This window comes from Acinetobacter indicus, from assembly GCF_009914475.1.
In the GTDB taxonomy this organism is placed as follows: Bacteria; Pseudomonadota; Gammaproteobacteria; order Pseudomonadales; family Moraxellaceae; genus Acinetobacter; species Acinetobacter indicus.
Window position 1 is genome coordinate 1,556,033 of sequence record NZ_CP045198.1, and the last position, 115,343, is coordinate 1,671,375.

The 115,343-nt window shown below is 46.2% G+C and carries 99 protein-coding genes, 8 tRNA genes and 5 pseudogenes (2 of these 112 running past the window's edge); 44 read left to right on the forward strand and 68 right to left on the reverse strand.

The features are described 5' to 3' along the window. Window positions 1-284, reverse strand: partial view of an adenine phosphoribosyltransferase gene (locus GA693_RS07820; protein ID WP_005179368.1) — the 5' portion only. It extends 259 nt beyond the left edge of the window; the window shows 284 of its 543 coding nt (coding positions 1-284); the start codon lies at window positions 282-284; its stop codon lies off the left edge, out of view. Between the two features lie 504 nt (window positions 285-788). Between GA693_RS07820 and rubA the strand changes: the two genes are divergently transcribed. The 4 genes from rubA (at window position 789) to oxyR (ending at window position 4,109) form a co-directional block, all read left to right on the forward strand. Then, window positions 789-953, forward strand: coding sequence for a rubredoxin RubA (gene rubA / locus GA693_RS07825; RefSeq protein ID WP_005179369.1), 165 nt, complete (start codon window positions 789-791; stop codon window positions 951-953). 77 nt (window positions 954-1,030) lie between these two features. Beyond that, window positions 1,031-2,209, forward strand: a complete 1,179-nt coding sequence (locus GA693_RS07830; RefSeq protein ID WP_160241114.1) for an NAD(P)/FAD-dependent oxidoreductase — start codon at window positions 1,031-1,033, stop codon at window positions 2,207-2,209. A gap of 51 nt (window positions 2,210-2,260) precedes the next feature. Continuing rightward, on the forward strand, window positions 2,261-3,196 hold the full coding sequence (locus tag GA693_RS07835) for an alpha/beta fold hydrolase (RefSeq protein WP_045796061.1): 936 nt from the start codon (window positions 2,261-2,263) through the stop codon (window positions 3,194-3,196). Between the two features lie 13 nt (window positions 3,197-3,209). Further along, window positions 3,210-4,109 (forward strand): LysR family transcriptional regulator OxyR, encoded by a 900-nt coding sequence (gene oxyR, locus GA693_RS07840; protein WP_005179377.1) that lies wholly within the window; start codon window positions 3,210-3,212, stop codon window positions 4,107-4,109. Window positions 4,110-4,202: 93 nt separating this feature from the next. Here the strand turns inward: oxyR and ppk1 are convergent, their stop codons facing one another. Then, a complete protein-coding gene (gene ppk1, locus GA693_RS07845; RefSeq protein WP_005179379.1) occupies window positions 4,203-6,284 on the reverse strand; it encodes a polyphosphate kinase 1 in 2,082 nt (693 codons plus the stop codon). Window positions 6,285-6,395: 111 nt separating this feature from the next. Further along, a complete protein-coding gene (gene mtgA, locus GA693_RS07850; protein WP_005179383.1) occupies window positions 6,396-7,070 on the reverse strand; it encodes a monofunctional biosynthetic peptidoglycan transglycosylase in 675 nt (224 codons plus the stop codon). Window positions 7,071-7,148: 78 nt separating this feature from the next. Between mtgA and GA693_RS07855 the strand changes: the two genes are divergently transcribed. Further along, entirely contained in the window at window positions 7,149-7,967 is an 819-nt protein-coding gene (locus GA693_RS07855; protein WP_104513533.1) for a rhomboid family intramembrane serine protease, read from the forward strand. A 34-nt stretch (window positions 7,968-8,001) separates the two neighbouring features. Here GA693_RS07855 and GA693_RS07860 read toward each other — a convergent pair whose 3' ends face one another. Together GA693_RS07860 and GA693_RS07865 are read right to left on the reverse strand one after the other, a co-directional pair. Further along, complete coding sequence (locus tag GA693_RS07860; RefSeq protein ID WP_005179389.1) at window positions 8,002-10,485, reverse strand: ABC transporter permease; 2,484 nt, start codon at window positions 10,483-10,485, stop codon at window positions 8,002-8,004. Window position 10,486: 1 nt separating this feature from the next. Continuing rightward, window positions 10,487-11,212 (reverse strand): ABC transporter ATP-binding protein, encoded by a 726-nt coding sequence (locus tag GA693_RS07865; RefSeq protein WP_005179393.1) that lies wholly within the window; start codon window positions 11,210-11,212, stop codon window positions 10,487-10,489. 32 nt (window positions 11,213-11,244) lie between these two features. On the opposite strand from GA693_RS07865, the gene GA693_RS07870 reads away from it, so the two are divergent. Further along, a complete protein-coding gene (locus GA693_RS07870) occupies window positions 11,245-11,856 on the forward strand; it encodes an arylesterase (RefSeq protein WP_005179403.1) in 612 nt (203 codons plus the stop codon). Between the two features lie 96 nt (window positions 11,857-11,952). Here GA693_RS07870 and GA693_RS07875 read toward each other — a convergent pair whose 3' ends face one another. Beyond that, window positions 11,953-12,567, reverse strand: coding sequence for a carbonic anhydrase (locus GA693_RS07875; protein ID WP_034598190.1), 615 nt, complete (start codon window positions 12,565-12,567; stop codon window positions 11,953-11,955). A gap of 309 nt (window positions 12,568-12,876) precedes the next feature. Between GA693_RS07875 and GA693_RS07880 the strand changes: the two genes are divergently transcribed. After that, window positions 12,877-13,899 (forward strand): alpha/beta fold hydrolase, encoded by a 1,023-nt coding sequence (locus tag GA693_RS07880; RefSeq protein WP_005179410.1) that lies wholly within the window; start codon window positions 12,877-12,879, stop codon window positions 13,897-13,899. Between the two features lie 14 nt (window positions 13,900-13,913). Further along, on the forward strand, window positions 13,914-14,921 hold the full coding sequence (locus GA693_RS07885) for a hypothetical protein (protein WP_104513534.1): 1,008 nt from the start codon (window positions 13,914-13,916) through the stop codon (window positions 14,919-14,921). 72 nt (window positions 14,922-14,993) lie between these two features. Here the strand turns inward: GA693_RS07885 and GA693_RS07890 are convergent, their stop codons facing one another. Continuing rightward, complete coding sequence (locus tag GA693_RS07890) at window positions 14,994-17,054, reverse strand: TonB-dependent receptor domain-containing protein (protein ID WP_160241113.1); 2,061 nt, start codon at window positions 17,052-17,054, stop codon at window positions 14,994-14,996. A gap of 171 nt (window positions 17,055-17,225) precedes the next feature. Further along, complete coding sequence (gene nfuA / locus GA693_RS07895; RefSeq protein WP_005179419.1) at window positions 17,226-17,864, reverse strand: Fe-S biogenesis protein NfuA; 639 nt, start codon at window positions 17,862-17,864, stop codon at window positions 17,226-17,228. Between the two features lie 159 nt (window positions 17,865-18,023). On the opposite strand from nfuA, the gene GA693_RS07900 reads away from it, so the two are divergent. The 3 genes from GA693_RS07900 (at window position 18,024) to GA693_RS07910 (ending at window position 20,635) form a co-directional block, all read left to right on the forward strand. Further along, entirely contained in the window at window positions 18,024-18,641 is a 618-nt protein-coding gene (locus GA693_RS07900; RefSeq protein ID WP_005179422.1) for a rhomboid family intramembrane serine protease, read from the forward strand. Window positions 18,642-18,763: 122 nt separating this feature from the next. Next, window positions 18,764-18,922 carry a putative periplasmic lipoprotein gene (locus GA693_RS07905; RefSeq protein WP_005179424.1) on the forward strand — a complete coding sequence of 53 codons (159 nt, stop codon included), beginning with the start codon at window positions 18,764-18,766 and terminating at the stop codon, window positions 18,920-18,922. A 174-nt stretch (window positions 18,923-19,096) separates the two neighbouring features. Then, window positions 19,097-20,635 carry a hypothetical protein gene (locus GA693_RS07910; RefSeq protein ID WP_160241112.1) on the forward strand — a complete coding sequence of 513 codons (1,539 nt, stop codon included), beginning with the start codon at window positions 19,097-19,099 and terminating at the stop codon, window positions 20,633-20,635. Between the two features lie 325 nt (window positions 20,636-20,960). Here the strand turns inward: GA693_RS07910 and GA693_RS07915 are convergent, their stop codons facing one another. Then, window positions 20,961-22,580 carry an inorganic phosphate transporter gene (locus GA693_RS07915; protein ID WP_160241111.1) on the reverse strand — a complete coding sequence of 540 codons (1,620 nt, stop codon included), beginning with the start codon at window positions 22,578-22,580 and terminating at the stop codon, window positions 20,961-20,963. Window positions 22,581-23,061: 481 nt separating this feature from the next. Here GA693_RS07915 and metH point away from each other — a divergent pair, with 481 nt between their 5' ends. After that, on the forward strand, window positions 23,062-26,751 hold the full coding sequence (gene metH / locus GA693_RS07920) for a methionine synthase (protein ID WP_104487315.1): 3,690 nt from the start codon (window positions 23,062-23,064) through the stop codon (window positions 26,749-26,751). 211 nt (window positions 26,752-26,962) lie between these two features. Here metH and GA693_RS07925 read toward each other — a convergent pair whose 3' ends face one another. Further along, a complete protein-coding gene (locus GA693_RS07925) occupies window positions 26,963-28,237 on the reverse strand; it encodes a glutaminase (protein WP_104488715.1) in 1,275 nt (424 codons plus the stop codon). A gap of 223 nt (window positions 28,238-28,460) precedes the next feature. Between GA693_RS07925 and GA693_RS07930 the strand changes: the two genes are divergently transcribed. Together GA693_RS07930 and GA693_RS07935 are read left to right on the forward strand one after the other, a co-directional pair. After that, the gene (locus GA693_RS07930; RefSeq protein WP_228718920.1) at window positions 28,461-29,027 is read left to right on the forward strand and encodes a hypothetical protein; all 567 of its coding nucleotides are present in this window, start codon (window positions 28,461-28,463) and stop codon (window positions 29,025-29,027) included. Between the two features lie 74 nt (window positions 29,028-29,101). Continuing rightward, a pseudogene (locus GA693_RS07935) lies at window positions 29,102-29,236 on the forward strand (IS982 family transposase); the annotation flags it as partial. 35 nt (window positions 29,237-29,271) lie between these two features. On the opposite strand, the pseudogene GA693_RS07940 reads toward GA693_RS07935, so the two are convergent. Beyond that, window positions 29,272-29,859, reverse strand: a pseudogene (locus tag GA693_RS07940) (IS3 family transposase); the annotation flags it as partial. On the opposite strand from GA693_RS07940, the pseudogene GA693_RS07945 reads away from it, so the two are divergent. Further along, window positions 29,850-30,266, forward strand: a pseudogene (locus tag GA693_RS07945) (AAA-type ATPase lid domain-containing protein); the annotation flags it as partial. The pseudogenes GA693_RS07940 and GA693_RS07945 sit on opposite strands and share 10 nt — an antisense overlap. Window positions 30,267-30,329: 63 nt before the next feature. On the opposite strand, the gene GA693_RS07950 reads toward GA693_RS07945, so the two are convergent. The 5 genes from GA693_RS07950 to GA693_RS07970 all read right to left on the reverse strand — a co-directional run bounded on the left by GA693_RS07950 (window position 30,330) and on the right by GA693_RS07970 (window position 33,085). After that, entirely contained in the window at window positions 30,330-30,749 is a 420-nt protein-coding gene (locus tag GA693_RS07950) for a DsrE family protein (RefSeq protein ID WP_104505546.1), read from the reverse strand. Window positions 30,750-30,966: 217 nt separating this feature from the next. Further along, entirely contained in the window at window positions 30,967-31,464 is a 498-nt protein-coding gene (locus GA693_RS07955) for a DUF2505 domain-containing protein (protein ID WP_104488713.1), read from the reverse strand. 156 nt (window positions 31,465-31,620) lie between these two features. Beyond that, a complete protein-coding gene (locus tag GA693_RS07960; protein ID WP_104488712.1) occupies window positions 31,621-31,914 on the reverse strand; it encodes a hypothetical protein in 294 nt (97 codons plus the stop codon). Between the two features lie 9 nt (window positions 31,915-31,923). Continuing rightward, complete coding sequence (pnuC, locus tag GA693_RS07965; protein WP_104488711.1) at window positions 31,924-32,502, reverse strand: nicotinamide riboside transporter PnuC; 579 nt, start codon at window positions 32,500-32,502, stop codon at window positions 31,924-31,926. Window positions 32,503-32,620: 118 nt separating this feature from the next. Beyond that, the gene (locus tag GA693_RS07970; RefSeq protein WP_104505545.1) at window positions 32,621-33,085 is read right to left on the reverse strand and encodes a hypothetical protein; all 465 of its coding nucleotides are present in this window, start codon (window positions 33,083-33,085) and stop codon (window positions 32,621-32,623) included. A 357-nt stretch (window positions 33,086-33,442) separates the two neighbouring features. On the opposite strand from GA693_RS07970, the gene GA693_RS07975 reads away from it, so the two are divergent. Beyond that, window positions 33,443-33,841, forward strand: coding sequence for a GNAT family N-acetyltransferase (locus GA693_RS07975; RefSeq protein WP_228148571.1), 399 nt, complete (start codon window positions 33,443-33,445; stop codon window positions 33,839-33,841). A 15-nt stretch (window positions 33,842-33,856) separates the two neighbouring features. Here the strand turns inward: GA693_RS07975 and GA693_RS07980 are convergent, their stop codons facing one another. The 4 genes from GA693_RS07980 to GA693_RS07995 all read right to left on the reverse strand — a co-directional run bounded on the left by GA693_RS07980 (window position 33,857) and on the right by GA693_RS07995 (window position 37,926). Continuing rightward, the gene (locus GA693_RS07980) at window positions 33,857-35,740 is read right to left on the reverse strand and encodes a sensor domain-containing diguanylate cyclase (protein WP_160241110.1); all 1,884 of its coding nucleotides are present in this window, start codon (window positions 35,738-35,740) and stop codon (window positions 33,857-33,859) included. A 117-nt stretch (window positions 35,741-35,857) separates the two neighbouring features. Further along, window positions 35,858-36,199: an FKBP-type peptidyl-prolyl cis-trans isomerase gene (locus GA693_RS07985; protein WP_005179461.1), complete on the reverse strand. Its 342-nt coding sequence runs from the start codon at window positions 36,197-36,199 to the stop codon at window positions 35,858-35,860. 125 nt (window positions 36,200-36,324) lie between these two features. Next, entirely contained in the window at window positions 36,325-36,855 is a 531-nt protein-coding gene (locus GA693_RS07990) for a YaeQ family protein (RefSeq protein ID WP_016659315.1), read from the reverse strand. 63 nt (window positions 36,856-36,918) lie between these two features. Beyond that, a complete protein-coding gene (locus tag GA693_RS07995; protein ID WP_104505543.1) occupies window positions 36,919-37,926 on the reverse strand; it encodes a CobW family GTP-binding protein in 1,008 nt (335 codons plus the stop codon). 456 nt (window positions 37,927-38,382) lie between these two features. On the opposite strand from GA693_RS07995, the gene GA693_RS08000 reads away from it, so the two are divergent. Beyond that, a complete protein-coding gene (locus GA693_RS08000) occupies window positions 38,383-38,595 on the forward strand; it encodes a hypothetical protein (protein WP_005179468.1) in 213 nt (70 codons plus the stop codon). Between the two features lie 311 nt (window positions 38,596-38,906). Then, a complete protein-coding gene (locus GA693_RS08005; protein ID WP_104484244.1) occupies window positions 38,907-40,511 on the forward strand; it encodes a bifunctional 3-(3-hydroxy-phenyl)propionate/3-hydroxycinnamic acid hydroxylase in 1,605 nt (534 codons plus the stop codon). A 70-nt stretch (window positions 40,512-40,581) separates the two neighbouring features. Here the strand turns inward: GA693_RS08005 and GA693_RS08010 are convergent, their stop codons facing one another. From GA693_RS08010 to GA693_RS08040, 7 genes are all read right to left on the reverse strand, one after another. Beyond that, window positions 40,582-41,199 (reverse strand): glutathione S-transferase family protein, encoded by a 618-nt coding sequence (locus GA693_RS08010; protein ID WP_104488706.1) that lies wholly within the window; start codon window positions 41,197-41,199, stop codon window positions 40,582-40,584. A 147-nt stretch (window positions 41,200-41,346) separates the two neighbouring features. Continuing rightward, complete coding sequence (locus GA693_RS08015; RefSeq protein WP_075174579.1) at window positions 41,347-42,240, reverse strand: LysR substrate-binding domain-containing protein; 894 nt, start codon at window positions 42,238-42,240, stop codon at window positions 41,347-41,349. 11 nt (window positions 42,241-42,251) lie between these two features. Continuing rightward, window positions 42,252-43,451, reverse strand: a complete 1,200-nt coding sequence (locus GA693_RS08020; protein WP_160241109.1) for an MFS transporter — start codon at window positions 43,449-43,451, stop codon at window positions 42,252-42,254. A gap of 4 nt (window positions 43,452-43,455) precedes the next feature. Continuing rightward, window positions 43,456-44,037 carry a TetR/AcrR family transcriptional regulator gene (locus GA693_RS08025; RefSeq protein ID WP_160241108.1) on the reverse strand — a complete coding sequence of 194 codons (582 nt, stop codon included), beginning with the start codon at window positions 44,035-44,037 and terminating at the stop codon, window positions 43,456-43,458. 153 nt (window positions 44,038-44,190) lie between these two features. Next, window positions 44,191-44,706, reverse strand: a complete 516-nt coding sequence (locus GA693_RS08030; protein ID WP_005179490.1) for an acyl-CoA thioesterase — start codon at window positions 44,704-44,706, stop codon at window positions 44,191-44,193. 286 nt (window positions 44,707-44,992) lie between these two features. Continuing rightward, a complete protein-coding gene (locus tag GA693_RS08035) occupies window positions 44,993-45,172 on the reverse strand; it encodes a hypothetical protein (protein ID WP_225876368.1) in 180 nt (59 codons plus the stop codon). A gap of 269 nt (window positions 45,173-45,441) precedes the next feature. Beyond that, a complete protein-coding gene (locus tag GA693_RS08040) occupies window positions 45,442-46,473 on the reverse strand; it encodes a patatin-like phospholipase family protein (protein ID WP_160241107.1) in 1,032 nt (343 codons plus the stop codon). A gap of 129 nt (window positions 46,474-46,602) precedes the next feature. Between GA693_RS08040 and chrA the strand changes: the two genes are divergently transcribed. Continuing rightward, window positions 46,603-47,802, forward strand: coding sequence for a chromate efflux transporter (gene chrA / locus GA693_RS08045; RefSeq protein ID WP_160241106.1), 1,200 nt, complete (start codon window positions 46,603-46,605; stop codon window positions 47,800-47,802). 64 nt (window positions 47,803-47,866) lie between these two features. Here the strand turns inward: chrA and GA693_RS08050 are convergent, their stop codons facing one another. The 3 genes from GA693_RS08050 to GA693_RS08060 form a co-directional block, all read right to left on the reverse strand. Then, on the reverse strand, window positions 47,867-49,342 hold the full coding sequence (locus GA693_RS08050) for an alanine/glycine:cation symporter family protein (protein WP_160241105.1): 1,476 nt from the start codon (window positions 49,340-49,342) through the stop codon (window positions 47,867-47,869). Window positions 49,343-49,416: 74 nt separating this feature from the next. Beyond that, window positions 49,417-50,655 (reverse strand): sodium/glutamate symporter, encoded by a 1,239-nt coding sequence (gltS, locus tag GA693_RS08055; RefSeq protein WP_104505555.1) that lies wholly within the window; start codon window positions 50,653-50,655, stop codon window positions 49,417-49,419. 598 nt (window positions 50,656-51,253) lie between these two features. Beyond that, complete coding sequence (locus tag GA693_RS08060) at window positions 51,254-52,555, reverse strand: DcaP family trimeric outer membrane transporter (RefSeq protein WP_160241104.1); 1,302 nt, start codon at window positions 52,553-52,555, stop codon at window positions 51,254-51,256. Between the two features lie 384 nt (window positions 52,556-52,939). On the opposite strand from GA693_RS08060, the gene GA693_RS08065 reads away from it, so the two are divergent. Further along, entirely contained in the window at window positions 52,940-53,644 is a 705-nt protein-coding gene (locus GA693_RS08065) for a nitroreductase (RefSeq protein ID WP_104471189.1), read from the forward strand. A 93-nt stretch (window positions 53,645-53,737) separates the two neighbouring features. Here the strand turns inward: GA693_RS08065 and GA693_RS08070 are convergent, their stop codons facing one another. After that, on the reverse strand, window positions 53,738-54,958 hold the full coding sequence (locus GA693_RS08070; protein WP_160241103.1) for a multidrug effflux MFS transporter: 1,221 nt from the start codon (window positions 54,956-54,958) through the stop codon (window positions 53,738-53,740). A 135-nt stretch (window positions 54,959-55,093) separates the two neighbouring features. Here GA693_RS08070 and yccS point away from each other — a divergent pair, with 135 nt between their 5' ends. The 4 genes from yccS (at window position 55,094) to GA693_RS08090 (ending at window position 61,589) form a co-directional block, all read left to right on the forward strand. Beyond that, window positions 55,094-57,268, forward strand: a complete 2,175-nt coding sequence (gene yccS / locus GA693_RS08075) for a YccS family putative transporter (RefSeq protein ID WP_104488698.1) — start codon at window positions 55,094-55,096, stop codon at window positions 57,266-57,268. Between the two features lie 84 nt (window positions 57,269-57,352). After that, a complete protein-coding gene (locus GA693_RS08080) occupies window positions 57,353-57,913 on the forward strand; it encodes a YcxB family protein (RefSeq protein ID WP_005179510.1) in 561 nt (186 codons plus the stop codon). A 166-nt stretch (window positions 57,914-58,079) separates the two neighbouring features. After that, entirely contained in the window at window positions 58,080-60,680 is a 2,601-nt protein-coding gene (locus tag GA693_RS08085) for a PepSY domain-containing protein (protein WP_160241102.1), read from the forward strand. Window positions 60,681-60,794: 114 nt separating this feature from the next. Beyond that, entirely contained in the window at window positions 60,795-61,589 is a 795-nt protein-coding gene (locus GA693_RS08090) for a YdcF family protein (protein WP_160241101.1), read from the forward strand. Between the two features lie 13 nt (window positions 61,590-61,602). Here the strand turns inward: GA693_RS08090 and GA693_RS08095 are convergent, their stop codons facing one another. The 11 genes from GA693_RS08095 to GA693_RS08145 form a co-directional block, all read right to left on the reverse strand. Beyond that, the gene (locus GA693_RS08095; protein ID WP_005179520.1) at window positions 61,603-62,064 is read right to left on the reverse strand and encodes a DUF2750 domain-containing protein; all 462 of its coding nucleotides are present in this window, start codon (window positions 62,062-62,064) and stop codon (window positions 61,603-61,605) included. A 75-nt stretch (window positions 62,065-62,139) separates the two neighbouring features. Next, window positions 62,140-62,215 (reverse strand) — tRNA-Val (locus GA693_RS08100). Window positions 62,216-62,314: 99 nt separating this feature from the next. After that, window positions 62,315-62,391, reverse strand: a tRNA-Asp gene (locus GA693_RS08105). Window positions 62,392-62,442: 51 nt separating this feature from the next. Further along, window positions 62,443-62,518 (reverse strand) — tRNA-Val (locus GA693_RS08110). A gap of 65 nt (window positions 62,519-62,583) precedes the next feature. After that, a tRNA-Asp gene (locus tag GA693_RS08115) sits at window positions 62,584-62,660 on the reverse strand. Window positions 62,661-62,675: 15 nt separating this feature from the next. Beyond that, window positions 62,676-62,751 (reverse strand) — tRNA-Val (locus tag GA693_RS08120). Window positions 62,752-62,771: 20 nt separating this feature from the next. Beyond that, window positions 62,772-62,848 (reverse strand) — tRNA-Asp (locus tag GA693_RS08125). Between the two features lie 51 nt (window positions 62,849-62,899). Next, window positions 62,900-62,976: transfer RNA gene (locus GA693_RS08130), tRNA-Asp, on the reverse strand. Window positions 62,977-63,002: 26 nt separating this feature from the next. Then, a tRNA-Val gene (locus GA693_RS08135) sits at window positions 63,003-63,078 on the reverse strand. Between the two features lie 277 nt (window positions 63,079-63,355). Next, window positions 63,356-63,886: a cell wall-recycling L,D-carboxypeptidase ElsL gene (elsL, locus tag GA693_RS08140; RefSeq protein ID WP_104488696.1), complete on the reverse strand. Its 531-nt coding sequence runs from the start codon at window positions 63,884-63,886 to the stop codon at window positions 63,356-63,358. Then, entirely contained in the window at window positions 63,883-64,272 is a 390-nt protein-coding gene (locus tag GA693_RS08145; protein WP_075167111.1) for a YbaN family protein, read from the reverse strand. The genes elsL and GA693_RS08145 overlap by 4 nt, the downstream gene beginning before the upstream one ends. Before the next feature lie 90 nt (window positions 64,273-64,362). Here GA693_RS08145 and GA693_RS08150 point away from each other — a divergent pair, with 90 nt between their 5' ends. From GA693_RS08150 to dapE, 3 genes are all read left to right on the forward strand, one after another. Further along, on the forward strand, window positions 64,363-65,265 hold the full coding sequence (locus GA693_RS08150; protein WP_160241100.1) for a DUF1853 family protein: 903 nt from the start codon (window positions 64,363-64,365) through the stop codon (window positions 65,263-65,265). A 100-nt stretch (window positions 65,266-65,365) separates the two neighbouring features. Then, a complete protein-coding gene (locus GA693_RS08155) occupies window positions 65,366-65,512 on the forward strand; it encodes an entericidin A/B family lipoprotein (protein ID WP_005179532.1) in 147 nt (48 codons plus the stop codon). Between the two features lie 126 nt (window positions 65,513-65,638). Beyond that, window positions 65,639-66,772, forward strand: coding sequence for a succinyl-diaminopimelate desuccinylase (dapE, locus tag GA693_RS08160; protein ID WP_005179534.1), 1,134 nt, complete (start codon window positions 65,639-65,641; stop codon window positions 66,770-66,772). Between the two features lie 69 nt (window positions 66,773-66,841). Here dapE and GA693_RS08165 read toward each other — a convergent pair whose 3' ends face one another. The 6 genes from GA693_RS08165 to pilG form a co-directional block, all read right to left on the reverse strand. Next, on the reverse strand, window positions 66,842-67,303 hold the full coding sequence (locus GA693_RS08165; RefSeq protein ID WP_075167114.1) for a hypothetical protein: 462 nt from the start codon (window positions 67,301-67,303) through the stop codon (window positions 66,842-66,844). Further along, window positions 67,300-71,793, reverse strand: a complete 4,494-nt coding sequence (locus GA693_RS08170) for a hybrid sensor histidine kinase/response regulator (RefSeq protein ID WP_160241099.1) — start codon at window positions 71,791-71,793, stop codon at window positions 67,300-67,302. Before GA693_RS08170 ends, GA693_RS08165 begins: the two co-directional genes overlap by 4 nt. Window positions 71,794-71,949: 156 nt before the next feature. Then, window positions 71,950-74,022, reverse strand: coding sequence for a methyl-accepting chemotaxis protein (locus GA693_RS08175; RefSeq protein WP_160241098.1), 2,073 nt, complete (start codon window positions 74,020-74,022; stop codon window positions 71,950-71,952). A 45-nt stretch (window positions 74,023-74,067) separates the two neighbouring features. Beyond that, the gene (locus tag GA693_RS08180) at window positions 74,068-74,604 is read right to left on the reverse strand and encodes a chemotaxis protein CheW (RefSeq protein ID WP_005179538.1); all 537 of its coding nucleotides are present in this window, start codon (window positions 74,602-74,604) and stop codon (window positions 74,068-74,070) included. A gap of 3 nt (window positions 74,605-74,607) precedes the next feature. Beyond that, window positions 74,608-74,976, reverse strand: coding sequence for a response regulator (locus GA693_RS08185; RefSeq protein WP_005179539.1), 369 nt, complete (start codon window positions 74,974-74,976; stop codon window positions 74,608-74,610). A gap of 16 nt (window positions 74,977-74,992) precedes the next feature. After that, a complete protein-coding gene (gene pilG, locus GA693_RS08190; protein WP_005179541.1) occupies window positions 74,993-75,376 on the reverse strand; it encodes a twitching motility response regulator PilG in 384 nt (127 codons plus the stop codon). A gap of 329 nt (window positions 75,377-75,705) precedes the next feature. Here pilG and GA693_RS08195 point away from each other — a divergent pair, with 329 nt between their 5' ends. From GA693_RS08195 to GA693_RS08210, 4 genes are all read left to right on the forward strand, one after another. After that, window positions 75,706-76,299: a hypothetical protein gene (locus GA693_RS08195; protein ID WP_171525083.1), complete on the forward strand. Its 594-nt coding sequence runs from the start codon at window positions 75,706-75,708 to the stop codon at window positions 76,297-76,299. A gap of 54 nt (window positions 76,300-76,353) precedes the next feature. Further along, window positions 76,354-77,499 carry an efflux RND transporter periplasmic adaptor subunit gene (locus GA693_RS08200; RefSeq protein ID WP_104488693.1) on the forward strand — a complete coding sequence of 382 codons (1,146 nt, stop codon included), beginning with the start codon at window positions 76,354-76,356 and terminating at the stop codon, window positions 77,497-77,499. A 6-nt stretch (window positions 77,500-77,505) separates the two neighbouring features. Beyond that, window positions 77,506-80,610, forward strand: coding sequence for an efflux RND transporter permease subunit (locus GA693_RS08205; RefSeq protein ID WP_160241097.1), 3,105 nt, complete (start codon window positions 77,506-77,508; stop codon window positions 80,608-80,610). Window positions 80,611-80,707: 97 nt separating this feature from the next. Next, window positions 80,708-82,423 (forward strand): proline--tRNA ligase, encoded by a 1,716-nt coding sequence (locus GA693_RS08210; RefSeq protein ID WP_127801595.1) that lies wholly within the window; start codon window positions 80,708-80,710, stop codon window positions 82,421-82,423. A gap of 54 nt (window positions 82,424-82,477) precedes the next feature. Here the strand turns inward: GA693_RS08210 and GA693_RS08215 are convergent, their stop codons facing one another. From GA693_RS08215 to GA693_RS08240, 6 genes are all read right to left on the reverse strand, one after another. Next, complete coding sequence (locus GA693_RS08215) at window positions 82,478-83,896, reverse strand: hypothetical protein (RefSeq protein ID WP_160241096.1); 1,419 nt, start codon at window positions 83,894-83,896, stop codon at window positions 82,478-82,480. 29 nt (window positions 83,897-83,925) lie between these two features. Next, window positions 83,926-86,181 (reverse strand): DUF6160 family protein, encoded by a 2,256-nt coding sequence (locus GA693_RS08220; protein ID WP_160241095.1) that lies wholly within the window; start codon window positions 86,179-86,181, stop codon window positions 83,926-83,928. A gap of 27 nt (window positions 86,182-86,208) precedes the next feature. Next, window positions 86,209-86,862: a hypothetical protein gene (locus GA693_RS08225; RefSeq protein ID WP_160241094.1), complete on the reverse strand. Its 654-nt coding sequence runs from the start codon at window positions 86,860-86,862 to the stop codon at window positions 86,209-86,211. 13 nt (window positions 86,863-86,875) lie between these two features. Then, window positions 86,876-88,336: a hypothetical protein gene (locus GA693_RS08230; RefSeq protein WP_160241093.1), complete on the reverse strand. Its 1,461-nt coding sequence runs from the start codon at window positions 88,334-88,336 to the stop codon at window positions 86,876-86,878. Between the two features lie 244 nt (window positions 88,337-88,580). Then, on the reverse strand, window positions 88,581-89,150 hold the full coding sequence (gene dcd, locus GA693_RS08235) for a dCTP deaminase (RefSeq protein WP_005179553.1): 570 nt from the start codon (window positions 89,148-89,150) through the stop codon (window positions 88,581-88,583). Between the two features lie 112 nt (window positions 89,151-89,262). Then, a complete protein-coding gene (locus GA693_RS08240) occupies window positions 89,263-89,856 on the reverse strand; it encodes a LysE family translocator (RefSeq protein ID WP_005179555.1) in 594 nt (197 codons plus the stop codon). 407 nt (window positions 89,857-90,263) lie between these two features. Here GA693_RS08240 and GA693_RS08245 point away from each other — a divergent pair, with 407 nt between their 5' ends. The 3 genes from GA693_RS08245 to GA693_RS08255 are packed head-to-tail and all read left to right on the forward strand — an operon-like array spanning window position 90,264 to window position 93,777. Beyond that, the gene (locus GA693_RS08245; protein WP_160241092.1) at window positions 90,264-91,265 is read left to right on the forward strand and encodes a TAXI family TRAP transporter solute-binding subunit; all 1,002 of its coding nucleotides are present in this window, start codon (window positions 90,264-90,266) and stop codon (window positions 91,263-91,265) included. Continuing rightward, window positions 91,265-91,762: a DUF1850 domain-containing protein gene (locus GA693_RS08250; RefSeq protein ID WP_104469965.1), complete on the forward strand. Its 498-nt coding sequence runs from the start codon at window positions 91,265-91,267 to the stop codon at window positions 91,760-91,762. The genes GA693_RS08245 and GA693_RS08250 overlap by 1 nt, the downstream gene beginning before the upstream one ends. Next, window positions 91,759-93,777: a TRAP transporter permease gene (locus GA693_RS08255; protein ID WP_104471208.1), complete on the forward strand. Its 2,019-nt coding sequence runs from the start codon at window positions 91,759-91,761 to the stop codon at window positions 93,775-93,777. Before GA693_RS08250 ends, GA693_RS08255 begins: the two co-directional genes overlap by 4 nt. A 53-nt stretch (window positions 93,778-93,830) precedes the next feature. On the opposite strand, the gene apbC is transcribed toward GA693_RS08255, so the two are convergent. Next, complete coding sequence (gene apbC, locus GA693_RS08260) at window positions 93,831-95,108, reverse strand: iron-sulfur cluster carrier protein ApbC (protein ID WP_160241091.1); 1,278 nt, start codon at window positions 95,106-95,108, stop codon at window positions 93,831-93,833. Between the two features lie 250 nt (window positions 95,109-95,358). Between apbC and metG the strand changes: the two genes are divergently transcribed. From metG to GA693_RS08290, 6 genes and pseudogenes are all read left to right on the forward strand, one after another. Next, window positions 95,359-97,416, forward strand: a complete 2,058-nt coding sequence (metG, locus tag GA693_RS08265; protein WP_160241090.1) for a methionine--tRNA ligase — start codon at window positions 95,359-95,361, stop codon at window positions 97,414-97,416. 138 nt (window positions 97,417-97,554) lie between these two features. Further along, complete coding sequence (locus tag GA693_RS08270) at window positions 97,555-97,911, forward strand: hypothetical protein (RefSeq protein ID WP_004814739.1); 357 nt, start codon at window positions 97,555-97,557, stop codon at window positions 97,909-97,911. A gap of 124 nt (window positions 97,912-98,035) precedes the next feature. Continuing rightward, the gene (locus GA693_RS08275; RefSeq protein WP_228718919.1) at window positions 98,036-98,470 is read left to right on the forward strand and encodes a hypothetical protein; all 435 of its coding nucleotides are present in this window, start codon (window positions 98,036-98,038) and stop codon (window positions 98,468-98,470) included. Between the two features lie 356 nt (window positions 98,471-98,826). Continuing rightward, window positions 98,827-99,078, forward strand: coding sequence for a putative phage abortive infection protein (locus GA693_RS08280; RefSeq protein ID WP_267313202.1), 252 nt, complete (start codon window positions 98,827-98,829; stop codon window positions 99,076-99,078). 240 nt (window positions 99,079-99,318) lie between these two features. Then, a complete protein-coding gene (locus tag GA693_RS08285; protein WP_160241089.1) occupies window positions 99,319-100,290 on the forward strand; it encodes an MBL fold metallo-hydrolase in 972 nt (323 codons plus the stop codon). A 450-nt stretch (window positions 100,291-100,740) separates the two neighbouring features. Next, window positions 100,741-101,795, forward strand: a pseudogene (locus tag GA693_RS08290) (ammonium transporter). Between the two features lie 73 nt (window positions 101,796-101,868). Here the strand turns inward: GA693_RS08290 and GA693_RS08295 are convergent. Both GA693_RS08295 and GA693_RS08300 read right to left on the reverse strand, forming a co-directional pair. Further along, window positions 101,869-102,492 carry a LysE family translocator gene (locus tag GA693_RS08295; protein WP_104488681.1) on the reverse strand — a complete coding sequence of 208 codons (624 nt, stop codon included), beginning with the start codon at window positions 102,490-102,492 and terminating at the stop codon, window positions 101,869-101,871. Window positions 102,493-102,727: 235 nt separating this feature from the next. After that, window positions 102,728-102,934, reverse strand: coding sequence for an NF038215 family lipoprotein (locus GA693_RS08300; protein ID WP_104499103.1), 207 nt, complete (start codon window positions 102,932-102,934; stop codon window positions 102,728-102,730). 160 nt (window positions 102,935-103,094) lie between these two features. Here GA693_RS08300 and GA693_RS08305 point away from each other — a divergent pair, with 160 nt between their 5' ends. Beyond that, window positions 103,095-103,955 (forward strand): 1-aminocyclopropane-1-carboxylate deaminase/D-cysteine desulfhydrase, encoded by an 861-nt coding sequence (locus GA693_RS08305; RefSeq protein WP_160241088.1) that lies wholly within the window; start codon window positions 103,095-103,097, stop codon window positions 103,953-103,955. 25 nt (window positions 103,956-103,980) lie between these two features. Here GA693_RS08305 and GA693_RS08310 read toward each other — a convergent pair whose 3' ends face one another. The 3 genes from GA693_RS08310 to GA693_RS08320 all read right to left on the reverse strand — a co-directional run bounded on the left by GA693_RS08310 (window position 103,981) and on the right by GA693_RS08320 (window position 106,451). Next, entirely contained in the window at window positions 103,981-104,310 is a 330-nt protein-coding gene (locus GA693_RS08310) for a DUF4870 family protein (RefSeq protein ID WP_104499095.1), read from the reverse strand. 262 nt (window positions 104,311-104,572) lie between these two features. Then, a complete protein-coding gene (locus tag GA693_RS08315; protein WP_104484250.1) occupies window positions 104,573-105,142 on the reverse strand; it encodes a hypothetical protein in 570 nt (189 codons plus the stop codon). A gap of 10 nt (window positions 105,143-105,152) precedes the next feature. Further along, window positions 105,153-106,451, reverse strand: coding sequence for a YncE family protein (locus GA693_RS08320; protein WP_160241087.1), 1,299 nt, complete (start codon window positions 106,449-106,451; stop codon window positions 105,153-105,155). Window positions 106,452-106,781: 330 nt separating this feature from the next. On the opposite strand from GA693_RS08320, the gene GA693_RS08325 reads away from it, so the two are divergent. Further along, on the forward strand, window positions 106,782-107,984 hold the full coding sequence (locus tag GA693_RS08325; protein ID WP_016659360.1) for a BaiN/RdsA family NAD(P)/FAD-dependent oxidoreductase: 1,203 nt from the start codon (window positions 106,782-106,784) through the stop codon (window positions 107,982-107,984). A 24-nt stretch (window positions 107,985-108,008) separates the two neighbouring features. Here the strand turns inward: GA693_RS08325 and GA693_RS14775 are convergent, their stop codons facing one another. The 4 genes from GA693_RS14775 to GA693_RS08340 all read right to left on the reverse strand — a co-directional run bounded on the left by GA693_RS14775 (window position 108,009) and on the right by GA693_RS08340 (window position 110,882). Continuing rightward, the gene (locus GA693_RS14775; protein WP_005179593.1) at window positions 108,009-108,155 is read right to left on the reverse strand and encodes a hypothetical protein; all 147 of its coding nucleotides are present in this window, start codon (window positions 108,153-108,155) and stop codon (window positions 108,009-108,011) included. 133 nt (window positions 108,156-108,288) lie between these two features. Next, complete coding sequence (locus GA693_RS08330; RefSeq protein ID WP_005179595.1) at window positions 108,289-108,483, reverse strand: hypothetical protein; 195 nt, start codon at window positions 108,481-108,483, stop codon at window positions 108,289-108,291. A 76-nt stretch (window positions 108,484-108,559) separates the two neighbouring features. Continuing rightward, entirely contained in the window at window positions 108,560-110,350 is a 1,791-nt protein-coding gene (locus GA693_RS08335; RefSeq protein WP_160241086.1) for a mechanosensitive ion channel, read from the reverse strand. A gap of 199 nt (window positions 110,351-110,549) precedes the next feature. Then, a complete protein-coding gene (locus GA693_RS08340) occupies window positions 110,550-110,882 on the reverse strand; it encodes a flagellar basal body-associated FliL family protein (protein WP_005179600.1) in 333 nt (110 codons plus the stop codon). 443 nt (window positions 110,883-111,325) lie between these two features. On the opposite strand from GA693_RS08340, the gene GA693_RS08345 reads away from it, so the two are divergent. After that, a complete protein-coding gene (locus tag GA693_RS08345) occupies window positions 111,326-111,748 on the forward strand; it encodes a hypothetical protein (protein ID WP_034598216.1) in 423 nt (140 codons plus the stop codon). A gap of 94 nt (window positions 111,749-111,842) precedes the next feature. On the opposite strand, the gene GA693_RS08350 is transcribed toward GA693_RS08345, so the two are convergent. Continuing rightward, on the reverse strand, window positions 111,843-112,505 hold the full coding sequence (locus tag GA693_RS08350; protein ID WP_160241085.1) for a hypothetical protein: 663 nt from the start codon (window positions 112,503-112,505) through the stop codon (window positions 111,843-111,845). A 70-nt stretch (window positions 112,506-112,575) separates the two neighbouring features. After that, entirely contained in the window at window positions 112,576-113,337 is a 762-nt protein-coding gene (locus GA693_RS08355; RefSeq protein WP_034597870.1) for a ferredoxin--NADP reductase, read from the reverse strand. 85 nt (window positions 113,338-113,422) lie between these two features. Between GA693_RS08355 and gigC the strand changes: the two genes are divergently transcribed. Further along, a complete protein-coding gene (gene gigC, locus GA693_RS08360; protein WP_005179612.1) occupies window positions 113,423-114,304 on the forward strand; it encodes a LysR family transcriptional regulator GigC in 882 nt (293 codons plus the stop codon). Window positions 114,305-114,353: 49 nt separating this feature from the next. Here the strand turns inward: gigC and GA693_RS08365 are convergent. Together GA693_RS08365 and GA693_RS08370 are read right to left on the reverse strand one after the other, a co-directional pair. Next, window positions 114,354-115,001: pseudogene (locus GA693_RS08365) on the reverse strand (excalibur calcium-binding domain-containing protein). A 166-nt stretch (window positions 115,002-115,167) separates the two neighbouring features. Next, window positions 115,168-115,343, reverse strand: partial view of a cold-shock protein gene (locus GA693_RS08370; RefSeq protein WP_005179613.1) — the 3' portion only. Its footprint extends 118 nt past the window's final position; the window shows 176 of its 294 coding nt (coding positions 119-294); its start codon lies beyond the right edge, outside the window; the stop codon is at window positions 115,168-115,170.

Genomic DNA, 115,343 nt, shown 5'->3' on the forward strand with positions numbered 1-115,343 from the left:
CCCACTACCGGTGGTGGTAATTTACCGGCTTTACGCACCAGCAATAAGCCCTTGCCAGTACGCTGTGCCAACAGGCTGGCCAGCACAAAACCACGTGCTTCTACCGCAATAAAGCTATCTACTTCAGCCAGTTTTTCTGCAGGAATACTTTCAATTAAAGCATCTGTCAACGGACCAATATTTTTCATGAATAAAGGGGTCAAGTCATAAAAACAAATACCGGCTTTAGGAAAGTTTTGGACAGTACGAATGTGAGACCACAACGTTGTAGACAGCTTGCTCATAAGGAGATCGGAGAGAGATTAAAAAGAATAGGTGAATTTTACAGCGTCTTGACCACGAAGACCAGCCAAAGTCCGCCCTTCAGGTTTAAATAAAACCCGATTAAAATTAGTAAATCATTGTTTTTATTATTGGTATTTTTATACTAAATAACCAATATAGATTATCCTAATTATAGAATAGCCTATTTAAGCAAAAATAGCTGTCCGACTTTAGTCGAAATTTAGGTGATCTCTCATATATTTTGAAAAGATTTGCGCTGGTTTTTAGTGTGCATATTGTCCGACACTATGCAATGTTTGAGATTTTAAAGATAAATTTTGTCCTTCTTAGCCATTCAGCTTTAGAAATGAAGCATTAGACTCCGATATTTACTTTACTTTAACCTCATAACTGCGTAAAAATTTAAGCGAATATGAAGTGTTAAAATCATATCAACTGAGTCATGCTGGTTAGGGAATTTTTTGCCGGTCAGGTTTATTGAAGATCGGCTTTTGGAGAGTCAAATGAAAAAGTATCAATGCATCGTTTGTGGATGGATTTATGACGAGGCAGAAGGCTGGCCGCAAGATGGCATCGTCGCGGGCACCAAATGGGAAGATATTCCAGATGACTGGACCTGCCCGGACTGTGGCGTATCTAAAGTCGATTTTGAAATGGTCGAAATCTAAGTACGCCTCGAAGACCATAACTGCATGGTCTTTTTTTATGTCTTGAAACTTATGCTCAACCTTTTATGGAGAAAATAATGCATCCGATTGTCATCATTGGTTCTGGTATGGCTGGCTATACAGTCGCCCGTGAATTTCGCAAACTGAACCCTGAACAGGAACTGGTCATGATTTGCGCAGATGATGCAATCAACTATGCAAAACCTACCCTCTCCAATGCCCTGGCCGGCAAAAAAGCACCCGAACAGATTGCGCTGGGGGATGCAGCGAAAATGGCCGCGCAGCTGAATATGCGCATTGAAGCGCATACCTGGGTTAAAGCCATTGATGCCGAGCAGCATCTGCTGACTTTAGAGAAAGATGACGTCGAAAGCCAGCAAGCCTATGCCAAACTGGTTCTGGCAGTCGGTGCCAACCCGATTCGTCTGGCCATTTCTGGTGATGGCAGTGATGATATTCACGTGGTCAATAATTTAAATGACTATAAAGCCTTCCGTGAACAGCTGGCAGCGCGTCAGGACAAACGTGTGGTGATTTTAGGCGCGGGCCTGATTGGCTGTGAATTTGCCAATGACCTGCAAAACACCGAGCATCAAGTCACGGTGATTGATCTGGCACCTCAACCGCTGGGCCGTTTATTGCCTGAATTTATTGCCACTGCATTTAAACAGAACCTGGAAGAAACTGGGATTCATTTTGTCTTGGGCACCACGGTCGATAAAGTATCGAAACTGGATAAGGGTGATTATCTGGTGACACTGGCCGATGGCCGTAGCCTGAGCGCTGATGTGGTACTGTCCGCCGTCGGTTTACAGCCGAATATTACTTTAGCCAAAGAAGCTGGCATTCATACCAGTCGCGGCGTGCTCACCAATGGCTTACTAGAAACCAACCTGGCTGATATTTATGCAGTGGGCGACTGCGCTGAAGTCAACGGGATTTTATTACCGTATGTCATGCCAATCATGCAGCAGGCACGTGCCCTGGCCAAAACCTTAAATGGTGAAACCACACAAGTGCACTACCCGGCTATGCCGGTTGCAGTGAAAACCCCGGCGGCACCATTAACGGTGTTACCTGCCCCGGTAGATGTGGAAGTGACCTGGCAAAATGAAGAACTGGACGATGGCATGATTGCCAAAGCCTTTGACAGCACTGCCACCTTACGCGGCTTTGTGCTGCTCGGGCCAACAGCCGGCAAACAGCGCCTGGCTTTAAGTAAACTTGTTCCTGACTTGATTCCAGCGGCAGTTTAGCGCTTTAATCCATCAGGGGTGCGCGCTCACCTTGAAGAAAGGAATATAAGAATGAATAGTTTGCGGTTAAATGTTTCACCTTACAGCAGTTTTATGCACGAAACCAAAGTCGACTTGGGCAATGGCATTGAATTGCATGTCGAAATGGGCGGCGAAATTGGCAATCCGACCATTTTACTGGTCATGGGACTGGGTGCACAGCTGCTGTATTGGCCAGACTTTTTCTGCAAGTCACTCATTGACCAAGGCTTTCGGGTCATCCGTTTTGATAACCGCGATATTGGCCTGTCCTCTAAAGTACGCCATCAGGGCGAGCGCCTGAATACCCTAAAACTGATGGGCCGTTTTGCCTTGGGTTTAGAAAATCAGGGGGCGCCTTATAACCTGTATGATATGGCCGATGATGTGGCCCTGCTGATTGATAAACTGGAGCTGGAACAGGTTGATGTGATTGGCGCTTCAATGGGCGGCATGATTGCACAGATTCTGGCGGCCCGCTATCCGGACAAGGTCAGAAAACTGGCACTATTGTTTACCAGCAACAACCAGCCTTTCCTACCGCCTCCTTTCCCGAAACAGCTGTTCAGCCTAGTGGGCAAGCCGGCATCCAATGATGAAGAAGGCATTATTAACCACAGCCTGAAACTGTTTAAAGTGATTGGTTCGCCAGGTTATCTGAATGAAATGGAAGCGGTACAGACCGCCCGTAAATTATATCAGCGAAGTTACCATCCAGCGGGTGTACTTCAGCAGTTTTTAGCAATATTATGTACAGGCTCATTGCGCAGTCTGGACAAGCAGATCCAACAGCCCACGCTGGTTGTTCATGGTTCTCGTGACCGCTTACTTCCACCTGCACATGGTAAGGCTGTTGCGAAAGCAATACCTGACGCTAAATTTGAATTAATTGAAGGAATGGGGCATGATATCCCTCCGCATTTCATTCCATATCTTAGCGAATTATTTGCTCATCACTTTAAATTATAAGCATTAGGACACTATGGCTGCATTACCATCCTTAAGACAGCTGTCATACCTCGTTACACTGTCTGAAACGTTGCATTTTACAGAAGCGGCGCGCCGTTCATTCGTGACTCAATCGACATTGTCGGGCGGAATCATGGAGTTAGAGCGCTTATTGGGTGGCGTATTGGTTGAACGCGATCGCCAGAATGTACGTTTGACTCCTCTCGGTGAACAAGTTGTAGCCCGAGCGCGTGTTCTATTGGCTGATGCGCAGGACTTGATGCGTCTAAGCCGTGAAATGAGCGAGCCCTTAACCGGCGACCTGCATTTAGGTGTAATTCCAACCATTGCACCGTTCATTTTGTCGCAGCTGTTAGATGAAGTGCATAAGCAACTGCCAAAAATCCAGTTACACCTGCATGAAGCACAAAGTGAAAAAATTGTAGAAAAACTGGAACACGGTAACCTGGATATGGTGTTACTGGCGCTACCGTTTGATACCCGCAGTCTGAAAGTTGCTGAAATTGCCAAAGAAAATCTGGTACTGGTCCACCATAAATCCGATGCACACTCGGCTCAGGCCAAATCTTTAGAAGATCTGGACCTGTCTCGCCTGATGCTGCTGGAAGAAGGCCACTGCTTGCGTGATCATGCCTTAAGTGCCTGCCCGATTGGCGAGCGTAAAAATGATCATCGTTTAAAAGCCAGCTCACTACCAACTCTGGTGGAAATGGTATCAGCCAACCTCGGCTTTACCTTACTGCCTGAAATTGCCATTCATACCAATATGATTCAGGCCAATTCAGAGCTGGTGGTGAAACAGATTGACGCGGCACCTACCCGTACCCTGGCCTTAGTAACGCGTAAGAGTACTCCGCTGCAAAGCGAATTTGATGTGTTATTGCAAATTCTACAAAAAATCTCGCACAGCTAAGTTCTTCAATACCCATAAAAATAAGGAGCATCAGCTCCTTATTTTTTTAGCGGATAAAAGCCTGACATTCTTTAAATGTCAGGCTTGCTTCGCTTACTGAATCATCTCGATCAGGGTGCGCTGTGCATTGGAAGCCGGCTCACCTTCTGCGGCCTGCGCACGAATCCAGGTACCATCTCCCTGCAGTAGCCACGCCTGCTGGTTATCTTGCAGATAAATTTGCAGACCTTGCTGATAAATACGTTTTTTCAGTGCCGGATCTTCAATCGGGAAGCAGGCTTCAACCCGGTTAAACAGGTTACGGTCCATCCAGTCAGCACTTGAACAGTAAATACGTGCATCACCATTATTGCTGAAGTAATACACGCGGGTATGTTCCAGGAATCGGCCGACAATGGAACGTACCCGGATATTTTCCGACAGCCCCGGCAAGCCCGGACGCAGGCAGCAAATCGAACGGATAATCAGGTCAATCTGCACGCCAGCCTGGGAAGCTTCATACAGTTTATTGATCAGCTGCATTTCGGTTAAGGCATTCACCTTCACAATAATTTGCGCTGGTTTGCCAGCTTTGGCATTGGCAATTTCATCATCAATAAAGTTGATCAGCTGGGTATGCAGGGTAAACGGCGCATGCAGCAGCTTTTTCAGCTTGGCCATTTTACCCATGCCGGTCAGTTCCTGGAAAATGCGGTGTACATCTTCACAGAGTTCCTTGTCTGTGGTCAGCAAGCCGTAGTCGGTATAAATCCGCGCATTACCGGCATGATAGTTACCGGTACCCAAATGCACATAACGCACCAGCTTGTTATTTTCACGGCGTACCACCAGAATCATTTTGGCATGGGTTTTATAACCGACAATGCCATAGACCACCACCGCGCCGGCTTCTTGCAGCACGTTGGCCACGGCAATATTGGATTCTTCATCAAAACGCGCACGCAGCTCAATGACCGCGGTCACTTCTTTACCATTACGCGCCGCTTCCGCTAAGACTTGTACGATTTCAGAATCGGCACCACTACGGTACAAAGTCTGTTTAATTGCCAGTACCTGCGGGTCACGCGCCGCTTCACGCAGCAGGTTAATCACCGGGGCAAAGGATTCAAACGGATGATGCAGCAAGATATCCTGCTTTTGCATGGCCGAAAAAATATTCTCGGACTTTTTCAACACTTTCGGAATCACTGGCGTATGTGAGTCATAACGTAAATGTGGACGTTTAAAGTTAGACAATAAACGCGCCAGATTCACCGGACCATCCACTTTATAGAGCTGATCTTCATGCAGATCGAACTCATTCAGCAGATATTCATAAATCGGTTGCGGACAGTTCTGGGTCACTTCCAGACGCACCGCGCGGCCAAAACGGCGGGAGTTCAGCTCGCCTTTCAGCGCTTTGGCCAGATCTTCGACATCTTCGTTTAAGGCCAAATCGGCATTACGGGTCACACGGAACTGATAACAGCCAGTCGCAGTCATGCCCGGGAACAGGTCCGATACATGCTCATGAATAATTGCAGACAGCATCACGTGATGTTCTTTACCACCGGTCAATTCATCTGGCAAACGCACCACACGTGGTAAAGAGCGCGGCGCTGGCACCACAGCCAGGTCAATCTGACGGCCGAAGGCATCTTTCCCTTCCAGCGTCACAATAAAGTTCAGGCTTTTATTGACCAGACGCGGGAATGGATGAGCCGGGTCCAGGCTGATTGGCGTTAAGACCGGTGCCACCTGTTCCTGAAAATATTTTTTCACCCAGGCCGATTGAGCCGGTGTCAGCTCACCACGGCGCAAGAAACAGATGTCTTCTTCACGCAGTTTAGGCAGAATTTCCTGGTTTAAAATACGGTATTGGCGCTCAATGGCAGCGTGGGCAGTTTGGGAAATCTGCTCCAGTACCTGTTTCGGAGTCAGACCATCCGGGCTACGGCTTTCATTGCCCAAATCCAGCTGCTCCATGACACCTGCAACACGAATTTCAAAAAACTCATCTAAGTTACGTGAAAAGATGAGTAAAAAGTTCATACGTTCCAGCAACGGATGCAAAGGATCGACTGCCTGCTCCAGCACGCGCAAATGGAAATCGAGGATAGAAAGCTCACGATTGATGTATCGATCATTATAGGTATAGTCTATTTGCGCAGGGGTCGCGCTCGCTGCCGTATTCATATGCACCCTATGACTTTTTCTCAAGTATTCACTATTCATAAGTATGCTTCAATTTTGTGACAATTTCATAAAAAAAGCCCACTGCTGTGGGCTTTTTTTCAATTTTACAACTCAAGGAATCTCGCTGTAACGCATGTATTTACGGATCATGCGTTTACGTGGTTCCAGACCACGACCGTAACGGTTGTCCTGATAATATTTCGGATTCGGTAAAATCGCGGCCAGAAAAATCGCTTCTTCACGGCTGAGGCTGCGTGAAGACTTGCCAAAATAATGCTGGGTCGCCGCCTCAATACCGTAAATATTGTCGCCAAACTCTACCGAGTTTAAATACACTTCCAGAATCCGCTGCTTGCTCCACATGCGTTCCATCATCCAGGTCGCAATGGCTTCCTGACCTTTACGCAAAAACGAACGCTGGTTAAATAAAAACAGGTTTTTCGCCAGCTGCTGGGAAATGGTCGAACCGCCAGCCACCACCTGACCCTGATCTTTATTACGTTCTAGTGCATGCTGAATACCTTCCCAGTCAAAGCCATGATGCTGCATAAACTTGCCATCTTCGGCAGCGACCACGGCTTTTTTCAGATATTCACTGATCTGGTCATAGTCACGCCATTCATGCCGGATAGGCTGGGAAGTATCTGACCAGTAGTCCAGGCGCATCATCATGGTACTTTGTACCGGCTGGGTTCGCCACCAGGCCAGACTCGAGAAAATCCACAACTGGATCAATAAAAACAGACTGACAAGAATTAATAAGGTACGGACAATAAAAGCTTTCATGTCAGCTTGGGGCTCCTGAGGCGTGAATTTTTCGTGTTAAGCTTATAACGAAATAAATCATCATTGTATAAAAATAGCATGTCTGAATATTCACCGCCGCTGATTCACCGTAAACCCGAAACGCATTTATGGTGGCTGACGGCCCTGTTGATTGCCCTCAATATTGGTGTATTTGCCTGGCAAATCCTGACCGGTGTCGATGCCAGCCAGCCCAGCACCCGAGATGCGATTCTCTGGGGCGCCGACTATGCTCCCCTGACCTTTCTCGAACAGCCGCAGCGTCTGTTCAGCAGCATGTTTTTCCATTTTGGCATGATTCACCTGATGCTGAATATGTGGGCCCTGTATATTTTTGGCAGCGTGGCCGAACAGCTTTTTGGCCGGCCGTATTTTTTAGGCCTGTATGTACTGGCCGGACTGATGGGCAGCCTGCTCAGTGGCTATTTACAGATTCAGGATTCCTTACAGATTCTCGCGCATGGCCTGACCAGCCCGGATTTACTGCCAAGTGTGAGCGCTGGTGCATCCGGTGCGGTGATGGGTTTGGGTGCTTCCCTGACGGTTTTATCATTATTGCCACGCCTGCCGAAACAGCGTTTTCTGCTGGATAAGAAAACCCTGTTACTGGTGATGGGCCTGAACCTGTTTATGGGCTTTATGATTAGCGGAATTAACAATGCCGCACATATTGGCGGCATGGTGATGGGTGCAGCCTTGGCAGCACTTTGGTACATCGGCCAGAAGCTGCACAAGTCAGCGCTGTTTTCACTGCTGGCGCTGACCGGCGCCGCCATCATCAGCTGGCTGTTTTATCAGTACTGTCTGCAACAGGTACAGATGCTTGCCCCGCTGTGGCAGGAAATTCTACAGATGATGCGCCAGCAATTGCAGCTGTAACGCATACCCCACCATTTTAATGCAGAGATGAAACTTATTGATTCATCTCTCGCAGGCTTTGCAAAGGCGGAATATCAGATAAATAACTAAGCCGATAACGGCCAATTAAAGCACACAATAAAGTCATTACAACCGGCAAGATTAGCCAGATTTCCCAGTGTGGCTGAATTGCCAGTTCCATCCGGTAACTGGCAATCGCACTAATCACCTCGGCAAACAGACAGGCCACCACTCCGGCAATTCCGCCAATCAGACCAATTTCCAGACTCATCATCCGTTTTAGTTTCTGCTTGGAACTACCAAAAGAACGCAGCAAGGCCACTTCACGTTTCCGCTCATCCATCAGCAGGTTTAAACAGGCAATCAGCACCAGAATCCCGGAGACCGCCACCAACACTGCCAGAATGGTAATAATCTGTACCAACACATTCACAATCCGTTTAATCTCTTCCAGAATCAGACTGACATCAATAAATACGGTATTGGAAAACTGCTGGATCAGCTGCACCAGTGCCGGCCGGTCCTGCTCTGGCACATAGAAACTGCCCAGATAGCTGCCGGCATTTTCATCCATGGTTTGCGGTGAAAAAATAAAGAAGAAATTCGGACTAAAGCTTTCCCATTCCACGCTGCGCAGATTAATGACTTTGGCCTGCAACAAGCCTTCTGGCAAACTAAAGGTCAGCGTATCGCCAATCTCAATGCCCAGTTCTTGCGCAGTATTGGCTTCAACCGAAACCTGCCCGACCTGACTAAACTGTTCCTGTCCGGCCACAATTAGGTTATCGGCCGGAAAGCGCTCGGCCTGGGTCAGGTTTAATTCACGTCGGAGCGAATTATTGTGCTGGATTAGCGCTTCTGCAAAGGGCTGATCATTTTTCGCCACCAGCCGCCCGCGCACATTTGGGTACAGCGGTGTACTGTGCCAGCCCTGCTGTTCAAGTTGCGCCTGAAACTCTGGCATATCAAACGGTGGTAAACCATAAACAAACTGGTTTGGCGTACCTTCCGGCAATTGCTGCTGCCAGCGATCTAGCAGATCGGTACGTAATACTGCCAGCACGGTAATCAGGCTAAGGCCCAGCGCCAGCGCGGTAATCTGAAACGCAGTCTGATACGGCGTGCGTACATAGGCCGAGATGCCGCTTTTTAAATTACGGATCAATTTCAGGAAGCTCCACACCACGGCATAGAGTACGCTACACAGCAGGATGATGGCGCCCATGACCCATAGCGTTAGTACGATATTTTCAGTCAGCACCACACTAAACAGCATCAGGCTGAGTGTGCCGGTCAGCAGCATCCACAACATCGACTGAACCGATTTTTCCTGCTGGCGAATCACCCGGATTGGTGGGGTATTGAGCAGCTGCCACAGACTTGGCAAAATAAAGCCCAGCAGTACCACGGCACTGGTCAGCATGGCAATCGGGAGTGGCCCCAGCAGCATCTCGACAGCGGAAAACTGCAATTGCAAATGCGGAATCAGCTGTAACATCAATTGCAACAGCCCATAGCCTAGCGTAATGCCGACCGCACTACCGAGCAGCATCGCCAGTAACAGCACCACCGCCAACAAGGTCAGATAAGCGCCCAGAATCTGCTTCTTGGTCGCGCCAATGCAACGCATTAAAGCAATATGATCCTGATTCTGCTGTACATAGCGCTGGCTGGTTAGGGCAATGGCAATGCCGCACAGTAAAATGGTGAGAATATTGGCCAGCTGTAAAAAGGTATCCAGATTGGCAATTGGACGCATCAAGCGGGTATTGCCTTCACTGGCATTGCGTAGGCGCAGCCCATCTGGTTCGCTAATATTCTGCCCATCGACTTCCTGAGTCTTAGGCAAGCTCTCCTGATACTGTTTAAAATCCTGCTCGAACTGGCGGGTATGCTGGGGTGTACCAGCCATCAGCAAGCGGTAATTAATCCGGCTGCCGACCTGAATGGCATTGGTACGCGCCACATCTTGCTGGGCAATGATCACCGTCGGTGAAAAACCGCTAAAGCCCAGTTCCTGATTGGAATCATGCTCGATGCTGGCCGTGACCTGAAAGGCGCCATCGGCAATATTTAAGGTATCGCCCACCTGAATTTTCAGCAGCTCCATCGCGCGCTGGCTAACCCAGACCTCGCCCGGTTGAATGGCAGCAGCAGGTTGGGGCGCAACCCGCAGCTCACCGCGTAACGGGAAGGCCTGATCAATGGCTTTGACATTCACCATCACAAATTCATCGCCGGTATGTGCCATCGAGCTAAACACCGTAACATGTGACTGCTTTAGCGCCAATTCATCGGCCGCCGCTTCCCAGCGCGGTGCAATCGGTTTATTGTCGGACAGCACCAGATCACCGGCCAGCATTTCTGCCGCCTGCAAAGCCACCGCATTTTGAATCTGCTCATTGCTGAATTTCAGCGCGGTTGTGGCACTAATTGCCAGAATTAGCGCAATCAGTAACAGATAAACGCCGGTACTTTTAAAACTTTGGGTCAGTAAAGGACGAAATAGCGGGTTCATCTCATCCTCCTGCCGGGTGTTCCAGCAGCTGTCCCTGACTGAGTTCAAAATGACGCTGACATTGCTGCGCCAGTTTCGGATCATGCGTCACCAGCACCAAGGTGGTCCCCAGTTCACGGTTCAGTTGAAATAACAGCTGTTCAATTTCTTTGGCGGTTTCTCCGTCTAAATTCCCGGTCGGTTCATCGGCAAAAATGATTTTAGGCTCACTGATTAAAGCCCGGGCAATCGCCACCCGTTGCTGCTCACCACCCGACAGGACTTTCGGGGTCTGCTCTGCCTGCCGTTCCAGTCCGACTTTTTTCAGTAGATTACGCGCCTTGTGTTCGGCCTCGGCAAATTTAAAATTCGGTTGCAAGCGTAGCGGCAGCATGACATTTTCCAGTGCGGTTAAATGCGGCAATAACTGGAACGACTGGAATACGAAACCAATATATTTCAGCCGCACCAGCGCACGCTGTTCTTCATTCAGCTCCTGAATTGATTCACCACAGACCGTTAACTGCCCGGCACTGGCCTGATCCAAGGTCGCCAGAATCCCCAATAAGGTTGATTTGCCTGAACCGGAACGGCCTGTAATTGCTACCTGTTCCCCGGCCCGGATCTCCAGATTTAAATTTTCAAAAATCGTCAGTGTTTTTTGTGCAAGTTGTATCTTTTGTGTCAATTGTTGGGCAGAAATAATGCTTTGTGGCATGATGGCGGTATCTGTAGTGAATTGAGTCATAGTATCCTTAAATGCACATTCGCAATTTCAAAATGAGTTGTTTTGCTTATTTCGCTGTGGCGGGGCTTGCCTTCATGCCCATGCTGGTGTCTGCCAAAACCATCATGATTCTGGGTGACAGCTTAAGTGCCGGTTACGGTTTGCAACCACAACAAGGCTGGGTCCATCTGTTACAAAAACGTTTAGAGCAACAGTATCCGAAACAGCATAAAGTGGTCAATGCAAGTGTGAGTGGCGAAACCACCAGCGGCGCGCTGGCACGTTTGCCCAAATTACTGCAAACGCATAAGCCGCATGTGGTGGTAATTGAACTGGGCGGTAATGATGGCTTGCGTGGTCAGCCACCGCAGCTGATTCAAAATAATCTGGCGCGGCTGATTCAGCACAGTCAACAGGCCAAAGCCAAGGTGATTGTATTTGGCATGAAAATGCCACCCAATTATGGCAGCGCCTACAGCAAGGCGTTTGAAAATAACTACAAAGTGGTGAGCCAACGTTATCAGGTCAAATTACTGCCCTTCTTCCTAGACGGTGTCGCCGGTAAAAATACCCTGATGCAAAAAGATCTGATCCATCCGACGGCTGCAGCCCAGCCCATTTTGCTGAAAAATGCCTATCCCTTCATTCAGGCAGCATTAAAATAAAGCCGATTCAACGCTGAGATGGTTTTCAAGATCCGGATTTCAGCCATAAAAAAAGCGGGACATCAATGCCCGCTTTTTGATTATTTTTAGAATCAATTAAAAATCAAAGAAAGTTACTTCACCGGTTTCTAATGAATATTCTGCACCTACGACTTTCAGCTGCCCCTGCTCAATCAGGTTTTCTAACACTGCTGAACCATGACGTAGCTGATTGACTGAGGCAAACACATTAGAACGAACCGCATGTTTCGACAGCTTGGCCAAATCATTTTTCAGTTCAGTCTGCATCAGCGTTTCTACGGACGGGCGAACACGGTTCACAATTGACATCAGATTGGCAGATGGTGGACAGTCCGGGCACATCAAGGTATCAATGGTGGCCTGAATCGCGCCACAGTGACTATGGCCCAAAACCACAACCACGGCGCAGTCATAACGCTCTGCCGCAAATTCAACACTGCCGACCTGAGATGGCGCAACAATATTCCCTGCCACACGAATCACAAACAGATCGCCGAGTCCCTGATCAAAAACCATTTCTGCAGGTACACGTGAATCAGAACAACCGAGCACAATCGCAAAAGGATTCTGGTCTTCGGCCATCTCTGCACGTTGATGGTGGGTTAGTTGTTTCGGATGATTGGTATTGCCCGAAACAAAACGTTGGTTTCCTTGTTTAAGACGTTCTAAAGCCTCTTGAGCTGTGAGCATTCTTGTTACCACCAGTTTTTGAATTTTCAGCATTTTAATCCTCTGCTGGGGCAAAGTCACTTGCAAAAAAAATAGCTGATCAATTTTTATAAGATAAATTTTTTCAAATTTTCCTAAAGTAATTGCGATTTACATCACACTTCAAAAGCAGCACACCAACCCGGTCAAAAAACAGCTAGGTGACATTTTCTGCAAAGCCCTTACAATAACCAGAAACAGCATTTTCAATTCGACTTAAGGCGAAAATTTACACAATTCAAACAAGCCAAGCCGACGCCTATTTAAAAAATATTCTTGGGGATATCGTCAATGAAGCAGGATTCTTCGCGATTTTTGTCTTGGCCACGACTGGCAGTCCTGGCACTGGCACTGTCTGCGCCTCTGCTCAGCTCTGCCGCCAAACTCTCGCCTGAACAGCAGGTGGTGCAGCATTATTATCAGACTGAACGCCAGGCGGCGGGTCTGGTCTCGAAAAGCTTGAAAATTGGCAATATTACCTGGCGCTATAATGAAGGCGGCGATGTTAATCGGCCAACCATTTTGCTGTTACATGGCTTTGCCGGACACCGCGACAACTGGAACCGGGTGGCCAAATTTCTCACCCCGTCCTATCATGTGATTATCCCCGATTTACCCAATACCGGTGAAACCCAGAGTTCGGGCAATTTCGACCTGTCTGTACCAAGCATGAGCGCACAATTGCGTCAGCTGGTAGAAACCTTGAATATTGCCGACAAGCTAAATATTGCCGGGCACTCATTGGGTGGCTCTGTGGCAACGGTCTATGCAGCCCAATATCCGTTTGATACCCAAAGCCTGTTCCTGCTGAACAGTGCCGGTATTTATAAACACTCCAATACGCCTTATACCAAAGATCCGCTGTTACTGAAAAATCTGGTGGTCACCGCGCCGGGCGATTTAGACCATATTGCGCATCAGCTGATGCAAAACCCGCCGAAAGTGCCAGAGCAGTTTAAATCTGCCCAGGAAAAACTGTTAATTTCACGGGCCAGTCAATCCTTAAAATTTATTGACCAGATGGTCACCCTGAACCGGATTTATACCCCGGACAGCTTTGCCCGTCTCACCCGCAATATTGAAGCACCGACCCTGATTCTCTGGGGCAAGCACGATAAAATTATTAATGTTGAAGTGGCCAAAGAATTACAGGGTCTGTTTAAACGCGCAGAAACCCCGGTCATTTTAAATAATGTCGGTCATGTGCCAATGCTGGAAGCCGAACAGCAGGTGGTACAACATTATTTACCCTTCCTGGCCAAAACACAGAACCTAAAAAACCCGCTAGCTGATAAACTGATTCCTTTAAATTAAGTTCCAGAGATTGTATGCAGCAAAACCCGATGCTTGAGCAGTTGATTGAAGCTCATCTTGACTTTTTAGCACATGAGTTTTCTCAGCCTGAAACCGTACAGCAGGAATTTCTGCATTTTTATCACTGGTTCCGCAAGCAGCATCTGAAAGATCTCTGGAGCTGCGAACAGCTGAATGACCTGCTGCAAAAACAGATTCTGGACACGCCGGCCAGCGCCTTTCTGATTGAACAGATTGCAGAACACATCCGCTTTGCCCTGGTGCATCCGGTGAATGACAGCGCCAAAATTGCCGATGTCATTCCGGTACTGACCATTGATAAAATTGCCCAGTATGTGGCCAGCAAAAGTGGTCATCGTCAGCGTCTGATTAAAACCGTAGTAAGCAATCCGGCCTTTTCTGCAATGATCAGCCAGTTAATCCAGCACTCGATTCAGGATTATCTGGACAATTCACTGATTGCCAAAAGCGTGCCTGGTGTATCGCGTTTTATGAAAATGGGTAAATCGGTACTGGAAACAGTGACCGATTCCAGTTTAGACAGTGCAGTCAGCGCCTATTTGCAAAAGAATATCTTAAAGCTTAGCCAGATGAGTGAATCGGTCCTGAACCAGCATTTTGATGATGACAAGCTCTATCATCTGCAGGCCAATATCTGGCACAAGATTAAAGACCTGCCTTTGTCGGTCTTAAAAAACTATATTGAAGTACAGGATCTGCCACAGACTGTGGCGCTGGGTCATGAAATCTGGGACTTTATGCGCCAGAGTGATTATTTAAAACAGCAGCTACATGATGGGGTACACGCCTGGTATGTACGTAATCAGGAACGCACTTTTGACCTGTTATTGCGTGATCTGAATATTGATGAAGCCCTGATTCAGCAAGAATTACAGCAGCTGTTAAACCCCGTGATTCAGCAGATGCTGTCGCAGCAGTATTTACGGGAACGTGCGCGGCTCTATCTAGAAAAGTTTTATTATTCCGAGCCGGCACAGAAAATTCTGGACACCCGTACCTAAGCCTCAAAAAAAGCCGCAATTGCGGCTTTTTCTTGCTTGATCATTGAAACGTAGATGTTTAGCCGTTGATGATTAGAACTTGGCCATCAGGCTAATGCCATAACGGCGGCCATCTAGAAGCTGATCACCATCACGGTCTTCAGCTTTTTCATCCAGCAGGTTATACACGCCAAATTTACCACTGATATTTGGGGTAAATTTATAGTTCAGACCCACATCTAAAAACTCATAACCCGGATTTGGCTGGGCAACAGAAGTCCGGCTTAAATAGGCAGATGTTTCTGAACGATAATGCAGGCGTGACCAGACATTCAAGGCATCATTAATTTCATGATCGACCGTAATATTCAGCATATGCTCTGGCATCTGGTTTACAGGCTGGCCTTTGAACTCACCTGTCTTAAATTCGGAATCGGTAAAGGTATAGTTGGCCATGAGCGTGGTGTAATCACTCAGGCTGGCTTCCAGAGTCGCTTCCACACCTTTTAACTCGGCTTCATCGACATTAATCCGTTCACTGATGAAATAAAACGGTGTATCGCCTTCAAAACATTTCCACTCCTGCCAGTTATCCCGGTTGGTCGAGCTGCCATCGGTATCGGTTTCGCAGGCACGCACTTCGGTAATCCGGTCTTTATACTGAGTGACATAAGCGGTTAAGGACGCCTTGACCCTGTCATTTTGCCAGTTCACGCCCAGCTCTGAAGACAGACTCGATTCCGGGTCTAGGTCCGGATTGGCGCGAATAATGCCGCGTCCGGTGGCTAACGGTGAACCACCACCGCCGGTGACACTATAAAAGCCTTCCGTGGCAGCACGAATATCCGGCTGTTTATAACCGGTTGATACCCCACCTTTCACGGTCCATTGGTCATTCAGGCTATACACGCCATATAAGCGCGGCGAAACATGGCCACTGTAGTTTTCATCATGGTCATAGCGCAGCCCGGCGGTTAAATCGAAACGGTCACTCAAATGCCAGGTATCTTCCAGAAAGGCCGCGGCCGACCAGCGGGTTAATTCACTAAACTCCGGTGCATTCGGATTACGGTTGGTGGCCTTGTCGGTAAGTTTCTCGTCTTTATAATGCGCACCAAAAGACAGTGTATGATTGCCCAGCAACCAGTTCCACTGGTTATTAAAGGTCCAGGTATCCAGTTCAATGCCTTTGGTGCCCAACTGGGTATTACCACGATCGGGGTTTTTAGAATTTTCATACTGCAGATAGGTGGTACTATCAAGCTGATCGCTATAACGGCCATGATGGGTTAAGGCATAAACATGACGATAATTACGTGAACTGGAATCGGCGGCATTGTTGGCCGGTGCAACCGTTTTACCCACCGTGGTTTCCGATTCCTGCTGGACAAAATTGGCTTCCAGTTGCAGATCATGATTGTCATTGAGTATATAACTCAAGCGGCTATTCAGGCTTTCCCGTTCAGTCCCGCGAAAACCGCCAACATAGGCATCTTCTTCACGTTTTTGCTTATTCAGCGACAGCTGTAAACCAAGCTTGTTCTCTAGTAATGGACCCGCCAGATAGACCGAGCCATTTTGAATATCACCGGCATTGCCCTGATCCTGAATGACACTGCCCAGTTCGACACTGCCCGACCAGCGGTCACTGACTTTCTTGGTAATAATATTCACCACCCCGCCCATCGCATCTGTTCCATACAGTGTTGAGGCCGGCCCACGAATAATTTCAATTCGCTCAATCGCGGAGACCGGCGGCAAAATATTTTTCTCAAAACCGGCATCATCGCCATTTGGATTGACATCACGGCCGTATTGACGTTTGCCATCGACCAGAAACAAGGTGTAATTCGAGCTCATACCGCGAATGCTGATGGTTTGTGCCGAGCCAGAACCGGACACCACCACGCCGGGAGTATGTCTAAGTACATCTGTAATATCATTATATTCACGCTTTTCCAGCTCTTCCCGATCAATCACGGTAATGGACGCCGGCGCCTTGGACAGGTCCTGTTCATAGCCGGTAGCGGTTACCACAATGGTATTTAACTGGGTCGCATCTGCAGTGCTATTGTCTGGATTTGCTTGAGCAAGGCTGCTCATCACGGCAAGGACCGCAAAAGATAATGCTGACTGGTTCAGAGTTTTATTCATCAGGTTATCCCAATTTAATTAAGGAGAAATTCTGTGTATTTCGTTGCGCATTGTAACAATCTTGACTGATAATTCAATTAATACTGATAATTATTATCATTATTATATTTATTTAAGACAGTAAAAAGCCTCCACGATGGGAGGCTCATTTGTTGAAGTGAAACTTATTTATTATTTAAAATAAGCACCTTCGGCCTGGCTGTGGTCAGTCTGGTCTACCACACGCATTAATTCAGGCACATGCTGTTTTAATGTGGTTTCCACACCCTGTTTCAGCGTGACATCAATCGCTGAACAGCCCTGACAACCGCCACCGAATTTCAGGATCGCGGTTAAACCGTGTTCCGGATCTTCAACCACTTCCACCAAGGCACAGTTACCGCCGTGACCGGCAAGGCCCGGGTTAATTTCAGACTGTAATACGTAAGTAATACGCTCTTCGATTGAGGCATCCGGACCCACGCGTGGCACTTTCGAGTTAGGCGCACGGAAGGTCAGCTGGCCCCCAAAACGGTCTTTGTTGTAATCAATAACCGCATCCAGTAAATATGGAATAGACGGGGTGTCGATATAGGCCGGAAAATCCGGATAATCCTGCTTATAATCTGTTGGTACGACTTCTTCTGGCGCACTATAAGCCATACAACACTCAGCACGCGGCGTTCCAGGATTCTCAACAAAAACACGCACACCAATCCCCGGTGTATTTTGCTTTGCCAATAAATCTTTTAAATACTCTTGAGCATTTGGGGTGATCAATAAGTTTGGAATCTCTTCTGCAACTGCAGTGCTGTGGTTCTCAGTCGACATAACAATATTTCCTCATGCTGAAGTTGCCATTTTAACTGAAGATGCGGGGGAATTAAAAAAATTCAACTAAAATTGTCGGAATTATCCTATGAAAGTTCTGTTTCATTTGTTTTTTAATGGCATTATGATCAGGAAACCCGAAAAGAAGAACATCTGTTTATGTTAGATTTACCGTTTAATCATACTGTTACGCTGATTGTGATTACAGCGATTATCTCCTTTATTGCTTTTTCCAAAGAAAAAGTCATGAACCGGCTGATTTTCTGGCCACCGGCGTTGGAACGGGGTCAATATGACCGCTTCATTACCCACGGTTTTGTCCATGCCGATGGTACCCACTTGCTGTTTAACATGATTACCCTGTTTTTCTTCGGCAGCATTATTGAAAGCTTTTACCGTCAGTATCTGTATGATCTGGGCTTTGTACTGTTTTATTTAGGCGGTCTGATTGCCGCAATTTTACCGAGTTATCTGAAACACAAAAATGATCATCGCTGGGCCAGTCTAGGCGCTTCCGGTGCGGTGTCTGCAGTACTGTTTGCCTATATCCTGTTTGAACCATGGAAACTGATTTTCGTGTTCTTTATTCCGGTTCCGGCTATTATTTTTGCGGTGCTGTATGTGGCCTATAGCATCTGGTCGGGTAAACGTGGCAATTCCAATATTAACCACAGCGCGCATTTGTGGGGAGCAGCCTATGGGGTGATTATCACCATCATGATTGAGCCGCGTTTAATTCCACATTTCCTGAATAAACTTAGCCAGCTTCCGTTCTAAATTTGAGCAATCTGAAGCGCCTGCGGTATATTTTGACAACGCATAACTACAAATTAACACAGTATGCCGCAGCGGTTGGCGTCTAAAATTACTCGAATAATAACGAAGATGGAAGATGAGAGATGAAAAAGTTATTTCTGATTGCCGGCTGTTTACTGAGCTTGAGTGCCTGTGCCGTCCATACCCCAGAAGGCCGTTTGGTGATTGATCCTGACTCACGTATTTATGGCCATCCAGGAGATTTCTGCCCACCAGGTCAGGCCAAAAAAGGCCGCTGCTAAGCCCATTTGCCCATTTAGCCTCCAGAACGGAGGCTTTTTACTGCGCCCTCATAAACTGCAATTTCATTGGATAATTCATACAATTTTGGTAGTTAATGCCACCCCATCTCGCAATTTGGCATAGATAATGTATACATCTGTATATTAATTTGCTTTCAAGCTGCGAGTTTTTGCATGTCCACATTAGACGGCCTACAATTTCCACATTTCGAAAACCAGAAACCCAGTACTTCACGCACAGGACGTGCGATTATTGCCGAGGCACTGGCCGGTGTTGCACCGCAACTGTCCCAGCAAACCCTGTCTGAAAAAAACTGGCGCAAACAGTATCCCAAATATTTTAAGGCGCTGGTCGAATACGGCATTCAGACCTGCCAGAACCCGATTCAAATTGCTGAACAGGGCCTGAATAAAGCACATGGCAGTTTCGAGTTTTATCGACATGGTCAAAAACATCTGCTGAAAGATGTGATGAGCCTCGATGCCCAGCCTTTGCACACAGTTAAAATCCAGGGCCAAAGCACGGCAGCACCAGAGTGGTATGTGCCGTATCAGGGACAGAAACTGCAAGGTCAGGCACTGCTTGAGCAAATCCAGCGCTGGGAAGATGGCGGGATTATTGAACACAGTCATGCTCAAGCTTTACGTGCAGCAGTGGCTCATCCAGAATGGTTCGATTTATCAGACCGTACCATGGTGCTGTTTGGTGCTGCTTCTGAAGCTGGCCCCCTGACCTGGCTATCGAAATGGAAAGCCAATATTGTCGCGGTCGATTTACCCAATGCCCGGGTCTGGAACAAAATTCTAGAAACCGTGCAACAGGGTAATGCCACCCTGTATGCACCAGCGACTGAAGCGGTAGATGAAAACAGCACGACTGAGCTATTAAAAGAGCAGCTTGGCGCCAATTTACTGACTCAAACTCCTGAAATTGCCCAGTGGCTAACCCAGTTTGAACAGCAGCTGGATTTGGCTGCAATTGCCTATTTAGATGGTGAAAAACACGTGCGTGTGGCCATGGCGATGGATGCGATTATGCAGGCCGTCAGCGCGCAAAAAGCCGAGACCAGCCTGATGTTTATGTGCACCCCAACCGATGTCTATGCAGTGCCTGCCGATGTGATTCAGGCCTCAAAAGACAAGTATCAGCAACGCTCGAAAGCCCAGCAACTGCTGACCCGTGGGGTTTCAACGGTCACGGCGCAACATTTCTTCCAGAAAAACCTGCATGATCTGGTGCATTCAGACAATGGACAGGATTACGGGATTGCCGACTGTCTGGTGGTGGAACAAGGACCGAACTATGCGCTGGCCAAACGTATTCAGCAATGGCGCGCCACCCTCGCCCGTCATCAGGGACAACGCGTCAGCATTAATATTGCACCATCAACCACGACCTATTCGGTGACTAAAAATCCATTATTAAAAGCGGCATTTAATGGTGCCAGCCTGTTTGATGTAGAAGCTTTTGCGCCAGAAACCACCAATGCGATTATGGCCGCGCTCTGGATTCATGACCTGCGTAATCCACAGTCGGGGGCCAATCCGGAAGTGACTCTGAACCATCCTTTAGAGTTGATGATGGAAGGGGCCAACCATGGCGGTTTATGGCGTGTCGCATATTTGGCCCGTACTGCCCTGCCTTTTGCAGCCTTATATGGTTTTGCTACCGAGAAGCTGCCTAAAGGCTTACTGGCCAAGTTAAAGAAATAAGAGATTTTAATCTCTCTTCGATCGTTCTCTCTCTCTCTTGTGTAGCGGTGCTACGTATCCAAAACGGAGAGGGAGATTTTTTTAGAGACCTGCTGTCTACCTGAAAGATAAAAGAGTGGATAGGTTCATTAAAGAAAGAGAAGCTTTGATATTGCTTAGGCTATTTCCTTACCCCCAGCCCTCCCCCCTTGAGAGAATGCATTGTAGATTTGCTGTCTATCTAAAAAATAAAGGACGTCACGACTTAGCATTTGGATCATCTGTTTCATCTACAGATATAAAAAAACGCTGCCCAGGCAGCGTTTTTTATTGCGGATGAACCGGCTTAGAATACTTTCAGGAATAACCAGAACAGGCCACCCGATAAACAGATGGTTGCAGGCAAGGTGAAAATCCACGCCGATAGAATGGTTTTAACCATCTGGAAATTCAGGCCAGATTTATTCGCCACCATGGTCCCGGCCACCGCACTGTTCAAGACATGCGTGGTCGATACCGGCATACCAAAGCCATCTGCTGCAGCAATGGTCGACATCGCCACCAGCTCGGCTGACATACCCTGACCATAAGTCATGTGCTGTTTACCAATCCGTTCACCCACGGTGACCACAATACGCTTCCAGCCGACCATGGTTCCTAAGCCCAGTGCCAGTGCCACCGCAACTTTAACCCAGGTTGGAATATATTGCAGGAAGGAATCGAGATGGTCACGGTAATCATCGACCACTTTTTCCTGTTCCTTGCTCATGGCAGGTAAAGCTTCCGCTTTATCCAGACGCTTGAATGACGTGGTGCTGAGGTACATATCATTACGCAATGCTGCCACTTCTGCTTCCGGAATATTTTTCAAATCGCCGTATTGACCCACACGCTCACCTAAATGATCAGTCAAACTGGCCAAAGCCGGTACCACTTCCGGGATGATTTCCTTGGTCTGGATGTACTTGGTGATTACTTCACGGGCCTGCGCATCCGGAATATCGGTATGGTTGGCATAAATTGCAGACGCGGTTTGCGTCGACAATTGCTGGAAAGACTGAATATGCTGGTTGTCCAGTTCCTTATTCAAGGAATAAGCCAATGGCACAATCCCAATCAGGATCAGCATGATTAAGCCCATGCCTTTCTGACCGTCATTAGAACCGTGGGCAAAGCTCACCCCAGTACAGGTAAAGATCAGGATGGCACGGATTAATGGTGGTGGCGGTTTGTTGCCTTCAGGCGGCTGGAACAGTTCCAGCTGACGTTTGAAAATCTTTTTCACCAGCAGGAACAGTACGGCAGCAAAGGCAAAACCAATTAATGGCGAGAACAGTAAAGCCTTACCGACTTTCATCACCTGTTCCATATCCACGCCGGATGCACCAGCGCCCGCATTGAGGATGTAGTTCATAATTCCCACACCCAGAATGGAACCAATTAAGGTATGCGAACTTGAAGCCGGAATACCGAGGAACCAGGTGCCTAAGTTCCAGAGAATGGCCGCAATCAGCATGGCAAAGACCATGGCAAAACCTGCGCCTGAGCCAACATTCATGATCAGCTCGACCGGTAGTAAGGCAATAATACCGTAGGCTACGGCACCACTGGCGACCATCACCCCAAGGAAGTTACAGAAACCGGCCCACATTACCGCAACTGGTGCAGACAAGGCATTGGTATAAATGACCGTAGCCACCGCGTTGGCGGTGTCATGGAAACCGTTAACAAATTCAAAGCCCAGCGCAATAAATAAAGCGGTGGCCAGCAGAATTACCGAATACAGGCTAAGCGCCGGAACATGCGATAAATCTGCCGATAATTGAAAGCCAATATAAATAAGCGTTGAAATAATAAGCGTTAGAAACACCGGCATAAAGAATTTCGGTGTTGGCACATGAACATTGGTCGACTTTTTCGGAGCCGACTGGTGTGCTGAATCTACGGGAGTTTGATTAGAATTCATGCAAGCAGGAAAAGAGGATACAAAATCCCCTTATTGTTCAGTTAAATTGTGACAATTATATGACAAAAGCAGGTCAAATAAAGTAATTTTTCTACTTTATTTGCCACAATTTCCTGATAATTTTATAGACAAAAAATCAAACTATTTAAAATAAATCAAAAACTTATAAACCACCATCTCATCTTCATCCGGTTTTCTGTCACTGCTGTCATCTTTCATGAGCCTGAAATATTACAAGTACAGCAAAACCCGGCCCATTTTTAGACTCTCTCATACTGCCATAGCTATATGACAATTTTATGAATCCTTACAATGATTTATTTATAACGATGTGTATATTTTCAAAATAAGCCCATGAAAACGTATACTTTTTCAGCAAAGATGCCACAAAGTTCCGTTCCATCCCATCAATTACGGAAAAAAGCAGTCGAACTCTGCTAAAATATTGCGCATTTCTGATTCATCAAAACAAGGGTTTTTTATGTCCACGCTTGCTACCCTGAAAGAACTTCTTGCCAAAAGAATTTTAATTATCGATGGTGCCATGGGTACCATGATCCAACGCCATAAATTGGAAGAAGCCGATTATCGTGGTGAGCGTTTTGCTGACTGGGCCTATGACCTGAAAGGCAACAATGACCTGCTGGTACTGACCCAGCCGCAGATTATTCAAGGCATTCATGAAGCCTACCTAGATGCCGGCGCCGATATTATTGAAACCAACAGCTTTAACGGCACACGTGTTTCCATGGCGGATTACCACATGGAAACGCTGGTTCCGGAAATTAACCGTGAAGCTGCGCGTCTGGCCAAAGCTGCCTGTGAAAAATATTCAACACCGGAAAAACCACGTTTTGTGGCGGGTGTCTTGGGGCCAACCTCACGCACCTGTTCAATTTCACCAAACGTGAATGATCCGGCATTTCGTAATATCACTTTTGATGAACTCAAAGAAAACTATATTGAAGCTGCGCACGCCCTGATTGAAGGCGGTGCCGATATTCTGCTGATTGAAACCGTTTTCGATACCCTGAACTGTAAAGCGGCAATTTTTGCGGTAAAAGAAGTCTTTAAACAGCTGGGCCGCGAATTACCGCTGATGATTTCCGGCACCATCACCGATGCCTCAGGCCGTACCTTAACCGGCCAGACTGCCGAAGCGTTCTGGAACTCGGTGCGTCATGGTGATTTACTCTCTATTGGCTTTAACTGTGCCTTAGGTGCAGATGCCATGCGTCCACACGTAAAAACCGTATCCGATGTGGCCGATGTCTTTGTTTCTGCACACCCGAATGCCGGCTTGCCAAATGCCTTTGGCGGTTATGATGAAACCCCGGAACAAACTGCTGCCTTCTTAAAAGAATTTGCCGAAAGCGGTCTAATTAATATTACCGGTGGTTGCTGTGGTACCACGCCGGATCATATCCGTGCCATTGCACAAGCCGTTGAAGGTATTGCACCACGTCAACTGCCAGAAATTGAACCTGCCTGCCGTTTAAGTGGTTTAGAACCATTTAACATCACCAAAGATTCCTTGTTCGTGAACGTCGGTGAGCGGACCAACGTGACCGGTTCGAAAAAATTCCTGCGTCTGATTCGTGAAGAAAACTTTGCCGAAGCGCTGGATGTGGCCCGTCAACAGGTTGAAAGCGGTGCACAGGTCATCGACATCAACATGGATGAAGGCATGCTCGATTCACAGGGCGCGATGGTGCACTTCCTGAATCTGGTGGCCTCTGAGCCGGACATTTCTCGTGTGCCAATCATGATTGACTCATCTAAATGGGAAATTATTGAAGCCGGTCTGAAATGTGTACAAGGTAAAGCCGTCGTCAACTCGATTTCCCTGAAAGAAGGTTATGACGAGTTTGTCGAAAAAGCGCGTCTATGCCGTCAGTATGGTGCTGCCGTGATTGTGATGGCCTTTGATGAAAATGGCCAGGCCGATACTGCTGCACGTAAAAAAGAAATCTGTAAACGTTCTTATGATGTGCTGGTCAATGACGTGGGCTTCCCGGCTGAAGATATTATCTTTGACCCGAACGTGTTTGCGGTTGCAACCGGTATTGAAGAACACAACAACTATGCGGTAGATTTCATTGAAGCGACGGGCTGGATTAAACAGAATCTGCCACATGCCATGATTTCTGGCGGTATTTCTAACGTGTCGTTCTCTTTCCGTGGTAATGAGCCAGTTCGTGAAGCAATTCATGCCGTGTTCCTGTACTATGCGATTAAACAGGGCCTGACCATGGGTATTGTAAACGCTGGTCAGCTAGCCATTTATGATGATATTGACCCGGAACTGAAAGATGCGGTTGAGAACGTGATTCTGAACCAGAATCAGGGTACCAGCGGTCAGGATGCTACGGAAAAACTGCTGGAAGTCGCGGAAAAATATCGCGGTCAGTCGGGCGTTAAAAAAGAAGAAGAAAACCTGGAATGGCGTAACCAGCCGGTGGAAAAACGTCTGGAATATGCGCTGGTCAAAGGAATTACCACCTTTATTAATGAAGACACCGAAGAAGCCCGCTTAAAAGCCAAACGTCCGCTAGATGTGATTGAAGGTCCACTCATGGACGGTATGAACGTGGTCGGCGATCTGTTTGGTGCCGGTAAAATGTTCCTGCCGCAAGTGGTGAAATCGGCCCGTGTGATGAAACAGGCGGTGGCCTGGTTAAACCCGTACATCGAAGCAGAAAAAACTGTGGGCGAGTCCAAAGGTAAAGTGCTGATGGCCACAGTAAAAGGCGATGTCCACGATATTGGTAAAAACATTGTTGGTGTGGTCTTGGGCTGTAACGGCTATGACATTATTGACCTGGGCGTGATGGTACCGGCAGAGAAAATCCTGCAAACTGCGATTGATGAAAAAGTCGATATTATTGGCCTGTCGGGTCTGATCACCCCATCTTTGGATGAAATGGTCTTTGTGGCCAAAGAAATGCAGCGTAAAGGCTTCAATATTCCATTGATGATTGGCGGTGCGACCACCTCGAAAGCGCATACGGCTGTGAAAATTGATCCACAATATTCCAATGATGCGGTGATTTATGTGGCTGATGCTTCACGTGCTGTTGGTGTGGCAACCACCCTGCTGTCACAAGACATGAAACCAGCCTTTGTAGCAGACACTCGTGCTGAATATGCCAAAGTACGTGAGCGGATTGCCAACAAGCAGCCTAAAGCGGCGAAACTGTCTTATGCAGAATCAATTGAAAACGGCCTGAAAATTGACTTTAAAGCCAATACACCGGTAAAACCAAACTTTATTGGTACCCAGACCCTGACCAACTATCCGCTGGAAACACTGGTTGAATATTTTGACTGGACGCCATTCTTTATTTCATGGAGTCTGGCCGGTAAATTCCCAGCCATCCTGACCGATGAAGTGGTGGGTGAAGCAGCGACCGATTTATACAATCAGGCGCAGGCGATGCTGAAAGATATTATCGACAATAAACGCTTTGATGCGCGCGCGGTATTTGGCCTGTATCCGGCCAACCGTTCCGGTGCAGATTCAGTCGAAGTGTATGATGCAACAGGTACGCATGTCACGCATACTTTCCAGCACGTTCGTCAGCAGTCAGACAAAGTCACTGGCAAACCGAACCTGTCACTGGCCGATTTTGTCGCGCCAAAAGGTGAAGCGGAAGACTATTTAGGTGGCTTTACCGTGTCGATCTTTGGTGCAGAAGAAATGGCCAATGAGTACAAAGCCAAAGGCGATGACTACAATGCCATTCTGGTACAGTCTTTAGGTGACCGTTTTGCCGAAGCCTTTGCCGAGCATTTGCATGAACGTATCCGTAAAGAGTTCTGGGGCTATCAGGCCAATGAACAACTGTCAAATGAAGAGCTGATTAAAGAGAAGTATGTCGGGATTCGTCCTGCACCGGGCTACCCTGCTTGCCCAGAGCACTCTGAAAAAGCGCCTTTATTTGACTGGTTAGGCTCAACTGACAAGATTGGTACGCAACTGACCAGCAGCTTTGCGATGTGGCCACCTTCATCAGTCAGTGGTTTCTACTATGCCAACCCTGAAAGCCAGTACTTTAACGTGGGTAAAATCGCAGGCGACCAGCTTGAAGATTATGCGCAGCGTAAAGGTTGGACACTGGATGAAGCGAAACGTTGGTTAGCGCCAAATTTGGATGATTCGATTTCTTAAGAATCTCTCTAGTCCTCTTTATTAAAGGGGGAACTAAAAATCCCCCTAAATCCCCCTTTTTCAAAGGGGGACTTTGTCATGTGATTAAATGAATTACGAATCCAAAACCACCATCAAATTCGCGTAAAGTTCCCCCTCTGCCTCTCAGGAGAGGGTCAGGGAGAGGTATTTAAAACAAAGCGCCAGAAAAGTTGAAGGAGAGGCCCTTTCCTCATTCATACTGTTGCAAATAACGCTCTAGCTCTTCCTGAACCAGCACCGCTGCATGCTTCTGAATTTGCGTTTGACTTAACAGTCCTTCCGAATCGACCACCACCACACGATGTCCATCTTGCTGCAAACGCTCTACTCCTTCAAACAGCAGCCGTGCACCCACATCATGAATTAAGGTGAGGTTGGTCAGATCGAGTACAATCGTTGTATTGCCCGGCGGCTCTTCCTGTAAATTACGCAGCAACATTTCTGATTCGGTAAACTGCAACACCCCACGCAGTTCATAGACGCGAACATCATCATTTTTGCCAGCCCAATAACAGCTTTGAATAATGGTTTGTGCGGAAGGCGTCCCTTCCATCAGATGCAGGCCCATATCGGCAGATAAACGCTCAAAAATATCAATCCCGCGGACACTGTTACCATGTTCATCTACGCGCGGTGAAAATACCACAATACCGACCTGACCCGGCAGCACACCAATAATCCCACCTGAAACGCCACTTTTGGCCGGAATCCCCACTGTCGTGAGCCAGTCTCCGGCAGCATCATACATACCACAGCTCAGCATCACGCTTAACACCTGCCGCACCACGGCCCGATCCAGTAAACATTCGCCCGTTTTCGGATGTAGGCCGCCATTGGCCAAGACACTGGCAATGTGTGCCAAATCCTTAACCGTGACCTTAATTGCACACTGCTGGATATACCCATTCACAATCTCGACCGGGTCAGTGTCCAGTGCACCGACAGTACGCAACATATAGCCAATCGACAGGTTCCGGAATGCGGTCTTCATTTCGGAGGTATAGACCTGCTCATCAAAACTTAATTCCCGTCCGGCCAGTTCACTTAAAAAACGGCGCAGCTGCTCGGCCCGTGAAATGCCAGCCGTAGTTTGAATTAATGAATGGGTGGTAATCGCCCCCGAGTTGATCATCGGGTTTTTCGGAATATTCAGTTCTTTGTCTAAGGAAATCTGGTTAAAGGCTTCTCCGGAGGGTTCAACACCTACTTTTTGCAAAACTTCTTCAATGCCCAACTGCTCCAGCACCAGTGCATAGGCAAAGGGTTTGGACATGGACTGGATGGTAAATTCATGACCATCATCACCGCTGGAATAGATCATGCCATCTGCGGTGGACAGGGCCAGCGCCAGCTTGTTAGGATCAGCCTGTGCCAGTTCCGGAATATAATCGGCCAGCTGCCCGCCCACATTGCGCTGACATTGTGACAAAACATGCTTTAAATAATCTGGAACAGGCGTTTGCATAGGGTGGGTCCTTCTTTGGGCATTATCATTGTTGTAGATGGCAACTTTATTTTATACCGCAAGCCGGCACGTTTTGGCCCGGCAGTTACAGCATCGCTACACGCATCGCTTTTCTAAATCTTCTTGATTCAATTATGCGTTCAAGATTGTGCACTTTTTTAGATCACTGTCTGGGAGAAGCTGCTATGATGGCGCGATTTTTTGACTTACCTGCAATTTGTTCATGTTAGCCGAAAATTTCTCCCTCTACAGTGTGCTAATCCCGCTGTTTATGATGGCCTTTGGCAGCGTCATTCTGCTGCTGCGGCTGTTCCAACCGATTCCCACCTATTTTCTGTGGTATGCCGCATCGACCTTGTGTACGGGTCTGGCCGTACTGATCATTACTGTGGTCTCCGCCCAAGTGTTGCCGACCTTTAGCTTTATTCCGTCCACGCTGCTGTTTATCAGCTGTGCGATGTTCACCCATGCCATTCATTTACGGCTGAATGTCACCACGCGCTGGGCATTTCTGCTGGTGCTAATTGCCATTGCCGAGTCAATTTATGTGTATTTTTCGGTGTTTGATGAGCAATATGCACAGCGGATGCTGGTGCTGACCATCACCATTACCCTGATTTTTTCGCATAATTTAAAGGCTTTATATCAGGTCAAGCTCAAGCAGAAACTGGATCGCCTGTTACGCCTGTCACTGTTGCTGTTAAGCGCGGTGATTGCGCTGCGCACCCTGTATCTGTTTGTGGTATTACAGCCGACCAACCAGATTTTAAGTAACCTGAATCGCGGATAAGAAATTGACTTGAAAAATAAGAGGACTAGAGCCATCAGTTGAGTTACCACACCAAACTCACAACTCTAGTCCTGATGTTCAATAGTACCGAATTATTCTGCGTAATTGATGATTTTTTTCTTAAATTTGAATCAACTTATTGGGAGTTTCTCAAACAAAACTGTGGTTCCTTAAGAATCAGAACTGCTCAACTCACAATTTCAGAGGTAATCCTCCCATAAATAACCGAAGTTAAAAGTAGAGGTTAAGCAGCCATTAGAGGTGGCTTTCCTTTGTTAGCTTGATGTGGTCTTTCATGGTTGTAATGCCACAACCAGTTTGTTGCATAATCTTGTACTTCATCCAAAGTATCAAATAAATGCTTGCTCAGCCAACTATAACGTATGGTCCGATTATAGCGTTCAATATACGCATTCTGCTGTGGCTTACCCGGTTGAATATATTCAATACGAATACCGTGCTCAGTAGCCCAGCGCACAAATTCGTGACTGATAAATTCGGGACCATTATCGCATCGGATCACTAACGGTTTTTCTCTCCACTCCAGCAATTGATTCAACGTACGAATAACCCTGATTGTGGGCAATGAGAACCCTGCTTCAGTGGCTAGGCCTTCGCGGCGGTAATCATCAATCACATTCAATAATCGAAACTTGCGACCATCGGAAAGCTGATCATGCATAAAATCTAATGACCAAACCTGATTTTCTCGGATTGGTTCTTTCAATGGTTCAGGCGCATGCCGTTTTAGTCTTCTTCTCGGTTTAATACGCAGATTCAGTGCCAACTCACAGTAAATGCGGTAAACCCGCTTGTGATTCTGAAGATATCCCCCTTTTAGTTGAGCACTTTTTAAAACGCTTTGAAAAAATGTACGACAAACAAATTCAGGGAGTAAGTGAAAAAGCCACCGCCTTTATGCAAAGTTATGCTTGGCCAGGCAACATTCGTGAACTGGAAAACTTGTTGGAGCGTGCAGTACTGCTCACCGAAGCGCAACAAATGATTAAACTGAATGCGTTATTCCCACAAAAGCATGAACACGATGCTGAAGATGTGCAAGACAGCACAGATTTAGACAGATTGGTCACCGAAGGTTTTGACTTAGAACAGCATGAGCAACAATTGATTATGACCGCCATGCAAAAAGCCAAACAGAATGTATCTGAAGCTGCCCGCTTATTGGGAATTTCACTTGCCGCACTGGATTATCGTTTAAAAAAATACGCCATGCGTTAAAACTTCCTTCAATAAAAAAAGCCTTGTTTTTCAACAAGGCTTTTGCACTTTAAAGCAGCAATATTACCAACTCAGGGTCTGTGTGCCTGGGCGGAAAATCGCTTCACCCATCACATCTGGATTTGAATATTTTAAACCTTTGATTAAATCACCCTCGGCAACACCATACTGATCCATACACATTTTGCAAATATAGACCTCACCACCTTTGGCCATAATGCTTTTTAGCATTTTTTGATGCTCAGCATATTTATGTTCAAAACGGTTAGATGCCAACATCACACCCTGATCAACCAAGTAAATGGTCAGTGGATGACCTTTGCCAAACTGGTTATTGCTCATGCCAATTGCCATTTTGGTACGGTGTGCATCATTACTGGTGAGCAATACAAATAGCGGATCTTTGTTATTCTCTGCCATAGCAGGCGATAGACTTGCAAAGCTCAGGAATAAAGACAGACACAACAGCTTAATCAATTTCATGGTTGATCTCAGAGTCAATTTAGATGTGATTAAAATAGTAGCATAATAAATATAATATATTTAAATAATTAATATATTATGCTTCGCATCTACAATTGACTTAAAAACCAGTGCTGCAAATGACCAAGTGCAGCCATCCCAGCTACAAAAAAAACAAAGCGCCACCCAATAGGCAGCGCTAAATACAAATTAAGCATTCGTGTTTTAAATAAACAGTTTAAGCGGCTAAATTTTTCTTAAGCTCATCTTCTACAATGCTAATTTCTAGCTCACTGAAACGACGGATTTCACCTTCTGCATGTTTTTCTAACATACCACCAATCAATGGAACTTTAACTTTAATGGTCCAGTCCAACTGAATTTCAATTTTTTCTTGATTACCTGTAACGGTACGCTCGCCTTTGGCTTCCAAAGGTAAGTTAGCGCCCAACTCAACTGTAGAAGTAAGTGCTGATAAGTTGGTCACATCATTACGTTTTAAACGAAATGCATCTTTTAATAGTTTTTTTGCCATATCTGGAATATTCACATCCAAGTTATAAGCACGACGCAGGGTGTAAATATCACCATTCTTTTTTGATTCTAAAATTTCTAAATTTTCACCTGGAATACGTTTACACACCGCTTCATGTAACGCAATATCTGCCACTAAACGCTTAAATTCGTCAATTGAAACGCCATGAATAGTGGCATTAACAGTAAATTGATGAGCCATTTGAGTTCCTTTTATTTTGTTTATTGATGGAGTAGGTCTAGCATCATCGTGCAATATAATTTGGCTGATGCTCAACGGGTATAAGTTGTTTTATATCCTAAATACAACTTTATTTTCAGGCTATTAAAGTATTTTTTCCACCTGTTGTCATTGACTCTAATTGTTCAAATCTGTGTGTAGGATGCCAAATTCAGCAGCATAAATATCATGACTATATAAAGTAAGATAATGCCCACAAAATTCGATTTTGGCATAAAAATGCTCTGCCCCATCATCCAATCCTGTGGCATACCAAGTGGTGCCTTGAGGAAAATCATCCAACCATTGGGCTTGATAAAAATCTGCAATTGAATCGAACTGTAAATAACGTTCTGGATTAGACAGAATATTTTGTGCAAGATGATCAAACTGAGCAAGCTGTGCCTGTTTAAAATGGATCAGGTTACTCATGCTTATCCTTTAAGGCAAAACTTGCACATGTTGTTGCTGACGTATTTTGCTCCATTCACGCCATCCTAAATAAGCCAATACCACAAATCCTACATAAAGCGCTGCGGTTAAAAATAAAGCTTTATAAATAAACATGCCTACGTAGAGTAGATCGACCACAATCCAAAGCAACCATGTAGCCAAATATTTACGACTGGTCCAATAGGTTGCCAACAGACTCAAAGCTGCAAGTTGTGCATCTAATAACGGTACAGATGCCTGCGTCCACTGCATTAAACTTAGACCAAAAATAAGCCCCAAGCCCATACTGAGTATAAGCTGCTGCAGCATTTTATTTTGCGATAAGGTCTGAATCACGATGGCTTGAGTGTCTTGCTGTGTAGTTTTCCACTGGTAAAAACCGTAAATTGCCATTACCATAAATAAGGTTTGCAATACTGTTTCGCCATACAATTGATATTCAAAGAATAAATAGGCATACAACAAACAGGCAATAAAATTTACCACCCAACAAGCAATATGCCGTTTGATGGTTAACGTCACGCCTAAGACACTGATCAATACAGCAATTATTTCTAAAACCGACATTGATGCAGCCTATGAAAAAGAAAAATGCATGATACCTTGTTTCTGTAATACTGCTCAAACTCAGACTGAGTTAAGCACAAGTCAAAACAATAAAAATAAACACCCGATAAAATTGGCTTTATACATCTGCATGATTATATTTATGTTCTTGTCCAAAACGGTCTACATGGGTAATAAAAACACCATATTTACCCACATAATATTCCAAAGATTGTTGATAAAAACTCCAGTAAATCGACCACTCACCTAAATCTAACTGACGAATCTGCGTTTGGGCTTTAGCAGGCATTTTATTGAGTAATTCTTGCTGTATGGTTGTGGCATCATCAGGGTCGGAAGTAGAAACTTTTAGGCTTAAAAATAACGCTGCGACATCATCAAACAGTTGCTGTTCATAGGCAGCGACTTCTTCAATCACCTCTTCAACCGGTCGCGGGCATTTCTGGCTAATCGGGCCTTGTACCATATTGCAATAGGCGGCCTGATGTTTCTGAAAGGCACGGTTAATTCTGATTTTGATCATGACTTTCCACAGCGCATAAAAGGCCAGAAAAATCAGGAGGATTGCCAGTATTTTTGCCATAAGCCCGCTTACCTCAATGGTTCGGTTCTCATTTCCCAACGTTTGGTCTCGTGTCTCTTATTTCAGCACTCTTACAGATGGATCATGCCTGACGATGAGGATGATTCCATGCGCTCATCAAGATGACCCCATCGCATCTGCGCTGCCAAACTGCTGTCTTTTTATTCATTTTGACACAAAACAGTATCAATCCCCCAATAAAAAATTTTCACAACGCCTAAAAAACTGCGTAAATCACAACAAGATTGTCATTTTATTGAAGGTTTATTTACATTCAAATAGGTGCTTGTTTATGCCTTTACCAACACAATGATTAGATCCGCTCGAATTCAAGATGTCCCGAGCCTTATTCGCGTTTTGCACGACAGTATCCGATCCTGTAGCCTTGATCATCAACATCGTGAAATCAAGATTCAACGCCTGCTCGAAAATAAAAATCAGGAAAATCTGCTGTTACTGATGCACTATAACAACTGCTGGGTGTATGAGCTTCAGCATCAGGTGGTCGGTTTTATTCTGGCCAGCGATCAGGGTGAAGTATTAATGAATTATGTCGCGCCCGATGTCCAGCAGCGCGGTATTGGCAAGCTGCTGCTCAATGAAGTGCTGCATTATTATCAGCAACGCCAGATGAAACGGATTGTGCTGGCCAGCACCCGCACGGCGCTGCCCTTTTATCAAAAATATGGCTTTCAGATTCAGCCGCAGGCAATTGAGCCTGTTTTACATATTCCTTTGGTCAAATATCTGGACTAAAGATTTTTCTCTGGCTTAATGTCCGGCAATCCTGCACTGATCCCGGCCGGCTTCTTTGGCCAGATACAGCTGCTGATCGGCTGCTTTCATAAATTCCAGTACACTGGCATAGGGCTGCTTGCCGGTCATCCAGGCCACGCCCATACTGACCGTAACATAGTCTTTCGTATCCTGACGGGCAATGTGCTGCATTTGCTCGGCACGAACCGCCTGTAATACCTGTGCCATCATCGGCTCTAATAAGGCAATCGGGACATTGTGCAGTATCAAGGCAAATTCTTCACCACCATAACGCGCTACATAGGCATTTTCAGGCAAGGCGCGATTTAAGATCAGCACCAGCTGCTGCAAAACCTGATCTCCTTTTAAGTGGCCATAATGGTCGTTATATTTTTTAAAATAATCGACATCCAGCATCACAAACGCCAGGGTATATTCAGGCTGCTGACAGGTCTGCTCAAAACGTAGCAGGATTTCATCATTCAAGGCACGGCGATTATAGGCACCGGTCAGCGCATCAATTTTTACCTGCAATTCCAGCTTGGCATTTAACTGGCTTAACTGGGCGGTACGTTCCTTGACTTTAACATCCAGCGAATTATTCAGGCTCAGCAAACGGTTATTCAGTTTTTCAATATAGGCAGTATCACGCGCATAGTTACGTGCCTGCTGCAGCATAATCAGCAAGGCATACAGACTGGTAGAAATAAACGATAAAGGAATTGATTCAATCAGGTTTAAGGCCAGCAACAGATCATGAATAAAGCTGCCAAACAGCAGCAATACTGCACATATGGTTAATTTGGAATAACTCAGTTTCTGCCGCAAAGTTTCGGCAAAACCGTAGATAAAATTGACCAGTACCAGCAGACTGAATAAAGAACTCCATAACGCCAGCTGTTCCAGCACCATCGGCGGTGCCCATAATGCAGCGACCAGATTAATGGCAATGAGCAACAGCGCAGCACAATATACCCAGCGATGTAAATAACGCTGGTTAAACAGGAACATATAGCTCAAGAAAAATAAAATGGCCAGAAAGCTGAACAGATATTGCAGCCGCAATCCCCAAATCCAGTTGATGTCGGTAAAGGCGGTATAGGCATACGGGGCTGCAAACAGGTTATGCAGCGCCAGAAACACAATAAAAATGCCAAAGACAAACACACTTTGTGCATTCGGCGGCATCACCCCACGGAAAAAGGAAAAGACCAGGGTAAACAGTCCAATCCCGAGCACCCCACCGCTGATCATGGCCACGCTCATCATCAGGCGCTGGTATTGGTAGTTTATGGTACGGCTGAGTCCAATTTTTATTGAATGTTCCAGCCCGCCCCCGAAGTTCTGGAAACTGGAGGCCTGAATCGCCAGGGTAAAATATTCACTGTCGGCAATAAAATAGGCAAGCCGATGACTATTGCCGTTTTCATGGCGGGCAGCATCAGGACCGGCTTCCCCCACGCGTGCCAGCGGCTCACCATTTAAATACACCCGGTAGGCACCCTGCTGGCTAGGCATCCAGATCGCAATGCGGCGACCGACAAACTCTTTTGGCAACTGAAAATGCCCAATAAATGTGCCATAGCCTTCCATTTGGCCAGTCAGTTGCTGAAAAGAAGCCGGTAAATGCACCCGTTCTGCAGTCAGTACTGCACTGGGCTGTTGAATAAACTGCTGATTGTAAAACAGCCACGAACCATCCAAATTGGTGCTGGAGCGTTCACTAAACTGCAGGGTCGTAATCAGCTGCTGCTGATAATAGGAGTCTGGTGGGGAATCATAATGATGTGCTCGCGCCGGAGCAAGGCTGAGTGCACACAGACACAGCCAGGCCATCAACAGGAGAGGAATCCGAAAGTACGCGCGCTGTTCCAATAAAATGATAATCCCTGCAGACATTGGAAAGGAATGATTTTAATGTACTGTGTATTGAAGGGCTTTCAAATTACTTTTTGCACTATTTTTGCACAAGCCGACCAGAGACATCCTGTTCTCCGGTCAGGGAATGTGGAAGGCTTATTCGTCGCGGGTTTTCACGTCAAATAATTCAATTTCAAAAATCAGGTTGGAATTGGCCGGAATAATATTGCCAATTTTACGTTCGCCATATGCCAGATGAGATGGCACGATCAGCTTGCGCTTACCGCCAACTTTCATCCCGAGAATGCCCTGATCCCAACCTTTAATCACACGGCCGGTACCGATCACGGTTTCAAAATAGTTACCGCGGTCAATGGAAGAATCGAACTTGGTACCATCTTCCAGCCAGCCGGTATAGTGAGTGGTAATTAAAGCGCCTTTGACTGCTTCTTTACCCTCACCCACTTTTAAATCAATAATTTCTAATTCTTTTGACATGCGTCTGCTCTCTTCAACCAAATCAATTGTGCATGAGTATAAAAGGAATTGATGACAGCTGCATAATTTAGGCCGCTAAATTGCAGCCGTTTATTGACCTGACACCACAGCAGCAACCGGATGGGTTACTGCAACTGTTCCCATTCAATCACAGCCTGGGCCTGATCGCCAATTAAGGTCCATTCGCCATCCATCACATTTAACTGTAGCTGCATGGTACGTTCACACAGTTGCTGAATTGCTTCGGTGGTGGCGGTAGACAGTTTCCAGACCTGAACATTTTTCAGGGTTTTCAGCTTGCTGGAGCGTTTATACCAGTCATCGACATTGCTGCCATAGGCCACCACCGCCACCTGTTGGCAACGGGCGCTGGCTTTTTTGACCTTGTCTTCATCCGGGCAGCCGACTTCAATCCAGTTTATTAGCTGACCTGTGAGATCTTTTTGCCACAGCGCCGGCTCATCGGTTTCAAACAGGTCTTTGGTGAATTCCAGTGCCTCATCGGCATAGCGGGCAAATGCCAGAATACGCACCATCAGGCGCTCGATGGTTTCAGACGGATGCAAGGCCATGGTGAGCTGATAGTCACCATATTGATGCACATCCATATTGGCAATATTTAAATCTGCTTTATAAATTGTTGCTTTAAGCGCCATACACGTGATCCTCAAATTTGGCGCCTAGCATATCGGATTTTGCTGCCCCGTGCTGAACAGATTCTAGGCAGTATTGTCAATACGACAGGCCAGCAGCTGTTCCTCAAACGCACTCCAGTCCCGGGTGTTACGATAAATCAGCTCGATCCGGTTATCGGTATTTTCGGGCGATGACTGATAGTTAAATTGCTGCGGATTGAAATTAAAGGTTTTCCAGCCCTGATTGGTGTGAAAAATTGCTTTAATCCGCAACCAGTCCTGCTGTTCACAGAGCAGATCCAGCAATGCATAAAAGTCAAATTGCCAGCGCCGGGAAAATTTCCAGCCGGCCACCGAATACCCCTGCGCCGTTTCCACATAATGATAGGGCAACTGTTTAATTTCCGGCAGCTCTGCCTGTGCCGGCAGTGTGCGTTGCAGCTGCAATAAAGGCTGGATTTTACGCTGGATGCCGACATGGGCCAGATCAATTTCAGCCAATGGCAGCTGACCGTTTTCAGCAGCTAGCCAGCGCGGTGCATAGGCCTGATATTCCTGTTTTAATTTTTCCAGGCCCTGTTCATCTGCCGGCTGCATCTGATCCGGATGTGAAATCACAATAATCTGGGCGGCTTTTAACTGGTCGGTATACAGGTTTTGCTGGGTCCAGTCGGCATCGTGCAAACGTGAACCATCCACCACCGTGACCAAGGCGCGCATGTCCAGATGGCTGTGCCAGTGCGGTTCGGTCAGCTGTTCCAGTAATTGCAGCGGGTGCCCCAATCCGGTGGGTTCAATAAACAGCCGGTCGGGCTTGGCTTCATCTAGCAAGCGTGACAAGGCAATCTGCATTGGTAACTGGCTGCTGCAACATAAACAGCCACCGAGCAGTTCCTTAATTTCAAAACCTTCACTCTGCGGCAAAATCTGCTGGTCGATGCCGATCTGGCCAAATTCGTTCATCAACACCGCCCAGACTTCCTGCTCCGGTTTTTGACGCAGCAACTGCTGTAACAGCGTGGTTTTCCCGGCTCCCAGAAAACCGGAAATAATATGGGTTGGAACGGCGCGTGTCGGTGCAATCAGTTTCACAGGTCTACTCTTTGGCTGGGCAACGTTTGCATGCTATGCAAGATTGCCATGTGGTTCAAGCTAGCACTGCGGCTTTCTGGCTGAGATTTTTTCAGCTTGAGCCAGAAAATGCGCCTACCTTTGCTATCTTTTAGAAAAATTTAATTACATTTATCTGCCCGTAGTTTTTTCCCGTAACACTGAAATATCGGTAGCAATGTAATTTTATTTATCCCGGCATGGGGATAGTTCGAGCTATCTCCTCTGCAAGTTCGCCAATTTTAGATGCAAAAAACGGTAAATTCTTACCCAATTGCTACATTTTCTTCATTCATGTAGAGCCAATGTTAAGCAGATTTTTTGCTTTGTTGCTTCGATTGCTCAATCTCCCACTGCGGCATAGCATGAAGCCTGTCCTCGATGCAGGTGATGTGCATACGAGGTCAACTCTAAAATGAATATTAAAGGATGCCCAAAATGAAATTAACTCAAATTTTACTTGCGACCACGTTTGCGGCTGCTACCGCAACCACTTTTGCTGCACCGGCAGCACCAGCGAATACTCAAACTGAAGACAAAGTGATTGTCAGCACCCAGGAACAACCAGCAGCAGCGGCCAATGCCGGTGCAGCAGATCAACCTGCGTCTGAAGCCGCGTCAAGCGATGACAAAGAGAAAACTGCACGTTAAGAGTTACCATACTGTGCGTTGCTATTTTTGATGGCAGCACCGTATTCAATACTATTGCGTGAAGGTGGAACCGCTTTGATGCGGTTTCACTTTTATAAAAATGATCTTCTTACTATAGAAATAAATGATCGTAACATCATCCTGAATGATCGTGTATTGATTAAAAAAATTATTCCAATCAATCAATTATAAAAATTATCTTATTTACTACCCTCTACAGTCGACCTCTGTTTCCACTATGGCATAACTTGTTGAATCCCGGCCTTTCACCGTTAATGGGCGTTAATCTGACGTGATTGATGGACCTCGCGATGAACACAACAAACTATACAACTGAAGTGGCAATTCTGGGTGCCGGTCCGGTCGGCTTAACCATCGCCAACTATTTAAGCAAACAAGGTATTCAGGTGATGGTGGTGGAACAGCTGGATCGCCTGATTGATTACCCACGCGCCATCGGGATTGATGATGAATCGTTGCGGACCATTCAGTCTTTAGGTCTGGTCGATCAGGTCTTGCCGCATACCACGCCCAATCATGCCATGCGTTTTCTTACCCCGAAAGGCCGCTGCTTTGCCGATATTCAACCGCTGACCCGCGAATTTGGTTTCTCGCGCCGTAATGCCTTTATCCAGCCGCAGGTCGATCAGGTGCTGTTAAACGGCTTGACCCAATATGAACAGACCCAAGTGCTTTTTTCCCGGGAACTGACCGAGTTTCGTCAAGATGCAAGTGGCGTGACGCTCAAACTGCATACCCGTGAGGGTCAGCAGGAAGTGATTCAGGCGCAGTATCTGATTGCCTGCGATGGCGGCAACTCTCTGGTACGCCGTCGTCTGAATATTGCCTTTGATGGTAAAACAGCTCCGAACCAGTGGATTGTGATTGATATTGATAATGATCCACTGGCCACGCCGCATATTTATCTGTGCTGTGACCCGGTGCGTCCTTATGTGTCCGCCGCCCTGCCACATGGCATCCGCCGTTTCGAGTTCATGGTGATGCCGGGCGAAACCCAAGAAGAACTGAGCAAACCGGAAAATATCGCCAAGTTACTGTCTAAAGTACTGCCAACCACCGATGGCATCGAGGTGATTCGCCAGCGCGTCTATACCCACAATGCGCGTATTGCCGAAAAATTCCGTGTTGACCGGATTTTACTGGCCGGCGATGCAGCACACATTATGCCGGTATGGCAGGGTCAGGGCTATAACAGCGGCATGCGTGATGCCTTTAACCTGGCCTGGAAAATGGCGCTGGTGATTCAGGGCAAAGCCGCTGCCGAGCTGCTCGATTCGTACCAGATTGAACGTAAAGACCATGCCAAAGCCATGATTGATTTATCGGTGATGGCTGGGCATGTGCTGGCGCCGCCAAAACAATGGCACGGTATTGTCCGTGATGGTATTTCTTATGTGCTGAATTACATCAAGCCAATCAAACAGTATTTACTGGAAATGCGCTTTAAGCCGATGCCGAAATATCAGGATGGCGCCCTGTTGCCACAAACCGATAAACACTCGCCGGTCGGTAAAATGTTTATTCAGCCGCAGGTACAACTGGCCTCAGGTGAAACGGTGCTGCTGGATGACGTACTGGGCAATGATTTTGCGATTATCGCCTGGGGCGTTGATCCAAAATGGGGACTGTCTGACAGCAGCATGCAGCAATGGCAGAAACTGGGGGTGAAATTTATTCAGGTGATTCCTGCGGTGCAGCTCAAACATCCACAGCCGAAACACTCTGCAGATGTGATTACCATTGGTGATCTGGGCACAGAAATTCGCAGCTGGTTTGGCAAAACCACAGGCTCGGTGGTAATTTTACGCCCTGACCGTTTCGTTGCGGCGCTGGCAATTCCGCAAACCCTGGAAAGTACCAGTCAGCAACTGTTCCAGAAACTGCATGCCCAATAAGATGAACCCTTCAAAAAACCACGCTCAGGCGTGGTTTTTTGCTATTCGCGCTCATGTTCATGCCGCTGTTTCAATGCTGATCCAGCTGCTGAAACCAGATCACCTGACTTAAGGATGGCCGCTGCGCCATCCATTGCAGATACGGCCGGAATTCTTCCAGATAAGGAATGGCCTTCAGAGCAATGGCATAGGCCAGCCAGTACGCCAGATACAAATCTGCGGCACTCATACGCTCACCGAGCAAATAGGGGTTGGCCTGCTGCAGTCCCTGTTTTAAAAACGCCATCAGATCTTCCGGCAATCCCATCCCTAAACCGCGTTTATGCTGTTCGAGCTGGGCCTGACTGATCTGGAAATTGCTCAAGTCAATCCATTCGGTTAATGGGCCATGACAGAAAAATAGCCATTTGAAATAGGCGCCGCGCTGCGGATCATCCAGGGCCGGGGCCAAACCTTGTTCAAAGAAATGATCAGCCAGATAGGCAAAAATTGCCGGGGTTTCACTAATAAAAACCGGGCCATCGACCAGTAGCGGCACTTTGCCCAAAGGATTCATGGCCCGATACTCTGGCTGTTGCAGATCTTCCCAACCGACCTGAATAATCTCGATCTGATCCTGAATCTGCAGCTCCTGTAATAGCGGCATTAGGGTCTGACCACGTGATTGAGGATGCGTATACAGTTGCATGTGGAGTTCCTCGACAGTGCATCAATGCTTATATTTTAAGCCTGCTGTCCGGCGAGAAACGCTGTTGATTTGTGTCCATCTTTAACGGCTTCACCAATTTTAAAAAACCGGCTGCGCCGATATGTAGTTGGGCGTAACACGTTTGCTTTAGCCAAAATCCATATAAAACTGTGCTTTCAATACTTTTAAAATCAGCTCAATCGCTTCGCTGCGATGTTGTTTGCGATAGCTGGCATAGAGGCCAATCATCGGCAGTGGCTCTAATGTATTTTTCACCACAATTTTATCGCCAAGTAGCGGAATCACATAAGCCGGCACCAGACTCCAGCCGACACCCATCCCGACCAGATTAACGTTCATCAGGATATTGGTGGAATGCTGCACCACATGAATCTCCAGCCTAGACTGCTTTAAAAAGTCCTGAATAATTTTGTACAGCTGCGGTGAAGCGTGCTCATCACTAATCACAAAATCCTGCTGCTGAAAACTTTTGATGCTGATATGTTTTAAGCTGGCCGCCGGAGAATCCTTCGGCACAATCAGGGTCAGCGGTTCATCAAAAATCCGGATTGACTCAAACGCTCCCGATTCATCTGGATAGCGGGTAAAAGCAATATCAATTTCCGCCCGACTTAAGGCCTTAAACTGCTCGGCATCCGGCAGGCTATGAAAATGGATTTTTAAATCGGGAAACTGGGCACGAATATTCGGCATGATATAAGGAAACACTTTCATTTCGGCCACCGGCACAAAGCCGATATTCAACTGTGCTTTTTGCGCCTGTGCCACTTGCCGCGCTTCCTGAATGGCTTTGTCGGCATAGTCCAGACACAAACGCGCCTGCTTTAAAAAGGCCTCGCCTTCTGGAGTCAGTTCCACTTTACGGTTGGAACGCAGCAATAACTGTACCCCGACCTCCTGTTCCAGATCTTTAATTTGCTGGCTTAAAGATGGCTGCACGGTATACATTCTGGCTGCGGCCCGGGTAAAGTTCAGCTCTTCTGCCACCGCAACAAAATAACGTAAATGTCTTAATTCCATGTTGAAGCCTCTTAGGGAGCCTGACGCAAGGTTGGTGTGACCATGGCTTTGTAAAGCAGCAAGGTCAACAGCACCAGCACGGCGCAGAGTAAATAGGTCAGCTGGAAGCCCATCCAGGCAATCAGGATGCCCATCAGTACGGAACCGAGTGCCAGCCCCAGATCAAACAGGGTAAAGAACGTTGAAATCGCATGACCCATGCGCTGTTTATTGACCGTTTGAATGGCCACGGTTTGCAGACACGGAAACAAGGTGCCGTAGCCAATACCAATAAACACCGCCGACAGCCATAAAATCCACGGATTAGATAAAAAGCTGACAATCACCAGTCCCATGGCAAAACACACAAAGGACGGATACATCACCGCACTTGGACCTTTACGATCATAACGCTTGCCGACCCACGGCCGCACCACAATCATGGACACAGCAAAGACCACAAAGAACAGACTGGTATAGGCCAGTAACTGCTTGGCTTCACTATAGGCAGTAATAAAACTGATCACGCTGGAATAGGCCAAGGCAGTCAGCATGGCCACCAGCCCCACCGGAATGACCCGGGTTTCGACAATATCATGCAGGCTCAGCCGGGGTTTCGTGGCAGATGGATCAGACAGATTAGCTGGTTTGACCCGATCATCCTGCAGTTTCAGGCTAAGGCAGAACAGAAAACCCATCGCCATAATCACTGCCAGCACGGCAAACAACACCCGAAAACTGGTGAACTGGATGGTGGTTAAGGCAATTAAAGGCCCAAAGACTACGCCCAAATTGGTCGACATCACAAAATAACCAATGCCCTCGCCTTTACGCGCTTCTGGAATAAAGTCACTGGCCACCGGCACCGCCACCGTGGTTAAAATACTGAACCAGATGCCATGTAAAAAACGCACCAGCAGCAGGCTCCACATGCTGTCAATCCAGATATAGCAAAAGGCAAACAGCACAAAACACAGCTCAGAACCACGAAAAGACAGTTTCTTGCCCAGCTTTTCCACGATTAAACCGGAAAACGGCCGGATGGCAATCGAGGACACCAGAAACAGGGTCAGAGCCAAACCGGCTTCTTTGACCGTGCCGCCCAGATTATTCATGATATAAATTGGTAATACGGCTAGCAGGGCAAAATAATAAACAAACAGAAACAGGTTATTGAAAAGACACAGAATAAATGCACGATTCCATAATGCAGCAGAACTTTGAGCAGACATAGGCTTAGCGCTCCTGCGCATCAATAAGCGGCTGAAGCCGGACTGGTGCCAGCACCATCTCAATCAGCTGCTGAATATAGTCGGCATCGGGCATCCGGTTAAAGAAAATAATCTGGTAATGAATCGGTGCATATAGCGTGTCGAGCATCAGTTCAAACGGATACTGCGCCACAATTTCGCCACGCTGAATCGCCAGCTGAATCAGCTTGCGCATCTGTTCACGCCGTGGCAGCAAATATTCACGAAAAAATGCTGCGGCAGTTTCACGCTGCTCGGCCATCACCACCAGTACCGCCCGCCCAACCTGATGGTTCAGCGCCTGACTCAGCTTAAACAATTGCTGGGTCAGGTTAAACTGCAAAGACTGGCTAAAGTCGAGTTCAAAAATCGAGGCGGTTTGCAGCTTAAAGGCATCGAACACCAGTTCGGATTTATGTTTCCACCAGCGGTAGATGGTCGATTTCCCCACACCGGCCCGCGTGGCAATATCCTCAATGGTCAGATGGCTATAGTCATACTCTGCCAGTGCCTCGACCACAGCATTTAAAATACATTGCTGCCGCCGTGATGATTTTTCAGTTTCCATACCTAGCCCAAAACGAAACGATACGTATCGTTTTATAATAAGCCAGTTGGTGCCGGCTGGCGAGTGATTCTTTTGTCGTCTGGTATGAAAAAATTTGGCAATAAAAAAAGACCTGAAATTTCAGGTCTTTCTTCAACACAGTGAAAGTCAGACTTAAATCGACTTCTTGTAAATACTGCAAGATGGATGAGTACCTTCCTGTAAACGCGCCACTTTACGCTGTTCTGCCGCTTCAAAACGGCAGCGTTTCCAGTCATTGTCCAGATTTAAGGCCGGCACCTGTTTGGGTTTGCCCTGCTCATCAACTGCGACCATGGTAAAATAGCAACTGTTGGTATGACGCACGGTGCGTTTTTGAATGTTCTGCGCTTCGACGCGAATGCCAATTTCCATGGAAGTACGGCCTACATGGTTCACACTGGCCAGGAACGTCACCAACTCGCCGACATGAATTGGTTCCTTAAAGTTCACTTTATCTACCGAAAGTGTCACCACATAGCTGCCTGAATAACGGCTGGCACAGGCATAAGCCACCTGATCCAGTAATTTTAGAATTGTTCCCCCATGAACATTACCGGAAAAGTTTGCCATATCTGGCGTCATTAACACCGACATGGTTAATTCAGATTGATCTTCTAAGATGGGTTTAAGCTGATCTAATGGGGACATCTTGTTTTCGGCTCTTATAAAAGACAGGATATGTGAATATTATTATATCGTTTTTAACACAAATTAAATGTTCAATTCGGCAATAAAGTCATCATTATTATTTATGGTGATTGGGGTATTATTTAGAAAAATATATAGTGTTTTGCGCTATTACTTGAATTTTCAATTATTTATCCACATCCCGACACCACTTGAACAGGATTTCAGCAGGCGCGTCAGGAGGTGGATTTTTTCCATTCGGGCAGATGAGTTCAGCCCAAAATTGGACTTTTTACTGCCTGAGCTTTTAAGCCGGGTTGATATGACGCAACATTTCCGGCGACACGTGACCATAATTTAAAACATTTTGTACATCGAGCTGGGCTTCAATTTCATAGGAACCATCGGCATTAATTTTTTTAATGGTAAAAATAATTTGTTCCATGTTGGCCAGTTGTACAGATTGTCCAATGTGTAATTGCTTCATGCTCATGCCCTGCTCAGTTTTAGCTTCTAAGATAAATCGTTATATTCTGATGCGGCCAGTATAAGAGCTTTATTAACAACAGGTAAACTTAAATAGCTGAATTAAAATACACTTACATATAAACTTTAAATATTAATCACAACCTTTTGAGCATGAAGCGAAATACCTTTATTGAATAACATCAGGCAATTAACGCCAAAAGCAAATTTCAATATGAGCATTCTTGCCATTTTTATTCGACTTAAGTTATAAAAAAAACCGGCAGCATTCTAGCGCCACGAATGTATCTCAACAGTATTTTGTTGCAGGTTATAGGTTTGAATCCGGTGACCATCGGCATAGCCTTTATGCTGATAGACCTGCGAAATCTGCCCCAGCTTGCCATAGGCGGCGACCACACCGGCCTGCATGGTGGCTTCACGACCCTGCACATCAAAAATATGTGCTTTTTCGCGTAAATCTGGCTGAATCACAATATCGGCATGTTTCAGCTCTTCCTGAGCCAGATGCTTCTGCATGATATTAATATTCTGGTTAAACAGCCCCCAGACATGGGTGGTTTCGGTATACATCGGCTGGGCCAGAATATCGACCGCAATCACAATGTCCGCACCCAGTTCGCGGGCCACATTTACCGGCACCGGACTGACCAGTCCACCATCGACATATTCGGCATCGGCAATTCGGGTCGGAATAAACATGCTTGGAATGGACACCGAAGCCCGTACTGCCTGTCCGGTATTGCCGGCATTAAATACCACTTTCTTGCCCTGTTTTAATTCAGTGGCCACCACATACATCGGAATTGGCAGCTGCTCTAACGGCAACTGGTTGACCTGCGTATTGACATAGTTCTCGACTTTTTTGCCATCGAAGAAGCCTTTCATATCCAGCTTGATGTCACGGACATCATTGGCCTTCATGTTCAGGGCAATCTGACGCAGCTCATGCGCGCTTTTGCCGCTGGCATAAATCGACCCGACAATACTGCCGGCACTGGTCCCGACGATAAAATCCGGACGGATGCCATTTTGTTCCAGCACTTCAATTACGCCAATATGGGCATAACCGCGCGCGCCGCCGCTGCCCAGCACCAAGGCAATGACCGGGTCCTGTCCGGTATATTGCGGCAACGTTTTAAAGTTCATGCGTGCGTTCTGCTGGCTGGCCTCTGCCATTGCCGGGGTTGCCATTAATTGGGAGGACACCCGCTGATGCTGTTCTGGCAGATGCTGACAGGCGCCTAAGGTCAGCATGACTGCCCCCATCACACTGATAAAGCCAAGATTTTTATTCAACATGGATTCCTCGATCTGAACTCGACAGGCCTGCTGTAGTCTAAGGAGATTTTCTGCAGTGCATTGTTTAAATTCGTTAAACTGTCATCTGCTCAGTTTAAACTTAAGTCGGGTTTTTTAAAATTCTAGCCAATGTCTTCTTTATCTTATTCACAGATTTTTCTGATTTTCTTTAAGCTGGGATGCTTATCTTTTGGGGGCCCAGCCGCGCATCTGGTGTTTTTTCACCAGACTTTTGTGCAGCGTTTGCACTGGCTCAAAGATGAAGACTATGCCCAGGTCGTCGCTTTAGCGCAACTGTTGCCCGGCCCGACCAGCAGTCAGGTTGGACTGGCCATTGGCTATTTAAAACGTGGCTATTTAGGCTCGGTGGTGGCCTGGCTGGGTTTTACCCTGCCCTCGGCCTTGCTGATGACCCTACTGGCCTTTATCGGTCAGCAGTTATTCCCGTGGATCAGTTCGGCGTATTTTCATGCCATTCAACTGATTGTACTGGCGGTGGTGTTCTGGGCCTTCTGGCAAATGCTGCAAAGCTTTTGCAAAAGCTGGTGGCAATACCTGCTGATGCTTGTGTCTGCGCTCATGATCTGGTTCCTGCCACTGTCATATAACCAGATTCTGGTGATTGTGCTGGCTGGTCTGGCCGGCATGTGGATTGCCAAAGCACAACCTCAAAGCGGCAGTCATACCACGCCGAGTTTTCAGCTGGAACAGCGCAGTTTCGGCTCGACTACACTCTGGCTAATCTTATTTATCTGTCCATTTCTGCTGCTCGGTGCGCTGAACTGGATCAATCCGAATCTGCTAACTGAAGGCTTTTTAGGCTTTTATCAGTCTGCTGCACTGGTCTTTGGTGGTGGGCATATTATTTTACCGCTGCTGCATCAGGACTTTGTCAGTACCGGCATGATCTCAGCCCAGCAGTTTGATTTAGGCTATGCCTTTGCCCAGCTCATGCCGGGTCCTTTATTCAGCTTTGCCAGCTATGTCGGCTATTTTCTGGATTTAACTGCCTATCCGGTGCTGAACGCGATTATTGCCACCATCGCCATTTTCCTGCCCTCGTTCTTTCTGATTTTTGCTACCCTGCCGCATTGGTCCTGGCTGATGCATCAGGACAAAATCAAACATGCGGTGATTGGTATTAATGCCGCGGTGGTGGGTTTATTGCTCGCGCTCATTGTTGATATGGGACAGGATTATTTAACATCGGTGCTGGATCTGGCTTTTGTAATGTTTGTGATTGTTTTACTGAAAAGCAAACTGCCGGTGTGGGTCAGCCTGATTGGTAGCTTTGGCGTGTATATGGGTTTGCTGTCTTTGCTGAGCTAACGCATCTAAAAGAATATTCTCTTGATAAAACAACAGCCTCATGATGAGGCTGTTGTTGTTTGCATTACCAGATATCGGAATTAACCCGGTCTTTAAATTTAGGATGATTGTCCAGTTTAAATTCCGGCTCTTTCACGCCACGCTTCAGCTGTGCTTTGAAGTCTTTTAGCAACATCAGCACAAATGGCGTCAGCAGTAAAATGGCAAACAGGTTGATGGTGGCCATCACGCCCATAAACAGATCGGCCATCGACCAGATCAGTGGTACAGTGGCAATCGCGCCGAAATACACCATAAACAGCACCAGCAGACGGAAAATCAGCATGATCTTGCGGTTGTTGTTAATGAACTGCACGTTACCTTCGGCATAGGCGTAGTTCCCAATAATCGACGAATAAGTAAACATAAACAGGATAATGGCCAGGAAGTCATCGCCCCAATGGCCAATCTGGCTTTCCAGCGCCATCTGGGTCAGGGTCACCCCTTCAAAACCGGCATTCTGATATAAACCGGAAGACAGGATGATAATTGCGGTACATGAACAGACAATAAAGGTGTCCACGAATACGCCCAGCATCTGTACCAGCCCCTGATTCACTGGATGTTTTACATCCGACACAGCAGCCGCGTTTGGTGCAGAACCCATCCCCGCTTCATTGGAGAACAGACCACGCTTGATGCCCATCATCATCGCCATCGACACCATCGCCCCAAAGAAACCACCGGCAGCGGCATCAAATTCAAAAGCCTTGCTGAAAATCAGGCGGAAAATATCCGGAATAATCGGCAGATTAATCACGGCGATATACAATGCCACCACCAGATACAGCAGCGCCATAATCGGGACAAATTTCTCTGCCACTTTGGCAATACGTTTAATCCCGCCAAAAATAATCATGGCGGTCATGACGACCAGAACCAGACCCAACCAGGACAGTTCAAAACTGAATGCACCCATTGGAACAGTCAGATTGGCCTGATTCCAGCCCCAGGCATGTGATGTGGCACTGATAATCGAGTTGGCCTGCACCGCGTTAAACACGAAACCGTAAGTTAAAATCAGGGCAACCGCAAATACTACACCCAGCCATTTCTGTTTCAGGCCTTGGGTAATGTAATAGGCCGGACCACCACGGAACTGATGGTTGCTGGTATCACGCACCTTAAATAGCTGCGCCAGTGAAGATTCGACAAAGGCCGAACTCATGCCTAAAAATGCGGTAAACCACATCCAGAACACCGCACCCGGACCACCAATCGCAATCGCAATCGCAACACCGGCAACGTTACCGACCCCGACCCGACTGGCCAAACCGGTCACAAGGGCCTGAAATGGGGTAATCCCATAACTGTCTTCGCCTTTTTTACGGCTCGACCTCATGGCTTTAATACTGTGCCAGAACAGGCGAATTTGTACAGCGCCGGTGATCAGGGTATAAAATATCCCGACACCAACCAGAAAGATCACCAGAAAATCCCACAGCGGGGTATTTAGAAGCGTCACCCAGGACATTAGGGTTTCATTTAATTGTTCATTCATTTTTTCGCACCCTTTGCTGATTGAGTCATCCTAAAAAGAAAAGCCTTTTAACAAGGCTTTTCCACTCAAATTACTTAAACAAAAAACTTAAGAATGACTTGAATGACAGTCGCATTAATCAAGTCGACAAAGAAAGCACCACACAGCGGTACAATCAGGAAGGCTTTATGAGAAGCACCGTACATATTGGTAACGGCCTGCATGTTGGCAACCGCAGTAGGTGTTGCACCCATACCAAAACCACAGTGACCCGCAGCCAGTACAGCAGCATCATAGTTTTTACCCATAACACGGAAGGTAATGAAGGCCGCATACAAGGCCATGGTGATGGTTTGCGCGCCTAGAATGACCATTAGCGGGCCCGCCAGATCTGCCAGTTGCCATAATTTCAATGACAGCAATGCCATCGCCAAATATAAAGACAATGAAGCGTTACCAAATACGTCAATCGCACGGTCAAAAATAGTGACTTTGAAAATACCTTCTAATACGTTACGCAGAATTACCCCACCAGCCAAAGCCCAGACGAAAGTTGGCAACTCAAACAGCGTACCTTTGGCATAACCAGTCATAAACTCGGCAAAGGCCAGACAGGCTGCAAATAAACCTAAAGTGGTAATGGCATTGTCTGCGGTAATTAAACGCACCTGATGCGGATATTCAAATGGTACAAACTCACCCGGTACCGGTTCAACTGGCGTATTGTCACGCTGTTCAATTTGCGCATCGGTACGTGGTGTAGCCAACTGATAACGGTTGATCAGCAGTTTGGCCAATGGCCCACCAATAATACCACCAATAATCAGACCGAAGGTCGCACTGGCCATCCCCAGAGCCAAAGCCCCCTGAATACCATGTTCAACCTCAAGGATTTCACCCCATGCACCCGCAGTCCCGTGACCACCGGTTAAGGTAATGGAACCGGCAATCATACCAATTAGCGGATCAATGCCCAATACTGTCGCCAGACTAATCCCGACAAAGTTTTGTACAATGATGAATAGTGAAATTGCGATCAGAAAGATCACCAGACCAATACCGCCTTCACGCAGTTTGGCAAAGTTGGCACTTAAACCGATGGAGGCAAAGAAAATCAGCATAAAACTGGTTTGTAGCGCACTACTGGTGGTAATGCTGTAGCCCCAGAAATTGTGCACGATTAAAGACACTACCGCAGCGACCAAACCGCCCGCGACAGGTTCCGGGATGTTGTAACGTCTTAGAAAATCAATATTGTTAACTAAAAAACGTCCCAAAAGGAGAACGATTACAGCCGCAATTAAGGTGTAAAACGCATTAAAAGTAAATTCCATGGCAATATCCATTTAATATGGTCAATGCTTATTGTTTTCCGGTTCTGATTATTTAAACCTGATGATATAAGCACCTTTTATGATAAGGCTGCTCTGTTTAATTTAAATAAACGGGAAAACTCTGCAATATAAATAATGTAAATCAGAAAAAGTTCTGAGTTGGCGAAGAAGCATCTGAGCTGGAGCGCAAGACTCAGCGTCGCTCCTCAAATTCATATCAACCGGCACTGCCTGAAAAAGAGGGAGTGAAAAATAAAATACAGACACTTCAGTGGCAGGGTAATGTCAGGCTGAAATCTCTGAATAGGCTTACTATAGAAAGATAATCTCATATAGGCTCCTAAACATAGAAAATGCATTGCTTCATGTAGCCAACAAATACATCTTAATTCATAGAAAAAGCTGAACAATACAGCTTAAAAAATCGCACATTATGCATCTTTTTCTCTAAAAATCTTTATTTTTTTAACGCTATTCGCTATTAGTCTAACTTATTGCTTTTAACTATAAATTTAAGCAACTGAATTTAAAATTGTTTTTTTAAAAATTGGTAAATAAAAAAAAGAGGTGGCAAGCCACCTCTTTTTTGGTTCAGCACTTAGAAGTTATAACGTGCCATTAAACCAAAACGGTTATCTTTAAACTTGTTACCTGCAAAGGTTTCACGCTCACCGTTGATATATTCAATACCCAAATCAACCGGTTTTACTGGCGAATAAATAAAGTTTAACCATGCTTGGTACACTTCTTCATTAGCACTTCTATTTAAGACTGCGTAGTCTGTGCCATCATCTGCAAAAATAGCACCATAGCCCAGTGTTGAACGCAAGTTTGGCGCAAACTTATAAGTCGCACCGACCTGGAAAGCAGTAAATTCGTTTTGTTCAATGTCACCATTCTCTGGATTAACATAGAATGCAGAGTTACTACCGTATAAATAATTGCTGTTGCCTTGAACATAAGAAACATCAGCCGATACTTTTAGCGGTTCTGCAACCTGATAATTCACACCTGCTGCTACACCCCAACCTGTTTTGTCATCACCTGATTCAGCCTTATAGTGTTCAACTAATGCACGTGCTGATGCGGCCCCCTTACCTTCGGCAAAACCTTGAGTCAATTTAGCGGTTAATACAGGTAAACGGTAAGTCACATCTGAACCAGCAGTTGCTAATTCATCGTCATCATTTAATTTAAGTGCCTGAGCAGAGCTATTCCCTTCTTCAGCAGAAACCAACAATTGAGTCGCCGGTGCCAGTTTGTGGCTATAACGCACTTGTGGAATACGGGTAGTACCGCCGCCGACGTTGGTACCAAAGTCAATCATTTCTGGTGCATGATTTGACAGGAAGTTAGAGGTGGTTTGACCCAATAACCAGTTGTCCAGCGTTAAGTATGCATGACGGATACGTAATGCATCGTTGGTTCCAGCAAAGTCAACTTCAATTTTACCGCCCACTTTACGGTCACCTACTGGTGAAGAGAAATCGAGACCTAAACGTGTAGTTTTTGGGGTTGCACGTAATTTGTCTTTAGCAGCACCTGTGCTGGTATGTACCGAGTTGAAGTCATTGTCTGCACCTTCAACAATATAGTTGGCATCCCCACGCACAAAACCGTACAGATTGACTTCAGCACCACCTTTCGACTTTAAGGAAAATGGTGAAGCCGATTTTGCTGCAGGTGCCGGTTGCGCCTGAACTTGCTGGATCTGGACTTGTTGCTGTTGCTGAGCCTGTTGCTGCTGTTGAATTAAAGCTTTGAGTGCTTGTACTTCCTGGCGTAATTCTTGAATTTGTTGTTGTTCAGTGCTTGCTGCCTGTACCGTAGAGGCCATTGCTGCTGTAATTGCGACCGCTAATGTTTTTGTGATAAGTGAAGTTTGGATTTTACGATCCATGAGTTTCTCCAGAGTAAAAAATAATGCTCATCCGTGCTCTTTTAAGACATTTTAAATACTGACTCAGATGGCAAGCATCCCTGATTTAAATGTCATTTAATCATCACACTTTTGCTATTTATCAAATAATTAAAAGTCTTATCGATAAAGAATTACACAAAACTGTAATCGTTTTATGCTTTCAATCTAACAATTAATTTATTTTATTAAAATCACTTTTAACGTATAAGGATAAAGGACTGATCAATTTTTCTAATTCTCATTTGCAAAAATATCGAATTATCATGGTTTTATTAAAAAGTAAAAGCTGCCTACCCGGTTAAATATTAGACTATTGTATATAGCAACAGTTGATTAGAACATAAACATTTTAAGGGATTTTTCATGGATAAAGGACAAGTACAACTGGTCGATCAGGCCATTAGCTCGCGTCATTCGGTGCGCGCCTTTTTAGATCGGCCGGTCGATCCGCAAATGATTAAAGATATTCTAAGCGTGGCCAGCCGCGCACCATCCGGCACCAATATTCAGCCGTGGAAGGTGTATGTAGTGACCGGTCAAAAGCGTCAGGAACTCATTGATCGGGTCTGTCAGGCACAAACTGAACTGTATTTGCATCCTGAACGTGCGGCCGATTATCAGGCCACCTTTTCCTATTATCCGGAACAATGGTTCTCGCCGTTTATTGAGCGGCGCCGTGAAAATGGCTGGGGACTGTATGGCCTGCTCAATATTGAAAAAGGCGAAAAACAGAAGATGGCCGCGCAGCATCTGCGTAATTTTCAGCTGTTTGATGCACCGGTAGGCCTGTTTTTCACCCTGCATCGTGACCTGGAAATTGGTTCGAAAATGGATCTTTCCATGATGATGCAAAACGTGATGATTGCCGCCAAGGCACGCGGGCTGGACACCTGTCCACAAGCGGCCTGGAATAGTTTTCATCGTATTGTGTTAGAGGTCTTAAACGCCCCGGCCGATGAAGAACTGGTCTGTGGTATGGCCCTGGGGTATGCCGATCCTGAGCATATTGTAAATAGCTTTATTACCCCACGGGTACCGGTCGAAGAATTTGCCGTATTTGTAGAATAATTGTTTAGCTCTGGCCCTCACGCTGCAACAGCTTAAAGAGCAAAGAAGAAACCGCCCGGGTTTCTTGTTTTTTATTTTAAAGATGGATCGGGTTTAGGCGGTTTTTAATTTCCGCTCCCGATGCATGATGTACATCGCACTCACTCCAATCAGAATAAACAGCAACATCACACTGCCCATATTTAATAAAGCATCCCAGATCAGCACATTCAGCATTAAGCCGCCAATTAAACCGCAGCTAAATTGCATACTGCCCATAATCGCGCTGGCTGTACCGGCACGGGCACCCTGCTCCGACATTGCCAACGCCATGGCATTGGGGCCAGTAAAACCAATTCCGGCCACAGCTAAAAACAGCCCGGCAAAAACCACAACAATCGGCGCATGGCTCATCAGCCCGGCGATGACCAGAATTAGCGCGCCAGTGCCCTGCACCGTACCGCCTATTTTTAAACGGGTCATTAAAGAGCTGCTGGTTGCCAAATGCTTGTTTAAGGTCGAGGCCAGCATAATACCGACCGCATTGGCACCAAAAGCAATCGAAAACTGCTGCTGGTTCAGGCCATAACCATCCATCAGAACAGCGGCAGAACTGCTGATATAACAGAACATCGCCCCACCGGTAAAACAGCCGGCAATCATCGGTAAATAAAAACTGCGGTCTTTAAAAATGGCCAGATATAAGGTCAGCACCTGATAGAAATTCAATTTCAGACGGCGCTCTGGCGGCAAGGTTTCCTGAAAGAAAAAATGAACACATAACCAGCAGACTAAACTCATGATGGCCAGACAGACAAAAATCGCCTGCCAGTCAAAAAAGCTCAGGACGATGGCCCCCAGACCCGGCGCAATAATGGGCGCAATTGCGGTCACAATCATCATGCTGGAAAAAGCCTGCGCGGAGGCCTGCATATCCAGCCGGTCACGAATTGCCGCACGGGCAATTACCACCCCGACACAGCCCCCTAAGGCCTGCAACACCCGCGCTGCAATCAGGCTCCATTCATCTTGGGCATAAACACAGAGCAGACTGGCCAGAAAATACAGTCCCAGACCAAAATACAGTGGGGTTTTACGGCCAATCCGGTCACTCAAAGGGCCATAAATTAACTGTCCAATCGCCAGCCCCAGAAAATAAGCCGGCAGACTGTTGGCCACCATTTGCGTGCTGACGCCAAAATCATCTGCCATTTGAGGCAAGGCCGGCAGATACATATCTATTGATAGCGGACCAAGCGAGGTCAGCAAAGCCAGCAGTAAAATCCAGGAAGATGGATACTGCTGCGGGCTTGCACTGGCATGGGAATCGGACATATTCATATTTCTTTTTTAAATGACTGATTTAAAGACAAAGTACACAGTCCATAGTATTATTTCAGGGTACTGAAAGTGAAGTTTCACATAATTGCTGCCCGCTGCATAGCATCTGGCTTCGTTTAAGGAACAGTCTTGAAATCCTGGCTCACACGTCTCAAACACTTTGCCTACAACACGGCCTTTATCTATAACATCCGGATGATGATCGCCTTTGCCGGCACCGCCTTTGTTCCTTATCTGCTCGGCTATCAGCTGGCCACCATTCCGCTAACCTTGGGCGTGGTCGCAGCCGGTTTAAGCGATATTGATGACCGCTTCTCTTTAAGAATCCTGAACCAGACTTATACCTATATCGGCTTTTTTATTACCGCCGCCTCCATTCAGCTGCTGTTTCCACATCCGGTGCTGTTTGCCATTGGCCTGATTATCTCCTGTATCGGCCTGATTCTGCTTGGTTCTCTGGGCCGGCGTTATGCCACCATTGCCTATGGCTGTCTGGTGATTTCGGTTTATGCCATGCTCGGCGTGGACCTGTTTGAAGACTGGTACACCCAGCCAGCCTTGCTGGTGGTTGGTGCAGTCTGGTACGGGCTGATTTCCACCATCAGCTTTTTACTGTTTCCGGTACGGCAGCTACAAGACAAACTTTCGCAAAGCTATGCCTCGTTAGGCGATTTCCTGTTTGGCAAATCCAATCTGTTTGATGTCGATATGACACCCGGCAGCTATCAGCAAAGCCTGATTGACCTGTCAATGGAAAATGGCAAGCTGATTGGCCTGTTTAATGAACTGAAAACCGCGCTACTGACCCGTTTAAAAGGTGACCGTGGCCAGAAAGATACCCGCCGCAGCCTGCAGTATTATTTTATTGCCCAAGATATTCATGAACGCGCCGACTCCGCGCATATTGACTATCAGAAACTGGCCAAAATTTTTGAACACAGCGACATCCTGTTCCGTTTCCAGCGCATTCTGGCGATTCAGGGCAAAGCCTGTAAAGATTTAAGCGAAAGCATCCTGAAGCGTGAACCCTATATTCACAGCAAACGCTTTAAACATGCTTTTGAAAACCTGAAACATTCGCTGCAAAAGCTGCGCAGCGAACAGCAGTATGATCAGGTCTGGGTCAATGCCCTGTTTGCCCTGTATCAGAATCTTAAATCCATTGACGCGCAGTTACGCAACCTGGAAACCGAGCGTTATATCAAGCTGGATAAAACCAAACATATTGAAAACCAGCTTAAAGATGATGACCTGAAAGGCTGGGATGATATGGTCATCCGGATCAAGCAGCATTTAACTCCGGAATCGGTGCTGTTCCGGCATGCCATTCGATTATCGGCGGTGCTGCTGATTGGCTATATTTTTGTCCAGGTTACCAATATTGAATACGGCTACTGGATTTTACTGACCGCGCTGTTTGTGACCCAACCCAACTTTAACGCCACCAAACGCCGCTTACGCCTGCGGATTGTCGGTACGCTGGTCGGGATTCTGGTCGGTTATAGCATCTTATATTTTATTCCATCGGTCGAAGGTCAGCTGTTGCTGCTGGTAGTCAGCGGAATTCTGTTCTTTGAATTACGCAGTAAGCAGTATGCCCAGGCCACCGCCTTTATTACCATTCTGGCACTGATTAACTTTAACCTCGATGGTATGGGCTTTGCCGCCGCCCTGCCGCGTATGATTGATACTTTAATTGGCTGTGCACTGGCCTGGTTTGGCGTCAGCTTTATTTTCCCGGACTGGAAATTCCGCCGTTTGCCGCGCACCATCCGTCGTGCCTTAAATGCGCAGTGTGATTATCTGACCGAAGTGGTTGAACAATACAAAACCGGGCGCAATAACGGCCTGACCTATCGCGTGGTACGCCGTGCAGCGCATAATACCGATGCCGAGTTAGCTTCGCTCATTTCTACCTTGGCCACTGAGCCGGATTTTGATGCCTCGCAAAAAGCTCAAGCCTTTGAACTGCTGTGCCTGAATCATACCTTTATCAGCTATATTGCCGCGCTGGGCGCACACCGGGAAAAAATTGAAGATCCGGAGATCTTAACCCTGCTGGATAAAGCGCTGGAAGATATTCGCGGTGCCTTGCTGAACGATGAAGTACCCGATCTGTCTTCGCAAAATATGCTGCATACCATCCGGCAGCGTTTAAGCCAAAATCATCAGGAAGATCAACAGGGATTGATTATTTTGCAGCAGTTATCGCTGATGCTGACCATCCTGCATCAACTGAGTCAGCTAAAACAGAGCTTAAGCCATGACCGTGATCAGGATGCCACCGAACTGGCCTCGTTATAATTCGGATGATTTTGCAACAATAGACTCCTGAAATGCTGTAATTAATGCTAAACTTTTCTGAGTTTGAAATTTGTTAGTTCCACTATGACCGCGAAAAATTTATACGCTTATACTTTACAGCCTGTGAACTACGACATTAGCGAAGCCGAGCAACGTCATGCCCAGCTTTTAATTTGGCGTAGCACCAACAAAATTGGCACCAAAGCCTGGGCGATCATGGGCATTATTACGGCCCTGTCTATTCTGGGGATTATCCTGATCAAGAACTATTCCACCATTTTCTGCTGGGTGGCTCTGGTCTGTGTAGTGCTGTACTTCCTGATCCGTAAATTCGGTCTGGAATGGTATGCCAAACGTAAAATGAACGAATTTCCGGTACAGGAAATTAAAGGCATCCGTCTAGGCGTACAACCGCACGGCATCATCATGCGTCAGCAAATGGGCCTGCAAGAAGGCATGGGCGCGATTAGCTGGAAAGATATTTATGAATGGTATTCTACCCCGGATTTCATTCTGGTGAACTTTACCGTCAAAGGTCAGCAAGGCGCTTATATCTTGCCAAAACGTCTGGATTCTAAAAACTTTTCTTTTAAAACCATTCGTAAGCACCTGCTTGAATCTGTAGGTGAGCCAAAACAGCTTTAAGCCTGTAAGCTCAAAAAAACCTCCACCCTGCTGGAGGTTTTTTTATCCGGTTTGTACCAATCTAAATGATAATGAGAATAAATATTATATTCAAACTCTATTCCATCTCGCTATTCTTCAGTTATAATTTCGCCCATTGTTCTCTTCACACTGCTGCTGTATTGCTATGCTTAAAAAAATATTTTTCCAGCTGCACTGGTTCCTTGGAATTAGTGCGGGCCTGATTCTCGCACTGATGGGTGTTACCGGTGCGATTTATTCCTATGAACAACAAATTCTAAAATGGATGAATCCGGACAGTTATACCGTGCAGGTCGAAAACCGGGCCAAGCTCACCCCGGCGGAAATCTATCAGCATTTTCAGCTGACTCAACCTGAAACCAAAATTAATAGCATTACTATCGCCTCCGATCCGGCAGCATCTTCGAGTGTCAATATTGCCAAAGAAGGCGCACGTCGCGGCCAGAATGTGCTGATTAACCCCTACAGCGCAGAAGTGTTACCCGAGATTAAAGGCCGTGAATTTTTCCAGTTTATCCAGCAGTTACACCGTAACCTGACCGTTGGCCCGGTCGGAAAGCAGATTACCGGCGCCTGTGCCTTGATGCTGATTTTCTTTGTCTTGAGTGGTCTGTATCTACGCTGGCCGAAAAAGCATTCGGTAAAACAGTGGTTCTTTGTGAAGCCGAAACTTAAAGGCCGGAACTTCATCTGGGATTTACACGCCGTTGTCGGCACCTGGGTGGTGATTTTCTACCTGATTCTGGCCTGTACCGGTCTGTACTGGTCCTATGACTGGTGGCGTAATGGCATGTTCAAGGTGCTGGGCGTAGAGCGTCCACAACCGCAAATGCAGGCCAATGCCGCGCCGCAAGGTCAGCGTGGTGCGCCGCAAGGCCGTGAACGTGGCGAAGGTGCTGCGCGTGAAGGTCGTGGTGAGCGTGCAGAAGGACTGGATTCGCTGCAAATGCAGGCGGTATTGAACCAAACCTGGATTGGCGTACAGGCACAACTGGGACGTGACTACTCAACCATGACCCTGAACCTGCCCAAACAGGCCAATGGTGAAGTCAGCCTGAACTTTGTCGATGCAGTACCGCAGCATGAACGTGCCCGCAATAGTGCAACCTATAACTATCAGACGGCCAGCCTCACCGACATCAGCCTGTATGAAGATAAAAAACTCAATGAAAAAATCATGAGCAGCATGTTACCGGTTCACCGTGGCAGCTTCTTTGGTCCGGTGTACCAGTTCTTTGCCATGGTCGCTTCCCTGCTGATGCCGCTGTTCTTTGTCACCGGCTGGATGCTGTATCTGAAACGTCGCAAGCAGAAGAAACTGACCCAGGCAGTACGGAATAGCGCAAGCGCCGTCACGGTTGATCCAAATGCCAAACCGTGGCTGATTGCCTACGCCACCCAAACCGGCGTGGCTGAACAGCTGGCCTGGCGTACTGCGACCAGTTTGCAGGAAGCGCGTCAACCAGTGACCGTGAAACCGGTACAGCAATTGAGTCTGGAAGATCTGCAATCGGTAGAACAGGTGCTGTTTGTAGCCAGTACCTATGGTACCGGTGAAGCACCTGATTTAGCCTCCAGCTTTGACAAGAAAATCCTGAGCAGCTCGGCCAATTTACAGCATCTTCGTTATGCGGTACTGGCGCTGGGCTCCAGGGAATATCTGGACAGCTACTGCAGCTTTGGTCATAAAATTGATCAGTGGTTACAACGCAATCAGGCGCAGCCTCTGTTTGCCACCATTGAAGTGGATAATGCCAGCAATGAAGATATCCAGCGCTGGAATGCGGCACTGGCCCAAACCACCCAGCTTGAATTGCAAGGCATGGACATTCACAAGACCTTTGACAGCTGGATTCTGAAACAGCGTGATCTGCTCAATCCGAACAGTCTGGGGGCACCGGCCTATAATATCGAACTGGCACCGCAACACGAAGCGCACTGGGAAGCCGGTGATATTGCCGAAATCCAGCCGGGGAACAGTCCTGATCGTCTGGCAGCCTTTATGCAACAGCATCAGATTCAGCCGGGTACCCTGCTAGATTCGACCGGTGAACCGATTGAACAGGCGCTCTGGGACAAAGATCTGACGGTTGAAATCGAGCCGTTTGCCAATCTGGAACATTTACTGGAACAGTTACCGACCCTGCCTGCACGTGAATATTCGATTGCCAGCATTCCATCGCAGCAGATTTTGCGTCTGGTGGTCCGCCAGCAATCCGATGCCCAAGGTCAACTGGGTCTTGGTTCGGGCTGGCTCACCCAACATGCGCCGCTACAGAGCAGTATTGCCCTGCGCATTCGCACCAATGAATCGTTCCACCTGATTGATGACAACCGTCCAATCATCTGTATTGGTAACGGGACTGGTATTGCCGGGCTAATGAGTCTATTACAGGCGCGCATCCGTCATGACTACACCCAGAACTGGCTGATTTTCGGTGAACGTCAGCGCGCACATGACTTTTTCTATGAAAATATTGTGTCTGCATGGCAAAGCACCGGCATGTTGCAGCGTCTGGATGTGGTCTTCTCGCGTGATCAGGAACAGAAAGTCTATGTACACCATAAATTGCGTGAACAGGCCAAAGAACTGCAACGCTGGATTGAGCAAGGTGCCGTGATTTATGTCTGCGGCAGTATTGATGGCATGGCCAGCGATGTTGACCAGACCCTGATTGAACTGCTTGGTGAAGCTACGGTGGATCAGTTACGCAGTGAAGGCCGTTACCGCCGTGATGTCTACTAAGTTTTGCTAACTTGCTGAAAACTAAAACTGAAAAAACCGGACTTGATGTCCGGTTTTTTCATCTTGATCTTTTATAATCTGTAGATACATCACGCTATTTATGATTATTCCGCCATGCAGAGTCACAGCCACGCCCCACTGAAACGTATCTTTAGCCTGATGGCTGCAGTTCTACTGCTGGCCAATGGTTTGTGGTTGCTCAGCCTGAACAGCTTTCACTTTGGTACCCTGCTGCCGATGCTGCTCGGTGCAGCACTGTTCATTTATGCCTTGTGTTATGTTCCGCTACAGCGCTGGATTCGACAGCGCCCGATCTATCAACAAGGCTGGCGTTTAGTATGGGGTGCTTTCTGGGTCTGGCTACTCAGTGTGGTACTGTTCTTTGGCTACTTACACTGGCAAAGCCTGCATAGCCAGCCCAATCCGAATACGCAGGCGATTCTGATTTTAGGCGGGGGAATCCAGCACAACCAGCCAACGCCAACCTTGGCCAAACGCCTGGATGCCGGGGCCGCGTTAGCCAAGCAGCTGCCGCAGATTCCAATTATCGTCAGTGGTGGCGCCGCTTTTGGGAATCAGTGGACCGAAGCCGAAGTGATGGCGCACTATTTAACAGAGCAGCATCATCTTCCGAAAACACGAATTCTATTGGAAGCACGCAGTACCAGTACCGCTCTGAATTTCCACAATTCCAAGGCCTTGCTGGTACAACACGATATTCAGCTCAGTGATCCGATTGCCGTGGTGACCAGTGATTTTCATTTACCGCGTGCGCTGGCCATTGCCCGCAAACAGGGCTATCAGCAGCCCTTGCCCTATAGCGCTCCTACACCACTCTATATTCGCTATAACTCCTGGTTACGCGAATATTTTGCTTATGTAAGTGGTTGGCTACTCAATGAATATTAATACCCAATAAATCTTAATTAAGGCGAATGGAACGTGGCGAAGGCAGTTGCAGGTTTTTATAGACCTCAGGTTTTTGCAAATAAATCTGGTAAAGATAGTTTTTAATATCCAGCAGCAGCTTTTCCGGTGCTACCAGCACATTCTGCCCTTCAGGACTAAGATTCATCGACACCAGTGTGCTTTCCTGCCTTAAAAATGGCAGGACTTTTTCAATAAAATCTTTAAAGCTGACTTCCTGAATATCGTAATTTTCCCAGTTGTCTTTGACCAGCAGTTTGGCCAGACTTTTATTTTGCCAGACCGCAAAAGCGCGCTGTCCGGTGGGTGTGGCACATAAGGCCCAGCCGTCATGATACAGCGCAAACACTTGTCCCTGGCTGACCATGATTTCAATAAACTGTTTGTAAATATCTTGAACGTTATAGCTTGAAGTTTGAGATTTAGACGCGGCCTTGCGTTGATATGGATTGCGCATAGATCATCCAGTCCATTTTATTGTTTTATAATGCTGGGATTCTATGGAATATTTAAGATTTAGGCAAGAAAGATATGGTGGGCGCTGACGGGATCGAACCGCCGACATTCTGCTTGTAAGGCAGACGCTCTACCAACTGAGCTAAGCGCCCTGAAGAGTAAAAAATAATATATTATTTTTTACAACGCAAGACCAACGAAGTGTGTAGTCTTGGTAATTGATCACATTTTTCACATCAGGGCATGAAAAATGGCGCAGCGGACGGGGCTCGAACCCGCGACCCCCGGCGTGACAGGCCGGTATTCTAACCAACTGAACTACCGCTGCAACGGTAATTGCGTAAGCAATTAAGGTCTTTTAAGCTTTACAGCTTGAATATGGTGGGCGCTGACGGGATCGAACCGCCGACATTCTGCTTGTAAGGCAGACGCTCTACCAACTGAGCTAAGCGCCCTGATTAAGATTGTCAATCTTGAGTCCACTATAAGCTCAGGAAACTTATAGGGCTATTCTTTGAGATGGCGCAGCGGACGGGGCTCGAACCCGCGACCCCCGGCGTGACAGGCCGGTATTCTAACCAACTGAACTACCGCTGCATCGCAAAAGAATCATGGTGGGCGCTGACGGGATCGAACCGCCGACATTCTGCTTGTAAGGCAGACGCTCTACCAACTGAGCTAAGCGCCCTCAAAAGCGTTTTATGTAAATGGCGCAGCGGACGGGGCTCGAACCCGCGACCCCCGGCGTGACAGGCCGGTATTCTAACCAACTGAACTACCGCTGCACTTACACAAAGTCACTATTGTGGTTCAAACGAATATTAAAGAAGCTTAAGTGGCGCAGCGGACGGGGCTCGAACCCGCGACCCCCGGCGTGACAGGCCGGTATTCTAACCAACTGAACTACCGCTGCACGTAAGAATCTTTAACGTAAAGGCTTGGTGGGCGCTGACGGGATCGAACCGCCGACATTCTGCTTGTAAGGCAGACGCTCTACCAACTGAGCTAAGCGCCCTTAACGTCTTCATCGTTTGTGAGGTGCATTATAGAGAATCTTTACCGCCTGTCAAACGCTTTTCTGCCAGTTTTCACTTTTTTATGACTGAGTGATTAAAAAATAAGTGATTCACTAGAAAAACAAACAAATTCTGTATGTTATTTGACTTTATTCAAAAAATTTTATTTTTAGCCCACTAGGGAATAGAAGAAATTTCTTGCAATTACCCCCCTGCTCGCCTGCACATTTTTATTTTTTCCCTGTGAAAAATGCCAGTAAAATTCAGGCTTAAGTCTTATGGCTGTGGTTCAATGGCCAAGGGGCTAAAATCCAGCCGCTTTTCAGACAAATACACCAATGCCTGTTCTGGAATCAGCTCGAACAGCTCGATAATGTCGCGATTGCGCATCCGGATACAGCCATGTGACTTGGGAATGCCCATCGGTTCGGTATCTGGCGTGCCATGCAAATAAATATAACGTTTAAAGGTGTCACAGCCAGCGCCCTGGTTAAAACCATCCTCCAGCCCTGATAGCCATAAAATACGGGACAAAATCCAGTCACGTTCAGGAAACTGTTCGGCCAGCTCATCATCATAAATTTCACCCGTTGGCTGACGGGCAATAAACACGGTATTTTCCGGCGCATCTGCACCAAACTTGAGGGCCACCTGATGCCAGCCACGTGGGGTTTTGCCACTATTTTCTGCTTCACCAATGCCCTTTTCACCGGTAGACACCACATACAGTTTATTGTGTTTTGGTAGATATAAGGTCTGCTCAGATAAATCAACCAGAATATCCGCAGCATGTAGAGGGTAGATCATTCTTGCTTTACCTTTGGTGGAGTGACAACAACAGGTTCAGGGCGTAGCCATAACCAGATTGCCACCACAAACATGGTCAGGTTGGTAAAAATTTTGACTGCCAGCGGAGCCGTGGTAAATAACATGATGCAGGCACTGATCAGCATCATGATGGTGGCAAACCATTTGGCTTTACGCGGTACGGTGCCATTGGCACGCCAGTCTCTTAAGGTCTGGCCATATTTGGGATGGTTCAACAACCAGGCATCCATTTGCGGCCAGCCTTTGGATGCAGCCCAGGCCGCTAAAATCAGAAAGACTGTTGTTGGCATACCGGGCAACACTGCACCAATGAAGCCGAGGATGACAAAAATCACCACCAAACTTCGCCAAAACAATACTCTCATACCGCAACCCTACCCGTCGAATTGCGCTAGTATAAAGCGTTTTTAAACTTTTCTTCGTTGTAATTCTGCTGTTTAACCATGGATTTACTGATGTCGCCTAACACCTTTACTGATATTTCTGCTGAACCCTGGTTAAATTTCCGCAATCCGCTGGTGCGGCAACTGGCCTTTAGCGTGGCCAGTCCCAACATTTTACAGCAGCTGCCACCAGCACTGGAGCAGCGTTATGGCTTTGATTTTCATCCTACAGATTGCTGGTTGCAGCACTTTGATCATTATCAAAGCCGGCTGAAGCATTTAGACCAGCATCCGGCTGCACTGGAAGATTTTTTAAGCCAGCTCAAAAGTACCCGGCTAGGGCTGCGGTTTGAAATGCTGCTCTGGTTCTGGCTGACCGAGCGTGACTATCATCCTTATGAATTGCTCGGACATAGCATTCAGATAATTGATGGACCACGCACCACGGGCGAACTCGATTTTCTGCTGCTAAACCATGACCACCAGCAAGTTGAACATTGGGAAGTGGCGCTCAAATATTATCTGGCCGAACGTGATTTGAGTCTGCCCTACTGGTATGGGCTGAACCGCAGCGACACCTTATTACGCAAGTTAACCCACTTTACCCAAAAGCAGTTTCAGTTTCAGCAGGCCCAAGGTCATCCCATTCAACAGCGCTTTGCCGTGTTAAAAGGCCAGCTGTATCTGCCTGAACATGCTACTGCACAGGCTCTTCCTGACTGGGTCAATCCCGAGCGCAGAATTGGCACCTGGGGCCAGCATTTGCCGAAAAATCATCAGGATTTTTACCGACTGCAACGGCATGAATGGATTTGCCCACATGCCAGTCCAAGCAGTTCAGCCAACGCATTCTGGAGCAATGGCTTATATCTGAATCAGGAGCAGTCAGCATTTTATATGTATCGTAACCCGGTGCTGATGGATGCCTGTTATCAGCACTATTGGACTAAAAGCCTATCTTTGAACAACATTTAATTACTCAACCACAATCAAAGCACTATATTTTTTTGGCTGTATATTTCTTACTCTAATTTTCACATCAGAATAATTTATGCTTAATGATACGGAGATGATGATGAAAAAAATTCTAGCGACTTCATTACTAATGATGTTTGTTCTGACTGGTTGTAATACAGTAAAAGGTCTAGGTGAAGATGTCTCTTCAGCAGGTAATGCGGTAAGTAATACGGCTGAAAAAACTCAGGATGAAATCCGTCAATAATCAAATTTCAATGCAAATTCCCGGCAAAAACCTTATCTCCTGATAAGGTTTTTTTATATTAAAAACTCCCCTTCTCGGCATGATTCCCCTATTATAGGGGCAAATTTTTTGCATGATTCCAAAGCCATGAACCACTCAGATACGCTCGAGCTCAGCTTACAGTTATTACGTCAACCTTCCGTAACACCTGTTGATCATAACTGCCAAGACATCATGGCGGAACGCTTAAAAAAGATTGGCTTTAATATTGAATCAATGCGTTTTGAAGATGTCGATAATCTTTGGGCGCGTAAAGGCACAGAAGGCCCGGTGTTCTGTTTTGCCGGTCATACCGATGTGGTCCCTACCGGTAGTTTAGATGCCTGGCATTCTGACCCGTTTGCTCCAGAAATTCGTGATGGCAAGCTCTATGGCCGCGGTAGTGCCGATATGAAAACGGCATTGGCAGCCATGGTGGTGGCTTCAGAACGCTTTGTGGCCAAACATCCAGATCATAAAGGCTCAATTGCGTTCTTAATTACCTCAGATGAAGAAGGTCCATCCATTAACGGTACCGTAAAGGTGGTTGAAACCCTGGAAGCACGTAATGAAAAAATGGACTGGTGTCTGGTCGGTGAACCATCAAGCACCCATCGTCTGGGTGATATTGTCAAAAATGGCCGTCGTGGTTCATTAAATGCGGTATTAACCGTGAAAGGCAAACAGGGCCATGTGGCTTATCCACATCTGGCAATTAACCCGATTCATACTGCCTCTAAAGCGCTGGCTGAACTGTGCGAAACTGTTTGGGACAATGGCAACGAATACTTCCCGGCCACCTCTTTCCAGGTGTCGAATATTCAGGCCGGTACCGGTGCAACCAACGTGGTACCGGGCACCATGACCGTGACCTTTAACTTCCGTTACTCGACTGAAGTGACTGCTGAGCAGCTCAAAGCCCGGGTACTGGAAATTCTGGACCGTCATCAACTGAACTATGACATTCAATGGACACTGTCCGGTTTACCATTCCTGACCCCAGTCGGTGAACTGGTCAATGCCGCCAAAAATGCGATTCGCAATGTGACTGGTGTTGAGACTGAACTGTCTACTTCGGGCGGAACATCAGATGGCCGCTTTATCGCGCCAACCGGTGCACAAGTGCTGGAACTCGGTGTGCTGAACGCGACCATTCACCAGATCAATGAACACGTGAATATTGATGATTTAGAACCACTGGCTGAAATTTATGAGCAGATTCTTGAAGGCCTGCTGACTTAATTTTTTGCTGTTGCATAAAAAAGGAACTCCGCGGAGTTCCTTTTTTTGTGTCTGTTGCCAACTGTTAAATTAGCTATTCAAACCCAGACTGGCCTGAATATGTGCCAGATTCGGGACATGGAATACCTGCTCACCCATACGCACATACTGGAATACCGCCGGATGTTGGCCTTCACGCTCATCATCAACCACTTCCGAAATACGCAGACGGATGGTTTTTGGCATGGCATTGCACATCAGGGCAAAGCGCTGATCAATTTCATCACCTTCAATCACCAAGGCAACGCCCTGATTTTGCTCTGGATGGGTAACACGATATACCGGCAGTTTTAGATCATGCCACTCGACATGATCGACCGCGGTAGAACTGTCCAGCGCCGACAGGACAATATTCTGCGGAATCAGCATATCTTCCTGATCATGACATTCCACAATATAGGCATCAATAAAGCCGGTCGAAACGGTAATCAGATGTTGCAGTTCCTGCTGGCTAATCTGGTCGATTTTGCTGGTGCTGTTGCTTTGACTCATGCTTTAGCCTCACTGCTATGCAAAATGTTTTCAATATTGGCAAGCAATTCTGCTTCCTGGAACGGTTTACCCATATAGTGCGTTACCCCCAAGCTAAAGGCACGTTCGCGGTGTTTTTCACCGGTACGCGAGGTAATCATGATAATTGGCAAGTCACGATGGATGTCATGGTGGCGTACCAGGTTGGTCACCTCAAAGCCATCCATACGCGGCATTTCAATATCCAGCAGCATCAGATCCGGTTTGACATTTTCCAGCTGCTCAATCGCATCGACACCGTCTTTGGCCGTGACCACATCAAAGCCCTGACGTTCGAGCAGACGTGACGTGACCTTACGTACGGTCACCGAGTCATCCACAATCATCACCAGACGACGGGTATCACGACGCTGTACTTCACGCGGCTCCATCACATGCTTGATGCGCTGGGTTGCCTGAATCTGACGGGCAATATTCTGACCATCCAGAATCAGACAGACCTGACCATCACCGAGAATGGTCGCGCCGGCAATCGAACCCACGCTGGAGAACTGCTGGCCAATCGGTTTCATCACAATCTGGCCACGTGAACCAATCAGCTGATCGACCAGTAAGGCAATGGTCTGACCAGTATTGCCTTTAATCAGCAGCACCGGCAATGAATGCGCGATATTGCTTAAACGCGGCAATGGCTGATTGGCAACAAACTCGGACAGATAGCGCAACTTATAGTTTTGCTGATCAATCTTGAAGTAGTCATCTTTGCTGCTGAAGTAACTTTCCAGCGCAGAAGGTGAAATTCGTACAATACGGTCAATTTGCGCCAATGGAATTGCGAACTGCTGATCGCCAACTTTTACCATCAAGGCATCGGATACCGCCACTGTGGTCGGTACGCGAATACTGAAAGTAGTGCCTTTACCGAGTTCAGAATCGACCTCGACATGGCCGCCCAGCGCTTTAATTTCGCTTTGCACCACGTCCAGACCGACGCCACGACCTGAAATCTGGGTCACGGCTTGTGCGGTACTAAAGCCCGGATGGAAAATCAGCTGCAGAATTTCTTTCTTGTCCAGCTGCTGCTCTGGCTGAATCAGGCCAAGGCTCAGGGCTTTGGCGTGAATTTTGGTTTCATCAATACCTTTACCATCATCGGTAAAGCTAATCAGTACATCGGTACCCTGACGGCCAATGTTCAGCTCAATCTGGCCCACTTCCGGCTTCGCTGCCTGTTTACGTACAGCGGCATCTTCCAGACCATGGTCCACCGCATTACGCAGCATGTGTTCAAATGGTGAAATCAGGCGTTCCAGAATAGTCCGGTCCAGCTCGCCTTCGGTATTGTGTACCACCAGCTCGGCAGGACGGTTTAAGGTCGATGAAGTCTGACGCACAATCCGCTGTAAACGTGGCAACATGCGCGAGAACGGTACCAGACGGGTGCGCATCAGGCTTTCCTGAATTTCTGCCTGAATCCGCGACTGTTGCAGTAACAGACCTTCAGCATCACGAATCTTGTCCGCCAGCGTGGTCTTAAAGTCCACCAAGTCCGACGCCGATTCCGCCAACGATTTCGACAGCTGGTTCAAGGAGGAGTACTGGTCCATCTCCAGCGGGTCGAAGTCGGTATAGCGTGAATGTTCATCACCATGTTTGGCAATAATCTGGCTTTCCAGCTCGCCTTCCATTCGGCGTAACTGATCGGCCAGACGTTTAATCGCCAGTTCCATTTCATTCAGGGTACCGCCCAGCTGACCCAGCTCCATCTCGATTCGCGAGCGGTTAATCGCGTTTTCACCCGACAGGTCAATCATCTTCTCAACCAGATCAGCCGAAATACGGATCATCTCATTGCTGTTATCCAGCTGTGCGGTTTCGCTCCATTCACCCTGCATGGATGGCGGCTCGGCACCATCACCCTGCACAAATTCGAAGGTTTTGCTTGGCGCCAGCAGATCGGCGGTATTGAAGCGTTCTGGCAGCTGCGCCGTCGCATTGACGTATTCAATCGACTCCAGGCTGGCTTTCAGGCTATCAAAATTGCTGTAATCGCGCTGGAAGATGGCTTCTTTTAACCAGGCCACAGTGGTGTTCAGCAAGGCATCATAGGCATTGGAATTAAACTGATGCACCGCGAACTGTTCAAAGGTATTTTCCAGCTGATAGGCAATCACGGCCACCGGCTCGATTTCGGCCATACGCGCGCCGCCTTTCAGGCTGTGCGCAGCACGTTGTAACTGCAGCAAAATGCTTCGGTCACTACGATGGTCAAACCACTGCTTTAACAGGCTTTCTGTGGTGTCGAGCAGCTCTTCAGCTTCTTCCAGGAAGGTTTCTTCCACAATCGAATGCAGATTGTCTTCACCGTCATTTTCAGTAGTAGATACCGCATCTGTAGGGATGGTTTGCTCAGCCAGGGTCGGTGCATCTTCCAGTACCGGTTCGCTGCTGGTGTCTGGCTGCTCATCTTCAGGCGCAGTATAGGCTGTTTCTGCAGGTGCTGGCTGTTCCAGTTCAAACTCAAGTGCAGATGCATCAGACTGTTGTACATCTGCGCTAGAGGTTGCTTCAGCCGCCACTGCCAGCGATTCAGCTTCAACCAGTTGACCTTGGGCCAGTTCGCTAATATTTTCCAGAATCGCCAGTGATTCTTGCGCCGGATAATCGACCTGCTGTTCACGGATGGTCTGGATACGGTCCGCAATATTGTCCTGAACCAAACGGATAATCTGAATCAATGCGGTCGATGCGCTCATCTGACGGTTAATGATGCGCTCATAAATGGTTTCTAAATGGTGCGCAATCAGACCGATATGGCTGGCTGCAATCATGTTGGCACCACCTTTTAAGGTGTGCAAATGGCGCATCAGATTGTTCAGCGCAGCAGTATTGCTCGGGTCTTGGCTCCAGCTGTTAACATCCTGGTCAATACCCGTAAGTAACTCTTCGGCCTCTTCCAGGAAAATGTCCAGCAGGTCTGGATCAAAGTCCTTGTTGGCTTCAGCACTATCCATGTATTGACGGTCAGCTTCCAGACGCTGTGACAATACGGCCAGATTCAGCCCAGCACCGGCTTCAACCGTTTCGGTTACAGCTTCTGTGGTATCAGTTTCTGGGCTTAGTGCTTCAATATCCTGCTGTACAAAGGCACTCAGGTTATTGATGATCTGCTGAGCATCTTCGCTTAAGCTGACGCGTTGCCCGGCAGCCAGGGTATCAAACAGATGGATAAATTCCTGATGCGCCTGTCCAAATAATTCAAAGGCATAATCGCTATGCAGCAGGCTTGGCTTGTCCAGCAAGGCCGCATAGGCCAGTTGTAATTCCTGGGTAAAATCATGAATACCCTGAGAGGCGCGGTTATCGGTACGCTCTACCAGCAGCTTCGCCTGATGGCTCAGGGTCTGGATATATTCCGGATATTCAGCCTGCGCACGCTGGTCAAATTCGAACTCAGCATCGAGCAACTGATCAATATTCAGTTCAATCAGCTTGGATACCAGACCTTGCGGATTCACTGATTCATCAACATCTTCCAGGCTAAAGCCATAGTTCTGCCATGCAGTATTGAAGGTCTGATAAATCCGGTCCATGCCGGCACTGTCATTCTGCGGCAACAGATGCAGATAATCCCGCACAAATTCAGCATATTGCAGCAACAGTGCGGTTTCTTTAGAGGTCGATTCAATTTCATCCTGCAACAGGGTCTTGAACAGGTTTTCGACCTTGGAGCTGGCATCAAAAATCTGCTCGATGTGTGCCATGGATGAACTGCCGCGCAAGGTATGCAGGGCACGAATCAGGCCATTGTAATCTTGAGTTTTCAGCTCATCATGTGCCAGGAAGCGGTCCACCGTTAACAGGTGTTCTTCCGCTTCTTCAATAAAGATGGCCAGTGTTTCAGCTGCTAGCGGATCTTCTTCAACACTATCAGCCACAGCCAGCTCGGTGTCTGCAGCAACCTGCTCATCAGTACTTGCTGTATCAAACTCCAGACCGGTGATACTGTCGCTGGACCTTAGGCTGCTTGCCAGTTGTAACAGCTCTTCTAAAGCCGGTTCAGGACTTAAATTTTGTTGTAATTGTTGTCCTAATAGCACCAATGGACGCAGGTCTAGTGCCATCGGCTGAGCATGTTTAAAGCTTGGATAAAGTTTGTATTCAAAGACGTTCGCCACCGCGGTTGCAAACTGCTGCACCTGCGCTGACAGGGTCAGGCTACCGGAAATGACCCGGTTTAAGGTATCTTCAACCGTCCAGGCCAGCTCTCCTGCCGACTTGGCCCCAACCATGCGTCCAGAACCTTTTAAGGTATGAAAATGACGGCGAATGGTGGTTAGCGTTTCCTGATCGTTAGGCTGCGTGGCCCATTGAGCCAACAGGTCTTTTAGCTCAACGAAGATTTCTTCAATTTCTTCAACAAAAATTTCTAGAATTTCTGCATCTTGATCAAGATAACTATCTTCAGGAAGCGCAGTCGTTTCAACTAAATTTTTTAATATTTCTTTCATAGCTAAGGCTTCTTATGTTTTCAGCGCCCAGCGGCACTCAAACTTAATTGTAACCATCACGTGTAACCTAACCCTGAAGTTAAGCTGATCTTGTCGATGCTTGGCTTGATCTGTGTAAAACAGAGAGCTTCCCGAAAGAAGCTCTCTGTGGCTTCCTTAGTCCGGAAGTTTAAAGTCGGTTACAGATTCACGTAATGATTCTGCCATGCTGGCCAGTTCAGAAACCGAACGTGCCGTATCGAAGGTTGCTGTTGTGGTTTGCGAGGTAATTTCCTGTACGACGTTCATCGTGGTCGCAATATGACCCGCCGAAGCCGACTGCAGTTTCGCAGCGTCAGAAATGTTGGCAATCAGTTTCGCCAGGTTATTCGATACCGTCTGAATTTCATCCAGTGCCACACCGGCATCCTTGGTCAAGTTCGCACCACGAACAACCTCAGAGGTGGTTTGTTCCATCGAAATTACCGCTTCGTTGGTATCGGTCTGAATGGTTTTAACCAGCGTTTCAATCTGCTTGGTTGCAGATGCTGAACGTTCCGCAAGACGCTGTACTTCGTCGGCTACGACCGCGAAACCACGACCTGCTTCACCGGCCATCGACGCCTGAATTGCTGCGTTTAAAGCCAGAATGTTAGTCTGGTCGGCAATATCGTTAATCAGGGCAACGATGTTACCAATTTCCTGCGAAGATTCACCCAGACGTTTAATACGTTTCGAGGTTTCCTGAATCTGCTCACGAATGATATCCATACCCTGAATTGAACGGTTTACAACTTCCGCACCATTCGATGCAATTTGTACTGAACGTTCCGCAACCGCTGCAGATTCTTCGGCGTTGGCAGATACCTGGTCAATCGACATCGCCATTTCGTTAATCGCGGCAGATGCACCGGCAATTTCCTGCGCCTGGTGTTCAGATGCTTCGGCCAGCTGGTTGGTAATTTCCTGAGTATTGGCGGTATAACGCGCTACTTCGTGAGAAGTTTCATGAATACGCGATACCAGGTCACGTAACTGGTCAATTGCGAAGTTAATCGAGTCGGCAATCGCACCGGTAAAGTCTTCCGATACGGTCGCGTATGAACGCAAGTCACCATCCGCCAGGTCGGCAATTTCATCCAGTAAACGTAAAATCGCGTTCTGGTTACGGTCATATTCGTCTTGCAGACGGGTTACACGCTGTTTATCGGATTGACCACGTAAAGTCAGTAATTTGAATACCAGTACCAGGAAGACCAATAAGCTGGCAATTAACAGTACGGCCGGAATAATGACTGCCGGGCCTGCACCGCTAGATAATTTATTTAACTGGTTTAACAGCTCATCTGACTGACTAAAAATGTCCGATGCAGCCTGACGTACACGTACAATCTGCGCCGAGTTATTTAATACCGTTGCCGATGCAGATTTTAAAACGTCATCATATTCAAACTGGATGCCTTCTAAAGCTTCACGTAGGCCTGGGTCCGCAATACGCTGTACACCGAGCTCTGCACTACCGTTCAGCTGGGCATTCAAGTAAGCACCGAATGTTTCGGTATCGGCACTGAAGTCATCAGCAGATTCACGCGAGTTTTCTGAACCGGTTAATACCGAGCTGATTGAACGCAGGATACGTTCTGCAATGAACACCTGGTTCTTGGCAATAACCACCTGGCTACTTGGCATGTCCTGACGTGCCATCTGGTCAACCATCAGGTTATATTCGGCCTGAATCCCCGGAATGGTTTCACTGATCGCGATGTTGGTGTCATACAGTTTGCTAATAATAGCCTGTTGCGAGCTGATCGCATCAATATTCTGAGAAACTTTGGCCCAGTCGGCTTCGACTTTTTCCAGCTCGGCCGAGTTACTGCCAATATCTTTTACCGTTTCCAGATTTTCTTTAAAGCTTTGTTGTGACTGGGTCAGCTTCTGGATCGATTCTTTGGTGCCTGAAGCAGTGGCTTCAGTGGCCTGACGTGAAATGGTCTGCGATAACAAACGTAATTCACCCAGACTCTGGGTTAACTGGTTGGTACGCGGTACGCTATAGAATAAAGACAAAAGACTGATAATCGAGACCAACAGCGCAACTGCGGCAATGAAAATAAGTGGCTTTGATTTATTGGTATCACCGAATACACGCGCAAACTGGTCAATTTGCGTCTGTAATTTTGCGACCGATGCCGAACCGCTTTTGCGGTTGGTTCCATCGCCTGAGTTTTTCTTTTTAAGTTTAAAGCCCATGCAGCTTCTCCCCGATTTTCGCCTTTATATATGCGTACGCGATAGTTAATTTATAAATTTTATAGATGCGTTCATAAATTTTGGGTTTTGCAATAAACGACTAAATAAGAAAATATGCCATTGCTGGTTATGCTGGTGGAAATACCCCTGACAATATTCTTGTAAATTACTATCTAAATCATTGTGTTTAGAAAAGAAACTTTTCTTATTAAAGTGTTGGATCCCCAAAACTTGATCTACAACCAAACCGACATAATGGTCTTGATGACTAATACACATTACTTTTTGAGTCGGTGAATAAGCACTGCTATGTCCAGAAACATAATGTGCCAAGTCTGAAACTGAGAGTAATCGGCCCCGGATATTGGCCAGCCCCATGACCCAGTTCTGGGTGTTGGGTACCGGCGTATATTTTGGTGGATAGATAACCTCAGTGACTTCCCCCAACGGGGCAACGAAATATTGCCCCATCATCTCAAACGCAATGCCAGACCATCGGTTTACTTCATTTTCAGTTGTAACGTAGTTTTTATTTCCCCGTTTAGACAACCGAAGTAATTCGATAAATCCATTTGCGGCCATAAGTTATCCTGCATTCAGGTGTTGATTAATAACATCTATTAATTGTTGTTCATCTACAGGTTTAGTCAGATAATCGCTGGCACCCTGACGTTTCCCCCAAACGCGGTCAGTGGCTTGGTCTTTGGTACTCACGATCACAATTGGAATATGCTTGGTGGTATCCCCACGGGCAATTTGACGGGTCGCCTGGAAACCGTTTACACCCGGCATCACCACATCCATCAGCACCAAGTCAGGAAGCTCGGCCTGTGCCATGGTCACCCCGTCTGCACCATTGGCTGCTTCAAGCACTTCAAAACCATGCTTGGTCAGAATTTCTTTGAAGCGGAATGTTTCTGTTGGAGAATCATCTACAATTAAAATACGTGCCATCTTTATATTCCCCGAGTTATGCGCTTACGTGATTACGAATCGCGTTTAAAAGCTCATCTTTACTAAAAGGTTTGGTTAAATATTCATCTGAACCCACCACGCGGCCTTTGGCCTGATCGAACAGACCATCTTTACTGGACAGCATGATGACTGGAATATTCTGGTAGTTTTGCGAGTTTTTAATTAATGCGCAGGTTTGATAGCCATCTAGACGTGGCATCATGATGTCAACAAAAACGATATCCGGATTTGCATCGGCAATTTTAGACAATGCTTCAAAACCGTCGACGGCAGTGACCACTTCATAGCCTTCACGCTGTAATAAAGTTTCAGCTGTACGACGAATGGTTTTTGAATCATCAATCACCATGACTTTTAGATTTTGGAGTTTATCGTCCATTTAATGACCCTTCCCATTTTGTTTGTACAAGCAATTCGGTGTAGTAGAATTTTATTTACATAATTATGGTTATTTTTAACATATCTTTACTTTAGGTTTCAATGAACAGTTTTTGCCCAAACCTACACTTTATAGAAACTTTGTATAACTGCTTCACACTTTTCCATGACCATTGATTTTTTTTTGTCTATTGTATTTTTTAAATTTCTGATTCTGGTCTAATATAACAGTTTAAAGACTTAAAAATAAGTAAATTAGTCAACTTTATCTCGGGGAAGCTTGTGCGTACTTTTTTTCAAAAAGCTCTCACAAAAAGGGCGCATACATCATTGTTCAGTAAATCGTTGCTGGGCCTGCTGCTGGCTTTACAGATAGGACAGCTGTCTGCCAATACCGACAACAAGCCGGCGTGGTATCGCTACTACGATAAAAACGGCGTGGCCAATATCAGCAGCAATGTTACGCCAAACCATATCCGCTATGGCTATGAAGCACTGGACCGCAACATGCAGGTGATTCAGCGTGCGCGTCCCTATAATAGCGAAACCGATGCCCGTCAGGCGCCACAACGTGCCGCGCAGGCCCGTCAGCGCGAGCAGGATTTAAAACTAAAACAGGCCTATACCAACAGTCATATTGCTACCCAGCAACGTGACAATGCGCTGGCACATATTAAAAAGCAGATTGCCTTTCAGCAGGAACAGTTAAAACAATTACAGAATGACCGGATTGTGTTTAAACGTCAGGAAATGGAATATCTGCGCAAAGTCAAACCGGTCCCGGAACAGCTGAAAAACAATTTAAACAACAACCTGACCAACTTAAATCAGAAAAGACAGCAGATTCAATCGTTACAAACGAGCTATCGAAAAACACAGGCAGAATACGACAGAATTATTACTCGCTTAAAAGCACTTGAATAAAGTGAAGTTTTTAATTGAATTGTCATGTGACAAGAAAAATAAGGATAAATATGCATGCGACCAGCACCGCGTATATCACATACTTCTACCCGTTTTCGTACGCCCCTACTCGGCCTCAGTACACTTTGCCTGTGCCTGCTGCTGACCGCCTGCCAGAACTCAGAACCGGAACAGGCCCGTAGCGAAGCAGAAACCATTGAACTGATTCAGGATGATGTGGTGGCCGTGCAAACCGGCGACTCGGTGTCCAAATCTGCCTTTACCGGCACTATTCGTGCCGTACAACACAGTAGCATTCAGGCACAGGTCACTGCCACCGCCAGTGCAGTCAATGCGCAAGTGGGTCAGCGGGTTAGCAAAGGTCAGGTGCTGGTCCGTTTAAACAATCAGGATAATGCCGCACGTCTGGCGCAAGCACGCGCCAACCTTGCCTCCACGCAGGCACAAGCCAATCAGGCCCGGGTGATGATGGAGCGTAAACGTCGCCTGCTGAATCAGGGCTTTATTTCCAAAGTTGAATATGAACAAAGTCAGGTCGATTATCGTGCCCAGCTGGAAAATGTCCGTGCCCAGCAGGCCAATGTCGATATTGCCGAAAAAGCCGATCGCGATGGCACCATTCTCAGCCCGATTAACGGCGTGATTACCCAGCGTCAGGTCGAACCTGGCCAGACGGTTTCTGCCGGCCAGACCCTGTTTGAAATTGTTAATCCGGACCGGCTGGAAATTCAGGCCAAACTGCCAAGTGACCAGCAGTCTGCACTCAAGGTCGGCCAAAAGATTGAATATAAAATTCAGGGCAATCCGGCCCAACTGACCGCCACCTTAAGCCGGGTATCTCCGATTGCCGATCTGGCCAGTCGTCAGATCGAGTTTTTTGCCACACCCAATGAATCCATCAACTCGCTCAGCATCGGTGCCTTTGTTGAAGGCAATATTGTTTCATCCAACTCGATTTCTGGTCAGCTGATTCCTTTAGACACCATTCAGGATATACAAAACAAACCTTATGTCTGGGCCATTCGCCAGAACAAGATTGTCCGGATCGATATTCACGTGCTCGAGCAGCGCTATAGTGACAATACCGCCATTGTAAGCGGATTGCAGGCCGGCGATTTAGTGAGTCGGGTCAAGTTTAGTCCGCAGAATGAACAGCAACCGGTCAGCATCAGCCAGACCGCCGAAAACGCCTCAGGATAGAAAACTATGTGGTTTACCCGAATTAGTGTCAAATATCCCGTTTTTACGGTCATGATGATGCTGTGTCTGATGGTGCTGGGTCTGGCTTCCTGGCAGCGTATGGGCGTTGAAGAATTTCCGGATGTCGATTTCCCGTTTGTGGTGGTCTATACCAACTATCCGGGCGCCTCGCCGGAAACGGTTGAATCTGAAATTACCAAGAAAATGGAAGATCAGATCAACACCATTTCCGGTCTCAAACAGGTAATTTCCCAGTCCAGTGAGGGCCTCTCCACCATTATTGCCGAGTTCAACTTGGAGGTATCTTCTGCCGTAGCAGCGCAGGATGTACGCGATAAAATTGCCAGTGTCACCGCCGAATTCCGTGATGAAATCCAGGACCCGGTGGTGGAGCGTTACGACCCGACGGCCAACGCGATTATGTCGATTGTGTTTGAATCCGAGCAGATGTCACTGCGTGATTTAAGTGCTTATCTGGACCAACGCATTGTGCCGCAACTGCGCACTGTACCGGGGGTGGGAACAGTCAATTTACTCGGTGATGCACAGCGCCAGATCCGGATTGAAGTACAACCGGAAAAACTGCAAAGTTTCGGGATTGGCGTAGATCAGGTCATCAACACCCTAAAAGCAGAAAATGTTGAAGTGCCGGGCGGCACCCTGAAACAGGCCAACAGCGAACTGGTGGTTGAAATTAATTCCAAGGTCATCCATCCGCTGGCCTTTGGGGACCTGATTATTGCCAATAAAAATGGCGCACCGATTTATCTGAAACAGGTCGCTGACATTCAGGACAGCCAGGCCGAGCTAGAGTCCAGTGCCTTTTTAGATGGCAAAACTGCGGTTGCGGTGGATATTCTGCGCAGTTCAGATTCTAATGTCATTGAGGTGGTCGATAACACCTATAAAGTGCTGGATGACCTTCAGCAACAATTGCCTGAGGGCACCACAGCCAAAGTGGTGGTCGACAGTTCCAAAGGCATTCGCGGCAGTATCCGTGATGTGGCCCGCACCATTATTGAAGGTGCAGCACTGGCAGTACTGATCGTCCTGCTGTTTTTAGGCTCGTTCCGCTCCACCGCCATTACCGGCCTGACCCTGCCAATTGCCCTGCTCGGCACATTGACCTTTATCTGGGCCTTTGGTTTTACCATCAACATGATGACCTTGCTGGCCCTGTCTTTAAGTATTGGTCTGCTGATTGATGACGCGATTGTGGTGCGGGAAAATATTGTCCGTCATGCCGACATGGGCAAAGATCATGTTAGCGCAGCGCTGGATGGTACCAAAGAAATTGGTCTGGCAGTTCTGGCCACCACCCTGACCATTGTCGCGGTATTCCTGCCGGTGGCCTTTATGGGCGGGATTATTGGCCGTTTCTTCTATCAGTTTGGGGTCACGGTCAGTACCGCAGTTTTAATTTCCATGTTTGTCAGCTTTACCCTGGACCCGATGCTGTCGGCACACTGGGCCGAGCGTAAGAACCCCAACAAACAGCCAGGCCGGGTGAAACGTTTTCTGAACTGGATTTCCACCAAACTGGACAATCTTAGTCATGTCTATGAAAAGCTGCTGAAACTGGCCTTACGCTTCCGCCTGATTACCCTGCTGATTGCCGTAGCCTCGTTATTTGGCGCACTCGGTTTATCCAAACTGATTGGTACCGAATTTGTACCGGTACCGGACAAAGGTGAAATCCGGATTAAGTTTGAAACTCCGGTGGATGCCTCGCTGGAATATTCACAAGCCAAACTGAAACAGGTCGATCAGATTATTCGCCAGCATCCACAGGTCATTTCTACCTATGGTTCGGTCAACAGCCTGACTGACCGCGGTAAAAACCATGTCAATTTACGCGTGCGGGTTACACCGCGAAATGAGCGTGAACAAACCCTGACCGAGCTGAACAATGAATTCCGTGAACGCCTGCAAACCGTGGCTGGCATTCGCGTTACTTCGGTGGCCTCGGCAGATGAAACCGTATCGGGCGGGCAAAAACCGGTGATGATTTCGATTAAAGGGCCGGATTTAAACCAGCTACAACAGATTTCTGACCGCTTTATACTGGAAATTGCCAAGGTAGACGGTATTGTCGATCTGGAAAGCTCCTTGAAAGAACCGAAACCGACACTGGAAGTGCAAATCAACCGGGTACTGGCCAGTGATTTAGGCCTGTCTGTGAACCAGATTGCCAACGTGATTCGTCCGCTGATTGCCGGCGATGATGTCACCACCTGGCAAGATGAAAACGGCGAAACCTATGATGTAAATGTCCGTCTGACTGAAGACCGCCGCAGCCTGCCGGGTGATGTCCATCAGATGTCGCTGACCTCACAAAAAACCGATGCCAATGGTCAAGCCATTCTGGTGCCGTTGGCCAGCGTGGCCAGCTTTGAAGAAAATCTTGGTGCTTCGCAGATTAACCGTCGTGATCTGGCCCGTGAGGTTCTGGTCGAAGCCAATACCGCAGGTCGCCCAGCTGGTGATATTGGCCGGGACATTGAAGCCATTCAAAACAACTTTGAATTGCCACCGGGTTACAGCTTCGATACCCAAGGTTCCAATGCCGATATGGCTGAATCTGCGGGTTATGCACTGACCGCCATCACCCTGTCGATTGTGTTTATTTACATTGTGCTGGGCTCGCAATTTAACAGCTTTATTCACCCAGCTGCGATTATGGCCTCGTTGCCACTGTCGCTGATTGGGGTGTTTTTGGCGCTGTTCCTGCTGAACTCCACCATGAACCTGTTCTCGATTATCGGGATTATCATGCTGATGGGACTGGTCACCAAGAACGCCATCCTGCTGATCGACTTTATTAAAAAGGCCATGAACAGAGGTGAGCCGCGTTATGAGGCGATTATTCAGGCCGGTAAAACCCGTTTACGCCCGATTCTAATGACCACGTCTGCCATGGTAATGGGCATGGTCCCGCTGGCACTCGGTCTGGGTGAAGGCGGCGAACAGAGTGCCCCCATGGCCCATGCGGTAATTGGCGGGGTGATTACCTCGACCCTGCTCACGCTGGTGGTGGTGCCCGTCATCTTCACCTATCTGGATGATTTCAAGAATTTCATGCTGCGCCAAAGCCGCAAACTGATGTCTTGAGCCAGAAGAAAACACAATGAGGTGACATTCCGAATGTTCACCTCATTTTTTTATCGTATAATCTCTGCTTTCACGATTAATTATCAGGACAGTTTCCATGCGCGCGAGTCGCTTTTTGTTTGCTACGTTAAGAGAAACCCCAAATGATGCTGAAGTGATTTCACATCAGCTCATGTTACGTGCGGGGATGATCCGTAAATTGGCTTCAGGTCTGTATACCTGGTTGCCGATGGGGGTACGCGTATTAAATAAAGTCGAAGCGATTGTCCGTGAAGAAATGAACCGCGCCGGCGCTTTAGAAACCTTTATGCCAGTGACCCAGCCTGCATCATTATGGGAAGAATCGGGCCGTTATGTGCAATATGGTCCAGAATTACTGCGTTTTACCGACCGTCACAACAACCCGTTTGTGCTGGGCCCAACCCATGAAGAAGTGATTACCGATCTGGCACGTACTGAACTGAAAAGTTACAAGCAGCTGCCAATGAACTTCTATCAGATTCAGACCAAATTCCGTGACGAAATCCGTCCACGTTTCGGGGTAATGCGTTCACGTGAATTCATCATGAAAGATGCCTATTCTTTCCACGTTGATCAGGCTTCTTTGCAAGAAACCTATGATGTCATGTATGACACTTACTGCCGTATCTTTAGCCGTCTTGGTCTGGATTTCCGTCCGGTACAGGCCGATACCGGTTCAATTGGTGGTTCAGGTTCCCATGAATTCCACGTTCTGGCAGACAGCGGTGAAGATGATATCGCCTTCTCGACTGAATCAGATTACGCAGCCAATATTGAAATGGCGGAAGCGATTCTGGTCGGTGAGCGCGCAGCGCCAAGCCAAGCCTTAACTGTTGTAGATACTCCAAATCAAAAGACCATCGCGGATGTATCAAGCTTCCTCGGTACGGATCCTGCACATTCTGTTAAAGCTTTACTGGTACAAGGCATTGCCGATGAAAATGGCACTGTTCCGGTGATTGCCCTGTTCCTGCGCGGCGACCATGAACTGAATGAAATTAAAGCTGAAAAGCATCCTTTAATTGCAGCGCCATTAACCTTCGCCACTGAAGAGCAAATTGCTGCGCTTGGCCTGACCACTGGTTTTGTGGGCCCACAAGGTCTAGTTGAAAAAGGCATGACCGTGATTGTCGATCGTGCTGCTTCTGTCTTGTCTGACTTTGTTGCAGGTGCCAACGCCGCAGATCAACACGCTACGGGTGTGAACTGGGAGCGTGATGCACAGTTTACTGAGGTCTATGACCTACGTAATGTGGTGGAAGGCGATCCATCTCCAGATGGTAAAGGTGTACTTCAAATTAAACGCGGAATTGAAGTGGGCCATATTTTCCAGCTGGGTCAAAAATATTCTGAAGCACTGAACTGTAAAGTGTTAGGCGAAGATGGCAAACCATTTGTAGTAACCATGGGCTGTTATGGTATTGGTGTGACCCGTGTCGTGGCTTCTGCAATTGAACAGAATTACGATGAGAAAGGGATTATCTGGCCAGCTGCCATTGCTCCATTTGAAGTCGCAATTGTACCAATGAATGCACACAAGTCACCGCGCACATTAGAAGCTGCAGAAGCCTTATATGCAGAATTAAGTGCTGCCGGTTATGATGTACTACTGGATGACCGTAATGAACGCCCAGGAGTGAAATTCTCTGATCTGGAGTTAACCGGTATTCCACACCGTATTGTGATTGGTGAAAAAGGCTTAGATGCGGGTACTTTTGAATATAAAGGTCGCCGTGATGCTGAATCAACCAACTTAAGCAAAGATGAGTTATTGGCGAAGCTCGCAAAATAATAAGTCTTTGTATATAAAAAATCCCGCTTCAGCGGGATTTTTTAGTTTTAAGGCTTAGCAGAATTTCATACTGCCATAGCAATTACGGTATGGTTGCTCAAGCATTGTAATATTCCCTTGAGCAGCCAAACCGGTTTGTACAATATTGGACATTAAGGTAGTTAAAGGCTGATTAATATTAATCGTAAAAGCATCTTCTAAATACATTGACCATCCCTTGGTTGCTTTTGCATCCTCAGCAAAACCAGGGAAACGAATACCATTCCCTAAAGAAGTTAAGGCAATACCAAACAAGTTAGAGTCAACATCAATTTGATGTACATTGCCTAAATTATAAGGCAAGACATAGGCATTTAATAAAGTAGTGAGTTTAGTACTATAAGCACCATCCAGCTCCAAAGTACCTTGCTCAGGAACAGGAAGATTTAAACCTTTTAATGTTTCCTGTTTCATATAAATTTGAATTCCTGTACGTAATAAAGGCAATAACGTATTTCCAATCGTTTCTGTACCAATAGCACTACACTTGCCAGGATCATGACCGGTACACATTTGGTTAATTGTCAGATTTTGTACAACTTCATCGACCAAGCTTCCTAATTGCAAACCATGGATTTGTACTTGGGTCATACGATTTCCGTTTGCGACAATACCTAAGTTTTCCCGTTGAGCTGCTGCTGTATTAATCGTCTGGTCACGATATTCCACAGTTACAGCACCAAAAAGAAGATTAAGGATTTCAGCATTTTTAACCCCTAAATATGCACTTGCTTCATATTGTTGCTTTTTCCCACCAGCAAGAATACCATAATCACCAACGAAATCTTGAGAATACTTTGAAGCATCTGCATCGGAACAGTTTGCAGTTCCCTGCTTACAGGTAACCGCCACATTGGTTTGTGCCTGAATATATAAATTATTGATTCCAGTTAAATAACCACTAAAATTATTCATAGCACCAATGCTCATCGGGCCTTGGGCTTTATCCGCACCCACTCTTACCCCGACCACTTCACGAGTTGCAGCTTGGTCGCCTCCTTTGATCGCAAATTGGAAAAAGGGATTCGTTAAGACAAAATCTCTTAACTCTTTTTGATTACTTAAACTGTTATCAAAATCTTGGCCTTTGGGCTGTCCTGCAATATTGGTAGGTAAGGTAATACAATTTCCACTCGCGCCCACCACACAGCCCAATGACAGTGCAGAGATATCAATATCACAAGCACCCGCACCATTTTCACCGCCACAGCCAAGTTGCAAGGATTTAATATTGGCATTTAGTGATAACTCAGCATCAATTCCCAGTTTAAAAAAATCTAAACCTTGACTAGCATCTGTTTCTTTCACGACAGAAAATAGAGCCTGTCCTGTCACATCCGATAATTCAGCATCTTCAAGCACAGATAAGGCATGACTTGTGTTCGTCATGGATAAAGCTGAACCTATAAGAGCCCACATTATTGTTTTTTTCATACTCAAATCCTTAAGCCAATTTCATCTACTTAGCGTGGTGTGATCCCTAAAGTGCTACGCATATTGCCACCAGGAATGGTAAAATCAGCAATTTTTTGCATCGTTCCAGATGGAGACATCGCCATTTCTGCTTTAAAAGCTTGTCCCAATCCAGACTGCATTGTCGCTTTATAATTAAAGTTCACCTGATTATCTAAGACCACCGTATCTTGTTTCACTAGAACACGGGCATCTAAACCAACATGACCTTGCATTTTGTTTAAATTTACACTGGAGGTTTTAGTCCCGACGCCATTCCGGTCTTCATTAATCAGGCTGATATAACTGCCCAAAACACTTGGATTATCTTTATCTGTCTCTGCAATCGGATTAAATTCAAAATTTGCTTTTAAAGATAAAAAATTAGTATCGGGTGTGGCATTCGTGGACTCAAGACCAGGAATAATCATAAGTTCACCTTTACCATCAAGCTTGAAGGCTAAAGAAGCCAAGATGTCATCTTTTCTGGCAAAGTTATCGATAGGAACTACCCGGTTCTGGCACTCCACTTCAGCACAGTTATATAAAGAGCCAGGCAACTGACCAATTGCAATTTCAGCTTTTGCAGCCAGCAGCAAGTTATCTGCCTTGACATAAATGCCATCTTCTTCAAAACCAATCACCCCATCCGATTTCAGGTACGCATCTATATTTCTTAGGCCCGCATAATAGTTGACTTCTTCACCACTGTATTTACCGGTCGCACCATCAATAATCAGAATAGAGGTTGTACTTGGTGCGCCTGTTTTCTGGTCAATACCATAGCCTTCCGTCGAAAGTGCCAGGTTATAGCCTAAACCAGAACGGTCAACACCATTACGACTATAATTTTTTGCATACAAAGCCAGGTTGGTATTTAAGTTAAAGATTGGAATACCAATCCCCCACTCGCCAGAAGTTGCGGTAATGGCATCAATCGAGTTATCTGAAATGAATCTGGCCTTACGCGCGATGGCCTGAAAGTCCATGCCTCGCACCGCAATAAGCGCTAAATTCTGTGCATTCTGATCAGGGCTAATGTTATAAATCAATTCTAGAGTATTACTGCCCAGCACCTTTTGCATGTTCTCATTAATAATAAAGTTTAAAGATTTGGCCTGAACGGTATTAATAAAAATATCACCAAAATCAATATAGGCGTTTCGTTTAGTCAAGTCATCAACATTATTACTATCACGTACTGCAAGTGGCGATAAGTTAGAAAATTCAATTGCATAGCTGCCTGTACCTGTATGCCCAATCTCGAGTGTAGTCGGAGCCCTGCCATTGAGTAGCGGGTTGCCTTCTCGGGTAAATTCGGCAGACATCCCCAGATGTAAACCACCCGGGCCGGCTATATCATAACCACCGGCTTGCCGTGTTGTTTCGGTCAAATCGCTTGAATTACGACTAACCGTATTAAACTTTCCAATTCCAGCCTGGTTAGCATTAATAAAGAGCTTACCGTTGGTCACTGCTCCAGAAGCCCCCATACGAATCAGGTTATTCTGGCTTCCCTCTGGACCATAACGTAAATCGATATTCACCCCTGGATTGGTTGCTCCTGACCGGTTATCGGATACATTGGTCAGATCTTCTACCCGCCCTAAATTTACAATATGGTCTTGGCCAGCAGGACTGTTTTTAGTTGCCAGCACAATCCCTTCATCCTGATCCAGATACATATATCCATCTGCAGACAGGTTAAAGTTAAAATCTTTTAAGGTCAGGTTCTGGCCATTTAGACCATAAGAAATACTGGCATTTTTAAGCTCAAAATCTAAATGAGCCAGATCATTCCGGTTAAATAATCCATTACTGGTAATTAGGTTAAAACGTAGCGGTGAAATAGTATGAAAGCTTAAAGACCCCAGGTTCTGATCCGTTTGGTTATCACCACAGTTCGGCTCACAAATGAGCATGATGTTCTTAACTGTAGATTTAAATGGTGAAATACTCGCCTGGATATGCATGCCGACACCATTTGCTGTGGTACCAACGTCAACATCAAGGGTACTTTTAATATTCTGCCCCCCCGAGCTGAGCACTTCAATATCATGCATCCCCAGTTTCATACTTCCGGTATTGTGATAGTCCACCCAGTTCAATTGATCAATTGTCACCTTCGAAACTTCATGGGTAATAGAAATACCATCCTGCCCTGTCACCTGACTGAGACTACGATCAGAAATAGGCTGTAGTGCGTATGCCTGCTGAGCTAAACAGATAGATAAGGCAAGTACATTTAATTTTATTGTTTTATTCATTTCAATGTCCTTTTGAAATCCCAACGCTTAACAGCGGCTGGTTGCAGCTCCTGAGCAGTTATAACTGAAAATTTTGATATCTCCTGACAGATGCAAGTTGCCATGAACATTCAGTCCCATAAATCCCTGTTCCTGTCCCTGATCAAATGAAGGAACCTGAGAACCATTGTTATAGGTGGTATATCGGGTATTGTTTAAATAACCTTCATTACCTGACTCAACCGCCAGACTCGCAAAACCTAGATTCCTGATTTTCAGAGGATGCTGATCATAAAATTTAAGCAGCATCGCTGTTTGTGGATTTTTATCCTTATTAATAATGGTGGTGCCTTCCAAGGAGAATTTATCAATCTGAATCGTGCCTTGAATCTGTTTAAACACCAGCCACTTCTGACCATTTTCATCACGATGATTATTGGGAGAAAAAGCAAAACGGCATAACACATCATTGCTACATTCATACTGATAATTTGCCGTAGTGACCTCACCACTACTGAGTTCGGAAATATTCTTGAGACTCATGTCATTGGCATATTTATGGTTTAAAGAAAGCGTCCAGCTTAAATCGGCACCGCCCTGCCCGACCGTATTTAACAGTTCATCTTGATTTAAACTGACCAGTTGAGCAGAACTGAATGTGCTGACACAAAGAGCCAGTGGAAAGCAGATTTTTTTCAGCATCTCAAATTCCCTCTTATAGTCCCGTGGTCTTAAACTTCAAGTGCTGGATCAGCACGCCATCAATTGCCACCGAGCCCAAGTTTACAGGTGCTGCAGTTGCATGCGGGCTTCTAAATACCACACCGGTAGAATTACTCGCAGTGTTGGCTTTTAACAGATTCGTGGTCGGATCACGTGTCACGCTACCAATTGAAATACTGCTATGTGTTGCATTGGTTCCCTGGTAGTTGGTGGTTCCTGCCCCTGAAAGTACTTGGGAAATATTAGAGCCACAATAAGCAACATTACAGGTTGAGCCTTTATAGTCAGCAGGGTTGATCTCGGTGTTATCGCCATCAATATCGGCATAATAGGTATAAATCTGTTTATAAATTTCAGGGACATTCGGAATGCGGGTCACTTCTAAAATAATATTCTGGCCTTCCGAACCCAAAATAAACGGTTGGTGCATATTGCCGAGCACTAAATTGATGTTAGGGCTATACAAATACAAACCCTCTTCAGCATGGAAAATTGGGGCTAAAGAACGGTCGAGTGCAGGCGTAACCGCGGTACCATCATTGAGGGTTGCTGTACTTATACGCAAACCTCTGGCATTGAGCAGTTCTTTATTGGCCTGGGTATTTTCATAAATTAGAGCTTCAGGATTATCATTGGTATTCAGACGGATAAGACTGGCCATACCTAAAGTCTGACTTTCTACCGCATTGGTAGAAGGCATGGTTTGAAACAGTCGAACCTGTGAACCACTTAGGCTTAGACCATTGGCCACCAATTGCAAACGAATTCGCTGATTTTTTAATAAGTCAGGATCATTGACCGCATCGGTCGTGACAGGTGCCCCCGTAATTGGGTCCACCTTGTTACTTGAGTTCCAGCTGCGTGAAAAAGCATCTAACCAAAGCCCAAGTTTAATATTATTGTCCTGATCATCAGCATCCACTTTGGCCAAAGGAGCTTCTAAAGAAATATAACTGATATCGGCCGCTGCATTCGTACTGTCAAATTGACGGATATTTTCGGCTGTACCAGCGCGAAATAACCAGGGATTCGCAGCACTGCCCCAATCAAACCCCTGATTACTATAGCGCTGGTTCATATTGTTATTGGTTTCAGAGAGCGCCAGACCATAAATAAAAATATCCGCTTTGGTTCTCTGATTGGCAGCATCAGTCTGACTGAGGGTTAAATTATCGTAATTTTCACCTACCGGAATGATGCGAATAAAACCGGTGTCATATTGTTCCGGATTATCGAGATTACGGGTATAACTTGATGCCGCAGACACATCATTCGGGCGCTGAAATACCATTTTGAAATTTTCAGGAAGCAAGGCAATCCCTTCACCTGTGGTATTTGCCAGATGTTCATCGGATAGATTCTGTAAAGCATATGCAGGAGAACTTAGCAACATCCCGACCAAGGCAGCTAAGCAACTTTTTCTAAAATTTAGGCCAATTCCATATTCAGTCATCTCGACCATCCTATTCCCAGATGCTCCGCATCATTCTTTTATTTATCCAGAACTTGGCTATTTATTTATGTGTTTTTATCCTTAAAAACATGCGATTACCAAGTCATAATTGTTGTTCATTATGCGTAATAATTTATCAATTGCAAAAAAATACGGGCCAAAAAGCCCATTTTTCCGATGAATGAATTGGAGAAAAAACAAGCGAGCACAACGGCTCGCTTGTTTTTATTTTAAGTTTCCACTATCAGGCTTTCGGTAAGGTTACCCCGGTTTGGCCCTGATATTTACCACCACGATCTTTATAGGAGGTTTCACACACTTCATCTGATTCAAAGAACAGCATCTGTGCAACGCCTTCACCCGCGTAAATACGTGCAGGCAGGTTGGTGGTATTAGAGAATTCCAAGGTCACATGCCCTTCCCACTCTGGTTCGAGCGGCGTGACATTGACAATAATACCGCAGCGCGCATAGGTCGATTTGCCCAGACACACGGTTAAAACATTACGTGGAATACGGAAATATTCAACTGTACGCGCCAAGGCAAACGAGTTTGGTGGAATAATGCAGACATCCGATTCAATATCAATAAAGCTTTTTTCATCAAAGTTTTTTGGATCAACAATGGCAGAATGGACATTGGTGAATACTTTAAATTCACGGGCACAACGGACGTCATAACCATAACTTGAAACGCCATAGGAAATCAGTTTGTTGCCATTTTCATCAAATCGAACCTGATTATGTGCATACGGTTCAATCATGCCGTGTTTTTCGCTCATTTCGCGAATCCAACGATCAGACTTAATTGCCATTTATTTCTATCCAAAAGCGAATGTTTTACTGCGCTGTACTTTAACTGAAATCGGCACCAATGGAAATAAGCAGGCATGAAGTCGACTTTTCCGCCTGCTGTAGATGGGTCATTTAAAGCCTTAAAAGCGCCGAATAACTTAACGGAATTGAAAAGCTGAACAGCAGCAAGGATGCTGTTTTTTGCAGATTGGCCGGATTAAGCCAGCGGATTTTATTGCTGGCCAAAAAGGAACCAATCAGGGTCCAGAAAAATGCAATGGGAATAATCAGGATCAGAAACATCAGAATATGTGCCACATAATGTGCGGCGCTGGTCCAGGCGATGGCCGGAAAAATTGCAGAAGCAAACAGCAAGGCCTTCGGATTTAGTAAAGTGGCCACAAACAGTTCACGCGCGCGAATGGTCGGCTGCTGAAACTGCTGTTCGACATTGGCAGTACGCCACAACTTGATGGCCAGATAAATGATATAAACCGCACTAAACAGTTTTAGCACAGTGGGCAATAACGGTAACTGGCTCGACACCTGCCCGATTAGCATGCCCCATAGAGTAATGGAAATCAGATAACCAAAGGCTTCGGCGGGAATTAAATGAAAAGATTTACGGATGCCAACCTGAATTCCGGAAGAGGCTAGCAAGGTGTTGGTTGGACCAGGTGTCAACAAGATGGTGATCACCAAACCAATAAAAAACCATGAAATCATAGCCAGCCTCATGCGCGAATGCTGCAAATGTAATGGAGTTGCAAGGCATAGGCAAAAAATAAATTGTAACTGGCCTCATTGTGCAGCAAAACAGAGGAATTCCTCAACTAAAAACACAGTCAATTACAATATATTTATTATTAATTATCATAAGCTTAAAAACATATTAAAGAATATATAACAGTCATCAAAACTGGGCCGTTCATCTCCAATAAATCAAGAGTTTTTAGTCCATTTTTACCCACCTCTAATTGTATAAATGCGTAAAAAAACTGTTCAAGTTCAAATTATTCGGTTAATTTTTAACTCAACAAGCTGCCTTAATCAGAATAACCAGAACCAGCTTTAAGTTTGAAATCTTTCAATATTTCAACAATGGATGACGATAATAATCACAGGAGAAGTCAATGAAAAAATGGACGCAACTGACCTTACTGACGCTGGCCTTAGCTGGTGTAAGTGCTTGTTCCAATGATCCGGGCCAGAATAACACCCAGGCCGATCCACAAAGCAGTGCCGCTGCTGCCGACAAACTGCAAACCCGTTTTGTCAGTATTGCCACGGGCGGTGCCTCCGGTCCCTATAACGTGATCGGAACCAGTCTGGCCGAACTGTATAACAAAACCTACGGCGTTAACTCCAAAACCCAGACCACCGGCGCTTCGGTTGAAAACCTGAACCTGCTAAAACAGAATAAAGTCGAAATGGCTTTTGTGATGAGTGATAGTCTGACCGAAGCCATTCAGGGCACAGGCAGCTTTAAAGATAAAATTGGCAATGTGCAGCAAATTGCGGCTTTATATCCTAACTATGTGCAGATTGTGGCTTCAAAAAAATCCGGGATTCGCTCTATTGAAGATTTAAAAGGCAAACGTATTGCCGTGGGTGCACAAAACTCCGGGGTGGAAGTTAATGCGCGTACCCTGCTGAATGGTTTTGGGATTAGCTATGACGATGTCAAAGTCGATTACCTAGGTTATGCCGAAGCCGCCGATGCCTTAAAAGGTGGAAAACTGGATGCGGCCTTCCTGACCAGTGGTATTCCAAATTCATCATTGATGGAACTACAACAGAGTTTTGATCTGCAACTGGTGAGTATTAATGCAGATAAAGTCAAACAGATTGCCCAGAACCAGTCTTACTTCCTGCCGATGGTGATTCCAAAAGGCACGTATGGCAATGCAGAAGATGTGCAGACCGCGGCCATTATGAATGCCTTGGTGGTACGTTCCGACCTGTCTGAAGATGATGTGTATAAACTGACCAAAACCTTTTTTGAAAATTTAGACAATTTGGCCAATGCCCATCAGGCTGCTACCGATATTAGCCTGGGAAAAGCCCAGCAAGGCCTGGTTGCACCGCTGCATCCGGGGGCGAAACGTTATTATGATGAGGTGGCAGCACCTTAATGTTCAGCTATAAAAGTGCAGTTTGGGCTGCACTTTTTCTATTGATGCTGGTCATCCTGCTCGGCCTGTGGTTTCCGCAAAGTTATACCCTGGTCAAGATTGAAGAGAGTCACAAAGGCCATAACACCAGCTGTGTGATTCGTTCACAACAGTTTCAGTTGCAGTGGCAACATTCGGTAGAAAAAACCCGCTGGCAGGAACATTATCAGCGTGAAGATCAGCATTTTATTTTAACGCATACCGACCTGGTGTCCTTTGGTGCCGGTACACCGGATCATTATCCTGTGCTGCGCCAAGCCAATGGCCAGGTACGTATGCAGGTCAATCATCATTTAAAAGAATTACATTGGACCATTTCACGCCGTATGCAAGGACAGCTCCAGATCAATCAGAAACGCTGGCCCATAGCCGAAGATTTTCCTGATTACACGGTGGTGCATTTTTCGGTACAGCAACGACCGTTCTGGAAATGGTGGGGTCAAGGAGACTGCGTATGACACAACAAGAAAAAGTAACCATTGAACAGCTGGATGAAAAAGAACAGCAGGCCCTGCTGGAAAAATTTGACCGGGAATCGGTCACGCGTCAGCCTCGCAGCAAATCGGTCAGCTGGTTTATTGCCGCGATTGCCATCAGCTATTCGCTGTTTCATCTGTTTATTACCTTTAACCCGCTTCCAGAGCTGCTACAACGCTCGGCGCACGTGGCCATTGGTCTGGTGCTGGTATTTTTGCTTTATCCGGCACGACAGTCCAGTTCCCGCCAGCATGTGGCCTGGTTCGACTGGATTCTGGCCCTCGCCTCTCTCGCTTCATTTTTATATTTATGGAAAGAATATCAGGCCATTATGACCACCCGCGGCGGGATTCCCAATGTGCTGGATATTGTGTTTTCAATTATGACCGTGGTGCTGGTGGTCGAAGCAGCACGACGGGTCATGGGCTGGATGCTGCCGATTCTCGGGCTGATTTTCCTGGCTTATCCTTTTATCAGTCATTTTAACTGGATGCCGGAACGGCTACTGACCCGGCCTTATACCGTGAGTGATATTTTCGGGCAGATGTATCTGAAAACCGAAGGCCTGTATTCATCGGCGATTGGCGCATCGGTGACTTTCATTTTCCTGTTTATTTTATTTGGCGCCTTTCTGGCTAAATCGGGGATGGGCAAATTATTTAATGATCTGGCCATGGCCCTGGCCGGGCATAAACAGGGTGGCCCGGCCAAGGTGGCGGTTATTTCCAGTGGCTTTATGGGCAGTATTAATGGTACGGCAGTGGCCAATGTGGTCGGTACCGGTTCCTTTACCATCCCGCTGATGAAAAAGATTGGTTATCACAAAAATTTTGCCGGCGCGGTGGAAGCCAGTGCTTCAGTCGGCGGACAGATTTTACCGCCAGTGATGGGCGCCAGTGCCTTTATTATGGCGGAAACCACCGGCGTCAGTTATGGCACCATCGCCCTAGCCGCGACCCTGCCGGCGCTGTTGTATTATTTAGGCGTGATGGCCCAAGTCCATTTTCGTGCCGGGAAAGACAACCTAAAAGGAGTACCCAAAGCAGATTTGCCCCGGGTTAAAGAAGTGCTGAAAGAGCGCGGGCATTTGCTGATTCCGATTGTGGCGCTGGTGTTTTTCCTGTTCCAGTCAATTCCGGTCAGTTATGCCGCGGTGTATACCATTGTGCTTACGGTTATTGTGGCAGCCTTTAGAAAATCCACCCGCATGGGAATTCGGGAGATTCTGGATGCCCTGGCCGATGGTGCCCGGCAGTCCTTATCGGTGATGGCGGCCTGTGCGGTGGTCGGGATTATCATTGGGGTGGTCAGCCTGACCAGTTTCGGTACCGTCATGACCTCATCTATTATGAGTATTGGTGCGGGCAGCCTGTTCCTGACCCTGTTCTTTACCATGCTGGCTTCCATGATTCTGGGCATGGGCCTGCCTTCGATTCCGGCCTATATCATTACCGCGACCATGGCTGCACCAGCCTTGGCCCATTTTGATATTCCGACCTTGGTAGCGCACATGTTTGTGTTCTATTTTGGTCTGTTTGCCAATATCACCCCGCCAGTGGCGCTGGCCGCCTTTGCCGGTGCCGGGATTGCTGGCGGTGACCCGATGCGGACCGGTTTTCAGGCACTGAAACTGTCACTGGCCGGTTTTATTGTGCCGTTCCTGTTTGTATATAACCCGGCCATGCTGATGATTGATACCACCAATGTGGCCGTTAATGCGCGTGAATTTGCCTTCCCGGCCTGGACCACCATTGTCAGCATTACCGTGACTTCGGTTATTGGGATTCTAGCCTTGGGCGCGGCGGTCGAGGGCTATTTCAAAACCGGTTTAAACTGGTTCTGGCGAATTTTCATGGGGGTGGGTGCCTTAATGATGATTATTCCGGAAACCTATACCGATATTGCCGGTACCATCATGGTGGTGATTGCAGTGGCTGTTAATGTGCTGCAAGCCAGAAAGCAAAAATCGACGCCATCCGGTTTATCATCTGCCTAAAACAAAAGCCCAATCTGAAGATTGGGCTTTTTTCTATTCACTACATTACAGAATTAAAAAATCCGGTTCTGGTCTTTGTCTGCTTTTGGCAGTTTATCCATGATTTTCTGGGCAATTTCCCGATAGCTGTCGGCTGCATCATCTTCGGCAATCACAGACGGTTTACCGGCATCGGCATTTTCACGAATCTGTACATTCAGCGGCAAACGGCCCAGTAATGGAATATCGTATTGCTCGGCCAGTTGATCGCCACCACCGGTCCCAAAAATTTGCTCTTCAAAACCACAGTTAGAACAGATGTGCGTCGACATATTTTCAATCACACCTATCACCGGAATCTGTACACGGTTAAACAGCTCAATGCCTTTGGTCGCATCCATTAAGGCTACGTTTTGCGGTGTAGTGACAATTACGGCACCCGTGACCGGAATACGCTGCGCCAGGGTTAACTGGATATCACCGGTTCCCGGCGGCATATCAATCACCAGTACATCTAAATCTGGCCATAAAGTCTGATTGAATAACTGCATCAGGGCACCCGTAGCTTTTGGTCCACGCCAAGCCACCGGGGTATTATGATCACCAGTTAAATGACCAATCGACAGCACCGCCATCCCATAAGCATCTAAAGGCACAAAATGCTCGGCTTCAATCATCGGGGTTTGGCCGGCATTGCCGAGCATGGTTGGAATACTCGGGCCATAAATATCGGCATCCAATACACCCACTTTCAGACCCAGCTGTTGCATCGCCAAGGCCAGATTGACCGTGGTGGTTGATTTTCCAACCCCGCCTTTACCGGACGACACTAGAATTACGTTTTGAATACGTGGATGTTTTGGCACATCACGCTGCTGCGGTGCGGCTTTTTGAATTGGCGCTTCTTCTTGCTGGGGTTGATAGTTGGCATTGGCTTGCTTGAGCGCATCTGGACTTGCAGAAGCATCCACCACGGGTGGCAGATTGGATTTTGCTGTAGCCTGTGGCTTGCTGGAACAGCTTTCACCTTCGGCATGGTTATGACCACAGCCACCCTCTTTTTTCGCCCCAGTTTTTTGCTGTACCACATGCAGGTTCAATTCCTTGATGCCACATTGCTCAAGTGCATCAGCCAGTTCATCATGAATCTGCTGTAAATACTGTTTTTCTTCCGGATAGGTATTGATGGTTAATTGCAGGATTTGTCCCTGTACATTGACCTGAGAAATACGCTCTTTGAGTGCGTTTTGGGAAGCAGGAAGTACATAGTTTTGCAGTACCTTCTGGATTTCTTCCTCTTTCACCTCCTGTGCAGGAGCAAAGACCGATTTTAGTGAAGAAAGCCACGACATAAAGTTACTCCAAATCTGGATATACAACCGAATGCCCTAGTTTAACGGGTATTTAAACGAAGGTTAAGCCAGTGCAGCCACAGGAATTATAAATCTTAGTCAAAGACTTGGTTTTTTCTGTTTTTTCGGCACAGAAATGCAGATTTTATCCGGTCCTGAAAAGAATTCACCGATTCCCTTGTGCAAGCCTGCATCATCTAAGGTAAAATCGCGGACATTGCATAATGAATACGAATGAGAGAGTTAATCCGTGCGTAAAATTTTAGTCACCAACGCCCTTCCATACGCCAATGGTCCAATCCATATGGGCCACTTACTCGGTTATATCCAGGCAGATATCTGGGTTCGTGCCATGCGTGCAATGGGCCATGAAGTGACTTATGTCTGTGCGGATGATGCTCACGGTACCGCCATCATGCTACGTGCTGAAGCCAACGGTATTTCACCAGAACAGCAGATTGCCAATGTTCAGGCCGAACATATGCGTGATTTTGCCGGCTTTAAGGTCGATTTTGATCATTATGATTCCACCCATAGCGACACCAACAAGGCGCGCGCGCAAGAAATTTATCTCAAGAACCGTGATGCCGGCAATATTGCCGTTCGTCCTGTGACACAACTGTTCGACCCGGAAAAAGGCATGTTCCTGTCGGACCGTTTCATTAAAGGCACCTGCCCGAAATGTAAAGCCGAAGATCAGTACGGCGACTCATGTGAAGTCTGCGGAACCACGTATAACGCCACTGAACTGTTAAATCCGAAATCGACGTTAAGCGGTGCCACGCCGATTGAAAAATCATCGGATCACTACTTCTTTAAATTGCCAAACTTTGGTGAATACCTGCAAAAATGGACCCGTGATGAAGGCCGTTTGCCGGTATCAATTGCCAACAAGTTAGATGAATGGTTTGACAATGGCCTGAACGATTGGGACATCTCCCGTGATGCACCTTACTTCGGCTTTGAAATTCCGGATGCACCAAACAAATATTTCTACGTTTGGGTCGATGCACCTATCGGCTATATGTCGAGCTTTGAAAACTACGTCAAAACCAAACGTCCAGACCTGAATTTTGATGATTACTGGAAAAAAGATTCTGACAATGAGGTCTATCACTTCATTGGTAAAGATATTGTTTATTTCCACGCGCTGTTCTGGCCAGCAATGTTGGAAGGTGCTAATTACCGCACCCCAACCGGTTTATTTGTAAACGGTTTCTTGACTGTAAACGGCCAGAAGATGTCGAAATCTCGCGGTACCTTCATTAAAGCAGAAACCTATTTACAGCATCTGAATCCGGAATACTTACGTTACTACTTTGCCTCTAAACTGTCTGATAAAGTTGAAGATTCTGACCTGAATCTGGATGATTTTGTGCAGAAAGTAAACTCTGACTTGGTGGGTAAAGTAGTGAATATTGCCAGCCGTTGTGCCAAATTCATCAACACCAAATTTGATAACAAGTTAAGTGCAACCTGTGCCGAGCCTGAACTGGTGCAAAGCTTTATTGACGCTGGTGATTCAATCGCGCAAGCATACGAAGCACGTGAATTCTCAACAGCGATTCGTGAAATCATGGCGCTTGCTGATAAAGCCAATCAATACATTGATGAGAAAAAGCCTTGGGCGCTTGCGAAAATTGAAGGCGAAGAACAGCAAGTGCATGATGTGTGTTCTGTCGGGATTAACCTGTTCCGTCAATTGGCGGTTTACTTGGCGCCTGTATTGCCAACATTGGCTGAACAAGTTCAAGCCTTCTTACAACTCGACAGCTTTGACTTTGCATCGCGTCAGCAAATTTTGCTTGCACATGAAATTGCACAGTTCCAACCATTGATGCAACGTGTAGATCCAAAAGCTGTTGCTGCAATGGTCGATGCATCTAAAGATTCTTTAGCTGCGCCTGCTGAAGCACCAAAAGCTGAAAAGAAAAAAGAGAAAGCCAAAGAGAAGAAAGCTGAACCGAAAGTCGGTGAAGCTGAAATTATTGGCATTGAAGACTTTATGAAAGTTGACCTACGTGTGGCTGAAGTCTTAGAAGCAGCTCACGTTGAGGGTTCTGACAAGCTTCTTCAGTTAACGCTCAATGTCGGTGAAGCTGAACCACGTAACGTATTTAGCGGTATTCGTGAGTTTTACCAACCTGAAGACTTAAAAGGCAAATTGGTGGTGATGGTGGCAAACCTTGCACCACGTAAGATGCGTTTTGGGATCTCTAACGGTATGGTATTGGCTGCGGGTAATGGCGAAGGTGTTTGGGTGATTTCGCCTGAAACTGGTGCTAAACCGGGTGATAAAGTGTCTTAAGATGTAGGTCTTAAATAAAAAGCCTCTACTAATGTAGGGGCTTTTTTATACCATTTATATAATTTATTTTCTTGTTTTAAAAAAATATATCGATAAAATCAAAGCGCTTTTTATTTTTTATAACTATTCGGGGTAAGCATGAAAAAATTACTAGTTTCAGTTCTAGCGATGTCAACAATTGCATTTACAGGCTGTTCAGTTCGTATGGCGGATATGACCGTAGCTTCTACAAAGAACTATAACTTGAACTCAAACCAATTTGTGAAAGGTCAACGTGTCACAGGTGAAGATAAGGTTCCGGTAGTTTTATTCCCATTAGGTATTCCTAACTTCAAAACAGCGGTAGATCGTGCAATTGAAAAGGATCGTTGTGCTGTGGCTTTATCTGATGTTGTTATTACTCAATTGAATCAAGCATTTATTGTAGGACAGATCGGTTACCGTGTTGAAGGTACACAGGTGATTGACCGTTCACAGCCAGAATGTAAAAAATAATTTTTGGTTGTAAAAAAAAGCCTCTACTGATGTAGGGGCTTTTTTATTGTTTTAATTAACTTACACTTTAGACAGGAAGCAAAAAAATTGTTATATTCTTATTAAATTTCAAAAACTTAATAAAATGAATAAATTTATTAAATACTTAGGCTTATATGTACCTCTAGTACTCATTGGAATAAGCATTCTAGGAAGCATATTTATTTTCTCAAATCAGACTTTTAATATTGGGAGCTCTAACACAATAGACCCTAATTTATCAGCCCAATTTGGAAATCTATATGGGGGATTCATTGGAACGATACTTAGTGCATCAAGTGTTTTTCTTTTAATCTATACAATATTTCACCAAAACATTGAATCTCAAAAAAACAATTTAGAGAATATTTTTTTTAAAATGCTTGATTATCATAATCAGCATTTAAACTACATCTGTATTCCTCACCTTAATCCTGACAAAGGCATGGTGGAAGGTAAAAGAGCTTTCATTCAATTTAAAATTCAATTTAAAAACATTCTAGAAACGGCTTTGTTGCACAAAGATTTCATAACTATATGATTTTAAAAGTTTTGATTATTTTTTGATCCAAAATTAAATTTATTTAAATCAGATGCTTACATATTTATGCAACAAAGCCTCTAGAAACTGTAAATGATATATTTTCAAAGCATAATTTAAAATTTTCAAAACAAGAGTTAGCAGATATTAGCTATATTATTTTTTATTATGGACTCGAAGGTTCTTGGACTAATTTTATTCATAATAAATTAGGTAGATATAACACTCTAACTTTAGAAATAATCAAAGAGATTCAAAGTGAGCTAAAGACCAAATCCAACGGAACCAATAAATTCTTAAGAGCAAATCAAACATATCTAAGCTCTTATTTTAGAAATATGTATAATGCAATAAAAATGATCGATGAAAGCGATATTTTAACTTTAGAAGAAAAGAAAAATTTAATCAAAATACTACGTGCTCAACTTTCCAACCCTGAATTATATGTTCTCTTTTTTAATATTATCTCAAGATTTGGAAAAAAGTGGATTGAGAACAACTTCATTGAAAAATATGGACTAATTAAAAATATTCCATATGATTATTGCGAAGGATACGATCCTAAAATATATTTTTCCTCGATCGATTTTGAAGAAGATGAATATTGATTCATTTGCTCTGCGACATGGATGTCGCCCGTTCGTTAGGGGCACATGGACGTGCCCTCTAACGAACAGAGGGGTTTTGTTACTTTTGCCCCGACAAAAGTAAGGCGAAAAGCTATAATCCTCATCCCAACCTTCTCCCTGAGTCATCTATGGCGCAAGAGAAGAAGCTTTCAACTAGTTGTAAATTTCACCAATAAATATGATAAAAAGATGTATCACTTTAAAACTTATAAGAACTCTATGAAAACTTTAAAACCAATCCTTCTCGCTCTAACCCTAAGCACTACAACTTTCACCACAGTCCAAGCGGCTGAGCCAACCATCCCTCAACAAAAACAGGTCACGGGCTATTATCAGCATCAGTTTGGGCCTTACCAAATTACCGCCCTGCTCGATGGCACCAACTATCTCAACCGCTCACAATTTAAAGGTGCGGCAGATCAGGAAGTTAGCGAGATTCTGCAAAAATACTATGCCGATCAAGCCAAAGGCATCCAGACCTCCGTCAATGCTTTTCTGGTGAATACCGGCAGCCAGCTTTATCTGGTTGATAGCGGTGCAGCCAGCTGTTTTGGCGATCACTTAGGTTCAATCTATAACAATTTAAAAGCCTCAGGCCATCAGCCTGAACAAGTGAATGGCGTTTTCCTGACACATTTACACCCTGACCATGTCTGTGGCATCTCAAATAATGGTGTAGCCAATTATCCAAATGCGACCTTGCATATTGCCAAAACTGAATATGATTTCTGGCTCAACCCCAATACTGTAAAAAAACTGCCTAAAGATAAACAGGCTGGCTTTTTGGGTACGGTGGAAAAAATCAAAGCGGCTTTAGCACCTTATGAAAAAGCGAAAAATATTAAAGTCTTTTCAGACAAATCTTTAGCATTTGGTGATATTCAATTTAAGCCATCATTCGGGCATACACCGGGACATTACAGTTTTAAATTAAAGCATGAGCAGCAGGAACTGGTGTTTATTGGCGATATTGTGCATTCGCATACCATTCAGTTTGATAAACCTGAAACCGCCATTGAATTCGATATTGACCCGAAAGCAGCAGTCGAAACTCGCTTAAAGCATTTTGCTGAATATGCCAAAGACGGTCAGACTATTGCGGCCGCGCATTTACCGTTCCCGGGCATCGGCCATATTTATTCAAAAGATGGTAAAAGCTATCAATGGATTCCAGTACATTTTACTGATTAATTCAGTTCTCTTGAGCTAAGTCACTTTTATAAACAGAACCCCGCTAATGGGGTTCTTTTGTTTTAAACCCAGTACTCTTTTGCCATTTTTTTTCGTTTTTTCTGTTCCTACACGCAACCACATTAGCCCTCGCAGCAATTTTCACCTTAATTTTTAAAATTTTCTAAACAGTCCAGCCTGTTTCAAAATGCACCGTAAACATACAAACTGCTGCACATCTTTGTATCAATCAATTTAAATCCTTCAAAAATAGCCAATAATATTGAATTTTACAGCGTTCAAAAAAGACTTGATTTGGTGCAAAAAACCGCACTGTGCTTTATATCGAGTCTTATTCATTTCACGAAATTCTTCATCAAAATTTCCGCAGTCTGCCCCTCTTTTACAATCTATTCGCCTCGATATACTGAGCTTCTTTTCCTGATCCCGTGCACTCAATTGGAACGCACAATGCCAAATATCGACTTATTATTTCTCCTTCTTGGTGCAGTGCTGGTGCTGGCCATGCATGCCGGATTTGCATTTTTAGAGCTCGGCACCGTTCGGCATAAAAATCAGGTCAATGCCCTAAGCAAGATTCTCACGGACTTTGCCATTTCTGCGGTGGCCTATTTTCTGGTGGGCTTGCCGAACGTGCCAAAATGCGTTCGCAGGCCTTGACGACCTTATTTCTGGTGGCGCTGATTTATCCATTTTTTGAAGGGATGATCTGGAATGGCAACTTTGGTCTGCAACTCTGGCTAGCACACAGCTTTGGTGCCAGTTTCCATGATTTTGCCGGTTCGGTGGTGGTACATGCCATGGGGGGCTGGATTACACTGGCCGCGGTGATTCTGCTGGGCGCGCGTTATGGGCGCTATAAAAAAGATGGTCGTATCAGTGCGCATCCGCCCTCGTCTATTCCTTTTCTGGCTTTGGGTTCCTGGATTTTAATTGTCGGCTGGTTTGGCTTTAATGTCATGAGCGCACAGCGTCTGGATGCCATTTCCGGACTGGTGGCAATCAATTCTTTAATGGCGATGGTCGGGGGCACAATAGCCGCCAAAATTGCAGGTAAAGATGACCCGGGCTTTTTACATAATGGTCCGCTTGCCGGTCTGGTGGCCATCTGCGCCGGCTCCGATGTGGTACATCCACTCGGTGCCTTTGTGATTGGCGGCATCGCCGGGATTATGTTTGTCAAACTCTTCACCTATACCCAAAATAAACTCAAGATTGATGATGTGCTTGGTGTCTGGCCCTTGCATGGCGTATGTGGTGCTTTTGGTGGACTGGCAGTCGGTATCTTTGGGCAGCAATGGCTTGGTGGTATGGGGGGCGTATCCCTGATCTCCCAGCTGTTCGGCACAGCGCTGGCAATTCTGATTGCACTGGCCGGTGGTTTCCTGATTTATGGCATGCTTAAACTGCTGATGGGGATTCGTCTAAGTCAGGAAGAAGAATTTAATGGCGCAGATTTATCCATCCACCGGATTTCTGCCAATTCTGAAGAAAATATGTTCTAAGATAAAAAAGCCTCCGACAAAACGGAGGCTTTTTTGAGATATATTGATCAACGATCAACACAATTTAAACCATCTATTTCATACCAAAAATCAGTTTTAGCCCCAATAGCGTCATCACCACACCGGCCGCACGATCAAACACTTTTTTAAACTTTAAATAGACTGCGCGCGGTTTTTCCGCCGATAGTGCCACCGCCAGCAAGGAACACCAGCCGGCATCAATAAAGAAACACAGAATAGGCAGGACAAAATAAAAATACAGCGGAATCTCTTTGGGTAATAGCGCGGTAAAAATACTGGCCAGCACAATGGCAATTTTAGGATTCGACAATTGGGTAATCAGACCGGTCATAAAAGCACGGTGTAAGGACATTTGCGTGCCGGCAGCATGATCGGCCTGAATCGGGTCTTTGGCATGTTTAATAATTTTAAATGCCAGCCACAGCAGGTATAAACCGCCACAAATTTTTAAGGCCAGATAAGCCGATGGCACAGCCAGTAAAAAGGCCTGTAAGCCCAGCACCGCAAGCAAACCAAAGATGGCTGCGCCCAAACCGGTGCCCAGCGCGGTAAACAGACCATGCTGACGTGAAATCGCAATCGAGTTTTTCGCCACATAAATTGATGTTGGCCCCGGACTCATGGCCCCCAACATCAATGCCAGCGCAATTGATCCCAAAATAAAAACGGATTCCACAGTCCTATCCAATACAATGATCTGCCGGAATTTTACAAGCAAGTGCTTTGAATATCTTCCTATTTTTTACCAGTTGTTTTGATTTTCACGATATTTTTCACTATAGATCTTTATACTGACCTTATAAAATTCACTCCGTATTTTAATCAATCTGCTGAAATTTGCTTGCCATAAAAAAGCACCCAGATACCAGCATGGCCTGAGCGCTTTTCAATATGATCAATTAAATACAATATTAATGAATCTGTGATGAATCAGCATGCTCTGGCCTCACACTCGATTCTTGTTTGGGCAGCAGATAATCCTGATCATGCACTGGCACACCACCAATAATCATGCTGCGTGTTTCTTCCGTTTTCGGCTGGTTTAAATCTCTGGTCGGGTCACAAGCCGCCAGTAAAGCACCCTGGATTAAAATAAGCAGGAAGATGATTCTTTTCATCATTATTCTCCCTTTCTGCAAGGTCTATATGTTTATTTTTTACACAGTTACTATTTTTATGCAAGCCGGATCCGGCTTTTATCGTGAGAGATTATTTAAATGTCTTTACTGACCGCGCCCCGTTTTCAGTTAGAATTGTCAAAAACGTTCCGTTCTGTCTATGTTTGATTCTATTGCCCAGCAGGTGCCTTATCAGCACATTGAATATCGCCACCAGCGCATCAGCATCAAGCGGCTGGATCTGATTCATCCACAGATTTCGGGCAACAAGTTTTTTAAACTGAAATACAACCTGCTGGCCGCCCGGCAACAGGGGTTTGAAAAAGTACTGACCTTTGGCGGAGCCTATTCCAATCATATTGCTGCAACCGCTTTTGCCGCACACCAGTTTGGTTTTCAGAGTCTAGGCATGATTCGCGGTGAAGAACTGGCGCAGCGTCCTCTAAACCCAACCTTGGCTACGGCGCAGCAATTTGGCATGCAGCTGGAGTTTATCTCCCGCAATGCCTATCGCCAGAAAGATCAGCCCGATTTTTTGCAGCACCTGCAACAGCAATATCCCGATTTTTATCTGATTCCGGAAGGTGGCACCAATGCGCTGGCGGTTCAAGGCTGTCGGGAAATTCTGACAGCGGAAGATGCGCAATTCGATCTAATCTGCTGTGCCGTCGGTACGGGTGGCACGTTTGCCGGGTTGATTGAGGCCAGCCAGCAACATCAGCAATTGCTGGGATTTTCGGCCTTAAAAGGTGATTTTTTAACTCATGAGGTCGCGCAGCTCACGACCAAACGCAACTGGCGTATTCTGGATAATTACTGCTGTGGCGGTTATGCCAAAACCACACCCGAATTAATCCAGTTTATTCAGACGTTTGAGCAGCGTTATAATATTCCGCTGGAGCAGGTTTATACCGGCAAAATGCTGCGCGGCATCTTTGATCTGATTGATCAAGATAAAATTGGGCCAGACCAGAAAATTTTACTGATCCATACTGGCGGGCTACAGGGACGCGCGTTTTAAAGCATTAGCTTCAAGTGCAGTCTATTTATGATACCGGCTGGTTATTGTTTAGCGCCATCAGGCCTTTCACCAAACGGTAGATATGCCAGATAAAGGCCAGCAACAGCACAATAAAACCAATCAGAATGGTGGTCAGAACCGCACCGACCAGATAGGCAATCAGCGTCACCCAAAAGGTTTTGATTTGCCAGTTCACATGACTTTCCAGCCAGGTACCACGCATTTCCGCGCGTTTTAAATAATTCATGATAATGGCAATAATTGGCGTAACACCGACAAAAAAGCCGACGATATACAGAATATAGGTGATCAAGTTGTATTGTTTGAGCTGATCCAGCCCCGCGGTTTGATTCATTGATTTTTTCCTTTTTTATAAAGTCCGATACCAGATGTAGATGCCTAGCCGACATTTCTGTTTATTGTTAAGCAAATCAAAGTGTAACTGCGTCAAGTTGAAGCTCGACACCTTAATATAAACAGATCATAAAAAAGTCTGATGAAAGTTTTGTTGATGATCTGTATGTGCTGTGAAATTCAAAGTTCATCTGTTGTGACGTCCTCAATCGGGCTTCCATCCAGCGGATACAGTTTCAACTGGATGGAAGGAAAATCAAAACTTAAGGCTGATTGGTCTCTGGCAATGGATTGGCGGCAAAATAGCGCTCCAGATGATTCACATGTGAATCCGGACGTGGCCGGCGCATATTTTCTGCGACCCCGTTATAGAGCTCAGCCCGTGGCGTTAAGTGGAATTTATTCAGCTCTGGGTCCATATACGGTAAGCGCTGTTTACGCTGTAAATATTGATGCAATTGCTGATTAATTTCCTGTAAACCGTAGCCGCCTTTGGCCCAGGCGCTGTCGTGGCTGCCCCAGTGATGGCCGAACTCATGGCCCACAATGCCAATACTGGTATTAAAATAATGCGCATAGAACAGCCAGGTATCGACTCCCAGCACATTTCGTCCGCCTAAACCGCCGCCCACGGTGGTCACCCCGAGCGTCACTTTGCCACGGTTCATAATCTCATCATAATATTTTTGATACTCCGCTGCGGTAAAGTAACCGCCATCTCCGACCACTTGGCCCTTGTTGCCAAAGAAGTCATGCCCCATGACCGCTTTATGGTTAAACCAGATGTGTTTAAACTCAGGGCTATTCACCAGATAGGCAAAATTGGTAATCATAATCACCCATTCACGCGCATAGGCTGGAGTAATTTTGCCCCAGATGCTGTAAATTTGCCGATAAAATATTATCCATATAAAAATGGCGCAGGTTTTCATTGGTCAGGGTTTCCCAGCTTTCCCCATCTTGCAGCACATAACTGCGGCTTTGGGCCTGCTGCTGCTTGAGTGCCGTGACTGTGGCAGCAGTATTGGACTGGAACTGCTGCAATCGCTTAAGCGGCATCATGACAATTTTGCCGTTAAACAGGCTGAATAAATGTTCCTGACTAACCTGAATATCTAAGGCACCGGCCAGTTGCTGATCGGTACTCGCCCCTGCCGTACGATATTTATAAAAACTTTCTTCTGCGGCTGGAAAAATATTCTGTAGATTTTGCGTATTTGGTAAAGCTGAACTGTCGATCCGGCCTGAAGTATGGGCTGCATAAAAACGCTGGTCATCCGCGGCATGAAATACCCGTGTTCCCACATTTTCCTGTCGTGTCGCCGCCACGTTTGTTGCGCCTTCTTCAAGATGAGTCAGGTCATATACATAGCTCATACCCTTATTAAAACTGGCATACAGCAAATTACCGACAGCTTCCAAACGCGCACTACAGTTATAACCACAGTTCGGCAAGGACAAACGTGCATATTTTTTGGCTTTTAAATGATTGGTGCTACTGATCTCACTTTGCTTCCAGACATTAATCCGGCTATGCGTATCTGTGGCAAATACATATTGATCATTTGCTGCCACCGACATGGGATGCACAACCACGGTATTGTGCTGATCACCCGACCAACTGCCGGTTCCCAACGACATCAGAAATTGTGGTTCGCCTGAGCCTAAATCAAAGACATCGACCCGGTTAGACGAATAAGAAGCCGCATATAAGCGGTCGTTATGTACACTTAAATCAAACAACCGATTCCACGGCCGACCAATGCCGGAAATATTCTGGGCATGGATCGAACTCAAGACTCGCTTGGCTTTCAGGTCATAACGCAAAATGCTTGCCTCGGCGCTGTCATTGGCCACATACAAAATATCCTGATGCACCACCATCGCTTTCGGATTCCAGCTGTCCAGACCAAAAGTCTGGGCACTAAATTCGGTGACCAGATCTGCAAAGCGAACGTCATTGATCAAGCTGGCAGTGACAGGCGTGGTATCAGGTGTTGAACCAGGTGAAGTTGGCGTCACAGGAGCCGGTGCAGATGGATTTGAAGATGTTGCCGTATTGCTGTCACTGCCACCGCCGCCACCGCAGCCAGTGAGAGCCATACTCAAAATTACCGCCAGGCTTAATAATGTTTTATTCATTGTGTTCCCCAAGAGACAAAGTCATGACATAAAAAATATGTCTAAAAATTGCTATTTATTCTGAACAACAATGCCCCTTTAATAAATACTAAACTATTGATTTAAAACAACTTTAAAATAAAACCAGATCAAATAAACACGACTTTGCCGCGTAAAAAATCACCTTAAAACAGTAAAATGTGGCCTTACTAACGATGATTTGGTTTATTGATAGACCATTCCTGCTTTATAGGAAAAGTAAATATTCTGCGCACATTTCAATCTGGAAAATGCGGCATCATCAAACGATAAAGTCTATAATAGTCCGCTTTCATTTTCTCTCGGTGCAACATGGCAACAGCAAATCAATACGATGTTCTAGTTTTGGGTGCCGGTGCGTCTGGTTTAATGACCGCCTATATGGCTGCCCAGCGCGGACGCAAAGTATTGGTGCTGGAAAAAGCCAATAAAGTTGGCAAGAAAATCCTGATGTCGGGCGGTGGTAAATGCAATTTCACCAACCTCTATGTCGAGCCAAGCAACTATATTTCACATAATCCGCATTTTGTGATTTCCGCGCTCAGCCGCTATACCAATTGGGATTTTATCGGGCTGGTCTGCGAATATGGCATTGACTATGAAGAACGTAAACATGGGCAGCTGTTTACCTTAAATGGCGCCAAAGACATTCTGAATATGCTGCTGGCCGAGTGTGACAAAACCGGTCTGGTCGAGATTAAAACCAGCTGTGAAGTCAAAGCCATGACCGCCATAGATGATTTGGGTTTTCAGGTCGCAACCACTTTAGGTTATTTTCAGGCAGAATCTGTAGTGATCGCCAGTGGCGGCCTGTCCATTCCGACGCTGGGAGGGTCCGGAATCGGTTATGAAATTGCCAAGCAGTTTGGCCATCATGTCTATCCGACCCGTGCCGGCTTGGTGCCGTTTACCTTTTCCGACAGTTTTAAAGAAGTCACCACCCGCCTCAGTGGTAATGCTGTAGAAGCGACACTTTCCAATGCGCTAAACAGCTTTACCGAAGCCTTGCTGTTTACTCACCGCGGTTTAAGCGGACCAAGTTCGCTGCAGCTGTCCAATTACTGGGATGTCGGCCAAAGTTTTCATATCGACTTCCTGCCGGCCGTGGATTTAGCCGAGTTTTTTAAAGCCAAAAAATCCAGCCAGCCGAAAGTGCTGTTACGTACCTTACTGGCCGAACATTTACCGAAAAGTGTGGTGGCAGAGCTGCAACAGCTGATCTGGCCGGAACAGGCGGAAAGCGCCATCGGACAGCTGAGTGATGAAAAACTGGAGCAGATTGCAGCGCGCCTGCACAGCTTTGAAGTCAAACCGTCAGGTACCGAAGGCTACCGTACCGCAGAGGTGACTTTAGGTGGCGTCGATACCACTGAAGTTTCTTCCAAAACCATGGAAAGTAAAAAGCAGAAAGGCTTGTATTTTGTCGGTGAGGTGCTGGATGTGACGGGCCATTTAGGTGGTTATAACTTCCAGTGGGCCTGGGCGTCAGCGCATGCCGCCGCCCAATATGTCTGATGGTTTATAAAACTGGTGGATGAATTATTCCAGATAATCTGTGCGCAATAAGCACAGATGATTCTGGCGTTGTACACGTAAAATAGTCTGCTGCATTTTCACCACGGCGCACTGAACATGCTTTGGTAGTACTGCCGGCTGTTCTGATTGTTTTAAGCTAATTTTTAACATAAGGTCTTCCCCAAATAGACTTTCGTCGATTTTATTCCCTGAATATTTCATACAGATTAAATATAAGCATCTAAAATATATGAAATATTTATTCCTTTTTTATGAAGCTTTACTATAACAAAAAATTGTTCATTTATACAACATCATCGACTTTGGTCGCAGCTTGCCCGGTATCGCCCGAATCATCAGCGCTCTGGGCGGGTTGGTTTTGATTTTGGTTTTGAGTTTTGGCAAAAATAAATTTATAGGCGCTGGCCAAAAAGCCAAGGGTAATCCCTGCAATCACTACGGGTGCAAAAAGATTGGAAGGCGCTTTCTTTTTCGTCATTCTGCTTCTCCAGTTTTCAACAAAAAACGAGGTCGATCAACACTCAGTTTGATCGACCTTGTAGATAGATGACAGGTTATTTCGGATCATCTTTTCGTGGTTGATGTGCATCGACATCCGGTTCTTTTTCACCAGTTGAACCAAACGGATTATTGCTGGCCGGATGCGCCGGGTCTACCTTCAGCGTATCAGGTGTAACCTGATCTGCACCGGATGCTTCATCTTCCTGTGGTGCAGTGGTCAGCGTTGCCGGTGTGGTATTCGACAAATCCGTAGTCATGGGGGTATTTGTCCCTTGTGACGGGTCCTGTTTGTTCATTGGATTCACTCCTGGGGTCGTAAAGCCACTATTGGCCGCACTGTCCTGCTCCTGTTTCAACGGATTCGGCTGCTTGGCTTCGCGTTTGGCTTTATCAATCAGATCGGTTAAAACACGTTCTGCCGGTTGACGGCCACCCAGACCAAAGGCCAGAGCAAAGGCCACCGCAACTGCACCCAAGGTTAAACCGAAGGCCAGGTTCACAATAGAATCGGCAATGCCCATGGCACGTAAGCCCATTGCTACGACCAGACCCATAATCAGTACGCGTACCAGCGTCGCTAACCAGCGTGAACTGTTGTATTCACCACGCTCGACCACTTTGGCCACCACATTCGCCAGCCAGAAACCGACCACCAGAATGACCGCGCCCAGCAGAATATTGGCACCGAAGTAAATGAACATCGAAATCAGACCACTTACCTGCTCGAAACCAAGACGATTGGCCGCTTCAGACACGGCAAACAGCATGGTAAAGAACACGATCAGACAACCAACCATGGTCGATACTTTGGTGGTACCGAGGAAACGCTGTACGCCCAGTTTGGCCGGAATTTCATCGACACCCGTACCTGAAATAATTTCAACCACCAGATTGGCCACGAAACGTGACACCACATAGGCAATGATCAGGATTAAACCGGCGGCAATAATATGCGGAATTGCATACATGATTTCATGCAGCATGGCGGTTGCCGGCTGAGAAATCGCCTCAATACCCAAGGCTTCAAATGCAATGATTAATGCAGTAATGATGATCAGGGCAAAAACAAAAGAACCGACCAGCTTCGGCAAGTTAGAGTTCTTGAACAGGCCAATTTTTTGCGCCTGCTGTTGCAGATTCAGGCTACCAATTAAACCTTCGACAATACCACGGACAATTTTAGCCAGAATATAACCGACAAAAATAATCACGCCGGCAATAAAGATATTCGGCAGATAAGAAATGGCTTCAGTCACCATGTTTTGTACTGGATACAACAGGCCGTTTAAGCCCAGAATCGACAGCACAATTGGCAAGAACAGTAACAGGATTAACCAGTACACAATATCACTGATATTGCGGCTAATCGGGCTAACCCCGACATCGGCACTGAGCTTTTCATCCAGCTGGGTACGGTTCAGTACGCGCTGCAGGCCCATTTTGACCAGCGTTGCGACAATCCAGGCAATAAAACCGACCGCAATGGCTGCCAGCAATTGGGGAATAAAGACCAGGAAGCTTTGAATCATATTGCTAAACGGCCCACTGACACTGGTCAGGTTCAGCACATTCAGCGCCGCGATAATCGCGATAATCATGATGATCCAGAAGGCAACTCTGGACAGGATACTTTCTACATTGGGACGGTGCCCGGTGGCATGCGACAGCTTCTGGTTGATGCCCAGCTTTTCTAAGCCTTTTTTAATGGCTGCACCGACAATTAATGCAATAATCCAACCAATAATAAGTATGGCAATCGCCGATAAAATGGGATGAAACTGTTCCCAGTAGTACATGGCATCGAAGCCTGCACCTCTCGGGTTTCCATCAAAATAATCATTCATATGTCTTGCCCTCTTGTTATGACTTTCTACATTCGTTGTTCATGGCAAAAGATGCGCATCTTGATCATGGTAAAAATGAAAGGTTTAAGTACTTTGTATTTTTAAGTACCGTGTTTTTATGAAGTACCAAGCGTGTAAGAATGCACGGCTATCGCAAAAAACCCTGAACTGACGGTCAGGGTTTATGCAATCTTCAGACTTATTGAGCGGTGGCCGTAGCGGTATCGCCATCAGTGGCAGTGGCTGAATCACCATCTACAGCGGTGCCAATGTCGCCATCCACACCTGTGGTCGCCACACCTTCTTCAGCCATTGCAGGCGTACTGTTATTGGGTGTAGCCTGTTCTACATTGGCATTCGGATGCCCAGGTGGTGCCTCACTCGGTTTAGGATCACGATCCGCAAACATGTACACCACCAGTGCCAGCAGAAAAACACCCACAGCAATCAAGATAAAAACTGGCATACGTTTTTTCTTTTGTACTTCTTCTGCGCTTGTGACATGAGGTGGCTTGTTAAAATCATGGCTCATGTTTCCCTCACTTCTTTTCTATTCGCTTGTCGAATTTTTATACTAACAAGAAGCATTGTTGTGTTGTGTGACAAAGCATTGTGAGATGGTGAAAAATGTAATTACAAAAAATGAAGTTTTTTACTGCTTTCATTTTATTCAAAATTTTGACGCAAGCCGGGTTCAGCAGCTGGTAAATTCTACGTAATTTTTAGCCCCTCCTAGCAGACGGAGTAACTGATGCAAAATTAGAAGAATAAGCACATGAAAAGGAATATAGAGCCGCCTAGATGTGAGGAAAAAATCAGCAGCCTGAGCATCCTCCAGTCCTGATCAGCCCCTCCTTGCTTAATACAGCAAAATGCCAGGTAACAATTTGCTTCAGATCGCCCACCACAAGCGCTGCCTTAACGCATACAAATGCGCTATAATACGTCACTCTTTTTTTCATGCTCCAGAATTTTATGGCGTATCGTCAACAAAGTGTAACGCTTGATCTTGACACTGACGTCACACATCAATGTGCTTTGCACTACACGCGTGATCAGCATTTAATCGGGATTATTGAGTTCAGTAAACCGAGCTTTCTTCTGAAATGGGGCGATCTGGAATATTTCCGCCGTCGTACTGAAGAGTTTTCAGTGATGCCGTTTCCAGACTGCATTAATGCCATGGTGATTGATGTGCGTAATGTCGCGGCCTGGCTCGATAATGAAGTGCCGATTATTCCATGGCGCTTACTGGAAGAAGAATGTCCAGTGCGTCTGGTGGTCCCTGCAGACCGTGTCGAACACTATGCCGGCTTTTTTGAACCAACTTGGCTGACTACTGATACAGAAACAGCGATTCAGGAAATCCGTCATTTTATGGATATGTTTGTGCATTAAGTATATTCAAGCGGCACTGACACTTCATCAAAAAAACCTCATCTGAATCATACAGATGAGGTTTTTTAATAGAATATACGTTTCATTTAATCCGCTAGCGAATGGTAAAAATACACTGCTGCTTAAAACTGGATTTGGGTAGCCAGATCAGCTGTTTATAGCGCACCTGATCTATTCCAAAACTTTGCATTTTCTGGCGTGTATAGCGCCAGCCAATACAATCTTGATAGCGCGCATATTCAGGCGCTTGCCCTGCTGTAGTCGATGCCTGCTGGACCTGAATTTTCTGGAAAAACGCGGTTTCTCTGGCGCGCATCGGGCCAATATACTGCTGATAGGCCTGCTCCATGTCTGCATCATCAAACTGCATTGGTTGCATGGCGCCGCCATGCCAGCCCAGCTGACTGCGCCAGTTCAGATATTTGATCTTTCCGGCCGGAAACACATAATTGGCGCAGGAGGAAAAACAGTATTGCCCGACTTCTACATTCAGCTGATGCGCATAGACCAGATCACCCAAATCCATTCCCAGACCAATTTCACCCCCTTGACTGGTGATTTTCAGGGTCTGTACTTGCGGGAACTGCTTTAACAAGGCAGCTGCACGGGTATTGGCATCTTGGCTGAGCGGGCCAGTATAGATCAGCACATTTTCTTGTACCGTCACTTCTGTTTCCGTGCCTGTGATATTTGCCTGCAGCGTAGTTGCCGCCACCAGCGCGACGCTGGCCATAAGCATGGATTGAAACACTTGCATCACATCCTCACAGAACAATAAACCAGGCTGAGAACAGCAGACCATTGAAGTAAGCCTGTAGCACTCAAGCTTACCAGTAGTTTTCTACTGCAATATTGCCTTCTCCACGGCGATTCATGCTCAGACCACGCGCTTTTAGGGCTTCTTTGGTATCTTCCACCATTTGCGGGTTACCACATAGCATCACATGACTGCTGTCCGGATTAAAAGACAGGCCCACAGCTTTTTCCAGCTCGCCATTGGCGATTAACACCGGCAGACGGTCATGCAAAGGTGCGTTCGGATCACGGGTAATAATCGGCACAAATTTAAAACCTGTATGCCCTTCGCCAAAAGTCGCTGCAATTTCTTCAATCCGCTCGACATAGGCCAGTTCAGCGGCAGTACGGACACTATAGACCAGATGGATATGCTGGTATTTATTCCAGGTGTCGAAGTCTTGCAGCATCGACAGGAATGGTGCCAGTCCGGTGCCGGTACCCAAAAGCCATAAGTCTTGTGGCAAAGGCAACTGATAACGCGCCAAGGTTAAAAAGCCATAGGGGACTTTTTCCAGATACAGCTCATCGCCAACCTGTAGATGTTGCAGATTGGAGGTAAAGGCCCCATCGGGTACGACAATTGAAAAGAATTCCAGGGTTTCATCAAAAGGTGACGACACCACCGAATAGGCCCGCACCACCAGTTCATCGCCGACTTTAAGGCCAATACGCGCAAATTGTCCGGCAGTAAATTTAAAGTGGGCTGGACGCGTCATGGTAAAGCTGAACAAGGTATCGGTCCAGCGATGTACAGATAACACCGTTTCTAGGCTAAATTTTTCAATTGACATAATTTGTACGTGGCATGAAAGACTGCGCTCATGGTAGCATGGCAGCATAATTTATTAATATTTTTTAAATGTTAAGGCTATATTCATGCGCATGACTTTACGCCAATTGGCTGTTTTTGTAGCAGTCGCTCAAGAAGGCACAGTAACCAAGGCCAGTGATGCCGTCAAACTGACGCAAAGTGCGGCGAGTATGGCTTTAGCAGATCTGGAAGATGGTTTAGGCGCACCCCTGTTTGACCGTTTAGGTAAACGCCTGCAATTGAATGATCTGGGCCGTTTTTTACTCCCGCAGGCGCTTGAAATTCTAGGCCGCTGTGAAGCCTTTGAACAGGCCGCCAAAGGCGAGCTGCAAAGCATTGATTTGCGCCTGGGCGCGACCCTGACCATTTCCGATTATCTGATGCCAGATTTAATGGCCAACTTCCTACAAATTCAGCCACAGGCGCATTTACAGCTGCAGGTCGGCAATACCCGTCAAATGATTGAAGCAGTCAACCAGTTCCAGCTCGATTTAGCCCTGATTGAAGGTTCCTGTCATTTGCCGCAGCTGCAATGTATCCACTGGCGTGATGATGAACTGGCGGTCTGCTGTTCACCGAATCATCCGCTGGCGCAGCTAGACCGTGCCTTAACCGCAGAAGACTTTAAACAGGTGGAATGGATTTTACGTGAAGAAGGTTCAGGCACCCGTGAAGTATTTGATAACGCCATTTTAAAAGATGTGCCAGATGCCAAAATCCGTTTAACCCTGGGTCATAATGAAGCCATTCTGAAAATTGTGGCCGGCGGCTTAGGCATGTCCTGTATTTCAAAACTGGCGATTGAGCCTTTACGTGAAAAAGGCCAGCTGGTGATTTTAGACACTCCATTCTGGCAACTGGCGCGGCCTTTATTTATGCTGGTGCATCGTCAGAAATACCAGGGTCCAGGTCTGAAAGCCTTTATGAAGTTCTGTGACAGCAAATAAGACTGTATTTAATCCATAAAAAAGCGCCTGCAGGCGCTTTTTTCATACCTTATCGAAATTGGCTTTCACATGGAATCCCGTCGCCATCACCATCCATTTTGGTATTTGGGCAATTACGAATAAAGAATAAAGCCTCCTCATAAGACTTCATCTGACTACAATGCTCGCGGCCATCACATTTAAATTGTTCAGATGAGCTGCTACTTACCGGCAGCGCTTACTCTACATTCTCTTGGACATTTTCTAAATTCTTTTTCCCTTTTTCACTAAGTCCAAGTTCCGGTAATTCGCCATGTACCGCTCTTTGCTCAGCTACGATCTGTTGCTGAGCAATCATCAGTTCTTCAAGTTTTTGCTGTTTCTGAGCTTGATATTCTTGATATTTCTTATATACCAAAATACTTAATCCTAAAATAATGATTAAGCCTAATACAGTAATGATCTTTGAATTAAGCCATGAAGACTTCTTTTTATCTCTTGACGAAACTTTACCCTCGATATTTCTGTATCGTAGATTGTTCTGTTCAGCAGGCTCTGATACTTTTAGGTCTAAGCGCACAATATTCGCGGCTTTAAATTTTCCTGCATCTTCAACAATTATAAATTTTAGATTTTCACCGATTTTAGGTGGAACATTCTTATTGAGAAAATCTTTGATGTGGAAAAATAAATCTTTTGACTCTTTCTCTATCTGAATAAAACCAAAACCACGATCTTCATGCTAGCTTTTGATTTTCCCCTCTTGAAACATAATGCGCTCTTATCTTTGATATTTTTAATAATTGTAATAAAAAAGAAGCTAAAAAGCCTCTTTTCTATTCTTATACTCGACTTAAGCAGAATATATAAATTCTACCTCAGTACTAACGTCGGAAATTGGACAGCAGGGAAGAAGTAATCGACTGGTTATGGGCGGCCACTTTGGATTTTTTGGCTTTGGCCGACTGGTCTTCAACCCGCTCAATTTTCACTGCTTTAAACTTGTTGCCGTTTTTGACCACATTAAATTTCACCCGGTCATTTCGCTTCGGTTCTATCC

Coding starts and splice junctions, on each gene's coding strand:
- rubA (WP_005179369.1), top strand. CDS start 789: ATGAAAAAGTATCAATGCATCGTTTGTGGATGGATTTATGACGAGGCA.
- GA693_RS07830 (WP_160241114.1), top strand. CDS start 1,031: ATGCATCCGATTGTCATCATTGGTTCTGGTATGGCTGGCTATACAGTC.
- GA693_RS07835 (WP_045796061.1), top strand. CDS start 2,261: ATGAATAGTTTGCGGTTAAATGTTTCACCTTACAGCAGTTTTATGCAC.
- oxyR (WP_005179377.1), top strand. CDS start 3,210: ATGGCTGCATTACCATCCTTAAGACAGCTGTCATACCTCGTTACACTG.
- ppk1 (WP_005179379.1), bottom strand. CDS start 6,284: ATGAATACGGCAGCGAGCGCGACCCCTGCGCAAATAGACTATACCTAT.
- mtgA (WP_005179383.1), bottom strand. CDS start 7,070: ATGAAAGCTTTTATTGTCCGTACCTTATTAATTCTTGTCAGTCTGTTT.
- GA693_RS07855 (WP_104513533.1), top strand. CDS start 7,149: ATGTCTGAATATTCACCGCCGCTGATTCACCGTAAACCCGAAACGCAT.
- GA693_RS07860 (WP_005179389.1), bottom strand. CDS start 10,485: ATGAACCCGCTATTTCGTCCTTTACTGACCCAAAGTTTTAAAAGTACC.
- GA693_RS07865 (WP_005179393.1), bottom strand. CDS start 11,212: ATGACTCAATTCACTACAGATACCGCCATCATGCCACAAAGCATTATT.
- GA693_RS07870 (WP_005179403.1), top strand. CDS start 11,245: ATGAGTTGTTTTGCTTATTTCGCTGTGGCGGGGCTTGCCTTCATGCCC.
- GA693_RS07875 (WP_034598190.1), bottom strand. CDS start 12,567: ATGCTCACAGCTCAAGAGGCTTTAGAACGTCTTAAACAAGGAAACCAA.
- GA693_RS07880 (WP_005179410.1), top strand. CDS start 12,877: ATGAAGCAGGATTCTTCGCGATTTTTGTCTTGGCCACGACTGGCAGTC.
- GA693_RS07885 (WP_104513534.1), top strand. CDS start 13,914: ATGCAGCAAAACCCGATGCTTGAGCAGTTGATTGAAGCTCATCTTGAC.
- GA693_RS07890 (WP_160241113.1), bottom strand. CDS start 17,054: ATGAATAAAACTCTGAACCAGTCAGCATTATCTTTTGCGGTCCTTGCC.
- nfuA (WP_005179419.1), bottom strand. CDS start 17,864: ATGTCGACTGAGAACCACAGCACTGCAGTTGCAGAAGAGATTCCAAAC.
- GA693_RS07900 (WP_005179422.1), top strand. CDS start 18,024: ATGTTAGATTTACCGTTTAATCATACTGTTACGCTGATTGTGATTACA.
- GA693_RS07905 (WP_005179424.1), top strand. CDS start 18,764: ATGAAAAAGTTATTTCTGATTGCCGGCTGTTTACTGAGCTTGAGTGCC.
- GA693_RS07910 (WP_160241112.1), top strand. CDS start 19,097: ATGTCCACATTAGACGGCCTACAATTTCCACATTTCGAAAACCAGAAA.
- GA693_RS07915 (WP_160241111.1), bottom strand. CDS start 22,580: ATGAATTCTAATCAAACTCCCGTAGATTCAGCACACCAGTCGGCTCCG.
- metH (WP_104487315.1), top strand. CDS start 23,062: ATGTCCACGCTTGCTACCCTGAAAGAACTTCTTGCCAAAAGAATTTTA.
- GA693_RS07925 (WP_104488715.1), bottom strand. CDS start 28,237: ATGCAAACGCCTGTTCCAGATTATTTAAAGCATGTTTTGTCACAATGT.
- GA693_RS07930 (WP_228718920.1), top strand. CDS start 28,461: ATGTTAGCCGAAAATTTCTCCCTCTACAGTGTGCTAATCCCGCTGTTT.
- GA693_RS07950 (WP_104505546.1), bottom strand. CDS start 30,749: ATGAAATTGATTAAGCTGTTGTGTCTGTCTTTATTCCTGAGCTTTGCA.
- GA693_RS07955 (WP_104488713.1), bottom strand. CDS start 31,464: ATGGCTCATCAATTTACTGTTAATGCCACTATTCATGGCGTTTCAATT.
- GA693_RS07960 (WP_104488712.1), bottom strand. CDS start 31,914: ATGAGTAACCTGATCCATTTTAAACAGGCACAGCTTGCTCAGTTTGAT.
- pnuC (WP_104488711.1), bottom strand. CDS start 32,502: ATGTCGGTTTTAGAAATAATTGCTGTATTGATCAGTGTCTTAGGCGTG.
- GA693_RS07970 (WP_104505545.1), bottom strand. CDS start 33,085: ATGGCAAAAATACTGGCAATCCTCCTGATTTTTCTGGCCTTTTATGCG.
- GA693_RS07980 (WP_160241110.1), bottom strand. CDS start 35,740: ATGTCTGCAGGGATTATCATTTTATTGGAACAGCGCGCGTACTTTCGG.
- GA693_RS07985 (WP_005179461.1), bottom strand. CDS start 36,199: ATGTCAAAAGAATTAGAAATTATTGATTTAAAAGTGGGTGAGGGTAAA.
- GA693_RS07990 (WP_016659315.1), bottom strand. CDS start 36,855: ATGGCGCTTAAAGCAACAATTTATAAAGCAGATTTAAATATTGCCAAT.
- GA693_RS08000 (WP_005179468.1), top strand. CDS start 38,383: ATGAAATTAACTCAAATTTTACTTGCGACCACGTTTGCGGCTGCTACC.
- GA693_RS08005 (WP_104484244.1), top strand. CDS start 38,907: ATGAACACAACAAACTATACAACTGAAGTGGCAATTCTGGGTGCCGGT.
- GA693_RS08010 (WP_104488706.1), bottom strand. CDS start 41,199: ATGCAACTGTATACGCATCCTCAATCACGTGGTCAGACCCTAATGCCG.
- GA693_RS08015 (WP_075174579.1), bottom strand. CDS start 42,240: ATGGAATTAAGACATTTACGTTATTTTGTTGCGGTGGCAGAAGAGCTG.
- GA693_RS08020 (WP_160241109.1), bottom strand. CDS start 43,451: ATGTCTGCTCAAAGTTCTGCTGCATTATGGAATCGTGCATTTATTCTG.
- GA693_RS08025 (WP_160241108.1), bottom strand. CDS start 44,037: ATGGAAACTGAAAAATCATCACGGCGGCAGCAATGTATTTTAAATGCT.
- GA693_RS08030 (WP_005179490.1), bottom strand. CDS start 44,706: ATGTCCCCATTAGATCAGCTTAAACCCATCTTAGAAGATCAATCTGAA.
- GA693_RS08035 (WP_225876368.1), bottom strand. CDS start 45,172: ATGAAGCAATTACACATTGGACAATCTGTACAACTGGCCAACATGGAA.
- GA693_RS08040 (WP_160241107.1), bottom strand. CDS start 46,473: ATGTTGAATAAAAATCTTGGCTTTATCAGTGTGATGGGGGCAGTCATG.
- chrA (WP_160241106.1), top strand. CDS start 46,603: ATGTCTTCTTTATCTTATTCACAGATTTTTCTGATTTTCTTTAAGCTG.
- GA693_RS08050 (WP_160241105.1), bottom strand. CDS start 49,342: ATGAATGAACAATTAAATGAAACCCTAATGTCCTGGGTGACGCTTCTA.
- gltS (WP_104505555.1), bottom strand. CDS start 50,655: ATGGAATTTACTTTTAATGCGTTTTACACCTTAATTGCGGCTGTAATC.
- GA693_RS08060 (WP_160241104.1), bottom strand. CDS start 52,555: ATGGATCGTAAAATCCAAACTTCACTTATCACAAAAACATTAGCGGTC.
- GA693_RS08065 (WP_104471189.1), top strand. CDS start 52,940: ATGGATAAAGGACAAGTACAACTGGTCGATCAGGCCATTAGCTCGCGT.
- GA693_RS08070 (WP_160241103.1), bottom strand. CDS start 54,958: ATGTCCGATTCCCATGCCAGTGCAAGCCCGCAGCAGTATCCATCTTCC.
- GA693_RS08080 (WP_005179510.1), top strand. CDS start 57,353: ATGACCGCGAAAAATTTATACGCTTATACTTTACAGCCTGTGAACTAC.
- GA693_RS08085 (WP_160241102.1), top strand. CDS start 58,080: ATGCTTAAAAAAATATTTTTCCAGCTGCACTGGTTCCTTGGAATTAGT.
- GA693_RS08090 (WP_160241101.1), top strand. CDS start 60,795: ATGCAGAGTCACAGCCACGCCCCACTGAAACGTATCTTTAGCCTGATG.
- GA693_RS08095 (WP_005179520.1), bottom strand. CDS start 62,064: ATGCGCAATCCATATCAACGCAAGGCCGCGTCTAAATCTCAAACTTCA.
- elsL (WP_104488696.1), bottom strand. CDS start 63,886: ATGATCTACCCTCTACATGCTGCGGATATTCTGGTTGATTTATCTGAG.
- GA693_RS08145 (WP_075167111.1), bottom strand. CDS start 64,272: ATGAGAGTATTGTTTTGGCGAAGTTTGGTGGTGATTTTTGTCATCCTC.
- GA693_RS08150 (WP_160241100.1), top strand. CDS start 64,363: ATGTCGCCTAACACCTTTACTGATATTTCTGCTGAACCCTGGTTAAAT.
- GA693_RS08155 (WP_005179532.1), top strand. CDS start 65,366: ATGAAAAAAATTCTAGCGACTTCATTACTAATGATGTTTGTTCTGACT.
- dapE (WP_005179534.1), top strand. CDS start 65,639: ATGAACCACTCAGATACGCTCGAGCTCAGCTTACAGTTATTACGTCAA.
- GA693_RS08165 (WP_075167114.1), bottom strand. CDS start 67,303: ATGAGTCAAAGCAACAGCACCAGCAAAATCGACCAGATTAGCCAGCAG.
- GA693_RS08170 (WP_160241099.1), bottom strand. CDS start 71,793: ATGAAAGAAATATTAAAAAATTTAGTTGAAACGACTGCGCTTCCTGAA.
- GA693_RS08175 (WP_160241098.1), bottom strand. CDS start 74,022: ATGGGCTTTAAACTTAAAAAGAAAAACTCAGGCGATGGAACCAACCGC.
- GA693_RS08180 (WP_005179538.1), bottom strand. CDS start 74,604: ATGGCCGCAAATGGATTTATCGAATTACTTCGGTTGTCTAAACGGGGA.
- GA693_RS08185 (WP_005179539.1), bottom strand. CDS start 74,976: ATGGCACGTATTTTAATTGTAGATGATTCTCCAACAGAAACATTCCGC.
- pilG (WP_005179541.1), bottom strand. CDS start 75,376: ATGGACGATAAACTCCAAAATCTAAAAGTCATGGTGATTGATGATTCA.
- GA693_RS08200 (WP_104488693.1), top strand. CDS start 76,354: ATGCGACCAGCACCGCGTATATCACATACTTCTACCCGTTTTCGTACG.
- GA693_RS08205 (WP_160241097.1), top strand. CDS start 77,506: ATGTGGTTTACCCGAATTAGTGTCAAATATCCCGTTTTTACGGTCATG.
- GA693_RS08210 (WP_127801595.1), top strand. CDS start 80,708: ATGCGCGCGAGTCGCTTTTTGTTTGCTACGTTAAGAGAAACCCCAAAT.
- GA693_RS08215 (WP_160241096.1), bottom strand. CDS start 83,896: ATGAAAAAAACAATAATGTGGGCTCTTATAGGTTCAGCTTTATCCATG.
- GA693_RS08220 (WP_160241095.1), bottom strand. CDS start 86,181: ATGAATAAAACAATAAAATTAAATGTACTTGCCTTATCTATCTGTTTA.
- GA693_RS08225 (WP_160241094.1), bottom strand. CDS start 86,862: ATGCTGAAAAAAATCTGCTTTCCACTGGCTCTTTGTGTCAGCACATTC.
- GA693_RS08230 (WP_160241093.1), bottom strand. CDS start 88,336: ATGACTGAATATGGAATTGGCCTAAATTTTAGAAAAAGTTGCTTAGCT.
- dcd (WP_005179553.1), bottom strand. CDS start 89,150: ATGGCAATTAAGTCTGATCGTTGGATTCGCGAAATGAGCGAAAAACAC.
- GA693_RS08240 (WP_005179555.1), bottom strand. CDS start 89,856: ATGATTTCATGGTTTTTTATTGGTTTGGTGATCACCATCTTGTTGACA.
- GA693_RS08245 (WP_160241092.1), top strand. CDS start 90,264: ATGAAAAAATGGACGCAACTGACCTTACTGACGCTGGCCTTAGCTGGT.
- GA693_RS08250 (WP_104469965.1), top strand. CDS start 91,265: ATGTTCAGCTATAAAAGTGCAGTTTGGGCTGCACTTTTTCTATTGATG.
- GA693_RS08255 (WP_104471208.1), top strand. CDS start 91,759: ATGACACAACAAGAAAAAGTAACCATTGAACAGCTGGATGAAAAAGAA.
- apbC (WP_160241091.1), bottom strand. CDS start 95,108: ATGTCGTGGCTTTCTTCACTAAAATCGGTCTTTGCTCCTGCACAGGAG.
- GA693_RS08270 (WP_004814739.1), top strand. CDS start 97,555: ATGAAAAAATTACTAGTTTCAGTTCTAGCGATGTCAACAATTGCATTT.
- GA693_RS08275 (WP_228718919.1), top strand. CDS start 98,036: ATGAATAAATTTATTAAATACTTAGGCTTATATGTACCTCTAGTACTC.
- GA693_RS08280 (WP_267313202.1), top strand. CDS start 98,827: ATGATCGATGAAAGCGATATTTTAACTTTAGAAGAAAAGAAAAATTTA.
- GA693_RS08285 (WP_160241089.1), top strand. CDS start 99,319: ATGAAAACTTTAAAACCAATCCTTCTCGCTCTAACCCTAAGCACTACA.
- GA693_RS08300 (WP_104499103.1), bottom strand. CDS start 102,934: ATGAAAAGAATCATCTTCCTGCTTATTTTAATCCAGGGTGCTTTACTG.
- GA693_RS08305 (WP_160241088.1), top strand. CDS start 103,095: ATGTTTGATTCTATTGCCCAGCAGGTGCCTTATCAGCACATTGAATAT.
- GA693_RS08310 (WP_104499095.1), bottom strand. CDS start 104,310: ATGAATCAAACCGCGGGGCTGGATCAGCTCAAACAATACAACTTGATC.
- GA693_RS08315 (WP_104484250.1), bottom strand. CDS start 105,142: ATGATTACCAATTTTGCCTATCTGGTGAATAGCCCTGAGTTTAAACAC.
- GA693_RS08320 (WP_160241087.1), bottom strand. CDS start 106,451: ATGAATAAAACATTATTAAGCCTGGCGGTAATTTTGAGTATGGCTCTC.
- GA693_RS08325 (WP_016659360.1), top strand. CDS start 106,782: ATGGCAACAGCAAATCAATACGATGTTCTAGTTTTGGGTGCCGGTGCG.
- GA693_RS14775 (WP_005179593.1), bottom strand. CDS start 108,155: ATGTTAAAAATTAGCTTAAAACAATCAGAACAGCCGGCAGTACTACCA.
- GA693_RS08330 (WP_005179595.1), bottom strand. CDS start 108,483: ATGACGAAAAAGAAAGCGCCTTCCAATCTTTTTGCACCCGTAGTGATT.
- GA693_RS08335 (WP_160241086.1), bottom strand. CDS start 110,350: ATGAATGATTATTTTGATGGAAACCCGAGAGGTGCAGGCTTCGATGCC.
- GA693_RS08340 (WP_005179600.1), bottom strand. CDS start 110,882: ATGAGCCATGATTTTAACAAGCCACCTCATGTCACAAGCGCAGAAGAA.
- GA693_RS08345 (WP_034598216.1), top strand. CDS start 111,326: ATGGCGTATCGTCAACAAAGTGTAACGCTTGATCTTGACACTGACGTC.
- GA693_RS08350 (WP_160241085.1), bottom strand. CDS start 112,505: ATGCAAGTGTTTCAATCCATGCTTATGGCCAGCGTCGCGCTGGTGGCG.
- GA693_RS08355 (WP_034597870.1), bottom strand. CDS start 113,337: ATGTCAATTGAAAAATTTAGCCTAGAAACGGTGTTATCTGTACATCGC.
- gigC (WP_005179612.1), top strand. CDS start 113,423: ATGCGCATGACTTTACGCCAATTGGCTGTTTTTGTAGCAGTCGCTCAA.